Below are 115343 nucleotides of genomic sequence, written 5' to 3' on the forward strand. Positions count from 1 at the left end.
TAAGCGTGATTTTATCCTCTAATATACTATTTAATATATTGATATACAATGTTTAGTGACCTAAATGAGTAACCCTAAAACGCTTTCAGCTTATTGATATTACAATCTCCCAAAAACACCAATTTATACTATTTCATTTGATAGTATCTGTGTAGTAACGCGTGAATTGCTCATCAATCTCTTTTTTAAGCCCTCAATCTTAACCAACTCATATTCAAAGAAATATTCCAATGCATGTAGTTTCGATTTATAAAACTTTTTATCAGTATCATATTCAACATTTGGCAAAGCAGCCAAAGCAACATTAGCTTGCGCCAGCCATTGCCAAGCAATCACCATAATACCCGTGAACTCCAAATACAGACTTGCATCTGCCAAGAACTCATCCGGACCTTCGCTTTCAGCTATTTTGAATAAATGCCTAGTTACTACTTGAAAATCCTTTAGCGATATTTGAAATTGCTGCACAAATTCATTTAGCTCTGAATATCCTCCCGCTTTCTTCAAACAGTCGGTAATCTCAGCCATCAAAAGTTCAAGAGCTTTCCCATCCTTTAGACGTACTTTTCTACCCAACAAATCCATCCCGTGTATGGCTGTGGTACCTTCATGGATCGGATGAATTCTCATTTCTCGATAATATTGCTCTACAGGAAAATCTTGCAGATAACCCGCTCCACCTAAAATTTGAACTGCCGCACTCGTGGTAAGGCAGCCCATTTCAGAAGGATAACTTTTGGCAATTGGCGTTAAAAAATCAAGCAATAAACCCGCATTTTCCTTTTCTTCTCCAATAGCAGCAAAATGCAAGTCGGACAATTTGGAACAGTATAAAAGCAAACTCAAAGAGCCTTCAATCACCGATTTCTGGAACAGCAGTAATCTACGAATATCAGCATGCTCTATGATATTAACTGGCGCTTGGGTAAGGTCTTTATTAGATGGTTTTCTGCCTTGAGGACGCTCATTGGCATATTGCAAACTGGCATAATAAGCTGCTGAGGCAATACTTGCTGCACTCATTCCTACGGCAATTCTGGCTTCATTCATCATCTGGAACATATAGATCAAGCCTCTATGCTCCTCACCTACCAGCCACCCTTGGCAATCGTCATTTTCGCCAAACATCAAATGCGCAATGGGTGCTCCTTTATAACCCATTTTGTGATAAACTCCTGCAGTCTGCACATCGTTGCTCTCAAGTTTCCCATTCACCTCTCGCTTTTGTGGAACTACAAACAGCGAAATTCCTTTCACTCCAGCTGGTGCTCCTTTGATCCGTGCCAACAGCAAATGTACCACATTTTCTACCGCATCATGATCGCCACAAGAAATGTAGATCTTCTGCCCTTTTATTTTGTAACTCCCATCGGCTTGCGGATAAGCTGTGGTAATAATATCGGACAATGAACTGCCCGCTTGTGGCTCGGTAAGTGCCATCGTTCCCTGCCATTTGGCTGAAAAGAGCTTGGGAACGAATCGATCTTGCAATTCCTTAGAACCAAAATGACGAATGAGATTGGCTGCTCCTGATGATAGAAATGGATAAACACTCGCCGAATAATTGGCTGCTCCCAATATAAAACTTGCAGCAGAGCCAATCACAAATGGCAATTGCTGTCCACCTTCTTCGAATGTAGCATGGCTCGAAACCCAACCTCCATCACCGTACAGTTCCATTATCCGCTTCATGGCTGGATGCACCTTGATTTGCCCATTTTCAATTTCAGGCTGATTACGATCCATCTCAGTCAGATACGGCCATAGTTCCTTTTCAGCCAATTGATCTGCCATATCCAGCACCATTTTCATGGTTTCCCTGCTATGATCTTGATAATATGGCAATTTGCAAACGCTGGCAGCATTGTGCATTTCGAATAACAAAAAGGAAAGATTTCGGCTGCTGTAATATTGGTTGGGCATTTTCTATTCCGTTAAAATGATTTTGCCTGTGCGGCCTTCTCGCTCATAATGAGCCAAAGCTTCTTTGATTTTAGAAAGTGGATAAGTAGCCTCAATATCAAGTTTTAAATCGCTTGATGCCAAGCCACCTAGCACTTCTGTAAAGGCTTTTTCTCTTTGCTCCTTACTTAAACTTTCCAAATAAGTAGTCAGCCAGAATCCTTTGATAGTGAGATTCTTGAAAATCATCAAACCACTATTGAGCGGGAGGTTTTCTAGACTTAATAAGCCGAAAACATGCATTGTACCACCTGTTGCCAAGGAAGCTAAAGCACGCGCACCGAGTGTACCGCCTACCGCATCAAATACCGCATTTACGCCTTTTCCATCTGTAAGAGCCAATACGGATTTTTGCATTTTTTCAGTTTCTGTATTGACTACATGCGTAGCTCCAATTGCTGTGAGCATTTCCTTTTGCTCTTCTCTTCTGACGGTTGCAATGGTTTTAATGCCTTTTTTAGCAGCCAATTGAATCACCAATTTACCATAAGCCGAAGCTCCAGCAGTAATCAAAAGCCAATCGCCACTTTTCAGACCGGAAACCTCCAACATTCCATAAGCTGTAAATGGATTGACAAAAGCTTGGCAGGCAAATTCAAAACTCATAGGCTTTGGCTTTGGGATAATTCCCTTCGCCTTAGTTACTACATATTCCTTCCACACACCGATATGTGAGAAAATCACTTCCATGCCAATAGGAAGATTTACACCTTCGCCTACTGCATCAATAATTCCCGCAGCTTCGAAACCCGCCGAAGACGGCAATTGTGGAGTAATACCGTACATTCCTCTAATAAACATAATGTCAGAGGGGTTGATATTGGCAGCTTTCACTTTGACTCTCACTTCACCTGCAGCAGGTTCCACATTTGGCACATCTATATATTCCACTACCTCATTTGGTTGACCTGTTTTCTCAAAAATTGCTGCTTTCATCATTTTAATTATTAATTAATGTACCGATTTAGAAAATTCATTTATTCGAAGAAAAGAACTATAAACTCTCCCACCAAAGCAGGCTTGTGAATTCCTTCTATCTCCATTTTACAATCAAAAGTTACTTTCACTCCATAGTTTGCAACATCTTCAAACACTGTTGGACTCGAATGTAATCGTATTCTTGATCCGGATGGAACTACAGATGTAAATCGAAGTCTGTTGAGCCCATAATTCACACCCATTTTCAGCGATTTGATTTCTACTTGATCGAGCAATAGTTTTGATAGCAATGAAAGTGTTAAAAATCCATGGGCAATCGTACCACCAAATGGTGATTCTACATTGGCTCGTTTTTCATCTATATGCACCCATTGCGTATCGCTAGTGACAGCGGCGAATGCATTAATCATTTCTTGATCTACCAACAGCCATTCGCTTGGCTCTAGTTGCTCTCCCTCCCGCTTTCTTAATGAGGCAATTGAATCGTAAATCATGGCATATTTTATTTGGCAACTTTTATCAAAGACAAACAAATTTAACCAAATATATTATGCATGCATAACAAATTTTACATAACTTAAGCTTTCAAAACAAATTAACAAGAATGCAATTCATCGATAAATTCAAACTAGATGGCAAAGTGGCCATCGTTACAGGTGCCAGCAAAGGAATTGGCGAAGCAATGGCAGAAGCATTAGCCGAAGCTGGAGCGAAAGTAGTGGTTTCAAGTCGAAAGCAAGAAGCTATAGATGAAGTAGTAGCAAACTTGAAAGCCAAAGGCTACGAGGCCACAGCGATTGTGTGTAATGTAGGCAAACAGGAAAGCATGCAAGAATTGATCGATAAAACCATAGCCACTTATGGCGGCGTTGATATCCTGATCAATAATGCCGCTGCCAACCCGGTTTTTGGACCTGTGGCACAGACTGAATCTTGGGCTTTTGATAAGATAATGGAAGTGAATGTGAAAGGTCCATTCGAGCTGAGTAAACTTGTATATGAGTCTATGAAATCTCGCGGTGGTGGTAGCATTATCAATATCAGCAGCATTGGCGGAATTCGCCCTGAGTCGGGATTGGGCATTTACAGTGTAAGTAAAGCTTCATTGATTTCGCTCACAAAAGTATTTGCCAAAGAATGGGGCGAGGACAATATCAGGGTGAATGTGATTTGCCCGGGATTGGTCAAAACCAAGTTTTCTGAAGCACTTTGGAGCAATGAGAAAATTGTGAATATGATGATGAAAATGCAGCCGCTAAAATGGGTAGCAGAGCCGGAAGATATGGGTGGATTGGCATTGTTCCTCGCAAGTGATGCAAGCAGATATGTGACAGGTGCTGTATATACAGCCGATGGTGGTTTTACAGTATAATTCAGAAATATGGAACCCTTATTTAGCACCGAAAAAGTTGAAAAACTGCTGCCAGCCATCAAGCAATTTTTGGAAGAAAAAGTATATCCTAATGAAATTGATTGGCTTAATAAAGACTTAAAAGAGTCATTTAAGGCCATTGATCAATTGCGGGAGGAAGTAAAAGCTAGAGGACTATGGGCACCGCATTTAGCTGAGCATGAAGGTGGCTTGGGATTGAATTTAGTTGAATTTGCTCAAGTGAGTGAATTGCTCGGTACTTCTCCTGTTGGCCATTATCTGTTCAATTGCCAAGCACCGGATATTGGCAATATGGAATTGCTTCATCAGTTTGCAAGTGAGGAACTTAAAGCCAAATATCTAAAGCCATTGATGAATGGTGAAATCCGTTCTTGCTTCTCTATGACTGAGCCTGAGTTTGCCGGTTCCAATCCGGTATTTATGGCCACTACTGCTGTAAAAGATGGCGATGACTACATTATCAATGGGCATAAATGGTTTACCTCATCAGCGGATGGAGCTGCCTTTGCCGTGGTGATGGCTGTAACCGATTCTGAGCACAGCAATCCCTATCAGCGAGCAAGTATGATCATCGTTTCAACAGATAATCCCGGATTCGAACTGGTACGCAATATTCCTATAATGGGAGAAGCAGGCTACGGCTATATCAGCCATGCAGAAGTGAAATACACTAATTGCCGTGTACCACAAAGCAATCTGGTAGGCAAAGAAGGACAAGGGTTCGCCTTGGCGCAGGAACGATTAGGACCAGGCAGAATTCACCATTGTATGCGATGGATTGGTATATGTGAGCGAGCCTTCGATTTGATGTGTCGTAGAGCAGCCTCCCGCCTTTTGGATGCCGATGTTTATCTTGGAGACAAGCAATTTGTTCAAGGTTGGATAGCAGACAGTAGAGCAGAAATAAATGCATCCAGACTAATGGTTTTGCATACAGCTTGGAAAATGGATAAGCTAGGTGCCAAAGCTGTCAGAGAAGAAATTTCTACCATCAAATTCTACGTAGCCAATGTACTACATCAAGTACTCGACCGTGCCATTCAAGCACATGGAGCATTGGGCATTACGGAAGACACGCTATTGTCATTTTGGTACCGTCACGAAAGAGGCGCTAGGATTTATGATGGTCCGGACGAAGTGCATAAAAGTGTGCTTGCCAGAAGGATATTGAAAGATTATGGATTAGATTTGAGAAGATGAGCATAGACAAACCCACCTCAATTCGTAAAGGAGAAGAACTAGACAAAATTAAATTAAAAGCCTATTTAAAAGCACATTGGTCGAACTTCAGTGGGAATCTAAGTATTGAGCAATTTCCTTCTGGCTTTTCTAACCTTACTTATTTTATCATTTGCGATGGCAAAGAGTACGTACTTCGTCGCCCGCCATTTGGAGCTAATATCAAAGGTGGACATGATATGGAGCGGGAATACAAAGTACTTTCCCGTCTGCAAAACGGCTACCCGAAAGCACCAAAACCTATTCTATTTTGTGAGGATGAATCTGTTCTGGGAGCGCCGTTTTACTTAATGGAAAAGGTTACAGGCATTATTCTAAGAAATGAGGCTCCAAAGGATTTGAAACTAGATGAGGAGCTGATGCGAAAAATATCTGCTTCGAGCATTGATACTTTGGTCGAACTGCATGCCTTAGAATTGGAAGGGAGCGGTTTGATTGAAATGGGCAAACCGGAAGGCTACGTAAAAAGGCAAGTAGAAGGCTGGGTAAATCGCTACTACAAAGCAGAAACAGACAAACTGGAAGCCATGGACGAAATAGCAGATTGGTTGCAAAAGAATATCCCAAATCAAGAGCAAACGGCTTTTATTCATAATGATTTTAAGTATGATAATTTGGTGCTCAACCCAAGTGACCCTGCCAATGTGATAGCTGTACTGGATTGGGAAATGGCCACTGTGGGCGATCCGTACATGGATTTGGGCACAAGCTTGGCCTATTGGTGCGAAGCAAAAGATGATGATGCCTTAAAGCCATTTAATCTCACGTGGATGCCCGGGAATTTTACGCGGGAGGAAGTAGTGGAACATTACCAGCTTAAGTCTGGAAAAGATGTTCCTGATCTATTATTTTACTATGTATTTGGAGCCTTTAAAATCGGTGTAATTGTGCAGCAGATTTATGCTCGCTACAAAAAAGGCTTCACTAAAGATCCACGTTTTGCACAATTGATTTATGTGGTAAAGGCTTGTGGCAAAAATGGTGTTAAAGCATTGGAAAAAGGACATATTTAATTAATAGTCAAAACATTAAGCTACATGGATAATCAAGAACTTGAACTCAAGAATATACAAAAGGTGCTTATACTCGGCGCTGGCACTTTAGGACTTAGAGTAGGTTTGCAATCTGCCATTAGTGGATTCAATACTACCATTTATGATATTGACGAAAGAGCCTTCGAAGCGGCCAAACAGGTACATGCTAAGATTTTGCATGGCCTTATAAATGAAGGTAAAATCAACCAAAAAGAATCCGAGGCAATTGTCGAAAGAATCACTTGGACGACAGATGCAGAAGAAGCCGCCAAGGATGCTGATTTTGTGAATGAATCCGTGACCGAAAATGCAGGAATCAAAAAGGCAGTTTGGAAACAATTTGGGGAGCTCTGCCCTGATCATACTCTATTTACAACCAACACAAGTTATCTACTCCCATCCTATTTTGCTGAGGATTCCGGAAGACCTGCCCTTTTTTGTGCGTTTCATTTTCACGACGTATTTTGGGCTAATGTGGTAGATATCATGCCGCATGCAGGCACCGCAGAATGGGTGACCCCTTTCCTATATGAAATGGCATATAAGCTTAATCAAATACCCGTTTTGGTCAAGAAGGAATCCAATGGCTATGTATTCAATAATATGCTGGGAGCATTATTAGGTTCGGCTTTTCAATTGGTAACTACTGGCGTGGCAAGTATCCAAGATGTGGATCGCTCATGGATGGGAAATTTCAAAATGCCTTCAGGGCCATTTGGGATCATGGATAGTATTGGTTTGGAAACGGTGCACCATGTGACTAAAAACAATGGCGGACCAGGTTCGGATAGGACTTTAGCCTTTTTGCAACCTTATTTGGATACAGGAAAATTAGGGATTAAATCCGGTGAAGGTTTTTACAAATACCCAAACCCTGAGTATCAGCAAGAAGATTTTCTTTTGAAAAAATAAAGCTTCACTACAAATATGGAATTGGAATCCTCCCGCCTTGTCTTTAGCAAATTTGCTAAACAAGATGAACCTGACTATTTACACTTAGTCACCAATAAGGAATTAATGAAGTTTATTCATAATGGCGCAATGTCTGAATTGGATGCAAAAGCGAGATTTGAAGTGGTAGTGGCAAATAATCAAAATTCTCCTTTATTGGGTTTTTGGGCAGCGCGAAGCAGAGAAAGTGATGCCTTAATTGGTTTTGTGAAAATCGCTGAATTTGAAGGTGATAAAGTGGAAGTTGGATATGCAGTAATTCCCACTTTTTGGGGGAAAGGATATGCATCAGAAATGCTGCAAGCAATGATTGATTTTTGTAATTATCATTTCGCACAAGTACCATTGTATGGATTGGTGCAGTCTGAAAATTTAGTTTCCATCAAATTACTTGAGAAATTCAAATTCCATCAATACAAAGAAGAAAAGCAGGAGCATTATACTTTGCTTTATTTTGTGCGGGATTAAGCTGACTTATAAAATAATAAAGGGAGAAACTTAAACGCAAAGAACGCCATGGGAAGACGCTGAGTGCGCAAAGAAGAAACCTAAAGCTTTGCGTCTTACCGCCTTTGCGAGATATTCTTTACCATGGACTTAAAAACTAAAAACACCTTGCCCACCCCTAGTTCAAGCCTGTCCTCGGTAGGCGGGCGTCCGCTTGGATTTTTTAAATTATTCTCGCCAAGCCGCCAGGACGCAAAGAAAATATAAAGCTTTGCGTCTTACCGCCTTTGGGAGATATTCCGTTGCTATGGACTAAAAAACACCTTGATCTGGGTTCTTACCTTTTATTCCTCTAAAGTAGGACTTCATCTCTTCGATATCCTTATCCAAATCACCCGATACATATTGCGGGGGAGCAACTTTCACTTGTTTATTCTCAAAATCAAAAGCACATTTCACAATCGGGACATTAGCTTTTTGAGCAACGTAGTAAAAACCCGTTTTCCATTTATCCACCCGCTTTCTTGTACCTTCGGGAGTGATAGTAATACTGAATGTTTCTTTACTATTAAACAGATCCACAATAGCATCAGTCATACTGCTATTTTTTCCTCTATCTACAGGATACCCGCCCATCGATCTGAAAAACCAAGCTAAAGGAGCGAACTTAAACAACTCCTTTTTCGCTAAATATTTAGAATCAATTCCACCGATTTTTCTAGCTGCCACCCCTATAGGATAATCCCAATAACTCGTATGTGGAGCAACGATAATGATAAATTTGGGCGTTTCCGCTCCAGGAAATTTTCCTACTATTTTCCAGCCTAAAAGCTTAAAGAAAAATACACAAATAGCTTGAAACATCGAATCTTTTTGTATGCCTAAGTACTAAGAATAATTAATATAAAATCCTATCTATCAACGCACTGTCTACCAAATTAGGTAATGTTACTTGCAAGGATTTTGTTCTCTCCATTTCCCGTTTTATCGCAAAAATAGCTTCTTCATTTCGAGCCCAACTTCTCCGTGCTATACCATTGTTCACATCATAGAAAAGCATGCTCTCTATATTCTTTTCGGCTTTTTTGGTACCATCCAATAGCATCCCAAAACCGCCATTGATAACCTCACCCCAGCCTACGCCGCCGCCATTGTGAATACTCACCCAAGTGGCTCCTCGGAATGAATCGCCAATAACATTATGAATAGCCATATCGGCTGTGAACTTACTGCCATCGTAGATATTACTCGTTTCGCGATAGGGCGAATCCGTACCACTTACATCGTGATGATCTCTACCGAGAACAACAGGTCCAATTTTCTTTTCCTTAATGGCCTTATTGAAAGCTTTTGCAATTTCGATACGACCTTCTGCATCGGCATATAGAATGCGAGCTTGCGAGCCTACCACCAATTTATTCTTTTTGGCTCGCTTTATCCAATTGATATTATCGTCCAATTGTCCAAGAATTTCTTTGGGCGCATTCCGACGAATTTTTGACAATACTTTAGCCGCCAACATATCCGTATAATCCAAATCTTCAGCCTTGCCACTTGTACACACCCAGCGAAAAGGGCCAAATCCATAATCAAAACAAATAGGACCCAAAATATCCTGCACGTAGGATGGATAACGGAAATTCACCTTGTCATCGGCCAGTACATCCGCTCCTGCCCTACTTGCTTCAAGCAAAAAGGCATTACCATAATCGAAGAAATAGGTGCCTCTAGCAGCGTGCTTATTGATAATGTTTGCATGCTTTCGAAGGGAATCCTTCACCTTATCCATAAATTTTCGTGGGCGCTCTGCCATCATGCGGTTGCTTTCCTCGAAGCTTAAACCAACCGGATAATATCCTCCCGCAAAGGGATTGTGAAGTGAGGTCTGATCAGAACCAATTTCCACGAAAATATTCTCCTTATAGAATGTTTCCCATACATCCACCACATTTCCCAAATAGGCAATAGAGAGCACTTTCTTATTTTCCTTGGCTGATTTTACCAAGTTGACCAATTCTCCTAAATCCTCTACCAACACATCTACCCAGCCTTGCTCATGGCGTTTTCTCGCCGCTTTAGGATTGACTTCGGCCACTACTGATACACAGCCGGCAATATTACCGGCTTTGGGCTGGGCTCCACTCATGCCGCCCAAACCTGAAGAGAGGAATAATTTGCCGGCAAAATCATCACTTCCTCCCGCTATTTTTCTCAAAGCATTCATCACTGTGATGGTAGTGCCATGCACAATTCCTTGCGGACCAATATACATGTAGGAACCGGCTGTCATTTGCCCATATTGGGTGACTCCTAAGGCATTATATTTTTCATAATCATCCGGCTTCGAATAGTTTGGAATCATCATTCCATTAGTCACCACCACTCTGGGTGCTTTCTTCGAGGACGGAAAAAGTCCCATTGGATGCCCAGAATAAATATGCAGGGTTTGATCCTCCCGCATTTCACTGAGGTATTTCATGGTGAGGCGATATTGTGCCCAATTCTGAAAAACCGCTCCATTGCCGCCATAGGTGATTAATTCTTGCGGATGCTGCGCCACAGCTGGATCCAAATTGTTTTGAATCATCAACATGATAGCCGCTGCTTCCTTACATTTTGCCGGATAGTCTTTGATTTTTCTAGCGGAAATTGGATTGTCAGGCATCAGGCGATACATATAAATCCGTCCGTGCAAGGTCAATTCTTCTGCAAATTCCTTGGCTAAAACATCGTGTTGTTCTGCGGGGAAATATCTTAAAGCATTGGTAATGGCCAACTTCTTTTCATCCTTATTCAGGATATCCTTGCGCTTGGGAGCATGACTCACACTTGGATCGGGAAATTTGGCGGGAGGTAAAACAGCAGGAATTCCTGCTTTCAATTCATCTTTAAAACTCAATATTTTCTCTGTTTCCATAGCAGCAATCTGTAAAGGCTTATAAGCTATGAAACCTTTTTGTTTTTTGAATGATTTTCGACCAAAGAAATTAATGCCGAGTCATTGGCCAGTGCATGTTTTGTGTGTTCATAACCAATTTTAAAAATTTCTTTTGCATGCTGCACATCGAAGGCACTATGCCTGTATATCTCTGTTGGTTCTAGCAATACCTGACAATATCTAGCTCTATCGTAAGCATTGTAATTGATTGCCATAAGCAATACTCTTTCCAGCAAATCCCTGAAATTCTTTAAGTTATAATCTGGACTCACCTTATTGGTATTTACACCAATAATAAAGTCACATTGCTCTTGCAATGGCTCTGCTGGCAAGTTGTTTAGCACGCCGCCATCTACATAAAATTCACCTTCAATCTCCACAGGGTCGAAAATAACGGGAATACAAGAGGATGCCATTACCGACTTGATCAAATCACCACTATTGAAAAAAACCGTTTTACCTCTTTTCAAATCCGTCGCCGCTACTGTCAAGGGTATTTTCAATTTGGCGAAATCATTATGCGGGAGGTATTTTCGGTAAATGGTTTCTGCAGGAGTCATTTTCAGAATACCCGTTTTGCTGATTGCAGGTCGGATAAGTCTAAAAAAACTGGTGGAAATAATGATGTTTAGCACTTCCTCAGGGTCATAGCCATTAGCATAAAGTGCACCGGCAATAGCACCAGCACTTGTACCGGATATAGCACTAATCTCAATTCCTGCTTCGTCCAATGCTTTGAGCACACCAAGATGGGCAATTCCTCTTGCGCCTCCACCTGAAAGTGCTATTCCTATTTTCATCGATTATTGGGGTAAATGCTTATGTTCAGAATAGTTAAAGAATTTCTCGCAAAGCGAAGGTTTGATCTACTCTTACGCCTTTTTCAGTCATCTTCACTGTGCAACATTCATGCGCCGCATCATGTTCAAAATACAAGATATAGTTCTTTTCCGCTGCTTCATTCAGGAAGGCTTCTTTTTCTTCCAAAGTAAGCAAAGGCCGCGTATCATAACCCATTACAAAAGGTACAGGTAAATGCCCAACAGAAGGCAATAAATCCGCTACAAATACGATTGTTCTACCCTTATACTTAATCTTAGGCAGCATTTGCTTATCTGTATGCCCATTTACATAGATTAATTCGAATGGCATTTCAGCAGGTTTATTTCCATTCAAAAAATGTAAATGACCGCTCTCTTGCATGGGTAGAATATTCTCCTTGAGAAAACTAGCTTGCTCTCTCCTATTTGGTTTAGTCGCCCATTCCCAATGTTCGGCATTTGACCAATATTTAGCATTCGGGAAAGCCATTTCTACTTTCGCCGGATCGTTGTTTTTGTATTGCACACCCCCACCGCAATGATCGAAATGCAAATGGGTGAAAAACATATCTGTAATATCCTCCCGCTTAAATCCTGCATTTGCTAGCGATTTATCCAGACTATCATCTCCATGAAGGTAATAGTGACTAAAGAATTTTGCATCCTGCTTATTGCCAATACCATTGTCTATCAGTATGAGTCTATCTCCATCTTCCATCAATAAGCAACGCATTGCCCAAGTACACATATTATTCTCATCAGCGGGATTGGTTCTTTGCCATAAAGATTTAGGCACCACACCAAACATTGCTCCGCCATCTAACTTAAATAAGCCTGTATTGATTACATATAAATTCATAAACTAAAATTAGGAATGATTTGCTAGCTGGCAAAGATGTATTTACAATTATCAATAATGGGTAATGGAATAAATATTAATTGAAGTAATTGAAATGTGAAAAAGTTTTGTCCACATTTAGGATTGTAGAGACAAGGTATGCCCTGTCTCTACTAGGAGGAGTTGAAGAGATAAATGATATTGGTTTTGGAGTCTTAATTTTTTCTGCTGTAGGTTTTATTAGATTCTACTAACCTAAATAAAAATCTCAAATCTAGAGAAATACTCTTATGTTGACTCATAAAAAACTAGTGATTGCCATATTCCAAATAATAACATAACACGATTGAAAAGTAGCCGAATTATGATCCATTTGAATAGTTTTTTTCGGCTTATCTACACTGAAACAATTTCATAATCAAATCGGAAAATTGCCTAAAGAAATGATAGCATCATTTTGAATCATGAAACTAGAAAATAGTTATACATAGCTTTGCTACTCACTCCTCAAGCTTGTCGCAGGATTTGCCATAGCTGCTTTTACTGAGCGATAGCCAATTGTAAGCAATACAACAACTAGAATAATAGCAAGTTCTAAGGCGAATACCCAAATTCCTAATTCAATCTGATAGGCAAAGCCGGTCAACCAACGTGACATCAGCACCCAGCCAACAGGGGCTGCGATAAGAAATGCATACAGTACCAATCTAGAGAATTCTTTTCCGAAAATCCAAAGTATCTGAAACATATCACTACCCAATACTTTCCGAATACCTATTTCCTTGGTTTTTTGAACAGCCATAAAAGAAGCAAGACCATACAAACCCATACCACCTATGAACAAAGCGATAATAGAAAAATATTGGATCAAGGTCATGATCATTTGTTCCTGTTCATAGAATTTTGCGATATGATCGTCTAAAAATTCATATTGATATAGTTGATCTGGATACATAGTGCTCCAGGTTTTCTCGAGTGCTTTGAGCGTGGAGCTAAGATCAGCCGTATTGATTTTGACGGCAAAGCCGTTATATGTCTCTTTGGCTGTGGTGATAAAAATAGGTTTGATTTCTGAATGGAAAGATTGCTCATGAAAATCACTCACAACTCCTACAATCTGTCCTTTCCAACGACCCCCATTCACAGCAATATGATTTCCTAAAATTTCGTTCGGATCAGTAATTCCAAGTTTTGTCAACACCATCTCATTAACCAAAAAATCCCTAGCCGTATCAGAAGGTGTCACATTCCTACCTGCCAACAGTTCAATATCGAAAGTCTGCAAGTAGTTTTCATCGGCATTCTTTACACTGATACCAAAAGCTTCCGCTTCGGTGTTGTTGTTATAGATCAGAGATGTAGTCCAATGACTGGAGGATGCTGGAGTAGATAGACAAAGCGAGACGCTCTGTACCTGAGGTAATGCCAAAAACTGTTCTTTGAGCGTATTCATTTTTTGATCATTGGATCCAACGTCAATCATGACTATTCCATCGGAATTGAACCCCATGTCGGTCTGGGTAAAATACTTCATTTGAGAAATCATTACCAATAGCGCAATTAAGAGTACCTGTGAAATACTAAATTGGGTAATCACTAATCCCCTCCGAATATTAAAACTATTGCCTTGTTGACCTTTCGTGCTGCCTTTCAATGCCGAAACGACTTTGAATCCTGAAAGCACTATTCCAGGATAAGCGCCTGCCATTAATGTCACTGTTAAAAACAACAATAATAGAAATATAGGTACCTGAAAGTTTTCAAACAGCTCTATTGATATTTGGGTGTTGAAAAAAGTATTGATATAAGGCAATACCAAAAACGCAGTAGTTGTAGCCAATATCATGGCGAACAAAACAATTAAGCCAGTTTCGGTGGTAAATTGCCAGAACAATTGCCCCCTGGTACTTCCCAATGCTTTCCTGACACCTACTTCTTTGGCACGGGTTGCTGCTTGGGCAGTGGCAAGGTTGATAAAGTTAAGACAGGCAGTAAACACCAGCAATCCTCCAATCACAGATAGCAGCCAAATGGTAGTTTTGTCCATAGTACCACCGTACCTCGGGTCATAGTGTACCTCTGCAAGTGGCTGTAATTTATAATGATGTACATTCTTATTTGTAGGTCTGAATTTCTTAACATATTCAGGTAGCACTTTCTCTACGTCCGATGGACTAACTCCTGGTCTTAACCTGACAAATGTCTGAAGATTGTCAGTGATTCCTCCCCATGTATCTGAGGCAATCCATTCGTTGATCTCCTTCATCGTACTATAGGAAAAATAGATCTCCGAATAGAAATTCGTGTTACTGGGAATATTTTGTAAGATACCTGTTACTTTTAGATCGATTTTGTTATCATACCGGATTACCTTTCCGATGGGAGAATCATCGCCAAAAAACTTTTTGGCAATTCTATCACTCAAAATCACAGTATTGGGTTCTTTAAGCGCATTTTCATGACTTCCTTCCAACATAGGAAAATTGAAAATATCAAAGAGTTCAGGATCTGCTACCGCAATAGCTTCCAGGTATTTGCTGGTTTGTCCATCCTTTTCAATCGTAATCAATTCATCAGTATGGCTCAGAATTCGGGCTATCTTTTCTCCATAAGTATAATCTTCCTTAAATGCATTCCCAAAGCCAGGAGGAACACTTCCCGAGTAATCGATCATATCCTGGTGCTCATCCGTCACAAACCTGTATATCCGGTCAGGATGGTGGTGAAAATCGTCGAAAGCGCTGTGGTAGGAAACGAAAGCAAAAATCAACAAGGCACATGCAATGCCCAATGCAAGTCCGGTAACATTGATTATGGTGTAAAGTTTCTTGCCAGTGATGTTTCTCCAGGCAATTTTGAAGTTGCTTCGATACATTGTATTGATGGTTAAGTTTTCAAATCCTTTTATTGGTCTAATGATTCCGGGACGCAATAGCAATAGCACGTCTTTAGAAAATTTGGCATCTGCCTTCATCTTCCCAATCTCCCTGAGCCTTTCACTATAGAGCTCCATCAGGTCGCCTTCTATGGAATCCATCAAATCTGGATGGCAAAACCACCGGAAGAATCGGAGGGGAAGTTTTGGAGGATGAGGTTGGGGCATTTTGTTTTAGATAGTTGATTATGAATTATCGTTTTCCAGTACACAGTAGATAGCTGTTAACTAAATACTTGCAAACCTTAGATTCCCATATATTTCTCTTTTAAGGCGATTTTAGGAATGGCATTCCAAAGCTCTTCTCGAGTGGTTTTGTTGTATTCCAATGCTTTTTTGCCCAAAGCAGTGATCTGAAAGAATTTTTTGGGTCTTCCTGCCCTTTCCTCGGTAGCTTCTCCTTTTCTTGAGGAGAGATAGCCTTTCTCTTCCAACCGTTTGAGTGCTGTCTGTAATGCACCCACGCTGACACTTCGAGCCAAACGATCTTCAATTTCCTTTTTGATGGAAACCCCATAAGCCCCATCATACAAGATGCCAACGGTCAGCATAACTACTTCTTCGAATTCTCCCAACTGGTATTTTCTCATATGCCAGATATTTTTTCCTATTTGTAGTAATAATCTTGCCAAAAAAAAACTGCGTAATTAGCCTGTATAATGCTTTTGGATTTACTGCATTGTTCGAATCAGCACAAAATCGTCCGATTCTGGGATCGTTTTTAAATTTTGTTTTCTTTTGAAAACCAACTGAAACTTCTCTCTGTGCGAAAATAGAGATCTATAAGAAAATCCTTTAGATAGGTTAAATTCATAGATTTCAGCTTTCCGCAATTTGGTTATTTGAAAAAATTACCACTTTAATTTTGATAAAAAACAGATGATTAATATCAAACCTTACAGGAAAACACACTCACTGAAATAGCAAAAACAGAAGATGAGTTGGTTTGATTTTGGCCTCACTCTTTTGATAAAATTCACAATAAGGTTCTGAAAAATACACCGTTTAGTAATGCCTTAACAAAATACCTTACTCTTAACAATGAGGGAATTTAGGTTTTTAGATTGTTACATCATCAATTATATGTGCAATAACGGATTTCAAGAAGATGGCTTACAAATCCTCCCGCTACAATAGCTATTGGAAGAAAAAATCCTGAATTGAGGATTAAAACATGCATTAAATTTTACAATATTAGCTAGAGGATTATCTTTCAATTCAGACTCCTATAGGTCTTTGGACTTATGCCTGTTTTTGATTTGAATAATTTGCTGAAGTGATTAGGATAGTCAAAACCTAATTCATAAGCTATTTCATTTATGTTATCATTAGAATTTAATAAAAGTGCTTTTGCCTTTTCTACCAAAGCCAAATCAATATGTTCTTTAGCACTTTTCCCTGTTTCTATTTTTAGTAAATCACTCAAATAATAAGGTGATAGGTTCAAGGCTTCACCACAATCTGCAACAGTTGGCATTCCTTTTTCAACTAAACCGGTTTGCATATAGTTAGTTAAAAATTGTTCGAACTGAATTAAAATACCTTTATTTTGAGTCTTTCTCGTAATAAATTGTCTGCTATAATAGCGCTGACAATATTTTAAAAGTGATTCAATATTGATCGCAATAATCTCATTTGTATGAGTATCTATTCGTTGATTGTACTCATCTTCTATTTTATAAATGATTGAGGTAAGCGACTGATTTTCTTCGTTTGATAAGTGCAATGCTTCATGTTCCTCGTAATTGAAAAATGGGTACTGACGTATACTGTTAAATAGATTCATGCTATGCACAAAATCGACATGTACTACTAAAGTCCATTCATCTTCTGCTTCTGAAAAATCTGTGGAGCTGGATGAAAAAACTTGATTTGCAGAGATGAAAACCATCGAACCTTCTTGAAAATCATATTGATTCCGTCCATATTTTAAGATAGATTTTTGATTTCCTTTAAGGGAAATAAGATACATATCCAAGATAAACCTTTGCTCCGTAAATTTTTTATCAATCTTAAAATCTGAATGCCTAACTACCGAAACTAAGGGGTGCTTAGGTTTTGCCAAACCAAACAATTGGTGTAACTCTGGTATAGTTTTAATGTGTATGACAGGCTGGTTCATTCGAAGAAGGAATTTAAAGTTGCTGTAAAGTTTTCAAATAGATTTTCAAGCGTAAATGTAGAATAGTGTCAAAAAAATATGCCACAAAGAAAAATCCAGCAAAACCAATACTCATTCCTTTATAAAGTGGATGGTTAAGCAAAAATGCAAATAATAAAGATCCCAAAAGTAAACTCACCCAGAGTATTCTTATCATACGATAAACTAGATCATCTTTTCGTGATTTTTTCAGCTGCATTTCAAGAGCTGATTGAGGTCTTTGAATATAGACTTGTTCAACCTTTACAATATATTTTGGTCTCATCACCAACTGATAACTGCTGTATCCCAGCAGTACTATTTCAAGTATGACAAAGGGTATAATCATTCCTTTATAAAAAGGATGTTGAAAATCAGCAAAGTTTAAAAAGGCAATCCCAATTAGAAAACCAATGACAAGACCGATTTTACCTTGCAAAACTTCGCCTTTTACCCATCGGGTTGTAAGTTCAATAACTTCCACTCCAATTGATTATTTTGTCTCTACTTGAAGTTTCAATTCTTGATTGAAAGCATCATAGCCTTTCTTCATTTGCTTTTCAAGTATCCCTTTCAACAAGAAACTTGCTCCGCCCGAAACACTGTCTGTTTGAGTGAATTTTGTCTGTCTCGGTGAAATCGCTTCTAGCTTGTACAGATGGTAGTCTTTCATTCCCAGCAGAAAAACGCCTGTCCAGCCAAATGATCTGCCTTCCTTAAAATGAAATAGGTGCTTCTTCAGCTTTTGAATACCCATTGGTGTTTTAAATTCAATCTCAATATAGCTGTTTTGGCGAAAGGCTCCTTTCAAATTAATAAACGAATGACTCCACTTTTTCAAGTTTTCAAAGTCGGTCAATACCTGCCACACTTTTTCAATCGGGGCATCAATAACGATTGATGCCTCGACAGATTGTTTATTATTATTCATTACAGATCATTGGGGTTTACCGTCAAGAAATCATTCTTTTTGGCTCTCCATGCCTGCTCTTGTGTGGCTTTTATCCAAGGGATAATGGCTTCAGGAATCACATTTCTAAACAATGAGTTTTCCTCTTCGGCCACACGTATCATTGCATCTATCATCATTTGCGGATCCAATTGTTGCGATAGAGCGGCCGGATTTGTAAATGCTTGAATGATTTCCATTTTAGATAAAGACTCTGCTGGGTTCCACCATTTCAGAAATGTTTCTGCTCCTCTATCATTAAAACCTGTCCCGAAAACTCCTGGGTTTACAGTACAGATTTCAATACCAGTACCTGCTAATTCATCTTTTAACCCTTCTACTAATCCTTCTAAAGCGTGCTTAGTAGCAGTATAAACTGCGGCAAAAGGAACCGTAACTAAACCACCCATTGAAGATGTGAAAATCACTTTTCCAGAACCACGCTTAACCATTTGCGGAAGGAAGCCTCGTGCCATTTCTAAATTGGCAAAAACATTCACTTCAAAGTTTCTTCGTATGTTTTCAAATGGTATTTCAGCTACGGGTCCGGTTTCCATAACCCCGGCGTTATTCATTAATACATCTATGTCTTTCTGAAAAATAAATTGACGGTCACTTTCTTTGGTGATATCTAAAACGATGACCTCCAGATTTATACCTTCCTTTTTCGCTTCATCCAGCAAAACTGATTTTTGAGGTTCAATTTGCACGCTGGCAATTACATGATGTCCTTTCTTTGCCAGCCCAAAAGCAGCTCCTTTTCCAAAGCCTGAGCCCGCTCCAGTAATTAAAATTTTCTTACTCATCTGTAGTATATTTATGTTATTGATAATACTACAAAGGTGAAGGTCAGCGAACCTTTAAAAAGATACAAATTATAGGTAAACGGATAGATTTTGATGATTTAAGTTTCTCCCAATTTAGATAACAGTATTGACTGGGTGTAGCTATGTGGTTTAGTACTTAAATTTGTAATTGCAAGGTCAGTAATCTGACATAAGTATAGAGGATTCTTCTACGTTGGCGCGACCAGATTCCTGTTCTGGTTAATTAAAGGTTCTGGTGGAATCCTTCATTACTCTGTATCCATAATTAGCCCCAATATGAACTTGTTTTCCTAAGTGGGAAAATTGGATATTAGGCACATCGAGAAGGTTTGAATGTAAAACGTATGTGTAAGTCGAGTCTAAACTTTTATAATCATCTCCAAACCATCGATCATATGTTGTTTTGTCCTAATCTGTTGCATACGAAAAAATAGGATTGGCACCAGTACCTTGAATAAAAACCACTAGATGGCTTAGTTTTGATTTGTTATCCTTTAAAAAATAGACTATTGTGTCATTATCGCTCACAATTTGTTCTTGAATAAAAATCATATCTCTCAAGAGCATTGTGGATAATTGAGTTATCATTTATTTGGGCTACGCAAATTGAGGTAATAAAAGTGAGTAAAGCAGTGATAAATATTTTCATTGAATTAATCTTTTTAACACACATATTATTGATTTTGACTCAAAATGATTGTCAATAGATAATAGCATTGTTGTGCGGGTTTAGAAGCGCCTTTCCTTCGGATCAACTATGAATTTGACTACACAATTCATTTAAATTTAGCTCTTTAGCCAGCACTAAACGTACATGATATTACGCATTTTTTACTATTCGGCTAGTATTAAGCTTCTTAATTTCTCAAGTTGTGTATCTGATTTCCACAATATTTGATAGAGGTCTCTCTCAATCTTTATATCAGGTTCGGTTCCATAGCCATCAAGGATTTTTCCGTCTTTTTGAAAGGAAACCATTGTACTTATTTTACCAAACAGCTTAGAATTTGGTAAATCAAACCACTCGCTGTTGCCACTAGAACCATCTGTTGTTACTCCAACAATTTGCACGTTGGGAATTCCTTTGAAAACAGAAACGAAAACTGATGCTGCACTAAAAGTCTTTTCGTTAGCTAAAATATATATAGGTTTATTGTAGTAAAAGGATGGTTCTGCCAATTCCTTTCCATCCATAAGCCCGAAATAATACTCACTATATTTTTTTCTGTCTAATTCATGCATTGGTTTAAAGGTTTTCAGAAATTCTGTCACCCTCTTTTGTTTTCTGAGGTCTAATTCTGAAAAGGAAAACAAAAACCTGGAATTTAAACTTTCTCTGTATTCCACTGGTAATGGAAGCGGGCCTCTTTGTCTGGTTACATTTACTACATAAATAGAATCAGGATGAATAAGATATTTGGCAAATTCATACATTAAATCACGAGTTCCTCCACCATTACTTCTTACATCAATTATCAATGCTTTGCTATTGTTTTGAATAGACTGCATAAATAAATTGAGCTTTTCAAAAAGAAGAGGAGCTTCTTCCTTATTGGCCATTTCAGGAAGCCTTATGTAAGCAATATCATCTTTTATACTAAAGAGGTTATCAATTATCTCAGGTTTATTAAAGTCTTCATCTTTTACTCCAATATACTCTCGTTCAAATTGCTCATCCCAAGGGCGTAGTCTTTTTGACCTATCAATTACAGGAACTATTAAAACCGTATCATTTTGAAGTCTGGCATCAGAAAGTCTTAATTCAATCTCTTTAGGTAGTGGTTTATCAAGAAGTATGTAATTTTTTTGAATATCTCGAATATCTCTAACAGCCATTGTGAAATACGTTTCTTTAGGTGCTTTTGTATCCTCAGGACTTGTTTTTTTAAGGAAGTCATTAATATCAATTCCGTCAATTTCTTTGAGATAAGGGAATTTAGGGTGAAGTATTTTATAATCTTCATTTTGGTCTAAATCCAAAACAACAACTTTATCCTTTTCCGGCGCATAAACAAATGGTAAAAAAAGAGTTTCATTTAAGTCAAAACCCCTAATTGTTGTTAAAGAAGAATGTCTGTCACCAATTTTAGCTAAAGCTTTGGTAATAAATAAACCAAAATCCTTAAGTCGTGTGGAATCGCTTATGGTTTTGGGATAATCTTTAAAATCGTTATTGAAGTTATATCCATTCAAATAAACATAAGAAGATTTTTCATTTAAGGTTTTTGTCAGAAATTCGATGTCTTCGTTTATTTCCTTTTTTGTTAGTAAATTATTCTGCGCGTGTGAGGTCACAGCGTATAGACTGAATAGAATTGTAATTAGGATTTTCAATTGTATTTATTAAACTAATTTTAAACAAATAGTACTATTCAAAGTTAAACGGTGGAGATATTATTTTGGTTTTCATTTACTATCTATTTTTAGTTGGTATTGAGGCTATCGATAAGAGTCTTTCCTTTCCCTTAACCAATTGGATGCTTCTTTTATTTCTCACCGTTGGTGCTTATAGTTATTCATTTTGATAAGATATTTCTGAGAGCAACAGTATTTAGCACCGACGATGCACCAGCATTAACATAGCCAAAAGGGCTGTGAAAAAATGCGAACCCTAATTCTAAAGCATCAAAGGTGCACAATCAATCCCACAGATATCGCTCATCATATTCCACACTATACTTATCTAAAAATGCCAAATATTCCTCCTGGAAAGTTTTTTTCTCATGATGCTCCGCCTGATTCTCTATATACCGTCTCACAACATCAATTTCAGATGGGTTGACTGAAAAACTACCATAACCTCTCTGCCAATAAAAATTTTGATATTTTTTGCCTTTGGTCTTTATCCATTTGGAGGAATGTGATTTGACTTCTTCAATAAACTTCATCAAAGTAACTTTTCGAGACAAAACACATAGAATATGGATATGGTCTCTATAGCCACCAATTTTCACAGGTTTAAAATCTAACTTTTTACAAACACCCCCAATGTATTGAAATAGTTCATCTTCAATTGCTTCATCAATAAATGGATACCTCCTCTTCGTACTAAAGGTGATATGGCTGTAATTATAAGCTATTGATTGTGGCATTTTAATTAGCTATGTGTTAATTCCTTTAAGCTTATCAATATCGTAATTAGCCTCTTAATAGATTTTGAATAAGCTATTTTGATTTTTCAGTGAATTGATGCGGTTTTTGTTTGAGCAATTCATGACGCACTACTTATACATATATATACTCTATTTCGAAGGAAGTAATATTGCTTTTTTTCTTTCTTTGATTATAAATATAGAAAATTTTAAGAAAATAACATATACCAAGCCTTGCTAAAAAAATTCACTTGGATATTTCTTTATTTCGCACCGTTGGTGCTTAACTATATTATTCTCGTTGCCTTGAGCGGATGCTCAAGGCTAATGATTATGCGCCGTTGGCGCTTATGGTTTCTAATTTTTATAAATGTTTCTATCGGCAATAGAATTTAGCACCAACGGTGCGCCACCGCTAACATAGCCTGAAAGGGCTATGAAAATTCATCACATCACTGCCCAGCACCAAAGGTGCGAAATATCCCTTGGCTCTTGAGATTAATTCATTCTTTTGCTAATACATAAAGGATTTCGCACCGTTGGTGCTTTGTTATATTATTCCCGTTTCCTTGAGCGATGCTCAAGGCTAATGATTTTGCGCCGTTGGCGCTTATGGTTACCTATTTTGATAAGTGTTTCTATCGGCAATAGAATTTAGCACCAAGGGTGCGCCAGCATTCACATAGCCTGAAAGGGCTGTGAAAATTCATCACATCACAAACCAGCACCAAAGGTGCGAAATATCCCTTGGCTCTTGAGATTAAGCCGTGCCCCATCATTAACATAGCCTACAGGGGCCATTGAGCAGTAGTATTTTTATTTATTCAACCACATAGGCTTAAGCTTAAGTGTTTTTTGATGGATAGGACAATGTTCAGAGTGGGCTCCTGGCAAATAACCTATGCTCATCAAAAATTCACTTACAATCTCCCCTCCTGTAAATCGAAATGTCTTTTTGAACAGTTTGACCCATTCTTCCTTTGTTTTAGGGTGATGCTCCATCAACCAGTTTTCAAATGAACCAAACTCATTTTGTAATACAAGAATCTTGTTTGCATTTTCAATCGCTGCATTAACTTTTAGTTTATTACGAATAATACCTGCATCATTCAATAGTCGTTCACGGTCTACTTCTGTAAAAGCTGCCACTTTCTTGATATTGAAATTACTATAGGCCTTTCTGAAAGAGGCTTCCTTCTTTAGAATAGTTTCCCAACTCAAACCTGCTTGATTGATCTCCATCAATAGCCGCCCAAACAATTCATTGTCATCGTGAATCGGAAAACCATAGTGATTGTCATGGTAATTTTTGTGCAACGCCCTTTTTTCATCAGATTGCATTGCCTCTATAGCGGTACAATAACTCATCATAAAATTCTTAACCTGTTATTCTTAATGATTGAATAAGTCCATCTTTTAACTTTAAGTGATAAGTCAGAACAAGAGGACTTCCCGGAAAATTGCCCGAAACTTCAGCTTTTAACATTTCTTCTGTTGCTGAATACTCGATAGGTTTCATCATGGTTTGGTATTCCTCATTAGCCTTTTTAATCCATTGTTGAATTTCTGCTTTTCCCTTATGCGTTTTTCCCTCGTCAATAACGATAGCAGTTTCAGAAAAACAATTTGAGTAAGCCAAGCTATCAAAGTTATTCTGGGCTTGTGCTAGATCTGTAATTACATTCGGTAAGTTCATATTATTCTGTTTTAAATTATTAAATAGTTGGTATTGTTCCTCCATCAATTACATATTCAGTCCCAGTCAAATAATTGGCTCTTGGTGAAACTAAAAAACCAATAAATTCTGCAATTTCTTCCGGTTGCGCAGGCCTGCCGTAAGGTATACCACCCAAAGCATCCATAACATCTTGCGTTGCCTGTTCAATGCTTATATTAGAGCTCTCAGCAATTCGTTCCATCATTGCAATTGCTGAGGTAGTTTTGATCCAACCCGGAGAAACAGTCAGCACACGGATACCTTTGGGAGAAACTTCATTAGAAAGGCTTTTGCTGTAATTGATTAAACCTGCCTTTGCAGCTGCATAAGGTAACGTGGAATCATACAGAGGTAATTTGCCTTGGATAGAGGCAATATGAATTAAAACACCACTTCTCTGCTCTAACATTCGCGGTAAAAAGCCTCTGTCTAGCCTAACAGATGCAAGCAAATTGGTTTGAATACCCAATTCCCAATCTTCATCTGTCAAAACAGCAAAACCTCCACCCTGTGTTTCTGAACCTCCAAGGTTATTTATAAGTATATCTAATTTCTTATATGTGGATAATACTTCATTAACTACTTTTTGTGTCCCTGTGGCTTTACTCAGATCTGCCGAAATGAAATGCCAGTTCTTAGTAGGTTTTTCAGGTGCATTTCTCGCCACAATGATTACTGTTGCGCCTGCGCTTTGAAGTCGTTCAGCAATAGCTCTTCCCGTTCCTTTTGTACCTCCAGTTACCAGTGCTACTTTTCCTGACAACTCATTATTGAAATTAAACTGTTCCATATTTTCTTTATTCAAGGGCAAAATTCCGCTATATAAACAGTTTGTACAAGTACGGAAAATCGAATTGCATAGAGATAAATTATTCCCCTATAGCACATCTTGGAGCATTGGATTAATTTTGCAAAATGTATGAAAGAAAAATTCCTTTAAACCTCGAATGTGGGCTGGACCTAATTGGTGAAGTATTATATGGCAAATGGAAAATTCGTTTGCTGTGGTTTATTAATGAAGGTTATAAACGCCCTAGCGAATTACAACGTAAAATCCCTGAAGCTTCCAGAAGAGTTTTAACTATTCAACTAAAAGAATTGGAAAGCCACGAATTGATTTCAAAAGTTATTTATCCGGTTGTTCCGCCAAAAGTAGAATACTCATTAACTGATTTTGGGAAAACACTTATTCCTGTTATCTCGGCTCTAGGTCAATGGGGAGATCAAAACGAAGAACGCCTTCGTTCCGTTATTTTGAAACGGTTACACTCGGAAAATCAATAATTTATTTCTAAACACATTTTTAGGCTTAAAAACTTTCTCGAACTCATTACAACTCCTATTTATATGATAAACAAAAAACTTACTATTACACTTATCTTGGTTCTATTGTTTTGCAAACTTTCGGCTCAAACCATTAATAGTGACGAAAAGCCCTATTACAAAGAACGTATTTTAAAAGCACCTGAAAGTGTATTTAAAATGTTCATAGAAGCTGGGATGGAGCCATCAAACCATGTGCTGACTGATGAAGAACAAGCAAAAGTAGAGGAAGCCTTTTCGATATTACCACCATTGCATAAAAAAGTTCTTAAAGAGCATTTACATAGTATCAGCTTTATGGATAATATGCCTAATACAGCTCTTACTTCATCCTTAGAAATGACGGATTCAATCAAAAAATTTAATATAACTTTCCGAGCAGGAATTCTGAATGAAACAATTTCAGAATGGGCAACTTGGAAGGAAAAATCCGTGTTCGATAATTCTTCAAACCCAACATTAGAAATACAAATTGATGCAGGAAAGCTAAATGCCTTACAATATGTTTTACTACACGAAGCTACCCATGTGGTAGATGCCGTTTTAAGCTTAACCCCTCAAGCAGAAAAAATAGATTCTTTGGTTATACATACTGCGTTTACTGAAAATGTATGGCGTTTATCTAATACTCCAGTAGCTAAGTTTATTAATCCAATATTGGAAAAAACACGTTTCAGAAGTGGTAATGTTCAGCCTATTTCATCTGCACCTGAAATTTACAATGCCCTCGAGAAAACCCCATTTGCATCACTCTATGGAATGGCTTCATGGCATGAAGATTTAGCTGAACTATTATCTATTTATCATCTTACAAATAACCTAAACCAACCTTTCGTAATTTATATTAAAGAGGATGGAAAAACTAAAGCCACATTTGAACCAATGAATAATAAATTAGTGAAAAAGAGATTAAAAAAATTGCTTCTCTTTTATAATTAGTTGGTGTAAAATATGTTTTTCAATAAAGATTATAACCAATAAGTTTGTATGTATTTAAAAATGGTTCCGGTATAAGAGTAGATTTGGATCTTTCCTTTTTCTGAAATCCTGAGAATCTTTTATCTCGCAACATTGGTACTTAATAATCTATGGGTAGTGCCAAGGCTCAAGATTTTGCATCTACTAAATTGGCTATTATTGACATAACCAGTACATGTATTTATTCTTTCAGTTGTTTTAGTCTATCAATCGCATTTTGATTTTGAGAATTCAATGCCAACGATTTTTCAAAACTTTCGATTGCCTTGTCTTTATTTTCAACAAATAGATATCCCTCTCCAAGACTATCAAAAAGATTGGCTGAATTTGGATAAAGTTCTGTTGCAAATACTAAAATATTTATCCCTTGCGCTGAAGTAGTTGGGTTAAAAACAAGTTGAAGACCCAATGTATTTAGATTGCCCTCAGGAATTTTAAATGAAGGATGTTTTTGCACCGTCGAATCATACAATTGAGAAAGGTTCTGATAGTTCCGGTTTGACGCTAAATCATTAAAGTCCTTAAAAGTGAAAGCAACAATTTCGGGTTGCTTGGTTCTTTGAGTTATCAAACCATTTCTTACTCCATTATCCGTTGGCTTATTATCGATGAATTTTAATGCTCTATCGTCATTTTTTAAAAAGGCATTTAAAAAATGTAATGTATAAGTAGAAGCCCAATTGTAGGATTCCATTATTTCAGAATCGCTTTTATCTTGTCTATCATCCCTATTTGCGAATAAAACACCCAAAGTACTGAAATTGGAATGTGTTAAGTCATGGAATTTTAATCTGTAGGCTTTACTATAAGTGAGACTGTCATACAATTTAAATATCGAATTGAGTTCAGCATTTATGTTGTCTTCTTCAAGAACTTTTTTAGGAATGTCTTTCTGAGCCATATGAAGGTATGGAACATTCATTTTCTTAGAATCGAAGAAAGGTGATTCCTTTAATAGCGCATACTGATATCTTTCTGTACCGTCGAGACTGACAATCGCCTTTATTCTTTCATTACGATTTTGGACAATTATGTTTGATAAACCTCCAAAACTGAAACCCATAAGTGCAATTTTGCTATTATCGGCCATCGGAAATTTTCCAACCTCTTTGATCAAAAACTCCACGTCTCTGGCTTGAGTCTCTATTTCCTTTGTACTGTTATTGCCAAACCAACGTGTTTCTGCTCCTCGACTGGGACTTGATATCACAATGTAACCGTGACTTGCCAAGTATTCACAAAGCCCGAAGTTCTCTATGGATGATGCTTGGAAGCTTGGTGCATAAATTATGATGGGGAATTTACCATTAGCAAACGTGATTTCAGGGTATGCTTCTGTTAGCTCTTTGAGATGGTTATGATTGGCAGGCGTATTGGAATAATAAAACCAATTTAATATTTGATCGCTTGGAAGGTATTCCCATTCTTCTTCTTGTTTCAAGATTTCTAAGTAATCCAAAACCTTCAATGGTCTCTTATCTCCTATATTTTGTTCGGATGGGTACCATATACTTACAGAAATTGGTCTTGCAATTTTTTTATTGCTGTAATCATAAATCCGGCTGTAGGTTCTCGTACTATCCGAAGTGATATAATGCCGAAACCCTACTTTATATTCTCCAGAGTTCAGGTCAATTTCACTTAATGAAGTCTGTCCATTAATTATATTGGCCTGAAAAAGCACAAAGGTTAATAAAGCTACCAATCGCATAATAAATATTTTAGTATTCATACTAGTGATTTTCAGTATTTTGATAATTTACGGAGCACTCTACGTTTAAATAACCACCTAAAAACCAATGTTTATACTGCATATTGTACGTTCGCTAATTAGTCAATTTTAGTCCATTCAGTCAATCCGCCTTGATCTAATATACATTTAATAACAGAGCCATTGCTGTCGGAAACAAATTCAATTGTGGCTTGCGGTTTTACAATGTCGACTACAAATGTTGATTTGTTTAAAGCTGTCAAATTAGAACTCCATTTACCTTTTTCCGATAAGGTTAGCTGTTCTTTCTTAAGAGTAACATTAACTTCTCGATCATCCAAAGCATAAGTTCCAACATATTTACTTAAGTCTACATCATCAATGGCTAAGGTTGATGAGGCTTCAAACATCTTAAATCCAGCCCATTTATAAACTCGTGCAACGCTCCTTATTATTTCTTCTATAATCGTAGTATTTGGGCCATTGACCATAATGACGACACCATTTCCATTTTCTGCACTGAAGTAGAACTTCCCTCTAAATCCTCTATTAGAACCTGAATGTTGTAAATACAATTCTCCGTTTTCATCTTCGGTAAATAGTCCTAAAGCAGAATTACTATTTTCTAACGCGGGTGTAATTAATTCTTTGCTTGATTGATTGGAGAGGATCTTTGCAGATTCGGATTTTAAACTTAATTGAATATCAATAATCAGTTTAGCCAAATCTGTAGGTGTTGTCCACAATCCGGCTGCTGCAGATTCAGGGTAGATATTATAATTATTCTTCAAGGGTTTCCCATTTTGAGAATGTCCATAAGCTAAATTGTCTGAATATTTGTTGAATTCTGTCGAATAGAAAGAATGATTCATTTCTAAAGGCATAAAGACGTTCTCACTCACAAAACTCTCATAAGATGAATTTGATTTATCCATGAGAATAAGTTGAGAGATCATAGTGCCCCCACCAGAATACCGAAATTCTTTATTAGCAGGCTGAATTTGCTTTACTTTATCTGAGTTTGCTGGTTTATTACCCTCCAATATTTGAACTAGGCTTGGTAGTTTTTTTGAATCTATATAACCCCCAAAACCATGTGTTGATAAACCTGCAGTATGACTTAATAATTGACGTAATGTTATAGGTTGTTTTTCGTCATAGTTAAGTTGCCAACTACTCAAAAGTGTATTAATATCATCATCTAGCTTGATATCTGCGGATTCCTTAAGTTTCATTAAAGCCACAGCATTTACAAATTTACTCATCGAGGCAGCTTGAAAAACAGTTTGCTCGGTGATGTCTATTTTGTCTTTATTACCAGTTTCTCCATATCCTTTGGCCCATTCAATTTGATAATCGTTGATAACGGCAATGCTAAGTCCGGAAACATTGTATTTCTGCATTTGCTTTTCAAGATTCCAGAGTGATTCTCCTGAGTTTGATACTAATGGGCTAAGGCTATTTTCAACATTTTTTATTCTTTGTTGAACCGTCTCAGAGTAAAGAATATTAGTCGTTTGTGCGTATGAAAAAATTCCAATGTTACTAATTAGAATTATCGTAAGTAAAAGTTTTCTTAGTTTCATTGAGAAGGTTTTATTCTAGTCATAATGGTTTTTCCATAATGACACAATGGTCTCCTATATCGACTCTTTGTGGGAAAATTTCCAATTATTTTTAAAAATATGATTTTAATCCTAGAAGAACCAATCAAGCACCAATTCACGCGTAAGCCAGATAACGTCTCGGTTGCCTATGCATACCTTTTAAATGGCGGGAGGAAGGAACGAATGTGTCTCAATAGTATTCGGCTAAATCTTCATTTTCAGACCGAATTTATCGTTTTGTTTTTCTTATTCGCTTGACCAATCCGGGTTTTACTCATTATTTTCAATGGTATTTGTGATATTGCTTCGCTAAGTTCTTTTCTGATCTAGAAAGCTGTTCCTTCTAGCTTGGCATTTAGAACTTTATTGACCACCATATTCCAAATAATGACTGCCAGCTTTCTGGCTGTTGCGCTGTTTGCAGTAACACAGACTTCCTTATCTTAGAAAAAGTAACGGAAAGGGCATATTGGTGTAAAGAGCAGCATTCCTATGCTTTACGAGCTGCCGTGTATACGAGACCCGTACGTACGGTGCTGTGAGAGCCTCAACCTGAGCCAAATGGCTCAGGTTAGGCTACTCGATTGGTGGAAGTATTTTTTTCGTCTACAAGATTTATAACTAAAATGCAGTTATTACTTTGTAAGTCTCGGGACTATTTATCCCCATGCTGGTGGCAATACAATTTTTGGCAGCACTGTCTCTTCAATTTCTCCTATTACCAAATCCACAAAATATGCATTGCTTTTATCATTTAAAGCAACCGCTTGTTTAACTTCTTCATTCTCAAAGTAAATTCCTGCTTTATCATCGCAGGCATAGCCCGGTTTGTATTCACCACTCTTAATTTTTGACCAATAAAGTGGTTTTCTATCTCCTTCTGAGTCGTAGTGTGGACAATGACTACCGCTAATAAAACCTAATCCTTCCACAGTACTTAATTCACCTGGTCGGGAATCTGTCGTTCCATGGTCAAACCAACAAAGAGAACCAGCACTTCCTCCACCCAATACGACTCCTTTTTCATAAGCTTTGCGCAGAGCTATATCCATACCTTGTGCCTTCCAGATTGCCATCATATTTAGCGTATTTCCTCCACCTACAAGAATAGCATCCATACTGGTAAAAACATCTTCGAAGGAAGCCTTCTGATTGTAAGATGAGATAAATGACCTTTGGACAAAAGGTCTTATAGGAAGGTCCGCACAGTTTTCAAACCAACGCATGACGTATCCTGAAGCATCACCGGTTGCTGTTGGTAGGAAGCAAATTCTTGGATATTCTTTTTCTGTTAAGGCAGCAACGTATTTTATAAAACCTCTGTCGAAATCACCACCATAAATGAAGAGTTTCCTAACTATGGAATTAGAGTTTGCGGATTGTGCTTGAAGCAAAGGCAACGGAAAGGAAAGTGCTGTTGCTCCCATGGTAGTGGCTTTTAAGAAGCTTCTACGATTCATTTTTTAAAGTTATAAATAATAATTGTGTAACGATTCGATTTTGAAATTATTGATAATACCACTGTACTTTGTTGTGGTAATATTGCTCCCAACTTGTAACTAACTTTGCATATACTTCCAAATAGAGACATACAAGAAACAGTTTCATCTATTTCCCATTTATCAGAGGCTGTATAGTTACTTTTTTTTCTTTCTTTGCTTATAAACATAGGGCATTCTAAGAAAATATCCTACACTTCTGCCATGCAAAATAAACTTACCAAAATGGTTCAAGCAGAAAATATCTTAGTCTGATTTAGGTCTTTTCCTTTGATGATATATCTGGAAAATGCAGCGTTTTATGAAACGCTGAATAAAATGATGAAACCTTAATATTGAGGAGATGGCTATGGGAACTCGGTTATTCTCTCAATTGGTGAGAACTAATGTAGAGACAGGGCATGCCCTGTCTCTACTTGGTGTGAATATTATATCAATATCCTAAAAACCAGAATCTTATAAAAACGATGGAAGCTGGAGAATCGAAATTGCTACGACTGCTAAATAATAAAAAAAGGGCTTCAAAAGCCCTTTAAAATTTAGTTTCCTTATCTCCTATTGATAAACTCCCATCGCGCAAAACTTCTCGATCCGCTGCTCGATTCGTTTTTGAGGACTTAGTTTATCCAATTCTTTCAATTGCTCTAGGATCACTTCCTTCACTTTGTTGGACATCCATTGTTTGTCTCTATGTGCGCCACCAAGTGGTTCAGGAATAATGCCGTCGATCAATTTATTTTCGATCATATCTGGAGCAGTCAGTTTCAATGCTTCTGCGGCTTGCTCCTTATAATCCCAGCTTCTCCAAAGGATGGAAGAGCATGATTCCGGAGAAATCACCGAATACCAGGTATTCTCAAGCATTAGTACTTTATCGCCAATGGCAATGCCTAAAGCTCCACCAGAAGCTCCTTCTCCAATAATGATACAAATCACCGGAACGGTCAATTTGAACATTTCACGTAAATTTCTGGCAATTGCTTCACCTTGTCCACGCTCCTCGGCTTCCAAACCAGGAAAAGCACCTGGAGTATCTATAAATGTAACTATAGGCTTATTAAATTTCTCGGCCATTTTCATCAAACGAAGTGCTTTGCGATAGCCTTCTGGATTGGCCATACCGAAATTACGCTGCTGTCTTTGTTTGGTATTGCGGCCCTTTTGCTGTCCGATAAACATGACCGAACGGCCATCTAAAGTACCGAAGCCGCCTACCATTGCTTTGTCGTCTTTTACTTGACGATCGCCATGTAGTTCGATAAAATCATCGGTAATATCATAAATATAATCAAGCGTGTAAGGTCGCTCCGGATGGCGAGAAAGCTGCACTCGCTGCCATCTTGTTAGGTTCTGAAAGGTTTCCTTTTTCAAATTCTGGATCTTAACTTCCAGAGATGCAATATCTTTGGATACATCCACGCCGCTTTCTTTTGCAAGGCTTTTCATTTCCTCTAATTTGTTTTCTAATGCGGCTATGGGTTTTTCGAAGTCTAATACCATGTTTCAACGTTTAAGGTACAAAAATACATCAATAAACTTGCGATGCTATGCTCTAATCAGATAAATGATAGAGTTGAATTTGAAATGGGAAGCTAGCTAATTACGATCTTTGGCTAAAATCCAAAGCCAAAAATTGGTTTAGAATTTATAAATAACTCATTCACAAATCCTCCCGCCTATTCTCTTATGCTAAGCTCCTTGCTTTACTTTTACTTTCTGGGTTTGAGTGCTGGTCACTGTTTTTTCTACACTTGTAAAATAAACACTCGCCACCAATGAAAATCCAAAATAGAATATGATCAGCAAATCACCACCCGGCAATATTTCTGCAAGATTAAACCATCCACCTAAGTAAAAGTATATAGCCAACCCGGCAATTACTTTCACCAACTCTGCTCCTGCTGCCATCGGATGCTTGTCCATCAAGGTGGTAAATGAGAAAATGGAGACCATCATAAAACCGGCATAGAGCAAAATATGATTGTATTCGATGCTAGCAAAACTTGTAAGCACATGAAAGACCAATAAGAAATGCACTACCAATTGCACCCAAGCCCATGTGCGTAATTTCTCAGAAGGCTTTGAGTCGTATTTCACTTGCTTATATGGGTCGGTGATCACTTCATAAGTAATTCTATCTTTTACATCATCCGGCCGCCAACCTGTTGGCATAAACCAAATCCTAATTTTATCCCAAATATTTCGGGTGTACCAAGCATCTTTTACCAATGCCCAAAAGTGCATATAATTGATAATGATGGGATTCCAAGTATTCGCTGGACGTTTGGTTCCATACACGGGCGGAACTTCAGGCAACTCCTCTTGAAAAGTGCCAAAAAGCTTATCCCAAATGATAAAGATTTGAGAATAATTTCGATCTAAATAAATATCATTGATAGCATGATGCACTCTATGATGTGATGGAGTCACAAGGATATGCTCTAAAAATCCCATCCGATTGATAAGTCTTGTATGATACCAAAACTGTGCAAAAAGATGAATTGGAGCGATTACAGCGATGATTTCGGCTGGAATACCGATAAGTGCCATTGGAATATATAGAAAAAAGAAAACGCTCACAATAGCCGAGATGGATTGACGCAATGCGCAAGATAGATTAAACTCTTCGCTACTATGATGCACTATATGCCTGTTCCAAAACACATTGATTTCATGCTCAAAGCGATGTCCCCAATAGCCTGCAAAATCGATTCCGATAAATGCAGCCACATAGAGCCAAATACTTGATTCTATTTCAAAAATGGCAATTTTGCCCACCATCCACTCATAACTAATGATGATAATAGAAAGTCCCATCAGGTTCTTAAGCGTGTTCGTCATACCCGAACTCAAACTTGAAATGGTGTCCATTCCTACATTTACTTTTTTGCCCATTTTGCGCGCAGCGATTTCTTCGGCGATAATCAAAATAAGGAAAAATGGAATTGCGTAGGTTAATGCCTTTGCGTATAGCTCCATAAATAAAGATTTTCAGTTTAGCTTGTCCATGAAGAGTAATTAGTGGAACAATCTCTTCTTGGCAATCAGCTAATTTACAACAGAATGAGAAATTGAAAAGTTTATCAGCCAAATAATTCTTAGGAAGGAAAAAGCGGGAGGTCTTTTGCGCTTTTCAATAATAGACGTCGCAATGCTTCTGTCTACCACAAAGACATAAAAAAAGCCCGTAAACATTAATTTACAGGCTTAATTTACTTTGACAAGCGGAATGGACGGGACTCGAACCCGCGACCTCCTGCGTGACAGGCAGGCATTCTAACCAACTGAACTACCACTCCTTATTTCTCCGAAAAAGCTCGAAAGCCTTATTTTTCGTTGAAAGTGATGCAAAAGTATGCCTTTACTTTTATCCCTGCAAGCCTTTCACTAGAGATTTTTTATATTTTTTCTCACAATTCTGAATGTCAATAATTTATCTGCTAAAAAATATTTGTCTGAAATAGAATTGAGGGAATTTTATAATTTTAAAGCATGAAGATGAAGTTGCGCAGGTATTCTTACCTCTTTGGTCCGATTCGGTTTTTGAGAGATCGCTTCGACCTAAGTATGGACAAGGCAGATGAAATACAAACGATAGATTACATTAGAAAAAATGTGGAATTCAAAGGCACCAATCTTTGGATTCTGATATTTGCCATATTTGTCGCTTCTGTAGGTCTTAATGTTAATTCCACAGCCGTAATCATAGGCGCTATGCTTATATCGCCGCTAATGGGTCCAATCATCGGCGTGGGAATGGGTGTAGGCATCAATGACTTTGAGCTAATTAAAAAGTCACTCAAAAACCTGGCTGTAGCGATTGTCATTAGTGTAATCACATCCGCTACCTATTTCCTGATTAGCCCACTTAGCGACGCACAATCCGAATTACTCGCTCGTACTACGCCTACCATTTATGATGTATTTATTGCGTTATTTGGTGGTTTTGCCGGAATAGTAGCTGGCTCAAGCAAAGAAAAAAGTAATGCCATACCTGGAGTGGCTATTGCTACTGCGCTGATGCCTCCCTTGTGTACAGCAGGCTATGGCATCGCCACAGGCAATTTGTATTACTTCTTAGGAGCTTTTTATCTGTTCTTTATCAATTCAGTTTTTATAAGTCTTTCTACTTTTCTGATTGTCCGCTTTCTGAAATATCCCAAAAAGCAGTTCATGGATCAGCAAAGAGAAAAGCGTGTGAAATCCTACATAATCGCTTTTGTAATTCTCACTGTTATTCCAAGTGTATATTTAGGTCTACAAGTAGTGCAGCAAAGTATATTTGAGCGCAATGCTTCGGCTTTTCTGGATCAAGAACTCACATTTGAAAAATCGAGGATCATATCAAAAAGCTACGACTTCAAGAGTAATCCTAAAATCATCGAAGTTTCCTTTTTTGGTGAAAAGGTAGAAGATGTCCTAATCTCTAATGCCAAAAGTAAAATGGAGGACTATAAGTTAAAGGATGTTGAGCTCAAAGTTTTTCAAGGCTACGAATCAGGTGACCCATTGGATATTGCGACAGTAGAGCGGATGAATATGAACTTGCGATCGGGTATTATTGAAGATTTGTACAAAAAGAATGAGGCCTTACTTGCTACCAAGGATGAACAAATCCAAATTCTGCAAAGAGAGATCATTACTATGAAACAAATGCAATTGCCGCTGACTGATATTAGCAATGAATTGAAAGCGCAGCACAGCAACGTGAAAGAGTTTGCGATTAATAGCACCATCATCACCAATTTCGTAACAAATCAGCCTGATACTACTTATTTGGCTTTTGCGAGCTTTACCTCCCGCCCTTCTCGCGCCGAGATTACAAGAATGGAAAACTGGCTCAAAGCACGTATTAAGTCTGAAAAACTCAAACTGGTTATAAATTAAAAATTGGGTATTTTTCTATAATTTCGGATTGACCTAGGAGATTTTCCCGTTAAGAAATAGGTGGAATAAATAGGCTTTCTTGAGCCAAAGACTGTTTGAGCGCAGCATTTTCTTTGGGTCGCCTATTTATAGAACATATTTTAGGGAAAAGATCCTCAGCCTTGACTGCTCAAGCAGCCTTGGGTTTTTGCTTATTTTGAGTCAAAAGAAAGGAAGAGTTTAGCTATCAAGTTTGCTATTACGATCGCATACTTTTTCAATACAAAGAGTTGCTTATAAATTTTGTTAAGCAATTGAAATTTAATGTTATTTGGAAGTTTTCTTTTTTCTTTTTGTCATTGCCACAAAAAGAAACAAAAAAGTCTAGACAAAAAGAAGCTTCCACACGTAAGGCAAGCGCCCGCCCGCCTTTTTGTCCTCCCACCCACAAACAGCCGTTCCTCCTTGGTTTTCTTTTTCTCTTTCTTCTTCCAACTTCGGCCTAGGAGATTTTCCCGTTAAGAAATAGGTGGAATAAATAGGCTTTCTTGAGCCAAAGACTGTTTGAGCGCAGCGAGTTTCTTTGGGTCGCCTATTTATGGAACATATTTTAGGGAAAAGATCCTCAGCCCTGACTGCCGTCAGGCAGGCTTGACTTTTTGTTTCTTTTGTGTTAGGACAAAAGAAAGGAAAGGAAGAGTTTAGCTAATAAGTTCGTTATTATGAATCGCATTCTTTTTCAATACAAAGAGTTGTTTATGAATGTATTCAAGTCATTGGATTTCAACAACATTTGGAAGTTTTCTCTTTTCTTTTTGTCATTGCCACAAAAAGAAACAAAAAAGTCTAGACAAAAAGAAGCTTCCACACGCAAGGCAAGCGCCCGCCCGCCTTTTTGTCCTCCCACCCGCAAACAGCCATCCCAACATTGAACTACAAAAATGGAAAATCTCAAACTGGTTATAAATTAAAAAAGCGGGAAAAACCCGCTATTTTAATAGTGTCAATTATTCAAATTCTTTAATTTCCTTTTGCTGTCGCAAGATTCTGTTTTACCAAAGCAAAGGTTGGATGTTCATAAAGAATCTCTTCAAATATCTTAATGGCTTCCTCAGTTTTCCCTTGCTGAAGCCTTACCAAACCAAGTAAGTTTTTCACGGCAGTATTCATCGTCACTTCTATCACTTCTTCTCCCTCACCTTGGAAATTTACCTTTTCTACTATAGATTGTTGGTCGTCCATTACCTGATTAATAATTGTTTCACACTCAGTAAGCCTTTCTAGTTCATACTGTAAGAAAGCAATTTTGTAGAGTAAAGTTAATGAGGGTTCCTTTATGTAAAGAGACTGATATCGATTTACAGCATTTTCTTTCAATCCTATATTCTCCATAGAAATTGCATTTACTTCAAGTGCCAGAAGATTATCTGGATCAATAGTAATAGCATCATTAGTTACCAAAGCTGCAGCACCATATTGTTCATACTCAAAATAGAACAACGCGAGAGTATCCAACCAAGCCTTTTCATCTGGATTGATTGCAATGATTTGGTAAATGGAATTTCGAATTGCCGTTACATCATTATAGCGTTTAGCTAAATTATAGACATTCAATTGTCTTTGATATTCAGGCGTTTCCTTTACATTGGTTTGTCCTACACTAAGCATCGGAGTGCTAATCATTAGTAATAGGATCATGAACACAACATTCTTTTTCATTTGATAGTAGTTAAAATTCAGTTTTGTAAAATTAAGCCTTTTTTCTCGGCCAATATTTTTAATAGATCCAAAGCCTCTTCTCTGTTATTGCTAATTTTTCCATCCAAGATAGCTTCTTTTATTTCTTCTTTCAGGTCGCCAATAATGCGGGAGGGTTTTAGTTGATATAATTCCATAATTTCCTCTCCACTCACAGGAGGTTGAAAGTTACGAACACTGTCTTTCGCTTCCACCTCTTGCATTTTTTGTTCCACAATATCGAAGTTTTTAAGGAATCGCTTCACTTTAGTGGAATTTTTTGAAGTGACATCTGCTCTGCAAAGAATCATCAATGCCTCTAAATCTTCACCCGCATCAAACATCAACCTCCTAATAGCAGAGTCTGTTACATGCTCTTTTACTAAAGGAATCGGCCTTAAATGCAACCTCACTAAGTTTTGGACGAATTTCATTTTCTCATTCATCGGCAATTTCATGCGACGGAAAATTCCCGGAACCATCCTCGCTCCCTTATCTTCATGACCATGGAATGTCCAACCTTGCTTGGCGTGAAACCGCTTAGTAGCTGGCTTTGCTATATCATGTAATATGGCAGCCCAGCGAAGCCATAAGTCATCACTCCTTTCAGCTACATTGTCGAGCACTTGCAGTGTATGGTAGAAATTATCCTTATGAGATTTATCTTGGATAGTTTCCACACCTTGTAACTCCACCAACTCAGGAAATATATACTTAAGCAAACCTGAGATATATAATAGTTTGAATCCGTAAGAAGGTGTTGTGCTAAGAATGATTTTATTCATCTCATCAGAAACCCTTTCCATCGACACAATCTTGATCCGTTCCGCATTATTACTGATCCCCTCGAAGGTCGTAGGCTCAATATCAAAATTGAGTTGGCTCGCAAAGCGAATCGCTCGCATCATTCGTAGCGGATCATCCGAGAAGGTAATATCAGGAGCTAATGGCGTTCGGATGATTTTTCGCTTCAAGTCCTTCAAACCATCAAAAGGATCTATTAGCTCACCAAAGTTCTCGGTCAAAGAAAGAGCCATCGCATTGATGCTAAAATCTCGGCGATTTTGATCATCCTCTAAAGTACCATCTTCGACCAATGGTTTACGGCTATCGCTGCGATAACTTTCCCTTCTGGCACCTACAAACTCCAATTCATAGCCACGCCATTTGATCATGGCAGTACCGAAATTTTTAAAATATATTACTTCGGAATCCTTACCCAATTTATCGGCAACCGCTTTGGCCAATTCCAAACCGCTGCCAATACACATAAAGTCTATATCCTTAGAAACTCTCCCCAATAGCAAATCACGGACGTATCCACCGATAAGGAAAGCAGGTAAATTGAGGTTTTTGGCGCAGTCAGCAACCAGGCTAAATATATCCTCCCGCAAAAGATGCTTTTTGAGATCGGCAGGCAAAATGGGCTTTTGCTTAGTTTTACTTTCTGTCATGGGTCAATTAATCTTTCAAAATTATACTAAAACTCAGCCTCACCCAAATTACTTCCATTATTTCCAAATTCTGCCCATTTTTGCATACTGACCTAGAGCAGGATAAAAGTTAATTTGCTTTATTTCCAAAGGAATCTAAATACTTTGAGGGCATTTTTGTAACTTTGAATCCCATAAGTACAGCCCACCAAAATTAACTTATGGCTTCCACAAAATACATTTTCGTCACTGGCGGTGTGACGTCCTCTTTAGGAAAAGGAATTATCGCTGCATCATTAGCCAAATTGCTACAAGCAAGAGGTCTAAGAGTTACCATCCAAAAATTCGACCCTTATATCAACGTAGATCCGGGCACCCTGAATCCCTATGAACATGGCGAATGCTATGTAACCGACGATGGCGCCGAAACGGATTTGGATTTAGGACATTACGAGCGTTTTTTGAATACATCTACCTCCCAAGCAAATAATGTAACCACTGGACGTATATATTATGATGTTATAAGCAAAGAGCGCAGAGGTGAGTTTTTGGGCAAAACTGTACAGGTAGTTCCTCATATCACTGATGAGATCAAAGCTAATTTCATTAAGCTTGCAGAAAATGATGAATATGATATAATCATCACAGAAATAGGCGGTTGCGTAGGCGATATAGAATCTCTGCCATTTATAGAAGCTGTAAGGCAGTTCAAATATGACATGGGTCCCAACAACACTTTGGTAATACACCTTACCCTAGTACCTTATTTGAAAGCGGCTAAAGAACTTAAAACTAAACCAACACAGCACTCTGTAAAGCAATTGCTGGAAGAAGGAATCCAGCCAGACATATTAGTATGTCGTTCAGAAAAACCACTTCCAAGTGATATCAGAAGGAAAATTGCGCTTTTCTGTAACGTAGAGTTGAACTCAGTAATTGAGGCTTTGGATGCAGAGACTATTTATGATGTTCCACTTTTGATGGCTAAAGAAAAGCTTGATCAACGAGTACTTACCAAACTAAAGATTAAGAATACCAGCCCTCCAGATATTACGCAATGGAAAGAATTTTTGGGCAGATTAAAAAACCCTACAGAATCAGTTAAGATTGGCCTGATTGGCAAATACGTTTCCCTTCCCGATGCTTACAAATCCATTATAGAGTCATTTATCCACGCAGGTGCGGTAAATGAATGCATGGTAGATGTGCAATTTATTTCATCGGAAGAGATTGAGCCTGATAATATCAACAACTATTTAAGTCAATTGGATGGTATTTTGGTAGCTCCGGGTTTTGGTGAGCGAGGAATTGAAGGAAAAATTTTGGCAATCCAATATGCCCGTGAAAATAAAATACCGTTCTTTGGCATCTGTTTAGGAATGCAATGTGCGGTAATCGAATTTGCAAGGAATGTAATGGGACTAAAAAATGCTGCTTCTACGGAAGTAAACCCACATACATCCGAACCAATAATTGATATGATGGAAGATCAAAAATCTATTGTAGATAAAGGTGGAACGATGCGTTTGGGAGCATATGATTGCAAATTGAAAAAAAGCTCTAAAGCTTATGCAGCATATGGCGACACCATGATTTCCGAAAGACACCGTCATCGTTTTGAGTTTAATAATAAGTACCTAGCAGAAATGGAGAATGCCGGAATGTTAGCTACAGGAAAAAATCCAGAGACGGGTTTGGTAGAAATTGTTGAGGTAAAAAATCATCCTTGGTTTTTGGGAACACAATTTCACCCTGAGCTAAAAAGTACTGTGCTCAATCCTCATCCTTTATTTGTGAAGTTTATAAAAGCTGCAATTGAAAAACAGCGGGAGGTAACCGCTTAATTAATCAAACATGGATAGAAATCAGTTTATTGGGATAGTTCTTATCTCTATTTTGCTTTTAGTGTATGTTACTTATTTCGCTCCAGAGGCACCTGTCGCTCCTGAAGCTGATCTAGTAGAAAACACACAGCAAACGCAGAATCAACCTAGTGATATTACGTCTTCGACCACTGAAAATCTTATTGAAGATGATTCGCTTCGCCAAGCTTTAGCCGGACAAAAATACGGTGCTTTATCGCTTGCAATGAATGGATCTGCAAGAGATATTACTTTAGAAAACGAAGACATCAGCGTAATAATCAGTAGCAAGGGCGGTGAAATTAAGGATGTTCTTTTAAAAGAATACCTTACTTATGACAAAGCTCCTTTGCATCTAATCAATGCAGAAAACAATGACTTTGCCTTATCCCTCCCGCTTAGAGCAGGTGCTTTGGATATTCGTGAGTTGTATTTTGATGTAGAGAGTCAATCAAAAATAGGTGGCGATACCACCCGCTTAATTCTTACTGCAAATGCAGGTGCCGGCAAATCGATTCGCCAAATCTATACCCTCGCCCCTTCAGGCTTTGTTGTTAATTACAATATTCAATTGCAGGGAATGCAAAGCGAATTGGCCGGTGAGAACTTGGCAATTACCTGGAAACACGATATGCTTCGCGTCGAAGAAGATTTAGCGCAATCTCGTCAGCGTTCCGGTATTACGTACTTCACTGCGGACAAAAGTTTCGAAGAATTGGCTCCGACAAATGAAATAGAGGAAGAAACGGAGACTCAAGACATTCTTTGGGCTGGGAATAAATATCGCTTCTTTACAGCCGCAATTATCTCTGATAAAGGCTTTAAAAATGGTCTAGTACGCGCATCAAGTGATGATGAAAATGACCAGATCATCAAAAGTGGTGAGTTTCAATTGGACTTACCAATTAGCAATCTGCAAGATGAAAATCTAGCTTTTTACTTTGGGCCAAACAGCTATAAGGTAATGAAGCAAGTCACTACTGGCTTCGAGGAAAATGTGTATCTCGGATACATATTTGTGAGCTGGGTAAATAAGTGGATTGTTATTAATATTTTCTACTTCCTTGAGCAGTATATCAGTAATTATGGCGTTATCATTATCATTTTAGTGCTATTGATTAAAATGGCGCTATTACCACTTTCATATAAGTCATACATCAGTATGGCCAAAATGAAAGTATTGAAGCCGGAACTTGATGAGCTAAAAGAAAAAGTGGGTGGCGATATGACCAAAATGCAGACGGAGCAAATGCAGCTCTATCGCAAAGTTGGTGTCAATCCGCTGAGTGGTTGTATTCCTGTTGTGCTGCAAATGCCAATTCTATTTGCGCTATTCTTTTTCTTTCCAAATTCCATCGAATTAAGACAAGAAAGTTTCCTTTGGGCACATGATTTATCGACCTATGATGTGTTCTTCAGGTTGCCATTTACCATTCCATTCTATGGCTCTCACGTAAGTGCTTTTACGCTTTTGATGACAGCCTCTACCATACTTTATACTTGGTCCAACAATCAAGTGAGTTCGGTAACCGGCCCAATGAAATCTTTGGGTTATGCAATGCCAGTGGTGTTTATGGTGGTTTTGAATAGCTTCCCTGCCGGACTTAGCTTTTACTATTTTGTTTCGAACTTGGTGACTTTTGGACAGCAAGCAGTAATCAGAAGATTTGTAAATGATGATAAAATCAAGCAGATCCTTGAAGAAAACAAAAAGAAGAATGCTAATAAGAAGAAATCAAAATTCCAGCAAAGACTAGAAGATGCGATGAGAGCTGGAGAAGAGCAAAAGAAAAAGGGTTTGCCTGGAGCTGGAGCTAAGAAGAAATAAGAATTGTTTTAAATAGTTTTTAAAATAAGAATGGCGCTGAATGGCGCCATTCTTATTTCATTCAGAATTATGTTTTTCAGTTTAGGAGTTTCGTAAAGCCTTGATAAGCTCTTCTTTATTCATTTTTGATCGACCTTCAATCCCTACTTTTTTTGCTTGCTGGTAAAGTTCATCTTTTGTTCTTTCCTCATAATCCTCCGCCTTCCCTCCTTTTACCCCAGAGTCAGGAGTATTTGCGATCCGTGCAGCCTTTGTTTTGCTCATGCCTTTATCTCGAAGAGCTTCGTATTGCTTATCATTTTTTATGCTTGGTCCGTGATCTTTTACCATGATTTAGACTTTTAGGTTCAACATTGATTTCTATGCAATTAGTATGTATATCTCTAACAGACTAATATGAAATGTACAAACACAAAGCCAAAATAACAGACTCAGGAATTGTTAATTTTCAGTGTGAAAGAAAAAATAATGTACAATTGTAGGATTAGAATAAGCTTAGCATAAAAAAACAGCCTCAGATATCGAGGCTGCCTTTGTGTATTAATTAAGGGTTGGCTGGATAAACTTACCATTCCTTCTTCAATGTACGCTTAATACTGTAATGCCATCATTTATATGGATAAAGTATAGACCATTTTTCAAGTTGATCATATTGAAGTTCGCTCCTGGCTTGTCCACTTCTGAGTCTTTCAAAAAATAGGGATTGATTTACAGCAAGACATTTCATTTTTTAGTTAGTTTGACCGCACTAATAGGGTCAAACGCTGCGCATTAGAGTTGTAAAAACAAAGAGGACTTCTCAGGCTGTCCAGATTTAGCGCTATCAAGACTGTCAACGTATAATTCTTAAGCATATCGGCTCTGGCTCAACTGATGAAGAAATTTCCTCCTTACAAGAGATGACCAGGATGTTTATTGCTAATTATACCAAGCAAATGAATCTGTTCAAGGAGTTTCAACCCAATCAAGAGGCGGTCACAATGCGAGTACATTGGGCTGTACTATAGCTTTTCTTACGATGTATCGAGAGCCAGCCAAGCCCTTCAACATACACTTGGCTATGTAATGGAAGTAAGATGCCGAATGATTAGGTCGTGATGGGAATCTTGGAACCTCCCTCCAAACTTCGGTCTATTTGGTTCTATTGAAAAAAATCCGTGAAATCGGTTAATCCCTGCTTGCAGTATTTTCGCTCGTTATCGAAAGTCGGATTACAAATCCCTTTTATCAGGAGTTCGACATTTCAAATGTCGAACAGTTGGGGGTCTATTTAAAAAAATTGGGCGTATTTTGGGCATTGAACTTTGGGCGAAATTTTGCGATTTTGGGTCGTTTTTCGCTCAATGATCATCGTATTTTTTTGGCCTGGCAGCACCCTCCATTTTGGGTGCTTTGCTTCGGCTTTGAACTAATTTGGTGAATCCTTTAGGGATAAAAAAATGAATGTGCGTTTTATTCGCAATATGCGTTTATTGCACATTTTTCGTGATATTCGTTTTCTTCGTTTTATGTATCTTTTTGCGCAATATTCGCTTTATGCGTTTTATGCGAGGTTCCGAACAATTAAAGCACAATGGGAAAACAAGGAAAGCACAAGGAAACCCTAAGGTAAACACCCACTAAAATGGGCTGAAATCGAGTGAAAAAAAATTCATATTTTAAATTTACTAATTCAAAATAATAGTATTTGAATATTTCAGAAAAAGTGACTTTCTGCAAAGAGGTTGGTTGATTTGGGCATAATTTGGTCAGAAACTGGGCAAAATGTGCATGGATAATGAGCTGATTTGGCTTAGGAAATTGAAGGAAATTCAGGACTGTTTTGGGTGGTTATTTTGGTGATTTTTGGGTGGATGTTTTTAGCTAACGGAATGGAATAAACGTTTATGGGGGTTATGGGTTATGGGTTATGGGTTATGGGTGACAGGTTGTGAATGTGAATGCCTAAATAACGTTGACCGTTTGGTTCAACAATCATTTATAATTTCCATCGGGCAATTATGAGCCTGAGGTCGATTGGAGCCTTCTTAACCGAGTCCAAAAAGGCAACAGGTGCTAGGCTATGGAATAAAATAACCAAAAAGGAAATGAAAATCAGATCAGCCGTAGCAAAAAACCTAAACCAAATGATAACAAAAATTCTTAGACCGCACTAAAACGGACAAGTCAGGAAAATAATTTACAAACCAATTGTAGGATTAGAATAAGCTTAGCATAAAAAAACAGCCTCGGATATCGAGGCTGCCTTTGTGTATTAATTAAGGGTTGGTTGGATAATCTTACTATTCTTTCTTCAACGTACGCTTGAATACGGTACTTCCATCATTTATATGAATAAAGTATAGACCATTTTTCAAGTTGATCATATTGAAGTTCGCTTCCCAATTATCTCCTTGGCGTTGCAACTGACCTGAAATTACCGGACGACCGATAAAGTCTAGCACTTGATAATTGACTGTTGTTCCTTCTATATAATCATTTGAAAGGCTCACCTGCACCTGATCACTTGTAGGATTTGGGAAGGCCGCTATTAATTGATTACGTGCAGCTCTTGCATTGATTTTCAAGTCATTTTCCTGAGGTTCCTTACCTGCTGGATAAGCTAGAACAAATGTATCTGATAGCATCGTACAACCATCTTCGCTTGTAAAGAGCAATTGGTAACTACCACTGCGTTTCGCTAGGATATTTGCAGCTTTTTGCCCTTCAATAGGTTCTCCATTGAACAACCATTGATAACCCACGCCAAATGGTGCTTCGCTAGACTGAATCTCCACCGGAAGACCTAAACTTAATTGTTCCTCGGCATTCTCACTCATACTAAGCACTGGGAGTGTTAAGCTAGCTCCACTTATAGCAACACTTGGTGTTTGGATGCTACACTTTCCATTGCGGATGCTTACATAATACGAACCTGCTTCACTTGTGCTAAAGCTCTGTGCATTTGCGCCGGGAATAGCAGTACCATTAAGGAACCACTGATAGCTGCTTCCTGAAGCATTTGTACTTAAAATCGTACTTTCACCTTCACATAATAAGATGTTGCTAACAGCAATTTCCGGCATAACTAATTCAATTTCAGTAATATTGATACTTTCTGTTTGGTAATTATCACAAGCAGCTCCCCCATCATTGCTTAGGATAGCAAAATAAGATCCTGCTTCTGTAACCGTGTAACTATTTTCAGTTGCACCTTCAATGGCTGTTCCATCGACATACCACTGAATACTTGAGCCTTCATTGATTGGTAAGTTTAAGATGCTATTGCTATTGGGACAAAGCTCTAGTTCTCCAATTACTTGAATTCTCGGCTGTATACTTAGCTGGCTTGTACTAGACCAATTACCTTTATAGGCTTTTACATCATTGTAGCCTTGCACTCTCCAGTAATAGGTTTTATTAGCGGCTAGTTCTCTTGTAGTTAATTGTAAGCTTTGTAAAGCTCTTGCTCTTCTCACTACATTGTTAAAGCTTGCATCAGTAGCAATTTCTACTCTATAATGACTAGCTCCTTCGATAGCTTCCCAAGTCAATAATTGCGTTCCCTCTGTTGCACAGAAAATTACACCCTCTTCTGAAGCAGTTGCTTGATTAAGTCCTGTTCTGAATTGTGCCATGCTTGACCAAGCACCTTCGCCTCGGTCATTGATGCCACGGGCTCTCCAATAATAGCGGGTATTGGTCATCAAATCTCCTACTTCCTGCTCACCTGTAGCATTTATAAAGATTTCCGTTTCTGCTTCGGTAAAGTCCTGGCTAGTGCTTAGCTGTATCTCATAGCTCGTCGCAAAGGCAGCCTCATTGACTACTAAGCTCAAGACAGTTGGCGTATTAAGCATGTAGTCTCTTGGGCTGCTTAAAGTTGCTTTTGCAGGTAAGGATGCTAAAGTATTAAAAGTGATGGTTTCACTCCAGTCGCTAAAGGTTAAGCAACCTTCTTCGCTTTGAATATGGACGGTTCTGATTTGCACTTCGTAGGCCGTATTTGCTTTAAGGGTATTAAATTCCTCCTTGCTTTGACTTTTATTAGCCGTGGCTCTTGAGCTCCAACTGCTAGCACCTACTTCTCTAAGGCGAATTTCATAGTGACCAAGACCAGTCGTAAAACCAATCGCTTCCCAGTTGATTTCTGCAGAAGTATCATCATTAATGACAACGCGAATCCCACCTGGCGCAATAGTCTGAGTAGCGAGGTAGTCTGCTTGCAATTGAGCAAGTAATGTAATATTGTCATCTCCTTCGCCTAAGGCATTGTAGCTAAGGTTTACATCTGTAGCGCTTAGGTTTGTTAAGCTAAAGCTATTAAAGCGGTTTTGACTTAGGTTCAAGCTTACTAAGTTCTCTAGGCTAGATAAACTCAGTGGCACAGCACCTTCTAGGCAGTTCCCCGCTAGATTTAAACTTATTAAGTTCGGGAATGCAGCAAAGATATCCGGTAGCGTACCGGTGAGATTGTTGTTGCTCAAATCGATACCTGTTACACTCCAATTGACACCATCTACTTTGCTTAAGGTCACACCATTCCAAAGGAACTCTGTACCTGCTTTACTGAAATTCACAGGATCTTTCCAATTGTCATTATTCGTCCATTCATCACCTCCCATTGCTTCGTAGAGGGAAATCAATCCTGCACGTTCTGTGGCTGAGACGGTCGTAGCAAAGAAGAGTTCGATAACTTCGCTCAACTCACTGGTTACTGAGCTCGGGTTGAATGGAGGATTAGCATCTGTCTGACTTTGAACATACACCAAGTATTTCTTACCGTATTCAAGATTAGGAATTAATCCTTCACTGCTGTCTTTACCTTCTACAGTAACTGTTGTAAACCCTCCCGCATCTTCTGCACGATATTTTATGAAGTAGCGGCCAGTACCCCCTTGATAAGGGATAGGTGTCCAGCTGATAATCGCACTAGGGTTCAGAAGGTTTGCTTTTACATTTAGTGGCGCAGCAGTTTGGGTTTCTTCCCAACCTGGTTGTAAAGCATCTAGGAAGGCTTTTACTTCTGGATCATTAGTATAAAGACCATTATAACTAATATCTAAATTCTCAAGGTATTTTAAGTTGAGAATCTCCCTAGGAATAAGGCCAACGATATTATTGCCACTTAAATCTAAAGTTTTTAAGAAACTAAAATTCAAAAGGCTTATTGGAAATTCACCTGTCAAGTTATTTCTTGGCAATTTTATTTCCGTCACAGTCACTGGATTTACTTTTTCTACCGTTAAGCCAAAACGGAAAGATACTGACTCACCGGATGTTGGATTACCATCACCATCTACCCAACCTGAATTATTAAACCATCCTTCACCGTTCAATTCATTGTAGAACTCGTCTATGAAAGTTTGCTCTGTTTCAGTAAGTCTCGGTTTTAGCTGAAAACGTACATGCACCGGCAGGTGATCCGATGTGGTATTTCCATAATCTGTAATTTGCCTAAAAGGAGTAATTATTGTTTCCGAGCCATCAATCCAATCTACCTCAAAAGTGTTAGAGGCCATGATATGATCAATTACATTGGAGAATCCAATAGTAGATCGAGCACCATTAGCACCTAGCGAACGGGTGGTTTCTAGGAAGTCCTCAAAAAATATAGAATAAGGTGATTCACTTTGAGAAGTAAGAATACTTCCTTCAAGCTCATCGTTAAAGTCCCCAAGGAAAATAATGTCTTGATCAACAAAGTATTGATCAATGGAATCCTTCAGGACGGTAGCATCAAAAAGACGACGATTATAATCGCTAAGATCTGATCCACCGGACTTTGCATGGACGTTGATAAAGTTTACTCTTCGTTCGATTCCACCAATATTTACATCTGCTACCAAAAGAAAAGGTAAACGGCCACTAGAATAGAAGCTAGAAGCTGTACCTGTTGGATAACCATCTAATGGTGTGGATTGCCCGGCACGTGCTTGTTCAAACATTTCTTCAAACATTACCCTATTAGATAATGCTGTAATAGTGGATGTTTTGTAGATAAAACCTATCTGCTGAGGAGCGAATGAAGGATCAAAACCTTGCCAAGAGTAGGAATATCGATCAGACATAATTAAAGAATAGCCACTCAGTTGATTCACCACCTGCTGCAAGAGATTTGCATCAGAAACCTCTTGAATAGCATATATATCAGCATCTATTGAGTCCAATAGAATTTTTACATTCGCAGCTTGTAAGGTCACATCTGTTGGCCCAAACGATTCTGTATAAGTATTGGTGGAAGCTCCAAAAAACTCCAAGTTGTAGGTGACAACATCTAGTGTTTGACTCCTCGAAATTTCAGCACCGGCTACTACAGGTAATTCAGCTCCTTGTATATCTTGTTCAAATCTAGGCAAGAGTTGTGGAGTACCTCTAAATTGCCCTACTACACCGGTTATTTCTGTTGTACTTTGAGGCTTCGCTAATCCCGGGATATTTGTAGTTCCGGTGATTCTTACTTCGCGAGTAATCCCTCCCGCCAATACATTCTCATTGCTATTAGGTGAAAAAACAAAGTTTTTATTTTCAAACTCTGCTTGAACAGTTACTAATTGACCTTCATAATTGCCCAATTCAGCCAAAGGAATTATTTGAGGGACAATAAATTCAGGAGATGTTGTTACATCCACTCCAATGAAGTTACTTCCCGAAATTTGCTTCAAATCATTAAAGAAGCTGATTGGTCCATAAACTCTCACTTTGTCACCAATCTCGATTTGAGAAGTAAAGTTGGAGTTAAAAAAAGGGATACCACCTGTAGCATCTTGAATATAAGAAGGGCCACTGCCAAACTCTTTCCCAACAGTTACTACACCTTCTACAGCTACGAACTCTCCTTCTAATTTTGTGCGAGCATCAGCGATAGTAATGATATTGTTGAAAGGGTCAATGGCTATAGCCGACACATCTACTGTTGCCAAAACCACTGAAGAAGAAGCAAACTCAATAGTGCCATTAAAATTACCTTCACTTGCAGAGCTGAATTTTACATAAACTCTGCCGCCAGAAGAAGGCAGCGTAACTGAAGGATTAAAGTTTACTCCATCTGTCGAAACTTGAAAGGATGCTTGAGTAGAGCTAATCGTAATATCATTAGAAAGATTATCAACCACCAAGTCGAATTCCGTAACATCAGAATCAGTCGTAATAAATACTTGACCAAAATCAATGTTCTGAGTTAATGGTATGATAAAAGGATCTGCTGCATTAAATCCACTCGGTGTGATTTCAAAGTCATCTATTGCTAAGCCATCATCCGAACCGGAGATATTGGTATCGACCCAACGAAACCAAACAGTTTCTCCAGGAAATACAGCCAAACCACTTAATACACTGTTGTATTGACTTCTAAAGGAAGAGGAATTGCCATTTTGTGCTCCTGAACCTGCTAAATTTATATCACTTGCGCGAGCAGTAAGTGGATCGTATTCAACCCAAGTAGCTGCATCATCACCCAAGGAAGAAGCATCTGTACTGTAATAAAAAGTAAGGAAATCACCTTCGGAATTTGATCCTCTACGCCAAAGCTCCGCAAAATAGCTAATATCGAAACCGTTATAGACCTGATTAATGCTCGTGTTTTCGAAACCGCCACCCAGATATATTGGAGCTACACTGCCAGAAGCCAAAGAACCCAGTGCTCTATCAGTATCATTAGAAGCGCCAAAACTATAGGTATCTCCGGAAGTTGAACTACCCGTTCCTTCTCGATAAGTGTCATTCGCACCACTACCCTGCTCCACAAAAAACCAGCCTTCTGGACGATCTGAGCTAAAACTTGTATTGGCTAATACATCAAAATTTTGCGTGTACGCAGCACCAACAGCTGACAAACTCACCAAAGCATTTTCATCAAAACCTACACCTGTTAGTGTAATATCAACTGATTGAGCTCCTGTTGAAGAAAGTCTGAGCGTTTCAGTATATACACCGGAGGCGGGAGGTGAAAAACGAACATATAAAGAACCCCCTGCCGATGACAACACAACTGATTCATCATATACCGTTTCATTGTTCGATACAGAAAAGGCTGAGACATTTCCACCCAAGATATCTGCATTTATGCCTACAGTCAAGTTAGAACCAGTTACCAAAATCGTTTCATCAGCCGCAGTAGTTGGCGCTACATTGCCATAGTTAATAGCTGTTGGACTTGCCGATATAATGGGCGCCGGGCCAGTTACATTAACTGTTCCTGTGAAATTTACTAATCCGCTTGTGTTATGATTAACTACCCGCAAAGTACCGCCAGATGACACAGTTCCTCCATTGGCGGAAGTGCTACTTCTTGAAACTACTCTAAATTCGATTGAGCCTGTTATGCCTTGAAATTGCGAAAAGCCAGACAAGTCAATTTGTTGATTATTGAAACTAGTTCCGGATTGATCCCACTCTGCAATATTTGTAGTAAACCCATCCAAACTAGACCTAAGCGCCAATTCTCCCGGCCCGGTATTACTTGATCTAGTAGCTATGAATAATTCGTTAAGATCAACCTCTCTTCCGGCTTCCACCGTAAAGCCAAAAGAAAAGTATCTATCATCTCCGGAATCCCAGCCTGATGAACTAATTGAATTACCAGCAGATGTTGAGTTCAAACTTGCTCCTCTTGTAAAATCAGCAGCAGTAATGCCTACATCGGAACTAGTACCTGCAGTAGAAGTCTGGTTCCCTGCAGCACCTGCAAAATCCCAAGACACCAACGTGACAGGTGCTAAATTAGCTATCGCTACCTCCTCTATATCTTCCGGATTAGAAGAAAATCCAGACAAAAAAATGGCTGTACACCAAATCAACAGCACGTAAATCGTTCGACGGTAAAAGTGTTTCATTTGCGTATTTTTGAGTTTAAAAATCCAACACAAAATTACTTTCGAAACTCCATGAAAAGATTACCATAAATAGCCTAGTCCATTATCAAATGGTTAATTCTGCTTTGGAAGAAATAATTTAGCCCGCACATAAAATTGAATAGGCAATAAGAGCTGGCGAAGAACTATGGAGGAAGGGTCTGCTCGGTTTCAAAGAAATGCTTGATAGAGTCTGAACTGTCCTGCCTACTGCGGGCAGGGATTCTATACAATAGAATGAAAACTATGATATCTGTCTCCTTTATTAATCCAAAGCTCCTCCAAAACTTATAAAAAGGCGAAAATTGTGTTTTGTTTAATGACCCTGTATCTGGCTAAAAATTAATTAATATATTGTAGTAGTAAATCCACATCCTGTGTAATTTCTACTACAATTAAGAACCGTATCCTTTGGTTAAACAGAATGGCAAATGAAGGAGATTGATGGGATTGAGATTGAGTGATAATAAATTTGAATACTTTAAAAAGTAACGCCAAAAAATGTCAGAAAAAAAGAATGATTGGACAAAATCACCTTGGACAATTGGGATTGTAACATCAGCCATAGTCCCATTTTTGTTAACTGTTGGCTATGATAAACTTAAAGAAAAACCAATATTAACAACCTTTTTTAATATGATAGATTGGGTTTTGAATCAATTATCATTGATCATTAACTTTGAATTAAGACTTTGGTGGGTAATTATTTTTCTGCTAATAATTGTAGTAGGTAATTTCTTTTTTAGAAAAGGTACAAAAGAAGGATTGTCTTATTCTGAAATACCTCGACCAGAATTTATTAATTATAAGTCTGATATACTTAGAAACTGGAAATGGTCTTGGGGGTGGAAACTTAACGAGCTAGAAAATAAATGGCATCTCTCCAATTTAACTGCGCATTGCCCAAATTGCGATACACCATTAATTGATCAGTCAACTACTTATATAAATCACTTTGAATGTCCAAGATGTGATTTTAATGAGGCTAATAATGACTTTGAAGTCCCGTTTAAAATTGAAAGGCTTATTTTTGATAATATTTGTAGAAAACAACAGAAAAAGGAAGGATTTTAAAATTTAATTAACTGACCAATTCAAAAGCGTTGCTTTAAGTGAAAATAAAACCCTGCCCTCAAAAACTCTCTTCAATCTCGACAACCTCCAGTCCTCTTTTCACAGCGTATTCCACAACAGCCAAATCCATTTCAATGAAGAAATACACATAAATATGTGTTGAACATTTACAAAGCGGATGTCTTGTCAAATTCAATTATAGCCCATCAGAAAATCACCTCTAATCATAGTTCTGACAACAAAAAAAGCGCCCAATAAAGCGCTTTTTCTTATTCATCAAAGTAGAGTAAAATCAACCCTTATAGCTAATTCTATAAATACAATTTGCGAAGTCATCAGAAACTAAGATGGAACCATCCGGCTGTACAAGCACATCTACTGGGCGGCCCCAAGCTTCTTGTGTTTCGTCATTGAGCCAGCCTTCAGCAAAGCTTTCGTAGCTTGTACCTTTTTCGCTATCGTGTTTTACAAGTGCTACTCTATAGCCAATCTTCTTTGTTCGGTTCCAGGAACCATGCTCGGCTACAAATATTTGGTTGTTATACTCAGCAGGAAACATTCCTCCCGCATAAAATTTCATTCCAAGAGGAGCGGCGTGGGCATTCATTTCTTGTGCCGGCAATGTGTAATCGATATTGGTTACTTTATTTCCAAATTCCGGATCTGCCAAATCACTTCCATGCAAATACGGATATCCAAAATGCAGACCTTGCGCCGGAGCTCTATTTAGTTCGCAAGGAGGTATATCATCCCCCATCATATCTCTATTATTATCTGTAAACCACAGTTCATTATTCTCTGGATTCCAATCGAAACCAACGGTATTTCTTATGCCTTTTGCGAAAATTTCCATATCGCTACCATCAGGATTCATGCGTGTAATGCTGGCGTAGATTTCCTTTTCAGGTTCGCAAATATTACAAGGAGCACCTACGGGCACATAAAGCTTATCGTCTGGGCCAAAGGCAATATATTTCCAGCCGTGGTGGCGATCGTCTGGCAATTCATCATAAATCAACACAGGCTCTAAAGGAGCTTCCAAATTGGATTCAATAGAAGGGAATCTCCATATTTTATTGACTTCGGCGACATATAAATCACCATTTCTGAAAGCCACGCCATTTGGCATAAATAGCCCTTCTGCAATCACATATTTCTGATCTGCCTTATTGTCACCATCAGAATCGACCAATGCATACACCTTATCTCCTTGGCGGTTGCCAACGAAAATGGTTCCATTATCGCCTCTAGCCAGAGACCTTGCATTGTCCACATCCTCTGCCCAAAGCTCGATTTCGAAGCCGGGTGGCAGCTTAATGGTATGCAGCGGGAGGCCATCTGTTTCTACTGCTAAATCTAAAGTAGTTTCCTCCTCAGTAGTTTGGGCTTGTTTTTGCTCACACGCGCCAAGTAATCCGAGAAACACAACACTACCACTTAAAAGCAACTTTTTATAATTAGTCATAAGTTCAAGAATTTGAATTTTGAATATTTTACCAGAAAGTTAAGAAACCTATTCTTATTAAATGATTTCAGATGTGTTTTTCCCTGTATTAAGCTTAATTTTGCAGCATGCTTTCGATAAATGATCTATCTTATTACATCGGTGGAAGACCCATCTATGAAAATGCCAACCTCCATATCAAACCCAAAGACAAAATTGGGCTTATTGGGCTTAATGGAACTGGCAAATCTACCTTACTCAAAATCATTGTAGGTGACCTTAAACCTGATGGCGGCGAAATCCAAAAAAGTAATGATTGCACCATTGGCTTTCTAAATCAAGACTTACTTTCCTATCAATCAGAAAATTCGATTTTGGAAGTTGCTATGGAGGCTTTTGAAGAAGCACTTCATGTAAAAAACCAAATTGACAAGGTATTGAAGGAAATGGAGCTTGATTATCAAGATGCACAAATAGAAAAACTGGCCAAGCTACAGGAGAGATTCGAAGCATTGGATGGCTATACAATGGAAGCCAAAGCAGGTGAAATATTAGAAGGAATCGGTTTTACTACTGAAGAGCTTTCTCGCCCATTGAAGACTTTCTCAGGCGGGTGGAGAATGAGAGTAATGCTAGCCAAACTCCTTTTGGAAAAGCCTTCTCTCCTGCTACTCGATGAGCCTACCAACCACTTGGATTTACCATCCATACAATGGGTAGAAAACTATCTGCGAAACTATGAAGGTTCCGTAGTGGTCGTTTCCCACGATAGAAGATTTTTGGATGCTACCATCAATAAAACGGTAGAGGTAACAAATTCACAGCTAGTTTATTATCCTGGTAATTACTCTTTTTACTTAGAAGAGAAAGATCAAAGAAATGAGATTCAGCGCAATGCGTATGAAAATCAGCAGCAAAAAATAAAGCAGACGGAAAAGTTTATCGAGCGATTCCGTGCAAAAGCAACGAAGGCTCGCCAAGTTCAAAGTAAGGCCAAGATGCTTGACAAAATGGATAAAGTGGACGATGTGGTAGAAACAACTGCGGCGGTAAACTTCAAATTCAAATTCAACCAGCAACCAGGCAGACATATTATGCAATTGGAAAATGTGTCCAAAGCATACGGAGATTTGAAAATCCTGCAAAATACACATGCGATTATCGAGCGTGGAGATAAAATCGCCTTGATTGGTGCGAATGGTAAAGGTAAATCTACCCTCCTACGCATTATCGCTGGCACCGAACAAGTAGAAGGCAAAAGACAAGAAGGCTATAATGTAATTAGAGCATTCTTTGCTCAGCACCAATTGGAATCGCTGGACTTGGAAAATGAAATCATCCAAGAATTGGTACAAGCGGGTACTGATAAATCGGAGATGGAATTGAGAGGCGTTTTGGGTTGTTTTCTGTTCAGTGGCGACGAAGCTTTCAAAAAGATTAAAGTGCTATCGGGTGGAGAAAAATCGAGAGTGGCGCTAGCCAAAACCTTGATCTCAGAAGCTAATTTCTTGCTTTTGGATGAACCTACCAACCACCTTGATATGCTCTCGGTAAATATCCTTGTTCAGGCTCTAGACCAATACTTGGGTAGTTATGTGATCGTTTCCCACGATAGACATTTCGTGTCGCAGGTGGCGAACAAGATTTGGTATATAGAGGACTTGGAAATCAAGGAATATCCCGGCACTTACGATGAGTTTGAGCTGTGGTATAGCGAAAGAGAAAAACGCCTTGCTAAAGAAAAAACGGCTGATAATAACATTGCAGCTGCGAAGAAGAAAGCAGAGCCTATAAAGCAAGAAAAAAAGGTGAACAACAATAATGGAGAGACAAAAGCTCTTCAGAATGAATTGAAAAGCTTGGAAGAAAACATTGCTCAAATGGAGAAGAAAAAGAAGCAATTGGAAGCTGAGCTAGCGAAACCGGAGATATTTGGAAACTTCGAAAAGCTTGCTGAAGTAAATAGCGAATTCGAAGCGTTGCAGCAGAAGCTTAGTCAAAGCAATAAAGAATGGGAAGCACTTTTTCTTAAATTAGAAGAAGCGTAAATGACCAATCGCTAAAATAAATCGTTGAACAAAGCCATGAGAAAGATTCTAATCTTAAATCTAACGCTGATTTTACTGATAAGTATCAATGGCTTTGCGCAGCGAAATCCCGGAAAACTATGGGAGGATAAGGTATTTGAACCGCAGTTTAGATCGGTAATGGCTTTCCCAGCTGGAGCTATGCCACAAGCATTTTTGCAGCCACCGGTTGTAGGAATGAATGAGGACAGACCTATGATTTTATCTTTCGATGAATTGGCAGATGAGTTTGATAATTATTTCGTCGAATTAATCCACTGTAATCACGACTGGAAAGAATCGAGCTTGTATGCAATGGATTATCTTGATGAGTACAATGAGTTTCCAATTCTAGAATATGATTTCAGCAGAAATACGCTCGTCAACTATGTGAATTACCAATTTCAAGTTCCTCAGGTGAAACTACCCGGAAATTATGCATTGGTAGTATATAGAAACAGAAATCAAGATGAGATTGTATTTAGCAAGCGAGTGATGTTTGTAGACAATCAAGTAAATGTCGGCGGGAAGATTTCGTTTTCGGCCGGCGTTGAGCAGCGCAATACCCATCAGCAGGTGGAATTTACCGTTGCATATCCAAACCTTGATTTGAACAATCCTTCTCAGGAGATCAAAGTCGTCGTTCGTCAAAATCAACGATGGGATAATGCGCTGGTTGATTTGAAGCCTTATAGAGTCCAAGAAACGCAAAGACTATTAGATTACCGAAATTTCGATTTAAAGAATAATTTTCCTGGTGGCAATGAGTTTCGATTTTTCGATCTAAGAACCGTAAACTTTGCTGGTCAAAACATCACCAATATAAGCAAAGATGCAAATTTCTACATTGCCACACTTGGTGCAGATGTACTAAGAAGCGGCAAAACCTATAGCGAAACCTTGGATATCAATGGAAATTTCATTCCTGAAAATAATGATTTACCAACCGGCCAAAGAGATCCAGATTATGTGCTTACAGAGTTTTTTCTTCAATCAGACAAGATTGATGGCAAAGTAAAATTGATGGGAGCACTTACCAACTGGGGTGGATATGAAGAAGCCGAAATGCAATATGACGCGAATGCTAACGGCTACCGCACTGAAGTCTTTGTAAAGCAAGGCTGGTACGATTATGCATACAGTGTGGAGAGCAAAACCCTCCCGCCATACTACTTCGAAGGCAGCAGGTTCGAAACTGAAAACTTGTATGAAATCATTGTCTATTATAGACCAATTGGTGCTCGTGGTGACCAAATAATTGGCTATCAGAAAATTGAAGCAAATCGCCGTAGAGATTAAGAAGTGAGAGGCTCAATCTTTCTATTAGAAACTATTTCATTCGCAGCTTGATTAGCAAAATCTACCATTCCGAAGCCTTTGTGAGTCAGAGCTCCTAGGCCATTATGATAGATAAATTTCTGCACTTCTTTGGCTGCATACAAAGTAAACGGGAAAGTATAACCTCTGATTTCGAAACGAACATCTTGATCGAAAACAGAGTAAATCCGAGCAAATTTCTTCTGCTTCTCATCTAGCTTTTGCAAGTACTCCTTATCAGACACAAGCTCAAACTTGGAGAAATTTTCCAGATCATCTATAGAGTATTGTCCATGATCTGTCATCCTTGCCAAAGTTGATTCAAATAGTAAATCTGAGAAAAGATCAGTTTCGGGATGAATAAACTGTTTATTTTGAGGATCCTCATAAATCGGATCCTTCAGAACAATTGGTGAAATACAGATTAGCTTTTGACAATCACTAAAAGTCGGCTCTTTTTCCACTTCCACCTCGCTAGGTTCTAAATGCAAAGCACCTAATTGTATGATATTGGTAGAGCTAAATTGCTTTAGAAGATAGTCAATAAATTCTTCATCACTTGAAGACAAAACCAATGTGACCTTTTGGCTCAAATAGTGAAGTCCGCTCCTACTTACTTTGGTTTGCCCTTTTAAGCCAGAGAAATGGTAAAATTTAAAATTAAAGAAATGGGTATTTCCACCCTTCAGCAATAGCCCTTTTATCAACTGCGAAAGAAGATATTGATGGTGAAATGGAAGTATTGCTCCCCTATTCTTTAGATTAAAAATTATTCGAATTCTCATTAAACTGAAAAAAATAAAAAAGTACCCTAAATCTAACAACCAAATAAGTGATTGCAAGTCAGTTTAAAAAGGAAAATCCAAAAAATATTCAGAATTTAAATTATACGTTAAACCTAAAGTGCATTACATCACCATCTTTTACGATATATTCTTTCCCTTCAATCTGTAATTTACCCACCTCTTTGCACGCTTGCTCCGAACCATGCTTGATGTAATTTTCATAACTTATAACTTCAGCTTTGATAAAGCCTTTTTCAAAATCTGTATGAATCACGCCTGCTGCTTGCGGTGCTTTCCAACCTTTACGGATAGTCCAAGCACGCACTTCTTGAACACCAGCAGTAAAATATGTGATTAAGCCTAAAATAGAATAAGAAGCATTGATAAGTTTGCTTAAGCCAGATTCGGTCACTCCATATTCTTCCATGAAGATTTCCTTCTCTTCCGCTTCCAATTCGGATAACTGAGATTCAAGACTAGCACAAATTACGATTACCTCAGCGCCTTCTTCATCAGCTTTTTCTTTTAGCACATTCACATGCTCGTTGCCTGTGTGGATTGCCGATTCGTCAACGTTGGCTACGTAGATAACTGGCTTTACAGTTAGCAAAAATGAATCTGCAATGGCCACCTTATCCTCCTCTGAGAACTCAAAACTGCGCGCATTATTGCCTGATTCTAAATGATTTTTGAGACGAGTAAGAAATTCCATTTCTTTTCGAGCCTTTACATCGCCCGTTTTTGCCACCCGCTCTATTTTGGCTATTTTTTTATCTACAGCTTCAATATCTTTCAATTGAAGTTCTGTATCGATTACTTCTTTATCGAAAAGCGGATCTACTCCACCACTTACGTGAACAACATTGGGATCGTCGAAACAACGGATTACGTGCACAATGGCATCCACTTCACGGATATTGGCCAAGAATTTATTTCCTAGACCTTCTCCTCTGCTAGCTCCTTTTACTAATCCGGCAATATCCACAAATTCGATTACCGTAGGCAATACTCTATTTGGCTTTACCAATTCGGCGAGTTTGTCCAGCCTTGTGTCCGGCACATATACTACCCCAACATTTGGGTCGATTGTACAAAAAGGAAAATTGGCAGCTTCTGCTTTGCCATTTGATAATGAATTGAATAGTGTGGATTTACCAACATTTGGCAAACCAACAATTCCGCACTGTAGTCCCATAGAAAATGATCAAATCTTAAAAATGTGGTATTGCTTATACCCTTGAATAAACTCTTTAACAGACACCCTAATTACAGTATAAACTGGAATTGCGGCGATCATTCCAGGAATGCCGCCGAGCGATGCGCCCGCAAAGATAATGACAAATATTTCCAAGGGATGCACTTTTACGCTTCTGGAGAAAATAAATGGTTGCAATACAATATTGTCGGTAACTTGAACTACTGAAAAGACGGAAACTATCTTGATGATAAGCCAGTAAAATTCAGGTGTACCAAAAGTAATTGGCATGGTAGAAACTCCAACTAAAATACCAAAAGAGGCGCCCAAAATTGGGCCGGCGTAAGGAATTAAATTGGCCAATGCGGCAAACAGCGCAATGACTAATGAATATTTAATACCAAAAATAGATAAGCCAATAGCAGCCATACTAAAGATGGCTACCATTTGAAATAAAAGCCCTAATAGGTAATTAGACAAGAGCTTTTCGATTTTTGAAACAGCCGCGATCGAAACCTCAAAATACTGATTGGGAATAAGATTTATTAATTGCTTACGAATAAGGCCTTTTTCATAAAGCAGAAAAAAGGTGATAAATGTGACTGCAATGATTCCTATTGATACATTTCCTGTGAATGAAAGCACACCATTGATAAGCGATTCTAATTTGATATTCGAGGAAAAATTTCTCCAACCTTCAGTGAGATTCTCAATGAAAAAGCCTGGTTCGGAATTTACAAAATCATAACTATATAAAAACTCTTCTAACCTTGTAATCGGCTCAGTAAGCCTTGCAATCAAATCTTGATAATCGAGACTGCTAAGGACGGTTACTTGCTCGGAAATAAGAGGAATGAATAATAAGATAAATAAGGTAATAATGATAATAAATGTAGCAAAGGATGCAAGCACCGCAATTGCTCTTGGGACTTTTGCTGAGAAAATCTGAATTTGATTAATTCGGTTGGTAAGTGGCCTAAGAAGTGCTGCTAAAACCAAAGCCAAAACAAAATAGATAAAGATATTGGAGAAAATAATGGCAAGAAGTATAAATACAGCTATCCCAACAATCAAATACAGCAGCGTAAGTCTAGTCTTCATTAATGCCTTTTTTGTCAAATTTAAAAAAATAAAGCTCCAAGTTTCCAAGGAGCTTTAAAATTATTAAATCAAATGAAACTTAATCCCATTTGAGCTCTGAGCTCAAATCATCAGTTTCACTATCAACTTTTTCTGTATCGTCTTCTTCGCTTTCATTGTATTGGCTGAAATCAACTTCCGGCATCAAATCAGTTTTTACATGATCTACACAATTGTTCAGCGCTTCTACAAACTTGTCGAAATCTTCTTTGTAAAGGAATATCTTATGTTTTTCGAAGTAAAATCCGTCATCCTTATTCTTCCGCTTGCTTTCTGTGATCGTTAAGTAGTAATCATTCCCACGTGTAGCTTTCACATCAAAAAAATAAGTTCTCTTTCCTGCCCTTACTCTCTGTGAAAATATTTCGGGCTTATCATTTTCGTTATGCTCTTCCACTTGTCCTTATATTTTTTAATCCTGTTTTTGACACTTAACTTAGGCCATTATTGGCCATTCAATTGTCAAATAAAAGAAGGATTTCCTTTTTAACAAAAATAAAAAACAAAAAGACCGATTAAGAGTTGCTTCCAAAATTGCAAAAGCTTGGTAAATAGCAACAAGTACAATTTGATATAAAATACAAAGTATTGGGAAATAAAATCACAATTCAGGACATAAAGGAAGTTGGCAATTTGGAAATGCTTGCCAGACAAATGGTGGAAGGATTCATCACTGGATTGCATAAATCGCCCTATCACGGCTTCTCAGTTGAGTTTTTGGAACATCGACTTTACAATCCCGGCGAAAGCACCAGAAATATTGACTGGAAAGTTTACGCCAAAAATGACCGCTTATTTGTGAAGCGATTCGAAGAAGAAACCAATCTCCGCTGTGTGATTTTGCTGGACAACTCTACTTCCATGTATTATCCGAAAGGTGAAAATCAGAAAATTCACTTTTCTATTTTAGCTTCCGCGGCTCTTGCATTTTTACTGCAAAGACAAAGAGATGCACTTGGCGTAAAAATATTTTCGGACAAGATTGATTGGCAAAGTCCGATAAAATCAACAAAGGTGCACCTCAATAAGATATTTATACAGCTAGATCATTTGCTGAAGGAATCTGTAGAGGAAAAAGCTCCACGACATACAAGGACAAGCGAAGTCCTTCACATGATGGCCGAATCGATTCACAAAAGATCTTTGGTCATAGTATTTTCTGATATGCTATTGAGCGAGGAAGATCCGAATGAGTTTTTCTCAGCATTGCAGCATTTAAAACATGCCAAGCATGAGGTAATCCTTTTTCACACTTTGCATTACCCTACTGAGAAGGAATTTGAATTTGATGAAAGACCACATGTCTTTGTAGATTCAGAGACAGGCGAAGAAGTGAAAATTAAGCCCGAAACCATCAAAGCAGAATACAAAGCTGGCATGCAGCAATACATGGAAGAAATAAAACTATGGTGCCATAAAGCCAAGATCGATTTAGTGGAAGTGGATGTCACACAATCGGTGGATTCTGTACTTTTGGCTTATCTAATAAAACGTAGTAAGATGAAATAAAAAAAGCCGAACGAATCGGCTTTTCAAAATTTGATTTTAAAATTCTTATACGTGAAGCCAATCCTTTTTAGCTGTTAGTTCTTCTTCCGTTTCTACATAGTCAGGATCTTCTACGCAGCAATCTACCGGGCATACAGCTGCACATTGTGGTTCTTCGTGAAAACCAGTACACTCCGTACACTTCCCTGAAACTATATAATAAAATTCGTCAGAAACTGGCTCTTGTGGTTCCTTGGCATTTACTACTGTGCCGTCTTCCAATTCTACTTCAGTCAAATCTGTACCTCCTGCCCATGTCCATTCAACGCCACCTTCATAGATGGCTGTGTTTGGGCATTCAGGCTCGCATGCACCGCAATTGATGCATTCGTCGGTTATCATTATTGCCATATTATCTATTTAATATTTTAAAACTCGTACCTTTCAATTCGTCAACAAAAATAGATGTCTTATGTTTGTAACCCAAGCCAATTAAATAATTATAATCTAAATCAATGGGCATAGAACAAAGGATAAAGGCATTACATTTTCTTGGCGAATATTTCAGAAATGTGAACGAAGCTGAGCTTTCAATGTTATGCGCAGATGCTCGCAATACCAATCCCTGGTTTGTAGAAGATTACACAAGACTGGCTTTCAATGGCTTGAAAGAATGGTTGCGGGAGGATAATCTTAGAAACTGGCTAAGTCCATACCTCCCAATCGACCCAAAGCCTCAAACAATCGGGTTGGTATTGGCCGGTAATATCCCATTTGTTGGTATCCACGATATTTTGAGCGTCCTTATTACTGGCCACAAAGCCAAATTAAAAATTTCCAGTCAGGATATAGTGCTTACTCGATTTTTCCTGAAAGGACTACGAGAAGTGGAGCCTCAACTTGCCGATCGACTAGAAGAGGTATTTATGCTCAAGGAAATCGATGCGGTAATTGCAACAGGCAGCAACAATACCTCCCGCTATTTCGAAACCTACTTTGGCAAGTACCCCAATATTATCCGCAGAAACCGAACCTCTATTGCAGTATTAGACGGCACTGAGAGCCAGGCAGATCTTGATAATTTACACGATGATTTATTCCTCTATTTCAGCTTAGGCTGCCGAAATGTGAGCAAAATCTATATTCCGGAAGGTTTTGATTTGATTAGATTAATAGAAGCTAGCAATCGCTTCGCAAAGCATTTTGAGCATCATAAATACCTAAATAATTACGATTACAACAAAGCGGTGTATCTAGTGAATAGAGTTCCACATTTGGACAGCGGATATTTTATGCTCAAAGAAGATAAGGCTTTGGTTTCACCTCTTTCGGTGATTTTTTATGAATACTATCAAGACTTGGACGCATTGAAAGAAATCATTGAGCAACAGAAAGATAATATTCAGTGCATAGTTGGCAACTCATCGATCATTCCTTCTGCCATTCCATTTGGGCAAGCACAATTTCCCAAATTGAATGATTATGCAGATAATGTCGATACAATCGAATTTCTGAAAAACCTGTAAGTTCATGAGTGCAAATGCTAAGCGATTTGAAATTCCTTCTCCATTTGCTTTAGCCATTGGGCTTACTTTTGTCACTTTTATTCTTACATGGATTTTTACTGATGCTGAAAGCAGCGAGTCTCCACGACTACTTGAGCTAGCCAATTATTGGAGCATGGGATTTTGGGAGCTTTTAGAGTTTTCCATGCAAATGTCCCTAATTCTGATACTTGGTTATACGCTGGCTATTACACCCATTGCAGATAAGTTAACCTCCCGCCTTATTTCAAAATGCAATGACACAGCATCATCAGTAATTACTGTGGCATTGGGAGCCTTGATTTGCGCTTGGCTCAACTGGGGACTTGGCCTTATCGTGGGAGCTGTATTGGCCAGAAAAGTAGCAGAAAAGGCCAAAAGAGAAGGTTTTCCGATCAATTATCCTCTAATTGGTGCGGCTGGATACAGCGGATTGATGATCTGGCATGGAGGATTTTCTGGCAGCTCTACCCTATCTATTGCCGAAGGAAATCATTTTCTGGTAGATAAAATTGGCGTGATTGATATCGGTCAAACTATTCTTTCGGATATGAATTTATGGCTAAGCTTATGCTTGATTATTTCAATTCCTGCTTTTCTGTATTGGCAAGCTAAATCGCGAAAAAGCAAAGAAAGTATCCCAACCTTAGCCCATTCTAATTTTGATGAAATACAGTTAACTGATGAAAGCAAATGGGATCGTAACAGATGGATAGGATCTATTTTTGGAGCGATTATCCTAATGGCTGCAATTAGTCAGTTAATCTACTCTCAATCTTCTGCCATTTCTCAATTCAACATCAACTTTGTCAACTTCCTTTTCTTTGGCTTTGGTATGCTACTTCATGGCAGTTTAGCCGGATTCGTAAAAGCCATTGAACGCGCTGTGGGTGCTTCTGCTGGCATTATCATCCAATTTCCGCTCTACGCTGGAATCATGGGTTTAATGAAATATTCAGGTTTAGCGGCTGACTTTGCTATGCAACTTTCAAGCATTTCCAATGAGTTTACTTTTCCTGTTTTGGCATTTCTATCTGCTGCCATTACCAATGTATTTGTGCCAAGCGGTGGTGGACAATGGGCCGTGCAAGGACCTGTATTAATGGAAGCCGCTCAACAATTAGGGGTACCTATTTGGAAAACTGTAATGGCATTTGCCTATGGCGATCAATTAACAAATATGCTGCAACCGTTCTGGGCATTACCACTTTTAGGTATCACTCAATTGAAAGCAAGAGAAATTCTCCCCTACACAATTAAACTCTTGTTATTAGGTCTGGTAATTTTTACAGTCTTTTTAATGTTATTCTAAATAAGCTTGGCTTATTAATTTGAGTTTTAACTCAAAGCTTTATTTTGTATTTTCGCACTTGGATTTAAATCCAATAATTAGGATAGAAAAATTTAATCCCCTATAAATATGACTTTTGATTTAGACATGATTAAGGCTGTCTACAAGCGAATTCCCGAAAGAGTGGAAGCAGCTCGCAAAGTAGTAGGCAAACCTCTTACACTTACAGAGAAAATATTATACAGTCACTTATATGATGTAAGTACAGATAAACCTTTCGAAAGAGGTAAAACTTACGTTGATTTTGCTCCGGACAGAGTTGCCATGCAGGATGCTACAGCTCAAATGGCTCTATTGCAATTTATGCAAGCGGGCAAAAAGCAGGCTGCCGTTCCTTCTACTGTGCATTGTGATCACTTGATCCAAGCCAAAGTAGGTGCAGTAGCCGATTTACAAAGAGCTGTAGATGGCAACAAAGAGGTGTTTGATTTCTTGTCTTCAGTTTCAAATAAATATGGTATCGGATTTTGGAAACCTGGTGCAGGTATCATTCACCAAGTTGTTCTTGAAAATTACGCATTCCCAGGCGGAATGATGATTGGTACTGATTCTCACACGCCAAATGCGGGAGGCTTAGGTATGGTTGCCATCGGAGTTGGTGGCGCTGATGCCGTGGATGTAATGGCAGGAATGGCCTGGGAACTTAAATTCCCTAAATTGATTGGTGTGCACCTTACAGGTAAGATGAGCGGGTGGACATCTGCAAAAGATGTAATTCTAAAAGTAGCTGGTATCCTCACTGTAAAAGGTGGTACTGGTGCAATTGTAGAATATTTCGGAGATGGTGCGGATAGTATCAGCTGTACAGGCAAAGGTACTATCTGTAATATGGGTGCTGAGATAGGAGCTACTACTTCAATTTTCGCTTATGGCGACAAAATGAAGGATTACCTTATGGCTACCGAAAGAGCTGATGTTGCTGAATTAGCCGAAGGTATTAGAGAACATTTGAGAGGTGACGAAGAAGTATATGCAAACCCTAGTGCTTATTATGATCAAGTAATTGAGATTAACCTTGATGAACTTGAACCACACGTAAACGGTCCTTTCACGCCGGATTTAGCATGGCCTATCTCAAAATTGGCTGCTGCCTTTAAAGAAAACGGCTGGCCGGAAAAACTTGAAGTTGGTTTGATCGGATCTTGTACAAACTCAAGTTATGAGGATTTGACAAGAGCAGCATCAATTGCAAAACAAGCAGTTGACAAAAACCTTACTGTAAATTCAGAATTCACTATTACTCCTGGTTCGGAAGTAGTAAGATTTACAGCTGAAAGAGATGGCTTATTGGAAACATTTGACAAAATGGGTGGTGTGGTATTAGCAAATGCCTGTGGACCATGTATCGGTCAGTGGGCAAGACATACCAATGACCCTGACAAGAAGAATACAATCCTCACTTCTTTCAATAGAAACTTTGCAAAAAGAAATGATGGCAATCCAAATACTCACGCTTTTGTAGCTTCACCTGAATTGGTTACTGCAATGGCTATTGCGGGTGACATGACTTTCAATCCATTGACTGATAGCATCAAAAACAAGGATGGTCAGATGGTGAAATTAGATGAGCCAAAAGGAATTGAATTACCACCAATGGGATTCGATGCCGAAGATCCGGGATACCAAGCTCCAGCGGCGGACGGTTCTACAGTTTCTGTAGTGGTAAATGAAGGTAGCGAAAGATTACAGTTGCTTCCTGAATTCAAACCATGGAATGGTAAGAATATCACTGATGCAGTTCTGTTGATTAAAGCAAAAGGCAAATGTACAACCGATCATATTTCTATGGCAGGCCCTTGGTTGCGCTACAGAGGTCACTTAGATAACATTTCAAACAACACGCTTACGGGTGCAACAAATGCATTCAATGGAGCAGTTGACTCCGTGAAAAATCAATTGGAAGGTGGTTACGGTAAAGTACCAGATGTAGCTAGAGTTTACAAAGCTGCTGGCATTCCAAGTGTAGTAATTGGAGATCATAACTATGGAGAAGGATCATCAAGAGAACATGCAGCTATGCAGCCTCGATTCTTAGGTGTAATTGCTGTTATAGTAAAGTCATTTGCACGTATTCATGAGACTAATCTTAAAAAGCAAGGTATGCTAGGACTTACCTTTGCTAATGAAGCTGATTACGATCTGATCCGCGAAAATGATAGAATTGACTTTATTGACTTAGAAGAATTTGCAGAAGGCAAGCCACTTACCATTCTAGCTAAGCACGATGATGGCACAAGTGATAAAATAAGCTTAAACCATACATATAATGCTTCTCAGATAGCTTGGTTCAAAGCTGGTTCAGCTTTGAATTTGATCAAGTTGATGGAAAAGGAATAAAATAAACTTTTAAATTTAAATATTATCTTTGAAATGAGACGGGTTGAGAAATCCGTCTCATTTTTTTTTACGAATATGATAAAAAGAAATAAATTCACGCTAGAGAACAAATAAAGATTCTTATCTGTTTTTTATCAGGAAAATAAAATAAGATATGCAAAGCAATAAAAATTGGAAGATAATATTTGGCAGCTTATTAGTGGTAAGCTACCTGATAGTAGGATGTAGGGAAAAGGAAGATGAAGAGCAATCTTATGAAGATGCAGTAGTCAATCAAATAAAAGATAAGATTGTAGAGACAATGGATGACTTTTATTTTTGGAGAGAAAATATCCCACCTGGAATTGACCCATTGGCATTTAGTGATTATAGCAGCTTAGTAGATGCGATGCTTTATAAGCCAATTGACAAATGGTCTTATATCACAAGCAAAGAAGAGTTTGATGCTCTAACAAGAGCTGGTCAATATGCAGGACATGGATTTGTGCAAAGTATCGATGTAGAAGGAAATTTGAGAATTGGTGCAGTTTTCAAAGACTCTCCCGCAGATCAAGCTGGTTTCAAAAGATCAACCAAGATTTTATCCATTAATGGCAAAAGTACCGAGGAAATCCTAGCGACAAACACTTTAACTGAGGTAATTGGTGCAAGGGAAGTTGGCGTTGTAAACAATTTCAGAATTGAAGATCCTGACGGGACAATTCGCGATGTGCAAGTGAATAAAGCAATTGTAACTCAAAACACAGTAATGCATCATCAAATCGAAACTGTTGGAAATAAGAAAATTGGCTACTTGGTATTTATGGCGTTTAGAGAATCTTCAATTGCGGAATTGGATATAGCATTTGCTGAATTCAAAGCAGCTGGAGTTACTGACTTGATCATTGACTTTAGATATAATGGTGGTGGCTTTGTAAATGTAGCCGAATACCTTGCCAATATGATAGCACCTACTTCTGCTGTAGGTCAAATTTTGTCTAAATATACCTTCAATAGTAGACAAAGCTCACAAGAAACAACTCTACGAATTGGAGCAAATTCATTAAATCTCAATTTACAAAGAATGGTAGCCATAACTTCTCCAAGTACAGCCTCGGCTAGTGAATTGGTGATAAATGGCCTAGAACCATTTATGGACGTGAAATTAGTTGGTGAGCAGACAGGTGGAAAACCAGTTGGCGCTTATGTAATCCAAATTTCAGATCAAATTTTGGTACCAATTACCTTTAAAGCCGTAAATGCAAATGGTATTGGTGATTACTACGATGGCTTACCAGTTGACAAAGAAGTGATTGATGGTCTAGATAAAGATTGGGGTGACCCAGAAGAAGCTCGATATAAAGAAGCCGTTCATTATATTGTGAATGGATCGTTTACAAGCTCTGCTTCCGCAAGACAATTGAGTAATTTCTACAGGACTAAAACACTCAATATGATGCAGGGGTTTCAAGCAGAAATTGGTGCATATTAAGCCAACTTCACTCCCATTCTTCTATTGATTTCTTGAAGACGCTCCGTAAGCTCCGGAAAACTTGGATATATTCTTTTCAAGTTTTCCAGAGCTTCTCGAGCTAAATAGTATTGGCGACTTTTGATATAGATATTTGCTTGCCCAGATAAAGCTCCGAAGTGTCTTTTTTCAAGTTCTAATGTTTTCTGAATATCCGAAAGAGCTTTTCCGTACTCTCCCATTGCATAAAACACCGTTGCCCGCTTATTCCAAACTTCTGGATAGTCGGGCATTACTTTTATTACCTCTTCAAAGGCTTTTAAAGCTATTCCAAACTCTTCACTTTCTAGTGCGTCAGAGCCTATTTTCATCACGGTGTTTACTTGCATAATACCACTTTGGTTCCAAAGGTAATTGATCCTATTGCGTACTCTACGAATCTCTCTGCCTCCTAAATCCTCTCCTGCCAAACGATTAAACAGACTGTCAACTTCAGAGTTGACACCCATCTTGAATTCCTGATATTCTTTGTATTGTTTTCCAGATAAATCTTTGAGAATAGGCGAACGGCTATCGTGACAAGAAGCCATTAGAATGAGAATGCTAAGTATGCCTATTAAATTTCTATACATTGAATAAATAAATTGAAATGTCATCCTAACGGCTCTTACGAATAATCAAGCCTAAAGGTATTTTTCCATCATTCAGAGATAATATTAATTTCGGAAATATTCTTCAAATAGAAAATTTATAATCATCAAATAGTTCCACTCGTGGAATTTAATAACGCAAAAGGCAAAAACTCCACCAATAACCCATATTTTTATTGATTAATATTGTTTTCAACAAAATCAGACTATCCTCCCGCTTATTTCTAAGCGGAGTCAAAAATGAATTTCCAATTATCTAATATCTATCTAATGAAGCGTCTTTTTAAATCTTTTGTTTTAGGAATCATCTGTCTCGGCATTTCACTGACAGGTCTTGGGCAAATAGCTTTGCCAAATGCAGGTAATATTCCTACTTATAATCCTGCTGATAAAAAAGTATGGCCAGGAGAATTACTAACAACGCCTGAGAAAACGGCCTATTTGAATACCTCAACGTACAATGATGTTAGAGAATTTCTGGAATATGTAAATGCAAATAGTCCACTTACGCATTTGGAATATATTGGTAAAAGTGAAAGCGGGAGGGAAATTCCATTGATCATTCTATCAGACCCAAAAGTAAGTACACCGGAAGAAGCTCAAGCCACCGGAAAGTCTACATTCTATATTCAAGCCAATATTCACGGTGGAGAAGTTGAAGGAAAAGAAGCTGTGATGATTTTGATGCGTGAGATACTTTTTGGAGACAAAAAGCATTTGCTTGACAATCAAATTATCCTCATTGCACCAGTTTACAATATTGATGGCAATGACAACATGGGCGACAATACTAGACCCTCTCAAGAAGGTAGTCCGATGACAGCTGGTACAAGAGCAAATGGAGCAGGCCTAGATCTAAATCGTGATGGAATGAAACTGGAAGGCTCCGAGACAAAAGCACTCTTAGAAAATGTGATTTTGAAATGGGATCCGCAGCTATTGGTAGATCTGCATACCACGAATGGAACATGGCATGGCTACTCTCTTACTTGGGCTCCAAGCTATCATTCAGCTGGACAATATGAACCTTATGATTACACTTGGAACAATATGCTTCCTGAAATCACCCAAACTGTATATGAGAAATACGATTTGCATTTTGGTCCATTTGGAGATTATTATGGCTTAAGAAGATGGCCTGTAAATCGTTTCTCGACTTACAACCACCATCCTAGATATTTGGTAAATCAGATGGGCTTAAGAAATAAGCTTGGTATTCTAAGTGAAAATTTTGCGCACGAACGATTCTACCAGAGAATTTATGCAGCGCATGCTTTCGTAAATGAGATTTTGGAATTCACCAATCGAAATGCTGCTGAAATTACTCAATTGAATAAGAAAGCTGAACAGGATGCCATTAATGCTGTGATTGAAGGAGCTGGAGTTGCTAAAAAGGGTGTGAGATACCAAATGGTAGCAATGGATGAATTGCTCAACCTGAGAACGTATAATTATGGCACATATATCAACCAAAAAGGCGATTCAGTGATATATCGTACAGGTGAGATTGTGAATTTAGAAGGTGTAGAATATTACGCCAAATTTGACCCAACTGTGGAAGCAACTATTCCTCGCGGTTATGTTTTTTCTCAAGAACTTTCTCATATCGCAGATATGCTTAAATCGCATGGTGTGAAAGTGACTCAACTAGAGAAAAACCAAAATTATACTGGAGAAGAATTTCATATTTCGAAAGTGAATAAAGCAAACAGACCATTCGAAGGGCATAATATGATAACACTGGAAGGAGAATTTAAAGCTGGAAATAAGCGCTTTAGTAAAGGTGACTACGTTGTAGATGCTGCACAACCACTGGCTAATTTGATATTTTATCTACTTGAACCGCAGTCTGATGATGGCTTAACAACTTGGAATTTTTTCGATGATCAGATTGGAGAAGGAAATACAGTGTATCCAGTATTTAAGTATTTCAAATAAAAGTGAAAGGGCGGTTATTTCTAACCGCCCGCTCAACCAATCAACCTTAAACTAACTCTATGAAAAAATTCTAACTACAAATCATCCACTATGGAATGAAAAAAGCTTTTAAATTTTTGCCAAGAATAAACCACCAAATCTTATGAGTGGTATTATCACTTAACTATTTGCGGCAATCAAAATAATAAAAGCCAAAAACAGTGCAACAATAGCTGAAAGATTTCTTCTTGAAAACAAACTTATGGATTTCATAAAATATTGAAAATGTATTGCTTATGCCGAAAAATTAAAAATATCAACCTATTACCGTTCCCTATTGGGCTGCAAAGGTAATGACTTAATAACAGAAAAAAAATAAGTTTGTTTAATTTTAGATTTAAGGAAATTTTCGAGTGAAATTTTAATTCTGTCCTTAGCCCATTTACCTCTACTTTATTCTATTTTATTTGAATCGAAGAAATTAAATTAGAATTAATCATTCAGCAGTTATATTAAATTTTTACGCCCTATTTTTGTCCTTTAGAATAAAAACTAACTTAAGATTCCTTTTGCTTATTTTACGACCGTCAAAGACTAAATAATCTCAAACCATTTTGAAATTTTCTGTCCAATTAGTCATAAGAATCTTTTGCATAACTTTGATTTCATGCTGTGCGGAACAAGTGTGCTTTGCAGAGCAAGAAAACTATGAGTCGAGTGCAAATAATAATGCGTTAAGAACTCTTATTAAATCCAAAAGCAGTCCTGATAGTGTAAGATTAAAAGCTCTAAATGACTATGGCTGGCAATTAAGAAATAGTAATACAGATTCGGCCTTAACTTACTTGAATCAAGCATTAGAGTTAGCTAAACAAACTAATCTAAATAATGAAGAGGTTAACATCCTCAATCGGATTGGTGTAATTTATCGTAACAGAGGAAATAAAATTAAGGCATTTGAAGCATTTTCAACCGCCCTTTCTAAATCTGAGGAACTTGGAAATGAGCGGGAGGTAGGCTATAGCTATATGAATTTGGCTCATGCTTATTTAGATGATGACGCTCCCTTTCTTGCCATCACTAATGCCACAAAAGGCAAGGAGATATTTCGGAAATCAGGGAATAGATTAGGCGAAGCATATGCTAATGGAATTATAGGCGAAGCCTATTTAAGACTTAAGAACACCAGAAATGCCATCAATTTTCTAACGCTCGCTTACAATATAAGGAAAGAACAAGGTGTAAAAGAAAGTCAGGCAATTTCAGGCACTTTTCTAGCCTCTGCTCATTCCACATTAGGAGAAATTGATACTGCTTGGAATTACTTAAATGAAGCTCTTGACATTTTTAATAGCAATAATAATCTATATGGATTGAGCATTGCTTACTTAGCTAAAGCTTCCATCGAAATGAATTCGAATTTACTTGAGGAAGCAGATCTTTCATTGCATATGGCATTAAACAATGCAGATGAGCTTGGTGGTGAATTACAAAAACTGCAAGTATTTCAACAACTTGCAATTCTAAAAGCTAAGAAAGCAAGCTTCGATTCTGCCTATTATTATCAAGTCGTAATTGATTCTATAATTAGAGAAAGGTTCAGAAGAGAAAATATAGCTCAGTATGATCAATTGAAATTGAAGATTAATCAAAGTCAGAGTAATCGAGAAAATAGATTGTTACTACAAGATCAACTTCAAAGGCAAGAGGATCTTAGAAGAAAGAGTACTCAGATTTATGTTTTGTTTTTCTTAGTTGGCCTATTACTATTCCTTATCGCTCTTTTTATTAAGAATCAACGCAAGATTAAAAAACAAAACAAGTTGCTCATGGAGATCAATATTTCTATGGAACTGCAGCAACAAGAAATTTTAGAACAAAAAGAAAAGCTAACTAAGCAAAGTGAAGAGATTCTACTTAAGAATATTGCCTTAGAGAGTATTAATGAAGAAAAGGATAATTTGATGGGCATTGTAGCTCATGATTTGAGAACTCCACTTGCCAATATTGATGGACTTGGGCATCTAATTAAAGAAGCTGGAGAACTCAATGAAGAACAAAACAAATACCTTAAGATTATTCAAAGTGTGTCAAGAGAAAGCATTAAGTTGATTAATGACCTTTTGGTATTGAATAGAATTGAATCAGGCACATACGAGAAAACAAAAGAAAAAATCTCCGTGAGTGAATTAGTTCAAGCCATTGTTCAAGCAAATAGACCCGTAGCACAGGCAAAAGATATCAAATTAGAATTGTCAGAGGATTATAAGAAAAACGACATTCTAAAAACTGACAGTCCTGCTCTGCGAAGAATTATTGAAAATTTGCTTAGCAACGCTATCAAGTTCTCTTACCCAAATACTATTGTACGTTTATCAGTAAGAGAAGAGCCTTTTTTTTATGAATTTACCGTAACAGATGAAGGGCCTGGGATCAGCGAAGTAGATCAGAAGAAGCTATTTAAGAAATTCACAAAACTGGCAAATAAGCCAACATCTGGTGAGTCTTCAAGTGGCTTGGGCTTATCAATTGTAAAAGGGCTTACAGAACAACTAAAGGGAGAAATTCGTGTCGAAAGCTCATTGGGCATTGGTAGCACCTTCCACCTGATTATTCCAAAGTAATGTGATATGGCGGACAAAATTATTGATGGCTTTCCTTACATTGAATATCATCAAGAGGAACTAAATGAGAATGAAGTAAGTCAAAGAGCTAATTCTTTTTATGAAAGTATGAAAACTCGTAGGTCGGTACGCCATTTTTCCTCCCGCCCTATTCCAAAATCAATAATTGAAAGTATCATTAAAACTGCGGCATCCGCACCTTCTGGAGCAAATAAGCAACCTTGGACTTTTGTGGCTATCTCTAACCCAGAACTAAAAAGTAAGATAAGAGAAGCTGCTGAAAAAGAAGAGCTAGAAAACTATAACGGAAGAATGTCCAAAGAATGGCTGCAAGACTTAGCTCATTTGGGAACCGATTGGCACAAAGAATTTCTTGAAATTGCTCCTTGGCTCATCGTAGTATTCAAAAAGATTTATGATATTGATGTCAATGGAAACAAACACAATAATTACTACGTTTCTGAATCTGTGGGTTTAGCGAGTGGCTTTTTGATTGCTGCTATCCATCAGGCTGGTTTAGTTACCCTTACACATACGCCAAGTCCGATGAATTTTTTAACTCAGATACTCAATAGGCCTGAAAACGAACGACCATTTTTATTGTTACCTGTTGGCTATCCAGCAAAGGATGCCTTAGTTCCAAAAATTTTTCGCAAGAACTTAGACCAAATAAGTGAATTCAAACTTTAATCACGTGCAGAAAAGACTCATTTTTTTAATTGCCCTCATTTTTGGCAGCAGTGTAATGGCAACATGCCAAGTAAACATTGAAAATAGCTTACTTTGGAAAATTGAAGGCCCTGGACTTAGCGAACCATCCTATTTATTTGGCACCATCCACGCTATTTGCCCTGATGACTTTAAAGTAGGTGCTGACCTTAATTCCATAATTGAGAGTGTAGAGCAATTGGCTCTGGAAATTAAGATGGATGACCCAAGTCTAATGGGCAAAATGCAAGCTGGAATGCTCTTTCCAGAAGAAGGCACAATTCGTGATTTTGTAGATGATGCAAACTATCAAATAATAGAGAGCTTTCTTCAAGACTCTATTGGCATCAATATCAATTTGGTAAGTCGTATTCAGCCGATTTATTTGAATTCGCTAATTCTACCAAAAATGCTAGGTTGCACTCCTGCGTCTGTTGAAGGTAAATTGATGGAAGTAGCAGCAAAAAATGAATTGGGAATCATTGGTTTAGAATCAGTTGAAGATCAGCTTGCCATTCTCAATTCAATTGATATGGAAACGCAAACATCCTTTTTGATAGAATCGGTAAAGGAATTTGAAGAGGGTCGCAAAGAAATCCGCAATATGATAGATCTCTATATGCGAGAGCAGGTGAATGAATTATACGACCTTATCAGTGCTAGTGAATTTCAGGTTTATGAAAATGCCATCCTGACTACACGAAATCAAAATTGGATTCCAAGAATTGTTGAAGAAGCATCTGCAAAACCAACGTTATTTGCTTTTGGATCAGGGCATTTAGGTGGGCCTGAAGGAATAGTAACTTTGCTAAGAAAAGCTGGCTACACACTTACTCCTATGGAAAGTATGAACCCGATTTTGCCCTAGTTAAAAATACCACAAACCATACAGCGAACGCTACCACCACCATATTTCTCGATCGTAGGAATATCGAATGTTAATATCTTGGCTTTAGCTTCTAATTTAAGCTTTTGTTCAGGGGTGAAACTTTGCCAAGCTGTGCTGCTCATTAAGAGATGGCTTTCCTCCCGCCTATTTTTCACTTCGATGATGTTGCCTGCAAAACTACATACTTGTTGAAAATTGATCGAGATTATTTCCTTTCCCAAGGCACTCAATTTTGCCATCAACAAGATTCGGTCTCCAGAAGGGATCAATTCATCTGCAATCACAATGTATTTTTCACCAATACTCAATATCACATTGGTATGGTAAATCTCTCCTCCATTTGGGGATTTGGCATCAAACCAAATAGGCTCAAAATCTATCAACATACATAGCTCAAAAAACAACTCCTTATTGCTGCGGGAGGATGAGCAGGCGAATGCAAGCTTGTTATCATAATCAAACACAATACTGCCTGTGCCTTCTAGATAGATGTCTGATTTCTCGTGCTTGCTGATATCTAAAAGCTCGGAAATAGGATGCCCGAGAGATTCCAGCTTTTGCAATATATCCACCCTCCTTTCGAAGCGACGATTGGTAGAAAGCATTGGGTAAAATACCACCTTACCATCTGAATGCGTAGAAATCCAATTATTTGGGAATACAGCATCGGTTTTAATTGGTTCTGGAGTATCTTCAACTTGAATTAAATCGATACCATTTTCTATTATCTTTTGCGCCATGACATCAAATTCAGCTTGAGCTTTTTTGATGATTAGCTCAGCACTTTCACTTGCCTTGGCCTGAAAAATATTACTGCCTTCTGTTTCCGGATTTGGCCCAAATGAAGCAGGCCTCACCATCATTATGGTTTTGGGTGCCTGTTGACTCATTTTTGATGTCTTTTTGCCAATACCTCTACAATTTCTTCTAAGCTCAAATCCATTCCCTCGATCAATACCAAGTAGTGAAACAATAGATCTGAAGCTTCTTCCTTGAACAGCTCCTTGTTGTCGCGCATGGCTTCTATCACTACTTCCACAGCCTCCTCTCCTACTTTCTGCGCCATTTTGGCTATACCACTATCAAACAAACTTTTGGTATAGGACTTTCCGCTTGTGTCCGATTTTCTGGCTTTAATAATCTCTGTCAATTGCTGAATAAAGGCCACATTAGAAGGCACATTTTCCTCATCGAAACAGGTATCCACACCGGTATGGCAAACAGGCCCAACAGGATTTACCATTATCAGAATAGTATCTTGATCGCAGTCAAGCAATATCTGCTGGCTCAATAAAAAATTGCCACTGGTTTCGCCTTTTGTCCATAGGCGGCCTTTGCTACGACTAAAGAAAGTCACCTTTCCCTCCCGCAAGGTTTTGCTCAGTGATTCCTCATTCATATAGCCCAGCATCAATACTTTATGCGTGCTTGCATCTTGAATAATGGCCGGAACAAGCCCATCAGTTTTGGTGAAATCTACTTCGGATATTTTCGTCAATATTCTCATGGCTATAATCTTACGGGAATTTTTTGATCTCTCAAATATTGTTTGAGAGCAGGAATTCTAATTTCATTAAAATGGAAAATACTTGCAGCTAAAGCTGCGTCGGCTTTTCCCTTGGTAAAAACATCTACAAAATGGCTCTCATTACCTGCACCGCCCGAGGCAATGATGGGGATATTAAGCAGTGAAGAAATGCGGGAGGTAAGTTCACACGCAAAACCGGCTTTGGTTCCATCGTGATCCATCGAAGTAAGCATTATTTCTCCTGCTCCACGCTCTTGCACTTCCTTTGCCCAAGCGATAGTTTCAATCTCCGTGGCTTGTCTGCCACCATGGGTATGCACCAAGTTTTGATCTCCCACCAATCGCGTATCTATCGCTACTACTATACATTGACTTCCAAACTCCAAAGCCAGCCGATCAACCAATGATGGATCTTTAACTGCTGAGGAGTTAATCGTGATTTTATCTGCACCGGATGCTAGCAAAGCCGACACATCTTCAATAGATGTAATACCCCCGCCTACAGTAAATGGGATATTGATTTGAGAAGCAACCTTCTTCACCAATTCCACTAGGGTTTTGCGTTTCTCAACCGTGGCGGAGATATCCAAAAACACCAATTCATCGGCACCTTCCCGCGCATAGATCGTCGCTTGCTCTACAGGGTCACCTGCATCACGAAGCTCTACAAAGTTCACACCTTTTACAGTGCGACCATCTTTTATATCAAGACAAGGAATTATTCTTTTTGTAAGCATATCAATCTATCGCTAAAATCTCGTCTAAATCTAAAGTGCCTTCATAAATTGCTTTGCCGATAATCGCACCAAATGCACCAATTTCCTTCATTTTTTTCACATCATCCACCGTCGTTACACCACCACTTGCAATCAATTGCAAATCAGGAAATGACAAAATGAGTTTTTTGTAGAGTTCTGTGGAAGGTCCTTGAAGCAAACCATCTTTGCTGATATCTGTGCAAATCACCTTGCGGAAACCCATATCTAAATAACGCTGCAAAAATGGAATAATCTCAACCGTAGTATTTTCTTCCCAACCACTTACAGCAATCATTTCGTTTTTCACATCCGCACCTAATATGAGCTTTCCCGCACCGTATTTATTGATCCATTGCTCAGCCAATGCAGGATTTTTTACTGCCACCGATCCGCATGTAACTTGTTGTGCTCCAGCGTCAAATACTTTTTCCAGATCCTCATCGGATCGTACTCCACCGCCAAAATCAATAATGAGATTCGTATGGCTTGCAATGCGCTGCAATACAGGCAGGTTTACCACCTTTTTGGCTCTTGCACCATCCAAATCGACCAAATGCAGTCTGCGAACTCCCTTTTGCTCAAAACTTTTGGCCACTTCTAGCGGATCAGAATGGTATTCCTTTTTACTGCTATAATCGCCCTGTGTGAGTCTTACACATTTCCCATCAATAAGGTCGATAGCGGGTATAATTTCCATACTAGAGATTTAGAAAATTTTGAAGAATGATCGCTCCCGATTCGCTGCTTTTTTCAGGATGCGCTTGTAATGCATAGAAATTGTCTTTTTGTAATGCAGCGGAGAATGGTAAAATATACTCGGATTGGGCGATAGTAAAATCACTTAATTCTGCATAATAGCTATGAACATAATATAGAAATGGATCAGGATTTAGTCCTTTGAATAAAGGCCCTTCAAAGCTAATAAGATTGTTCCAACCCATATGCGGTACTTTTTCAGCAGGAGGAAAACGCTTCACTGCCACAGGAAAAATTCCTAAGCAATCCGTATTATTTTCCTCAGAGTGCTGGCATAAAAGCTGCAATCCTAAACAAACGCCAAATACAGGCTGCTTCAATGCGGGAATCACTTGGTCTAGTCCAGTTTTGCGAAGGTAGTTCATTGCTGTACTAGCTTCACCCACGCCCGGGAATATCACTTTATCCGCCTTTTGAATTTGTTCAGGGTTATCGGTAATAATGGGTTCAATACCCAATCGCTGCAAAGCGAAAGTGACCGATTGTGTATTACCTGCATTATATTTTATGATAGCTACTTCCATTCTATATTTTTAAGAAAAAGAGAAAGCCCTCTTAGAGGGCCTCCTGCAAATTTAACTCTTCTACGAGAATTTCATCTAGATTTTTAAGCGATTCATAAAGCTCTTCGTAGCTCTCTATTACAAAATACTGAGTTTGGAAATCGTGTTTGTAATATGTAGCTCTCAACACTTCCCTCAAATCATAGGCTGAGCGCTTTGGTTTGTCAGAAAGACTAAAGTGAGTTTCACCTGAAGATGAAAGAATTCCCGCTCCATAGATTCTAAGATTACCGTTTTCACGGATCAATCCAAACTCTACAGTGTACCAGTAAACTCTTGATAGCAAATGAATTGCCTTATCATCTCCAGAATGCTGAGAAGCTACAATCGCCAATTTTTGCAAGAAATCTACAAAAGGCTGATTCGATAAAAGTGGTACGTGCGCGTATACATCGTGAAACATATCAGGCTCTTCCAGATAATCCAATTGCTCCATTTTGCGAAGCCAAGTAGTTGCCGGGAATTTTTTCTGAGCCAATAGCTCAAAAAAGATATCGTCATCAATCAAACCGGGCACGGCAACTATTTCCCAACCTGTGCTTTTAGCTAATAGCTCATTGGTTTCGCCAAAATGAGGAATGTGATCGGGAGTGAATTTCACGTCCTTTAGACCTTGGATAAAAGTCTCACTTGCAGTATTGTGCAATTTTTCCAGCTGACGATTGAACAAGATGTTCCAAACCTGCTGATCCTCTTTTGTGTAATTGTCGTAAATCTGCTGTAACATATAATTAAGTTGAAATGGCATAAAATAAAAAAGCCTGACTCCGGCATCGGAATCAGGCTTTTTATATGGTTGTTGATTATCTCTTGCTTATTGGTCAACACATACTAGCTTATTTCCGAAACCCTGTGGCTGCAGATAATAATAATAGTAATGATAAGTATGTGTTTTGTTCATTTGTTGCAAAGGTAATTACGAAATTTAATTTGGCAACTGTTTTTTGAAAAAATGATTTTAACGGAAAAAACTTTATTTAACTTCCAATTTAAACTTATTATTTCCTTGGTGATGAATTGATATGAAGAACTCCTTTGGCTCATTTTCAGGCATTTTTGAATATTTAATTCGTAGAATATTATTGCTGAATTCCACTATAATGGGTGCTGTAATATCCAATATCGAAAAAACCTTTGGTTCAGGTACATCATCATATTCGCCTAATACCAAATAAATATTCTTAACAGGCAGACCTGTTTCATAGTTAAAATCCTTATTACCAGTTTCAATTTCACCACTAAAAGAGGTAATAACGTTCAAATAGAAACCTTCACTTTCAAACCGTTTCAATTCCTCGATTTGGCTCACCGATACAGCTTTATTATCGGCCTCTTGATTTATGCTTACTTGTCCTATGGTTGGAAGACTAATTCCTATCACCAAAAAAAATATAAATGTCTTTTTCATAGTTTCTAATTACCGTTTACTGAAAAATGAATGTGAGTTTGATGGTCTTGAACTTGATTAAATGGCGCGTTCAATTTGTTTTTCAGGAATGGGCCAAAATTTTCTCGAATAAATGGGAAAGTTTCTAAAGCCAATTGCAATGCTGCAACTTGAGAATTTGCTCCTAAATTCATTATGTACTCATTATTTATTCTACTCAAATCAATAGCTAAGCCTCTATAATGATTACTATTTTGACCATGCACACCATTGGTAGTTGCTTTAATGTAAATTCGATTAATTCCATTTTCTGAGGCACAGGATTCAAGAGCAAAAATTAAACAATCAAGTAATCTTTTAGCTACCGGCTGATTGGCATTAACACCATCATTTGTAAAGCCAAAATCAATATTTACTACGTGACCATTTGAAAGTTCAATTTGAGATGGAATATTAACAGTTTCCCCATTCCAACTTGAATTGGAATAATCATCAATACTAATACTTCCATAGTAGTAATCATAATCCACCGACGGATTCATAGGAGTCCCACCACTAGACCCTGGGCCACCACCATCAATCTCCGGTGTACCTGCACAATCTATCGGAATTGCATCCCAATAATATTGAGTATTACAATAGTCATCAGTTGGGCCAGGACAAATAGTCGCTGATTTCCATTCATACTCGTATCCACATATATTTTCAGTTCTATTATTGGCAATGGTGGCTTGCTTTCCATCAATCATCCGTATATCATTGATGATTTCACCATTAAGAGAATAAGTTCGTATATATCCTGTGTAATTACTGAAATCAAAATCCGCATTATATTCCTCATTCTCTAATATATACTCAACAATTACCATTTCAGGCGCTTTCTGACCTTTCAGTGGTTTGGTGATTACAAGATTATAAAATGTGCGTGGGTTGAACTCATCTGGTATAATGGGAATAGCTGTACGAACTATTTCAAATCGATAATCTTTCAACTCCTTCACCATACCATTACCTAATTTCCCAAATGCTGTATTTAATTGGTTATTCTCCAATCGATAGTTTGAATATCCATTGAGCATAAATCCTTGTTGAATATCATCCATTATGTCGGAAAAAGGAATTTCTCTAATGGAAACTTCTTCTTGCTTGTCAACATCTTCGACAAGCTCATCAGGCATTTGATCTTCAAAATTATACGTACTACAAGAACTTATAATTAGTAAAGAAAGAAAAATGAAAGAGATTTTTTGTAATTTTAGGTTCCTCAGATTGTTTTATTTTGATACAAGTCTTAATATCAAAAAATCAAATTGGTAACCCATGTTTTTAGTTTTATAGTGAAAAAAATTAAAAAATTACTCAGATAGCCATAGTAGGGACTGGCGAGAAATATTTCTATCAATGATTCGCTTTAGCTTTTCTACTTTTGTTGAATGCTTTTAGCTATCGGGATATATCGCATTGCACTTTTTGCTTATTATAGCTTGCTTAGATTGGTTGCCATCTTCCATCCTAAGGCAAGTCAATTTGTAAAGGGTCGTAAAAACTGGGAACAGCCACTTAAGCAATGGCGAGCTAGCACTGGCAATGCACCATTGGTTTGGTTTCATTGTGCTTCACTTGGCGAATTTGAGCAAGGCCGCCCAGTAATGGAGGCTTTCAAAAAAACCTATCCAAACTATCAAATTCTGCTTACATTCTATTCTCCCTCTGGATATGAGGTGCGAAAAAATTATGCAGGAGCAGATTACATTATGTATTTACCCTGGGACAGTCCAAGTAATGCACGCAAATTTTTGAGCATTATCCAACCTAAAACAGTGTTTTTTGTGAAGTATGAGTATTGGTTTTTTCACCTGCGTGAAGTCGCCAAACTAAACCTCCCGCTTTTTTCCATTTCTACTATTTTGCGGCCAAACCAATTATTCTTTCGCTGGTACGGTTTGCTGCATCGTAAATGTTTAGGCTTTTTCACCTACTTTTTTACCCAAAATAAGGAAACCCAAAACCTACTCCATTCTCTACAAATCAATAATTGCAGTCTAGCTGGCGACACTCGCTTCGATAGGGTAATCGATATTTATCAGCAGAAAAAGCCTATTCCCATTGCTGAATCATTTGTGGGTGAGCAAAAATGTATTGTGGTGGGCTCTGCTTGGCCACAAGATCGAGAGCTATTAAAATCTGTTATCCAAAATACCAACTATAAATGGATTGTAGCTCCTCATGATATCCATGAAGCAGATTTGGCTGAATGGGAAAAAGCCTTCCCCAAACAATGTATTAGGTACTCCAAAGCGGGAGAAGTCATAAATGCCAAAATCCTGTTGATCGATAATGTGGGAATCTTGAGTAGCTTGTATCAATATGGCTGGGCGGCTTATATTGGTGGAGCATTTGGAGCAGGATTGCACAATACGCTAGAGGCTGCTGTGTATGGTATTCCGGTATTTTTTGGGAATAAGAACTATAGGAAATTTAATGAAGCTATTGGTCTCATAGAAAATGGAGCTGCATTTGCCGTAAATTCGGCCTCAGCAATGGAGGAAATTTTGAGACGATTTGAACAAAATCCACACGACTACCAACTGGCTGCTGAAAAAGCGGGAGGTTTTGTGAAAGAAAATAAAGGAGCTACTTCGCTGATCATGAATAAAATTACAAAATGGATAGATTAAGAGCGAGGGTACTGAAATCGACAGGATCATGGTATCAGGTGGAGTTGGAAGATGGTAGCAAGATGGATTGCCGTTTGCGTGGCAAATTCAAAAACCTTGAACTCAAGGTGACGAATCCTATTGCCGTAGGCGACTGGGTACTGATTGAACCTGATGATGATGGTAAAGGAATTATCTCCGAAATCGAGCCTCGCAGGAATTATTTTATTCGTAAATCTGTGAAAAAAACAGATCACGCCCATTTAATTGCTGCAAATATTGATCAAGCAATTTTGGTGGTAACCTTGGCACTGCCAAGAACCTCACTTGGGTTTATAGATCGCTTTTTGGTTAGCATAGAAGCTTTCCGTATTCCAGGTGTTTTACTGTTCAATAAAGCTGACATTATGGATGAGGTGATGCTTGCTTATCAGAAAGAGTTAGCCGAATTGTATCAGAATTTAGGTTATAAATGCCTTTTAGTATCTGCCGAAACCGGACAAGGAATGAACGAAGTAAGTGAGATACTTAAAGGCAAACTAAGCGTATTCTCAGGCCACTCAGGTGCTGGCAAATCAACATTGATTAACAGACTAATCCCAAATATTCGGCAAAAAACAGCTCAAGTCTCCTCATTTGCAAATAAAGGCGTTCACACGACTACATTTGCCGAAATGTTTGAAGTAGATTCAGATACATGGGTCATTGACACCCCGGGAATTAAGGAGTTGGGATTAGTTGAAATGGAGGAGTGGGAAATCAGCCATTATTTTCCGGAAATGCGCCATTTCTTAGGCCAATGTAAGTTCAACAACTGTCTGCACATCAATGAACCTAATTGCAAAATCATTGAAGCCTTGGACGCCGGACAAATTGCTATCAGCAGGTACAACTCCTATCTCAGTATGCTGATGAATGAAGAGAGTCATCGGTAAAAGATTGTTAAGAATTCAGATTTTCTCCCATTTTATAATTTAATCTAATTATAAGTAATTATTTCATATTAGAATAAGTAAATTGAAATAAATATAACTTAATTCTAATTATAGCCGTTAAAGTAACTATAACTAATCAAAATTATATATTATGAATAACTTAAAAATTAAAGGAAACTGGAACGAATTAAAAGGTAAATTAAAGCAAGAGTACGGTGAACTCACTGACAATGATTTAGTATATGCTGAAGGCCAAGAAGACGAACTACTTGGTAGAATTCAGAAAAAAACTGGCAAAGCTAAGGATGAACTTAAGCAAATGCTTTTTGAATAGTAAGTATAATTCCATAAAATAATAAAATGGCTCTTGGACAATCAAGAGCCATTTTTATTGTATACTGAACTGGTTTTCATTCATATACAAATCAAAACCTCAACTATGCTAAAAATCTAATACAGATCCTACCTTCACAAAAGTATAAGGACTGTCAAAATCTCCTATCCTGTTACCATCAGCATCAAGTTTGAAAAGTACATTTTCACCTACTTGGTAATAATGCAAATTAGGATCTTGACCATCAATCATTAATTTAATTTTTCCTCCCGCTTCATTCCATTCGAATTCGCCTTCTACTATTTCTACCTCATCAGCTTTACCCAAATACTTTGAATGCATCACAAAACTACCATCCAGATTCAGTTGAATTTGAATTGCTATTCCTTCACAATCCTCACAAGGTAATATGGATTTATAAGCTCCATTCCAGTCAAGTGAATTCCTACTATTTGCACCACCTATAACCGCCTCTTCTTGTGGAGATTGGGTCAAATTTTCCTTGTTAGATTTTTGTGATTCGCACGCACATGAAAGAAATAAAACTACTGAGAGACTGAAAAGTATTTTCATTTTTTAGATTTTTCGAATAAGCAACTTTTACTGTCTTTTCTTAAAAATAGACTCCGCGGCTTTCACAATTTCCTGCCCTGCAGTTTCCAAATGATCGAGCATTTCTTGCCACCTTGGATTATTTTTCTCCTTAAATTCTCTAAACTCATCTTCTAACTTATCCCGCTCTTTTTTCAATTTTTCAATCTCTTTGTCTGCATCAAAACCCTTTTCCTTGGCTTTTTCCTTCATTTTGCGAGTAAGTTCATCTATTTTCTTACCCAAGTCGTTTAGAATTCTTTGTGCTCTACCTTCTTGATTTTCCATTTTCTGTTAATTATAATTTATTAATTACTGATTCTTGCTAAGTTTAAGGACAGCTTTTCACTTTTTTTAAAAATATGAAATAAGCCTTTTAATAACGCGAATCAATATGCTAAAGATATGACTAAATCAAAACTAAAATCAACCCATCCAAAAGAAGAAAATATGGTAGAAGTTGTTGTAGAAAAGCTCCATAGTAAGGCTGAATTGAAACAAAAAATTTATGCAAACCTCAAAGAGTTCTTCAAAATACTAAAAATTGAAGCGGCACAAATAAATTTAGAACTCACATCAAAAACCCAAGATTTTAATCCGAAAATTAGTGTAGCATTCAATGATATATCAGATTTCGAGTTTAGAATTACTGCGGGCGGAGACACATTAGTGGCTGTCATGCAAAGCAATATTATTCAACTCAACCCTGAGCACCCATTTCTAAAAAGGAGATATTTCAAAGAAAACCCGGCTTACTTTGGACAAATTGTACTTTATAATTTCTTGGAAGATTCATTCCGCTATAATAGAATGAACGATTACGGCTACTTAGTTGGGAGAATTTTTATCGATGCGAATAATCGTCTATTTGCAGAAGGAGATCGACAAGTTCATTATTGTTTTGACGATCCGGAAAACGCTTTTATGACCAATGAAAACGCAAGATTGCTATTGCTTAAAGGCATTTCTGCAATGATAGACAATGATTTAATGGCACCTGAGTTCCAACAAGTACAGGTGATCACCCTTGCCCAAAAAGAAAATTATACAATAACAGAAGCTAGAGGTCAAAAAATCGGTTTTCAAGCAAGCTATAATGCAGAGAGGTAATACTTATCATATCAATGGATAAACTATTTTCATAAATAAACCTTAGTATAATAGACATATAAAAAACACTATGTTAGAAAGATTCAAAACCATACGAGACTATACTGTAAATATTTGCAAACCATTAGAGATTGAAGACCATATAGTGCAGCCAAGCATGGATGTGAGCCCACCAAAGTGGCATTTGGCGCATACTACGTGGTTTTTTGAGGAGTTTATTCTAAAGCCCAATTTCAAAAACTACAGCCCATTTCATCCCAAATACAATTACCTTTTCAACAGCTATTATGAGAGCATGGGCGAAAGAGTAATGCGGGTGGATCGTGGCAATATGAGCAGACCAAGCGTTGGTGATATTCTAAAATATAGAAAATATGTAGATCAGAATATGATTGAATTGATTCCTTCATTACCTGAAAACCTCTATGGCTTATTAGAAATTGGTTTCCAACATGAGCAGCAACATCAAGAACTTTTATTAACAGACATAAAATATATACTCGGCCACAATCCTTTATTTCCTGCCTATAAAGAAGATTTTAAGGAATATAATGGAAGACTGTTAAATGCAAAAGGATCATATTTAAGCTTTCCTGAAGGGATATATGAAATAGGTTTTAAAGGAAATGGGTTTTGCTTTGATAATGAAAAAGAGGTTCATAAAGTATTCTTACAAGAGTTTGAGATTGCCGAACAATTAATTAGCAATGGCGAGTATTTGGAATTCATAAAAGCGGGAGGTTATCAAACCGCAGCTTATTGGTATAGTGACGCATGGGCTTGGGTAAATCAGCACAAAATTACCAGTCCGCTCTATTGGCATCAGATAAATGAGCAATGGCATCGCTACAGCTTAGCAGGCTTAGAGCCATTACCAATGAATGAGCCGGTTACCCATATTAGCCATTACGAAGCTGCTGCCTTTGCAGAATGGAAAGGCTTGCGATTGCCTACAGAATTTGAATGGGAAGTAGTGGCAGATAAATTAGACTATGGTCAAAGATGGGAACACACCCAAAGTGCATATTTGGCTTATCCTGGTTATCGAAAACCTGCTGGCGCTGTTGGTGAATACAATGGCAAGTTTATGATAAACCAAATGGTATTACGAGGAGCCTCAATTGCTACTCCCGAAAATCATTCGCGCAAAACTTATCGTAATTTTTTCCACCCGCAATTACAATGGCAATTCACAGGAATAAGACTGTGTAAAAAGTAAGCTATATGACAGAGAAAATTCAAAGTGAACTCGCACAGGCAGTAATCAAAGGGTTAAAAGAAAAACCTAAATCTTTACCCTCATGGCTATTTTATGATGATAATGGAGACCGAATTTTTCAAGAAATAATGGCAATGCCAGAGTATTACCTCACTAATTGTGAACTCAGTATTTTGAAGACAAACAAAGGCCCTCTTCTTGAAATTCTAAAAAGTGAATCGAAGCATATCAAGTTGATAGAATTGGGTGCCGGGGATGGAATAAAAACAGAAATATTACTAGAGCATTTTCTCAAAAAAAAACTCGACTTCGAGTACAATCCTGTGGATGTGTCTGCTGCAGTCTTGGAGCAATTGGAAACAAGGTTAAAGAAAAACCTCCCGCATTTACAAATTGAAAGTAAAAATCAACAATTTAAGGATGCATTGATAGAAATGCATGAGCACAATGAAAATCGAAAGTTTGTTCTTTTTATGGGTGCTAATATTGGCAACTTCAACTTAGAGGATGCACAATTATTTATCAATCAAATTAGTATGCGGCTAAATCAAGGAGATTATCTAATGGTAGGTTTCGATCTAAAAAAACTGCCACGCATAATTCAAAAAGCCTACGACGATCCGCATGGCATTACCAGCCGATTCAACCTCAACTTATTACAAAGACTAAACAATGAACTCGATGCAAATTTCAATATAAATCAATTCGAGCACTACAGTTATTACGATATTACTTCAGGTGCTTCCAAAAGCTATTTGGTGAGTAAAGTTGAACAGAAAGTATATTTGAAAGATGTTGATTTAGAAGTGACTTTTGGCGAAGCCGAATATATCCACACAGAGGTTTCGCAGAAATACGATATGGATATGATTAAAAAATTGGCCGAAATTGCAAATCTATCCATTAAAGAAATCTATTTTGATAAGGATAATTATTTCGCTGACGTACTTTTCAAGAAACAGTAATATATAAAAAGGTCTTATAATAAACCCCTTATCAAGCTGAAATGCATATGGTATAAATTTTATTTCTACAGTTTTCATTAAGCCCTATATTGACTATTAATTCAATTGAAAATCAACATTAGGCTTATGAAAATTTTAACCTCCAGAATTTCAGCGATTGTATTCATGCTGGTTCTATTTATTGCGAGTGCGCAGGCACAGGACAGAAAATTGCCAGTAGAAACTGCAATTACTACCAATCATGAAGTCACAATTAAGGGTCAGCGTGTACCATACACTGCTACTGCTGGAACTCAACCAGTTTGGGATGAAGATGGTGATCCAATCGCCTCCCTTTTTTATACATATTATGAGCGCACTGATATCTCTGATAAGACCAAAAGGCCATTGGTTATTTCGTTCAATGGTGGTCCAGGATCTGCTTCCATCTGGATGCACCTCGCCTACACTGGCCCTAAAGTTTTGAATATTGATGATGAAGGATATCCAATTCAACCTTATGGATTTAAAGATAATCCCCACTCAATATTGGATGTAGCAGATATTGTTTTTGTAGATCCAGTAAACACTGGTTACTCAAGAATCACTGGTGAAGATGTAAGTCGCTTTACTTTCTTCGGTGTAAATGAAGATATCGAATATCTTTCGGATTGGGTAAACACATTCGTTACACGTCAAGATCGTTGGGCTTCTCCAAAATATTTGATTGGCGAAAGTTATGGTACCACTAGAGTATCAGGTATGGCTTTACAATTACAAAATGCACATTGGATGTACCTTAACGGCGTAATCCTTGTTTCGCCTACTGGCTTAGGAATCGATAGGTCAGGCCCAGTTGCTGCGGCTAATTACCTACCTTACTATGCAGCTACAGCTTGGTATCACAAAGTACTTCCTGCAGATTTACAAGCAAAAGATTTAGATGAAATTCTTCCTGAGGTTGAGCAATATACACTTGATGTGGTAATCCCAGCTATTACCCGTGGAGGCAGTTTAGATCCAGCCAAAAGAAGAGAAATTGCTACACAAATGGCTCGCTATTCAGGATTGAAAGTGGAAGTTATCCTTCAACACAACCTTGCTGTACCAACAGGCTTTTTCTGGAAAGAGCTTTTGAGAGATCAAGGTTTAACGATTGGTCGCCTAGATTCTCGCTACCGTGGTATCGATGCAATGGATGCAGGCTCGGGACGTGACTACGACCCAGCACTTACATCCTGGAACCATTCATTTGCTCCAGCGATGAATATGTATGCAAAGCAAGTATTAAAATTCGATACAGACCTTACCTATAACCTCTTTGGCCCTGTAAATCCTTGGAACCGTAATGGTGACAATACTGGCGAAAACCTTCGCCAAGCGATGTTGCAAAACCCTTATATGCATGTAATGAACCAAAGCGGCTATTACGATGGCGGTACAGATTATTTCAATGCTAAATACAATCTATGGCAGATTAACTCCAATGGTAAATTGGGCGACAGACTTCGTTTCGAAGGCTACCGCAGTGGACACATGATGTATCTACGGGCTGAAGATTTGAAGAATGCCAATGACCACGTAAGAGATTTCATTCAAAAATCTATGGTTGCAGAAGGTATTCCTGCGAAATACTAATCAATTTAATTACCTGATATTCAAGGCTCCAGTTTGATAGACTGGAGCTTTTTTTTATTTCAATTCAGCTGAATACTATTTCTCCAAAAACGTGATTCAGACAAATGAATAATACTTTACTCAATCTAATTGATCAAATAGCCCTTTGTCCTTAAACTCTCACGCTCAATCATTTTTATTGAAAATAAATATAGAAGAGCCTTACATTGAAGATATTCTATACAGTAACACTCACCAAAGCCTTAACCCAATGAAAAAATGGAGCAAAAGAAAGATTTTTAAAACCGTATGGTTTACCATAGTCGGTATTTTCTTTATTTGGAATTTGAGTACCTTTCAATCGAGAGACCTACCAGAAGATGTATTTGAAAACAGCAGTAATGTAACTGTCAATATTACAGATGACTACTTAGGATTTGAATCAAATTTGACGGGAGATGCTATAAATGTAATTTTCTTTCAAGGTGGCTTAGTGGACCCGAAAGCTTATGCACCTTTGGGTAGAAAGTTGGCCGAGAATGGCTACAACTGCTACATAATAAAAATGAACTGGAGATTGCCGATAAACGATTATCAAAAGACTTTGGAATTATTCGACTTGCCTAATGGCAAATATGTAATTGGTGGCCATTCTCAAGGTGCAAAAATGGCCGCTCAGCTGGTCTATGAAAACCCAAGTCTTTTTGAAGGACTTTTCCTGCTCGGCACCTCTCATCCGAGAGATATTGATCTTTCCAATTCAGCTATCCCAACCCTAAAGCTATATGCTGAAAATGATGGCTTGGCAAGTGTTCCTGAAGTGATGGAAAATAGAAATAAACTTCCTGTTGGTGCAGATTTGGTTTTAGTAGAAGGCGGCAATCATTCTCAATTTGGATATATGGGTCAGCTTTTCATGGATAGCAGTGCGGATATTTCCTTAGAAGAACAACAAAAGATATGTCTTGAAAATATGCTGAGTTTGTTGGAGAAAGTAGCCCAAGATTAACCGTTTAATGATTATAGAAAAGTGAGAGAATAGCGCATCCATAATTCAATCACCTTTTAGCTAAAATAATTAGCTAAAAGATTTTGCTTAATTACTAAAATATTTAGTAATTTGTAGTTCTATGTACCTGAATTGCCACACTTGGTTTAGTTTGATGTACGGCACATTATCGCCGGCTAACTTATTTGAAGAAGCAAAAAAAAATGGAGTAAGAAAACTCATCCTCACCGACATCCACAACACATCGGCATGGCCTGAGCTACTGCGAATATGCAATGAAAGGCGGGAGGAATACGACTTACAAATCGCTCTTGGCATCGAATTCAGGCAAGAAAATCAACTTTTGTACATTGGTTTGGCTAGAAATAATAATGGTTTCGAACAACTATGTCACTTCTTGTCACAACACAATATTTGTGGCGAACCCATCCCTCATCACGCGCCTATTTTGGAGGATGTTTGGTTTATGTATCCTTTCAAAAGGATGCATCAAAACATTAATGAACAGGAAATTATAGGCATAAAGCCTAGTGATGTAAAATACCTAAAATCACATATTGATCCTGCCTGTTTGCACAAATGCGTGATATGGCAACCTGTAAACTTTGCCGATAAGCTAAGCTTCAATACACATAGACTCCTCAGAGCTATAGATCTGAATGTACTACTGAGCAAGCTTCCGCCTCCCGCTCAAGCCATGCCTGATGAATGTATGATTCCCATCTCCGAGCTATTAAAGCATTATTGGCAGTATCCAGAAATCATTTCCAATACGCAAATCATTCTGGACGATTGCGAATTTTCTATCGAATTTGATAGCAATAAGAACAAAACTATTTTTGGAAAGAGCAAAAAAGATGATCATCAAAAACTAATAAAATTAGCATTAGAAGGTTTTACCTGGCGATATCAAAAATATAATGCTTATGGAATGCAACGTCTCTTACGCGAGCTCGATGTAATTGCAGAGCGTAACTTCGAAGCTTATTTTCTCATCACACATGATATTGTATCATTTGCCCATCACAAAAACTTCGCTCATGTAGGCCGAGGTAGTGGCGCCAATAGTATGGTAGCTTATTGCATTGGTATTACCGAAGTAGATCCTATCGAGCTAGATTTGTACTTTGAGAGATTCCTCAATCCACATCGAAGCTCCCCTCCCGATTTTGACATTGACTTCTCTTGGCAAGATCGAGATGTAGTAACAGGCTATATTTTGGATAAATATGGAGCAGAGCATGCAGCACTTTTGGCGACACACACTACTTTTCAAGAGCGGTCAGTAGTGCGAGAGCTGTCTAAGGTTTTCGGCTTACCCAAGCGCGAGATCGATGCTTTGGTCGAACGACCTGAGCAACTTGCCACGCAGGATCACATAAGCAAACTTATCTGGCGATATGCACAACGACTACATGATATGCCGCGCCATTTGAGTATTCATGCAGGAGGTATAGTAATCACTGAAAAATCCCTACATCAATATACTGCCACCGATCTCCCACCCAAAGGTTTCCCAATCACCCATTTCGATATGTATGGAGCAGAGGATATTGGGATCCATAAATTTGACATACTTAGCCAGCGAGGCTTGGGACATATTCACGATACAGTGGAAATGGTGAAGAAAAATAAAGGGATCGACATAGATATCACCCGTACGAGCGAATTTAAGACTGACAATAAAGTACGACAACTATTAGAAAGCGGGAGGACAATGGGTGCCTTTTATGTAGAGTCGCCCGCAATGCGTCAATTGCTCGCCAAGCTTCGCTGTTCAGATTATACCACTTTGGTGGCAGCAAGCTCCATTATTCGACCTGGCGTAGCACGCTCAGGTATGATGCGTGAGTACATTCACAGGCATTTGAATCCCAACGCATACAGCTACATCCATCCTAAAATGCAGGAATTGATGAAAGAGACCTACGGCATTATGGTGTACCAAGAAGATGTAATCAAAGTTGCTCACTACTTTGCAGGACTCGACTTAGCCGAAGCAGATATTCTACGGCGAGGCATGTCGGGCAAGTTTCGGTCTCGAGCGGAATTCAAGCGAGTAGAGAAATCATATTTCGATAACTGCCAAAAATTGGGCTATCCAGCAGAAATTTACAATGAAGTATGGCGGCAAATCGAAAGCTTCTCGGGCTACTCATTTTCCAAAGCACACTCGGCAAGCTATGCGGCAGAGAGCTACCAAAGTTTGTACTTAAAAGCCTACTTTCCGCTGGAATTCATAGTTGCTGTTATTAATAATTTTGGCGGGTTTTATCGCACCGAATTTTATGTACATGAAGCTCGTATGGCAGGTGCGGAAATAAAAGCTCCCTGCATAAACCACAGCGAATATCTCACTTCATTACATGAAAAAGAGCTGTATTTGGGTTTTATTCATGTAAAAAGCTTGGAAGAAAAACTTGGTCAGCTGATACCAAAAGAGCGGGAGGAAAATGGCCCTTATGCAGGTTTGCACGATTTTTTGGCTCGCATCCCATCCAAATTAGAACAAACTTGTATTCTGATTCGCTTAGGTGCATTCCGAAGTACAGGGATTGGCAAAAGAGAACTCATGTGGCAAGCGCATTTATATTTTGGTAAAGGTCGAAAAGCTCAAGCAGAGCAAGGCTTATTCAAAAGTACCAAAACCAAAAGCTTTGAGTTACCTCAACTGGAGCCCTATCCACTCCAAGACCCATTCGATGAATTGGAACTACTGGGTTTCCCACTTTGCAATCCTTTTGATTTACTCAAGACCAAAGATTTCGGCGATACTTTTGCTGAGGATCTAATGCAGAAACTAGGCAAGCAAATACAGATTGTCGGTTATCTGGTTACCACTAAAAATACTCGTACTATAAAAGGAGACTTGATGCATTTTGGCTGCTTTACCGATGCAAAAGGACATGTATTTGATAGCACTCATTTCCCAAATACCACAAAGAAATATCCATTTAGAGGACTGGGCTTTTATAAGCTTATAGGCAAAGTAGTAGAAGACTATGGCTACCCAATGCTAGAAGTAAGCGAAATGGAAAAACTACCAATGATTAGCCCAATGGAATGATTGTCCAAGTCAATACTTCACATTATAAAGCATTACCCTCCCGCTTATTTCCAACTAAAGTAACTCCAAGCGATTTATCGATCCTAAAACATATTATTAGTTCAATTTCACTATATTACATTTAAGAAAATCGAAAAATGGATTTGTGATTAATGTTAATAATCTTCCATAAAACACTATTTTTATATAATGCTAATTCTAAATAACTGAAGCTCCCAATTCAGCTAAGATTATGATTAGAATGGTTTTACTAAATGATTTTTGAAAATATGCTTAATTTATATTGAATACAGAGTTTAATTAAAATCAACTCATTGAATCTAAACCAAATGGATATACCTGCCGATTTTCTTCAGTCTATTAACAATAACCTTCCAGGAGCAATATTCAGATATAAGCTCAATCCCAACGGCACCGATGAAATGATGTATGTGAGCCAAGGCGCTAAGCTTCTGTGGGGAATTGATGCACAAGAATGCATAGAAAGCAATCATAAAGTTTGGGAGATTTTTCATCCAGATGATATTGGGCTGGTGCATCAGAGTATTCAAAAATCAGCAGAAGAACTACATCCATGGACATGTGACTGGAGAGTGAACCACCCTGACGGGAATATAAGATGGCAACGAGGCTCAGGCAACCCAACCAAATTGGAAGATGGAAGCATTGTTTGGGATTCGATAGTTATAGATATCACAGAAGAAAAAATAGCCAAAGAAACACTTGAAGCTACAGAAAAAAGATTTGAGCAGTTATTTGACAAGGTTACAAATTTGTCAGTACAGGGTTATTCAGAAAATGGGAAGGTTATTTTCTGGAATAAAGCAAGTGAAAGGCTTTACGGGTACACCAAGGAGGAAGCTTATGGGCAGAAGTTAACTGAGTTGATTATTCCACAAGAAATGCGACCCTTAGTCGAAAAAAACGTTGCTGAAATGATTAGAACTGGTCAGCAGCATCCGGCAGAAGAACTTGAACTGCAAAGAAAGGACGGTTCGAAAGTTCCAGTTTATTCCAATCACACCATACTGAAATTACCCGGTAGAAAACCTGAATTATTCTGCATAGACATAGATTTGAGTCCACAGAAAAGGGTTGAACAAAGCTTAAAACAGTCTGAAGAAAAGTACAGGGCATTATTTAATGCAACTCCACTTCCCTTGTGGATATATGAAATAGAAAGCATTCAAATAATAGATATTAATGAAACTGCCCAAAAGCACTATGGGTATAGCAGAGATGAATTTCTAAAAATGACTTTGAAGGATTTTTACTCAGCAGAAGAGTTACTATCTATTCAACGCTCCCACGTGGAAATTGCAGAAAATAATGAAACAATTCACTTTGGGTTATTCACACATCGCAAAAAGAATGGAGAGACTATTAGAGTAGGTGTTTCAGGTCATGTGGTTGAGTTTGACAATAGAAAATGCATTATCGCTGTATGCATAGATATGACTGAAAGTGAAGAAAATATCAAAACCATAGAAAAGATAAATGAACGCTATGAATATGTAAATAAAGCGACTTTAGACGCCATATACGATTGGGATGTAGTGAATGATATTTTCTACTGGGGAGAAAGTTTTGAGAGGATATTTGGTCATAATATAGACAATAAAGTATTCAAGCTGAAGGATTGGGAGGAGCTTACTCATCCAGAAGACAACGAGAAAAATAAAGGGCTATGGGAAGCGTTTGTATCCGATCCGAAACAAACAAAATGGGTCAAGAAGTTTCAATTTAGAAGAGCTGATTACTCTTACGCTTATGTAGAAGAAATTGGCCACATGATTCGCGATGAAGCTGGTATTCCGATACGGATGATAGGCTCCTTAAGAGATCAAACTAGGCAGAAGCAAGATGAATTGCAAAAAAAGCTATTAAATGAAATTGGCAGCTTATTTAATCTAGAAAAAGGGCTTAAGGAGAGTTTAGAAATTGTTTTGGCTCATTTGGTTGAATTTGGCGAATTTAGCTTTGCTGAAGTATGGATAGTGAGTACTGATAAAAAACGAGTGACCCTTTTGGCTAAGCATATTGGAGATGATTCAGCAAAAGTATTTTATGAAATAAGTGCTGATGTTAATGAATTCAATTATGGTGAAGGTTTACCTGGTGTAGTTTGGCAAAATAATACTATTGAAATATGGAATCATATTGACCAAAAAGATGAATTTATTAGAAAAGAAGCTGCACTTGAAGCTGGTTTGAAATCAGTATTAGGACTTCCTTTAATACACAATAATAAGGTGATTGGCGTAATAGTGTTCGGTACTAATAAATTGCCAAATAATCTTTCATATTACAAAGAACTATTCAAAGAGCTGGAAACTACTATTGGCTCGGAATTTAACCGTAAGCGACTTGAGGAACAATTGTATTTGATATTCCAAAACTCTCCAGATATACTTTGCATTGCAAACTCAGATGGAAAATTTATCAAAGTAAATCCTGCATTTTGCGAATTATTGGGCTATACTGAGCAGGAACTAACCACTCAACCTTTTACTAAATTCGTACATCCAGACGATATTTCTAACACAGAAGTTGAATATTCAGAAACCATCGGTGGAGAACGACAGGCTTATGATTTTGTGAATAGATATATCACAAAAGCTGGTGAGTTTAAGTGGATATCTTGGAAATCGTCTCAGCTATCGGGTGAAGAAGGACTTGCTTTCGCTTATGGACGCGATATTACGGAGCAAAAGAACCTTCAAGATCTTCTTAATAATGCTAACAAAATGGCAAGAATTGGCGGATGGGAAGTGGATTTTCAAACTAACAAACTTTACTGGTCTCAAATAACAAGGGAAATTCATGAAGTAGAGAATACCGAAACACCTAATCTCAATGAAGCCATTAATTTTTACAAAGAAGAACATCGAGAGACAGTTTATTATCATTTAAACAAATGCATAAATCAAGGGATTGATTGGGACTTTGAATTATCCATAATCACAGCAAAAGGTAATGAGCGATGGATAAGATGCATTGGTACGGGTGAATATTTGAATGGAAAATGCGTAAGAATTTTTGGCAGCTTTCAAGATATCCATCAAAGAAAATCTGCAGAAATTGAATTAATTGCAATTAACAAGCAGATTCAAACTACGCTGGAGAGTATTCAAGATGGGTTTTTCACGCTAGACCATGACTTTACAGTTACATATTGGAATCGTCTTGCTGAGAAAATGCTGTTTACCCCCCGCGAACAAATACTCGGAAAGAACCTATGGGAGGTATTTGGCGATGCTACCTCATTGCCGTCTTATCAAAATTACCTCAAAGCACTTACAGAAAAAGTGAAGATACAATTTGAGGACTATTACGAGCCGATTAATAGTTGGTTTGAAATTACAGCATACCCTTCCCCAACAGGTATATCAGTATATTTTAAAAATATTACTGAAAAGAAAGAAGCTGAAATTGAATTGATTAAGTTTAAAAACATCATTGAAAATTCGCAGGATGGAATTGCAATGGCTAATAAAAATGGAAAAGCCATCTATCTAAATCCAAGTTTTGCTAGAATGCTAGGGCATACATCAGAATCATTAGAAAAAGCGGGTGGTCCAATTGGAGTATATGCCGATAAAAAAATTGCTCAAAGAGTATTTCGCAACTTACTCTCAAAGCAAAATTGGAAAGGAGATGTTGAGCTCTTAAGTAAAAATGGAGATGTCCTAAACTTCTATTTAAGTGGCGGTCCTATTTTCAATGAGCAAAAAGAGCTTATCGCGATCTATGGTATTCATACAGATATTTCGGAAAGAATAGAAGCTGAAAAGGAGCTAAAAAATTTATTTACAGAAAGAAACACCATCTTAGAAAGTATTGGAGATGCCTTTTTCGCATTAGATAAAAACTGGGTCGTAACCTATTGGAATAAACAAGCCGAGGTAGTATTAGGAAGAAAGCGGGAGGAGGTTGTCGGGAATAATCTTTGGGATGTTTATCACGATGCACTCAACCTGGAGTTTTATACTCAGTACCATAAAGCAGTGCATACTGGCGAAATGGTATCATTTGAGGAATATTACCCTACCGCTCACAAATGGTTCGAAGTTTCTGCTTACCCATCTGAAAATGGATTATCCGTTTATTTTAAGGACGTAAGCATTCGTAAACTTGCAAATGAACAAATCAAACAATCGAATGAACGTTTTCTCAGAGTAACTCAAGCCACCAACGACGCTATCTGGGATTGGGATATCCAAAATGAAAAACTCTTTAGAGGTGATGGCTTTAAAACAATATTTGGGTATGAGGTGAAAGATAAAGCCTTTCGACTAGATGATTACAGTATTAGTATTCATCCAGATGATTTTGACAGAGTAATAGAAAGCATCCAACTAGCCTTAGCCGACAAAAACATTACTAAATGGACACAGGAATATAGATATGCGAAAGTAACTGGAGAGTATGCTTTTGTGGTAGATAGAGGAATTATAATTAGAGATGATAAGGATGAGGCTATCAGAATGGTAGGGGCAATGATGGATATTACACAAAGAAAGGAATCGGAAGAATCTTTGCTAAAACTCAACGCCGAGCTGGATCTGAGAGCCAATGAACTTGCCTTGTCAAATGCCGAGCTTGAGCAGTTTGCTTTTGTAGCATCACACGATTTACAAGAACCGCTAAGGATGATCACAAGTTTCCTATCACAATTGGAGAAAAACTATGGCAATAAATTAGACGAAAGGGCTGAAAAATACATCTACTTTGCCGTAGATGGAGCAAAACGTATGAGGCAAATTATTTTGGATTTGCTTGAATTTTCGCGAGTAGGGAGAAAGGATGGAGAGATTGAAATAGTTGATTTAAACGTGCTCCTAAATGAGGTACTTTCCTTACAGCATCAGCTTATAAAAGAAAAGTCGGCGATAATCAAAGTGGATCAATTACCAGTAATTCAAATTCATAAAGCCCGTGTACTTCAAGTGTTTCAAAATTTGATTAACAATGCCCTAAAGTACACTAAAGAAGAAGTTGTTCCAGTAATAGAAATTTCCGTTATTGAAGATAACTTTTATTGGACTTTCGCTATTAAGGACAATGGACTTGGAATCGAGCAAGAATATTTCGATAAAATATTTGTGATTTTTCAACGATTGCATGCAAAAGACGAATACAAAGGTACCGGCATGGGACTAGCTATAGTAAAAAAAATAGTTGAAACGCTAGGCGGAAAGATTTGGCTTGAGTCAGAGTACGGTATTGGAAGTACATTTTTTTTCACTCTAAAAAAGCAATAAGGTATGAAACCAATTCACATTTTGTTAGTCGAGGATAATGAGGGTGACATCATGCTTACCACTGAAGCCTTAGAAGAAAAGAAAATTGCCAATAATGTAAGCGTAGTGAAAAATGGTAGAGATGCTGTTGACTTTATGTTTAAAAGAGGCAAATATTCAAATGAATCAACACCAGATTTAATATTATTAGACATCAACCTCCCGCTCAAAAGTGGGCACGAAGTTCTAATAGAACTAAAGACTAATGAACTAACTAAACAGATCCCTGTAATAATTCTTACTACCTCATCTTCTGAGGAAGATGTGAAGAGATCTTATGGAAATCATGCTAATTGCTTCATTACAAAGCCTGTGGATGTTGATGATTTTTTGAATGCAATTGCAATGATTGAAGACTTTTGGTTCAGTATCGTAATGTTGCCTAAGAATAAATGAAAAAAGATCCATATCCATACAAAATACTTGTAGTTGAAGATAATCTTGGTGATTTTATTTTGGTGGAAGATTACTTAATTGAAGAAATCGCCCAACCAGAACTTACTCATGCAAAAGACTTTAAGCAAGCTAAAGCTTGTTTGTCAGATACAGCTACTCATTATGATGTGATCTTGCTCGACTTGTCTTTACCAGACAAAAGTGGAGAAGAATTGATTACTGAAACCTTAGCAATAGCCAATAATACACCAATACTAGTACTTACAGGATTTGGAGACCTCAACTTCGCCATCAAATCCTTATCTCTCGGTATCTCGGATTACTTAATCAAAGAAAATATTAGTCCGACGGCTCTTTATAAGAGCATTGTTTACAATATAGAACGCTTCAAGTTTGTTCATGCAATTCAAGAATCTGAGAAAAAATATAGTGAATTATTTCACTTAAGTCCTATCCCAATGTGGGTGTATGACTTGGAAACTTTGGCTTTTTTGGATGTAAACACAGCCGCAATAGATCATTATGGCTATAGCGTCGAAGACTTTTTGTCTATGACCATTGCGGAAATTAGACCTAAGGAAGATTTACCGAAGCTTCAAGCTGCCCTTAAAGAAAGTAAAAACACTAAAAACTATAAATTCAAAGACCATTTTAGACATATAAAGAAAAATGGTGATTTGATTTTAGTCGAAATAAGATCTAATTATATTGATTTTAAAGGAGCAAAAGCTGAGTTAATACTGGCGACAGATATTACTGAGAGAGTTCGATATATCGAGGAAATTGAAGATCAAAACAAAAGATTAAAAGAAATTGCATGGGTGCAATCACATGTGGTTCGCGCACCACTTGCAAGAATAATGGCTCTTATCGAATTACTTAAAGATAATGATTTTACAGAAAATGAGCGGGAGGAGATTAATGAAAATATAATTCGATCAGCTCATGAAATGGATGAGATTATTAAGGACATTACGCTAAAAACCAGTTCATCTTATAGCCCGGATTCTACTTCGCACTAATACTCTAAAAAAACAGGGAAAATTAATTTCCTAGTGCTTTATTCAACCTAGGCTTGAATTATCTTTGGCTCCACCGTATTCAAAAATTGATACATTGAATTTAGATCTAAGTCAAGCTCCTAGTTTTTTTGATAAATATTCAAATTGTGATTATCTATTCTCGGATCTGAAATTTAAGCTATCTCCCTGCCTCTTTCTTCTTTCAGGCGTTCAATCAAAGTGAATGGATTGAAATTAGAATAATCTGTAACGACTAACCCAGTAGATGTGTTAGGCTGAATAATGCTGGCTTTGGAAGCCCATGATGTAAATCCAAATGCATACGCTAAAACAGTAATACCAACTACGACACCTATAAAAAGGATCAAACCTGAAATAATACCTCTCTTACGATTGCTTATTGCGTCCATGGTTTCTGTTTTACATTTTCAATATTCCCAAGCATTATGCCAGAAGTGAAAAAGGCCAAGATTTAATCAAATAGAATGGATTTTCTTAAAAACTGGCTCATTAAAATGTTCGATTTTGTACAATCATTTACGAAAATGGACATTCGATTGGATTTCCAAGTAACTAGAATTTTTCAGCTCTATTTAATTCGCTTGTCCTTCATCATTTTTTCAACGGCAATAATCCCGCTCAATGTAGTGCCAGGGATACCTTGTCCAGGATAGCTCGTATCACCACATTGGTACATCCCTTGGTCATCTACCCGAGCTTCTATCATTTGCCAAGGCTTAATAGAAAAGTACTGTGGATAGCCGCCGACAAAGCCAAAAGCTCTACCAGTCCATTTTTCCCAGCTTTTAGCTGATGAGCTATGTTGATACACTACATTTTCTCTCCGCAAAAATCCCTTCTCTTCCAAAATTTTGATTACTGCTTCTTCAGCTATTTTGCCATCTACAATATTGTTTTGTGGGTCAGGCGCATGAGTACTAATTGAGGCTACTTTCATTCCAGCCTCGTCAGATCTGGACAAATCATCAGGATGACTTAAGCTTAAAAATATGCTCTTTGCACCCACTCCTGCTAATGGTTCGGCTAAATGAATTTGATGATGAATGCTTTCAAACTCTTTGTTTGATTTAAAACCGATTCCCATTTGAAAAGCCGAATTCAATTTTGGCGAATCCATTATTTGGCTCTTGTATTTAGAAATGATTGGGGGATAAATCTCCAATAAATTATTGATTGGAATTCCACTCAAAATCATTTTGCTTCGAAACTCGCCTTTGTTTGTTTTTATCAAATAGCCAGAGTCTACTTTTTCTATATGTTGTACTTCAGTGCGCAAATGCAATTCGCCCTCCCGCTCTTTTATATAGTCGATAAATGGTGTCACCAAATTGATCAATCCTCCATCGATGTAGTAGTTACCGTAATTGGTGTAGCATAGCGCGGTCGCACCAAATAGTAAATTCACTTCTTCTTGATAGTTTTGAGCGGTAATTAGTAATTGCTCATTTATAAACTCCATGAAATCTTCATTTTCATGTAATCCATGTTTTTTGATAAAATCGCTGGTACGAACTAAAGAATAGCGGGAATTTAAAACTTGAGAAAGATTTGCATTTTTTACAGCATCTATCAAGTCTGAAAAATTAGCGGGAGGAAAATTGCGCTGCTTGATACTCGTATCCCAAACAAACTGACTTATCTTGTAGCATTTCCTCCAAAATTCAGCTTGTCCCTTTTTACCAAAAACTCTTTCAGCTTCTACAATCCATTGATCTAAAGACTGGTATCTATTGATGATTTTGTCATTTTTGAGATGCACTTGCATGGGCAATGACAAATGGCGAGCATTGAGTTTTATGCCCGTTTGCTTCAAAACATAATTCAATGGCATATTTTTATCTAAACCCACAATCGTAGTTGCACCACTCTCGAAAGTAAAACCTTTGCGCCAATAAGAACTCGTGCAACCTCCCGGCAAATAATTTTGTTCCAATATGCCTATTTTAGTCCCTAACTTTGCCAGCAGTGCAGAAGCGGTCAGCGAACCCATTCCACTGCCGATTACAATAAGGTCATAAGAATGAGTCATTTAATTATTTTGTTTAATTATTTTCAACTTATGTTAAACAAAACAAGAAACACTTATGTTTAGAATCCAATGAAAATTGCAGTAATAAGAAAAGAACATTTCAATGCAGCTCATAGATTGCACAATCCTGAATGGACTGATGAACAAAATCAGGAAATTTTTGGTAAGTGTAATAATAAAAATTATCACGGACACAATTATGACCTGTTTGTGAAGGTAATTGGTACGCCAGATTCGGGCACGGGATATGTCTATGACATGAAAGTTCTCAGCGACATTATTAAGAAGAATGTCCTTAATAAATTTGATCACAAAAACTTAAACCTTGATACAGATGAATTCCAGCATCTTAACCCAACCGCCGAAAATATTGCAGTGGTTATTTGGAATATTTTGAGAGAAAAAATTGATAAAAAATTTGATTTAAAAATCACACTTTATGAAACAGAAAGAAATTTCGTTGAATATCCCGCAAGTTAATGGTTTTACTATAGATGAAATTGGCGACGAACATGTTGGTACATCTGCAGAAACTCCTTTAAGAGAAGATGCTTTCGAAATGGACGATGACTTGAAAATCGAACTAATAGAAAAGCATTTTAGGGAAATAATGAACGTGTTGGGTTTAGACTTGACAGATGATAGTTTGAAAGGCACTCCAGCTAGGGTTGCCAAAATGTATGTAAAAGAAATATTCAGAGGTTTGGATCCGAAAAATAAGCCGGATGCTAAACTTTTTGAAAATAAATATAAGTACAATCAAATGTTAGTTGAGAAGGATATAACCTTCTTTAGTAATTGTGAACACCACTTTGTGCCTATCTATGGCAAAGTACACGTGGCTTACATTTCAAGCGGCAAAGTAATCGGACTATCTAAAATCAATCGTGTAGTACAATACTTCGCACAAAGGCCTCAAGTGCAAGAAAGATTGACGATGCAGATAGGTAATGAATTGAAAGAAATTCTAGATACAGATCACATTGCCGTTATTGTTGACGCAAATCACATGTGTGTATCCTCTCGCGGTATCAAGGACGTGACAAGCAGTACAGTTACTTCATTTTATAGTGGCAAATTCAATAGTGAAGCTACGCGAAATGAATTTCTAGATTATCTCAAATTAGAAAAGTAAATGTTGACGGATTTGAAAGGTAAAAACTATCTAGTTGTAGGTGGAGGAAGTGGTATTGGTTTTTCATTAGCTGAAAAGCTTCAAAAATCAGGTGCTAATGTTTTTGTAATCAATAGAGAATCTAATGGACCTGAAGGAACTACTACGTTTCATGCTGATATTTTAGAAAACTCGGATGTATACGATGAGCTTCCTGATACAATTGATGGTTTTGCTTACTGCCCTGGTAGTATCAATCTCAAACCGATTAATAGAATTACTCAAGATGATCTACTTGGTGATTTTAAAATCAACGCCGTAGGTGCAGTTTTAGCAACTCAGGGTGTTTTACGGAAACTAAAAAAAGCAGAATCGGCCAGTGTAGTGTTTTTTAGCACAGTTGCTGTTGCAACGGGAATGGGATTCCACACAAGTATTGCAGCTGCAAAAGGAGCCATAGAAGGAATCACCAGGTCACTCGCAGCAGAACTAGCTAATAGCGGTATTAGAGTAAATGCAATTGCTCCATCCTTGACCGACACGCCTTTAGCTGGTGCTCTTCTTTCATCAGAAGATAAACAAGCTGCTGCGAGCAAAAGACATCCTCTTGGCAGAGTAGGCACTCCTGCAGATATGTCAGATGCAGCTTATTTCTTATTGTCACCAAACTCAAGTTGGATTACCGGACAAGTAATTGGCATCGATGGCGGTTTATCCATAATTAGGTAAAAACTTTTACAAGATATCTCAGTTATTCTTTAAATTAACATTTGATTTATTGAAGACGGAACAGAAGAAAGAGCGTGCAGAGCAGATTATGAAGATTCCACCACAGTCATTTTTGATATTCAAAGAAGAGCTTCGGAAAGAGCGGCTTGAGAAAGAAAGATTAAAGGCTGAGTATGAGAAGAAAATATCTACTTTAGCAGAGGAACTATCTTTTTTGAAGGAGCAGATAGATTCACAACAGGATATGATCCGAAGAACTATTGATTACGCAGTACGTTTAGAAAATGACTTGAATCAATTAAACTCTAAAGTTGACGAAGACAAGAAAAATTCTAAAAGGAGTTACCATTAATCAAGCTGCAATGGATATTCACGAAACACCCGCTCAATCAGAAACCGTCGAACAGAATTTAGGTCAGTACGGCCTAAGCACTTATTTCACCTCCCGCTTTGCCGACGTCGGCTTCGATCGTGAAAAAGGTGTAATTATGTGCGTGCTAAAAGAAGCCTACGTTCCTATTGAAAAATTCAAAGAAATATTCGCTGCTATTGGAAAATTAGCTTCTCAAAGAGGATTCGATAAATTTATTTTCGATAAAAGATCACTCAGAGCATTTCACCAACCCTCTATGGAGTGGTATTTTATAGAATGGAAAAAGGAAGTTTATTCTTATGGCATAAACAAGCACCGCAAAATTCTCCCTGCTGAAGCTTGGTTCAAAAAAATGGTTCAGATTGCCAAGAATCAAATATTAACTGACTATCCAGACAATATCATCCATCTACTCGACATCCAATATTGCAATTCGGTAGAAGAAGCCATGAGCAAATAATCAATGAAGTTATTAGATTATAATGGTTGGGAAAACATGGAGTCCATGTTTCGTCGCAACTTATTCAACTCCTTAGGTGGATTTAAAAGTCTCGCACTAATTGGAACAAAGAGCGCGGGAGGAATAACAAATCTTGCTCCTTTTAGTCAGATTATACATATTGGAGCAAACCCACCGTTTACAGGCATTTTATTCAGACCACATACGGTTCAAAGAGACACACTTGAGAATATACTTGACACCAAACACTTCACTATAAACCATGTTCATGTGGACATCCTTTTGCAAGCACATCATACTGCTGCACGTTGGGAATCTTCTGAATTTGAAGGTGTAGGATTGGAGGAAGAGTATCTTGATAATTTCCAGAGCCCATTCGTAAAATCAAGTAAAATCAAATGGGCATGTGAATTTGTAGAACGCCAAGATATTAAAGTAAATGGCACTATTTTAATCATAGGTGCTATCAAACAAATTTACGTTCCGGAAGCATACGTTGCTAAAGATGGCTTTATCGATTTACAAGCTGCCGGCAGTTTAACTTCCAACGGGTTAGATGCTTACTATAAAACTGATTTGGTTGATCGATTGAGCTACCCAAAACCAGATACCCTCCCGCATTCGATTTAAAATGCACTAGTCAAAATCTTGCTTGAGCTACACGAAACTAGTCTGTATTGCGAAAAATCTAAGATTTTTAGCAATACTTAGTTACCAGTAGATCATGCCATTATCACTCATACACATGCGGATCCGACAGAAGACTTAGTCCTATTATATAATTGTTCCTATAAATTAAATTCTCAGGAATTTGAGGAGCTAAAATTCGCTAGTATTTGCTAGAAGAAATATGAATGCAATTGTCCTAAATCCTAAATACCAGACTAGAAATTCATATTTTATAATTTACTTGCAGTAGAAAATAAGTTCTATGCGAGGGTACCGCTTTTCTCTATTTCTGCTTTGCGCAATTGTCGTCTTGGCAATTGTACTATTTATCAATTGCAGCCCTACTACAAGTTCGAGTGCTTCCACTAGCAGTATCGTCGCCATCCCTCCTACTTCTTTCGACTTATCATCTGTTCCTGAGGCTTATCAAAATTACAGCCCTTTACCAATCGCTAAGGAATACGTTTTTGATTATAAAGGATTCATTTTGGAGTTTGATACTAGCACTCGCAATGCTACTTGGGTTTGCTATATGCTTTGCCGGGCACAACTAGGCGATGGTGTTGAGCGCTCTAGCAATTTCAGAATGGAAAATCGGTTAGGAGATTTAAGTCCGCGTGACACAGAATACAGAAATAGTGGATATGATAGAGGGCATTTGGCACCTGCTGCTGATATGTCTTTCAGCTCGCAAAGCATGTATGACAGCTTTTACTTAACAAATGTATCCCCACAGTTGCCTTCGTTCAACAGAGGTATTTGGAAACAATTGGAAGAGCAGATTAGAGATTTTGCCATCGAAAAAGATACCATTTGGGTGGTGACAGGTCCGGTTTTGAAAGAGGGCTTGGCGAAAATGGGCAATACCAATATTAGTGTACCTGAGTTGTTTTATAAGGTAATATATAAGCCAAATAATGCGGGAGGAGGTCAAGGAATTGCCTTTTTGATGAGAAACGAAGCCGGGTCAAATCCATTGACTAGTTATGCAGTAAATATTGATAGTATAGAAGCTCTTACAAATCACAATTTCTTTCCACTTCTCAGGAATCAGCAAGAGCGACAAATTGAAAGCGCTTTCGACGTATATTATTGGTTTTCAGAAGATTAAAATAAAATATCAACTTACTTATCTTCCATCAAGCTGGTTTTCACACTTACTTTTGAGTGAAGTGTTTTATGTACAGGGCACTTATCGGCAATTTCCAACAGTCGTTTCTTTTGGCTTTCATCCAATTCACCTTCCAGTTTTATAAAACAATCGAAACTGTCAATTTTGCTATCTGCTTCCTCCACGTTTGCACAATCATCACAATGGCGTTTACCGTGATCTACATGAACTTCCACATTGCTCAAATTCCATTTTTTACGGTCTGCATACATTCGCAGTGTCATGGCTTTGCAAGTTGCCAGTGAAGCCGCTAACAAATCATAAGGCGTGGGACCAGCATTATTGCCACCAACAGATTCAGGCTCATCGGCCAATAGAAAATGAGTACCTGCTTTTACTTGCGTGAGAAATTTCTCCGCACTATCCCCTAAAACTGCCGCAGCTTGATGATCAGAATCTGGACCTTCTTCGGCTCCATAATCCAAGTATCGTCTTGACCAAGTAGCTATTAAACTACCTAAATAAAGGCTATCCTTTTTATTTCCCAACAAATGATCTGCTCCATCCAAGCTGATAAAGCTTTTGGGGTGGTGTGCAGCTTCATAAAGCTGGGCTGCGTTTTTAATATCTACAATTTTATCTTGTGGCGAATGAGCTATCAGAATAGATTTTCTTAATTTCTTTAGAACCTTCTCTAAACTGTGATCTTCCAAATCGTCAAGGAATTGCTTTTTCACCATAAAATCCCGCCCGCCTATATTCACTTTCGCTTTCCCGTTAGCCTCAATATCCTCCTTCTTGTCTTTAAGTAAATGCTGCACGTGAGTTGGGTCAGCCGGAGCGCCAATAGCAACCAAAGCTTGAATCGAATTAATTTTGCTAGCTGCAAATACAGCCGCTGCTCCACCAAGAGAATGGCCAATAATTAAAGTTGGTGATTGATAATTAGCTTCCAAAAAATCGGCAGCAGCAATTAGGTCATCTACATTGGTTGTGAAATTGGTGTCTGCAAACTCGCCTTCACTTTCGCCAAGACCTGTGAAATCAAAACTAAGTACGCCAAAACCTTGCTGAGTAAGTGCTAAGCTTATATTCCGAACGGCTTGAAAATTTTTATTGCACGTAAAACAATGTGCAAAAATTGCGAAATTATGAGGTCTACTACCAATTGGTAATTCGATATAGGCTACAAGTTTTTCGCCTTTGCCATTCTCGAATATCTTCTTTTCTCTGTTCATCCTTTAGATTAATTGTTATCTCCAATATAGGGTTTTAAAAATCATTTTAAACAAGGTTTGCAATAATTCGAAAAAGCATTTTTTTCTTTAAGGAATTGATTTTCCATTATATTTTTTATATTTAAAAACACATATTATTCTAATAACTAACAAAAATCATGGAAAACCTTAATCCAAACACCAACATGCAAGATTTTCGTAACAGCCCTCTAACTGTAGGCGATTGGTTTGTCACTCTGCTTATTACATTTATCCCTATTGTAAATGTGATAATGTATTTTGTATGGGCTTTTTCGGATAGTACAAATCATAGCAAACGAAACTTTGCCAAAGCAGCATTACTATGGGTAGCTATAGGCATCGTTCTTTATACGATCTTTTTTATGATAATGGGAGTTGCCTTTTTTGGCAGGATGATTAATAACTAAACAAAGCTTATTTGATCTTAAATATACTTTGATCTTTTAATACTGACTAAAATCGCTTAACATTGAATGCTTGTTTCAATCTTGACAAGAACTCTTGATGTTAAATAATTTTTTCGATAGGCTTTGGGTAGACCCAAAGGAGTTAGTATTCCTTGAAAAGGAGGTAAATACGCTTAATTTAAAGCGTATTTACCTCCTTTCGATTTTAGGTTTGCCTCTTGCTATAATTCATATTATTGTTTTTGGCTATGATTTATCAGAAGCAACTGATGAGAAGTATTATTGGCAATTAGGAATCGTTCTTAATAACATTTTCACCTTTATTTTTCTATCAGTTGTAGCAATACTATCAAAAAAATTTCACCGAGAATCCGCTACGAAAGACAGATCCAACGCTTCAAGAATATTGATCTGGTCAAGTTTTATTATTTTACTTTGTTTGGGATCTGTGGTTGTCGGAATAGATCAAGCTATTACACCATCGATTACTCCTTTTCTAGTAGCTTGTACAGTTGCATCTATTGTTTTTCTAGTAAAACCACGTTACTCCATTATCGGTTTTCTTTTTGGATTTTTGGTGTTTTATCTGATTTTAGTTCAAACCCAGCCCAATCCGGATATTAGACTTTCAAACATTGTGAATGGTATCACTTCAATATGTATTGGAATTGGTATTTCGATGGTGATGTGGTTTGGAAATATGGAGAGACTGCAACAGCAAAGAACCATCGCTTTACAAAAAGCCGAACTCGAAAAGAATTATGATATACTGGTAGAAAATGCCAAACAACTAGAAGAAGCAAACGAAACCAAGGACAAGTTCTTCTCAATTGTAACACATGATATCAAGTCACCATTGGCTGGAATAATTGGCGCATTGAATTTGGTGAAGGAAAGCAGCAATAAAGAAGAATTATTGTTTCATGATGGATTCTTAGAGTTAATTTACCAAAGTTCAGCACGAACAGAGCGGCTATTGGATAATCTTGTACTTTGGTCGCAAAGCCAAACCAATCGACTGGTATTCAATCCTATCACAATCAACATTGCTGATTTGCTTCAAGAAAACCTTCAATTACAGGAAGCTACCATTGTAAATAAAGAAATCAAAATCACAAATGCATTTTCTGAAAAGGACTTTGTGAATGGAGACAAAGAAATGATTAATGCTATTTTCAGAAATTTACTATCAAATGCTATCAAATTCACTCCTCGTAGTGGCCAAATTTTCTTAAACTCAAAAATAATTAAAGTTGGTGATCGTCAAATGCTGCAGATTGAGGTTCGAGATTCAGGCGTTGGGATGACAAAAAAACAGATTAATGATTTGCTACAAATAAAATCTTCCCTAACTACGGAAGGTACCGAGATGGAATTGGGAACAGGTTTGGGATTAATGATTTGCAAGGAGTTTATTGGAAAGCATCAAGGGGAATTGATTATTGAAAGTGAATTAGGCGTTGGAAGTAGCTTCATCTTCTCATTGCCATTGATATGAGAGCAAGCCGATAAATTGTTTCATTAATTGTTTTGTCAAAAAAGCAATTAGGCCGAAGAAAATGATCAAAACCAAGTCAATTTTTCAACAAGCGTCATAATACCACATATCAACTAATTAACCCCATAATATTTGATTTCAAATCCACTTTCAATATCTTAATCGCTTGTAAGAACTTGATCAAGTTATATCACTAGCTTTTTAACCGATTTTCAAAGCCTATGAATTCGAAAAAGAAAGAATTGTTAGATAAGACTCATAAGAATTTTCTGAGTTCTATGCTATTGGAATTCCCGCAAGAGCGAATTGGTGAACTTGTGGTGGAGGATGTAATGGGCTACGGTACCACAATCGATGAAAAAATGTTTGGGGTGAAGGCACTGCAATCAATTATTCAAAGGCAAATTGATCAAAGCACTGATTTGCAATTAGATCATGAAGTAAAAGAAGTTTACCGCAGGTACAATGAAACAGAAAATATAGCTGTAATTGTAGGTGAGGTTAATATTATTTTGAAATCGCATGACGGTGATAATGAGCTCAAGGTAAGAGTAAGTACAGTTTTAGAATATTTTGATACTAATTGGAAAGTGATTCACTGGCATGCTTCGGTGGCAACTGATTCGGAAAACGACACTTGGCACTTACAAGAATGGAAAAAGAAACAAGCAGAACTTGAGCGATTGGTTGCTGAAAAGACAAAAGAACTCAACCAATCTTTAGAGGAATTGAAAGCAGCGCAAGAGCAGCTTATTCAACAAGAAAAACTTGCTTCACTTGGACAACTTACAGCTGGAATTGCTCATGAAATAAAGAACCCGCTAAACTTTGTTAATAACTTCTCAGACTTGAGTATTGAGCTTTTAGATGAAGCATTTGTGGAGTTAGAATCGATAGATGATTCTGATGCAAAGGAAGAAATCATTGATTTGCTCAATGATGTGAAAGCAAATTTGGAAAAGATTAATCAGCACGGAACAAGAGCTGATGGAGTGGTAAAATCCATGCTTTTGCATAGCCGTGGTGGAAGTGGCACTGTGGAGCCAACTAGCCTAAATCCCCTAATCAAAGAATATGTGAACTTAGCATTTCATGGGATGCGCGCTAGCAAATCACCCATCAATGTAAAGATCGATTTAGACTTAGATGAGAGTATTGACAAAATATCAATTAATTCAGAGGATTTTAGTAGGTTGGTGCTTAATTTCTGTAAAAATGCATTTGATGCAATGCATGAAAAAATAATTAAGCTAAATGACAAAGACTATCTGCCAACATTAATAATTACCTCCCGCCTCGATGAAAATGGGCTCTTTGTAGCATTTGAAGATAATGGGCCCGGTATTCCTGATGATATTAAAAACAAAATACTTTTACCTTTCTTTACCACCAAAAAAGGAACGGATGGCACTGGACTTGGTTTGAGTCTTACGAATGATATTGTAAAGGCACATGGCGGAACGCTAAATATCTTAACTGAAGTTGATAAATTCACCAGATTTGAAGTTCGGATTCCTTCAAACAACAAAACAAGCTATGTATGAAAATACTAATTGTAGATGACGAAAAAGATGTGGAAATGCTCTTTCGTCAAAAGTTTAGAAAGGAATTGAAGATGTATGATTTGGAGCTCGTATTTGCCTTTTCTGGTGATGATGCATTGGAAATTCTTGGCAGCACTAATCCACCTGAAATCATGTATATATTTTCGGACATAAATATGCCTGGAATGACAGGTTTAGAATTACTTGAAAATGTAAAGGATAAATATCCTCAAATTGTAGTCAGTATGATTTCAGCATATGGTGATAGTGACAATTTTAATAGAGCAATGAACTCAGGAGCAAAAGGATTTTTCACAAAACCAATTGATTTTGAATCCCTTAAAAAGGAAATATTAGACCTTATACAAAAATAATTTTTGAAACTATGGCAAAGATAATGGTGGTGGATGATGAGCCAGATTTAGAAATTTTAATTAAACAGCGGTTTCGGAAAAAAATAAGAGAAAATTTATACGACTTTGTTTTCGCTGCAAATGGAAGAGAGGCTTTAGAAAAATTAGCTGAAAATCCGGATATAGACTTAATACTAAGCGATATAAATATGCCTGAAATGGATGGGCTCACTTTACTATCGCATGTAAACGAAAAAAGCTCCCTTTTAAAATCTGTCATTATCTCTGCCTATGGAGACATGGAAAATATCCGGGTTGCGATGAACCGTGGTGCATTCGACTTTATTACAAAACCCGTAGATTTCAAAGATTTGGAAATAACCATTGAAAGAACAATGGTGCATATTGATCATTTGAAAGGAACCATGAAGGCCATCAAAGAAAATGACATCCTTAAGATGTATGTAGATGAAACAGTATTGAATTTCATGGGAGGAAGAGAATTTACCAACTCCCTATTCGAAAATGAAATTGTTAATGGAACTGTTGCATTTATAGATATTTGCGGATTTACTTCTATCAGCGAAACGCAATCTCCGGACAAAGTCGTTGAATTGCTCAATGATTATTTCGATGTAATGGTGAAGGAGATAATTGAGCAAAATGGCATAGTTGATAAGTTTTTGGGTGATGCAATTATGGCCGTATTTAAAGGAGATTTTCATCTTGATAGAGCAATTGAAGCCTGTGTGAAAATAAGGAATGCTGTCGATTTAATTTCCAGTGAGTCTGGTGAAGGACTTGACTATAAACCCAAAGTTTCGATAGGAATCAATAGTGGTGAAATGGTATCCGGAAATATTGGCTCTTCCACATTGAAACGATTGGATTACACGGTGATTGGAGATGTGGTGAATGTTGCTGCCCGATTACAAGCGGCCGCAAGTGTTGGTCAAATACTTATTACAGCAGAAAACTATGAAATCGTAAAAGATTCATTTTCCTGTACTAGGATTGGTGAAATCGCTGTCAAAAATAAAAAAGCACCTCTTGTAATCTATGAGGTTGTCAATTAATTAGTTATAACTGGATATTGAATGAAGATTGAAAAAAGTGTCAAATGGAAATCAATTTTTGCACTGAGATCCATTATGTATACGCTACTTGGTGTGTTTCTGGCAATTATTGGTCTGCAAGGTTTTATGATTCCTAATAATTTTCTTGATGGCGGCGTGACTGGAATTTCCATTCTAGTCACAGGCTTTGCAGATATACACATAAGCATATTATTGATAGTAATTAATCTCCCCTTTGTGTTTATCGGGTACAAAAAAATCGGAAGAGCCTTCGGTATTCAAGCCTTAATAGCCATATTATTGTTGGCAGCCGGCATGTACTTTATTCAAATTCCACCATTTACCAGCGACAATGTACTCATTGCTGTATTTGGTGGCTTTTTCATTGGTTTAGGCATTGGCTTTGTCATTCGTGGAGGTGGAGTAATCGATGGACTCGAAGTAATTGCTTATTACACACAAAAGAAATCAGCCTTTTCGTCAGGAGAAATAATTATGTTTCTGAACTCTCTTATCATTATGGGAGCCGCCTTCAAATTTGGTTTGGAAACAGCCATGTATTCTATCCTTGTATATTTTACTGCGATGAAAACCTCAGACTATGTAGTCGATGGCTTTGAGGAATATACAGCACTCACTATTATTTCAGCGAAAGATCAGGAAGTTAAGTCGTTGATCGTAAATGAATTTGGAAAGGCTATTTCTGTATATAAAGGTGAAAGAGGATATTTACCCGGGAAATATCATATCAAAGCCGATGTAGATATTATTATGACTGTGGTGACTCGGCTCGAAATTCACCGTATAAAAGAATCTGTAAACGAAATTGATCCGAAAGCATTTTTCTATGTGCAAAGCATCAAAGAAGTAAAAGGTGGTTTAGTAAAGAAAAAAGATGGAGAATTGTAAAATGGTGCATTTTGACAAGATATATAAAGATGTAATGGAGAGGCTCGATAAAAAGCTTCCGGTATGCTACACTTATCATGATGCTGAACATACTCGCTATGTATTAGAAAAAGCAATACTAATCGCCGAAGCCGAAAATATCAGCCCTGAGCAAATGGTATTGGTAAAAACCGCAGCCTTATATCATGATATTGGCTACCTAATTGGTAGAATAAATCATGAAGAGCTAGGTTGCCAAACCGCCATTCAAGAGCTAAAGGACTTCAATTATTCTAAGGAAAGTATAGAGCTTGTCTGTGGGATGATTTCTGCAACCAAAATCCCACAAAATCCTAAAAACCATCTTGATCAAATTATTGCAGATGCAGATTTAGAATATCTAGGCACTGACTTATTTGAACACGGAGGCAAAAAACTATACAGTGAATTGAAGTGTTTCAATCCATCGCTTAGCGAGGAAGAATGGGGTAAGATTCAAATATCCTTTCTAGAATCTCATAAATACCATACTAAATTTTGTATTGAGAATCGTGAATGGAAAAAGCAGGAAAACCTAGAAAAGCTCAAGTTGGAATATGGCGGGAGGTAAAAAGATCTCTAACGAAATCTATTACCCCCATACAAAAACAATTTCCCACTTAATTGTTTATTAATTGTGTAGCCAAACCTAATTGGCTTTCTGCAACGTAAATGTATTGGTAACAACACTTATACCCTTA

The 115343-nt window shown here is 37.8% G+C and carries 95 protein-coding genes and 1 tRNA gene; 48 read left to right on the plus strand and 48 right to left on the minus strand.

What is annotated here, in order from left to right:
- Positions 1-123 precede the first annotated feature (123 nt).
- Genes ACOXY8_RS13430 through ACOXY8_RS13440 form a run of 3 tightly spaced genes read right to left on the minus strand, consistent with a single transcriptional unit; the run spans position 124 to position 3395 of the window.
- The gene (locus tag ACOXY8_RS13430) at positions 124-1923 is read right to left on the minus strand and encodes an acyl-CoA dehydrogenase (protein WP_458332120.1); all 1800 of its coding nucleotides are present in this window, start codon (positions 1921-1923) and stop codon (positions 124-126) included.
- Between the two features lie 3 nt (positions 1924-1926).
- Entirely contained in the window at positions 1927-2898 is a 972-nt protein-coding gene (locus ACOXY8_RS13435; RefSeq protein WP_458332229.1) for a zinc-dependent alcohol dehydrogenase family protein, read from the minus strand.
- 41 nt (positions 2899-2939) lie between these two features.
- Positions 2940-3395, minus strand: coding sequence for a MaoC family dehydratase (locus ACOXY8_RS13440; protein ID WP_458332121.1), 456 nt, complete (start codon positions 3393-3395; stop codon positions 2940-2942).
- A gap of 110 nt (positions 3396-3505) precedes the next feature.
- Here ACOXY8_RS13440 and ACOXY8_RS13445 point away from each other — a divergent pair, with 110 nt between their 5' ends.
- Genes ACOXY8_RS13445 through ACOXY8_RS13465 form a run of 5 tightly spaced genes read left to right on the plus strand, consistent with a single transcriptional unit; the run spans position 3506 to position 7986 of the window.
- Entirely contained in the window at positions 3506-4273 is a 768-nt protein-coding gene (locus tag ACOXY8_RS13445; protein ID WP_458332122.1) for a glucose 1-dehydrogenase, read from the plus strand.
- Positions 4274-4282: 9 nt separating this feature from the next.
- Positions 4283-5494, plus strand: coding sequence for an acyl-CoA dehydrogenase family protein (locus tag ACOXY8_RS13450; protein WP_458332123.1), 1212 nt, complete (start codon positions 4283-4285; stop codon positions 5492-5494).
- The gene (locus ACOXY8_RS13455; RefSeq protein WP_458332124.1) at positions 5491-6546 is read left to right on the plus strand and encodes a phosphotransferase family protein; all 1056 of its coding nucleotides are present in this window, start codon (positions 5491-5493) and stop codon (positions 6544-6546) included. The genes ACOXY8_RS13450 and ACOXY8_RS13455 overlap by 4 nt, the downstream gene beginning before the upstream one ends.
- A gap of 24 nt (positions 6547-6570) precedes the next feature.
- Positions 6571-7479 carry a 3-hydroxyacyl-CoA dehydrogenase NAD-binding domain-containing protein gene (locus ACOXY8_RS13460; protein WP_458332125.1) on the plus strand — a complete coding sequence of 303 codons (909 nt, stop codon included), beginning with the start codon at positions 6571-6573 and terminating at the stop codon, positions 7477-7479.
- Positions 7480-7494: 15 nt separating this feature from the next.
- Complete coding sequence (locus ACOXY8_RS13465) at positions 7495-7986, plus strand: GNAT family N-acetyltransferase (RefSeq protein WP_458332126.1); 492 nt, start codon at positions 7495-7497, stop codon at positions 7984-7986.
- Positions 7987-8277: 291 nt separating this feature from the next.
- Here ACOXY8_RS13465 and ACOXY8_RS13470 read toward each other — a convergent pair whose 3' ends face one another.
- From ACOXY8_RS13470 to ACOXY8_RS13540, 15 genes are all read right to left on the minus strand, one after another.
- Entirely contained in the window at positions 8278-8829 is a 552-nt protein-coding gene (locus tag ACOXY8_RS13470; RefSeq protein ID WP_458332127.1) for a 1-acyl-sn-glycerol-3-phosphate acyltransferase, read from the minus strand.
- Positions 8830-8863: 34 nt separating this feature from the next.
- Positions 8864-10882, minus strand: a complete 2019-nt coding sequence (locus tag ACOXY8_RS13475) for a urocanate hydratase (protein WP_458332128.1) — start codon at positions 10880-10882, stop codon at positions 8864-8866.
- Between the two features lie 26 nt (positions 10883-10908).
- Positions 10909-11703: a patatin-like phospholipase family protein gene (locus tag ACOXY8_RS13480; protein WP_458332129.1), complete on the minus strand. Its 795-nt coding sequence runs from the start codon at positions 11701-11703 to the stop codon at positions 10909-10911.
- Positions 11704-11737: 34 nt separating this feature from the next.
- The gene (locus ACOXY8_RS13485) at positions 11738-12583 is read right to left on the minus strand and encodes an MBL fold metallo-hydrolase (protein WP_458332130.1); all 846 of its coding nucleotides are present in this window, start codon (positions 12581-12583) and stop codon (positions 11738-11740) included.
- A gap of 475 nt (positions 12584-13058) precedes the next feature.
- Positions 13059-15665: an ABC transporter permease gene (locus tag ACOXY8_RS13490; protein ID WP_458332131.1), complete on the minus strand. Its 2607-nt coding sequence runs from the start codon at positions 15663-15665 to the stop codon at positions 13059-13061.
- 77 nt (positions 15666-15742) lie between these two features.
- The gene (locus tag ACOXY8_RS13495; protein ID WP_458332132.1) at positions 15743-16087 is read right to left on the minus strand and encodes a PadR family transcriptional regulator; all 345 of its coding nucleotides are present in this window, start codon (positions 16085-16087) and stop codon (positions 15743-15745) included.
- A 623-nt stretch (positions 16088-16710) separates the two neighbouring features.
- Positions 16711-17571 (minus strand): helix-turn-helix domain-containing protein, encoded by an 861-nt coding sequence (locus ACOXY8_RS13500; protein ID WP_458332133.1) that lies wholly within the window; start codon positions 17569-17571, stop codon positions 16711-16713.
- Positions 17572-17632: 61 nt separating this feature from the next.
- Positions 17633-18121, minus strand: coding sequence for a hypothetical protein (locus ACOXY8_RS13505; protein ID WP_458332134.1), 489 nt, complete (start codon positions 18119-18121; stop codon positions 17633-17635).
- Between the two features lie 9 nt (positions 18122-18130).
- Positions 18131-18568 (minus strand): SRPBCC domain-containing protein, encoded by a 438-nt coding sequence (locus ACOXY8_RS13510; RefSeq protein ID WP_458332135.1) that lies wholly within the window; start codon positions 18566-18568, stop codon positions 18131-18133.
- Positions 18568-19392: an SDR family oxidoreductase gene (locus ACOXY8_RS13515; RefSeq protein ID WP_458332136.1), complete on the minus strand. Its 825-nt coding sequence runs from the start codon at positions 19390-19392 to the stop codon at positions 18568-18570. The genes ACOXY8_RS13510 and ACOXY8_RS13515 overlap by 1 nt, the downstream gene beginning before the upstream one ends.
- A gap of 855 nt (positions 19393-20247) precedes the next feature.
- Positions 20248-21747 carry a S41 family peptidase gene (locus ACOXY8_RS13520; RefSeq protein WP_458332137.1) on the minus strand — a complete coding sequence of 500 codons (1500 nt, stop codon included), beginning with the start codon at positions 21745-21747 and terminating at the stop codon, positions 20248-20250.
- A 305-nt stretch (positions 21748-22052) separates the two neighbouring features.
- Complete coding sequence (gene tnpA, locus ACOXY8_RS13525; RefSeq protein WP_458332138.1) at positions 22053-22505, minus strand: IS200/IS605 family transposase; 453 nt, start codon at positions 22503-22505, stop codon at positions 22053-22055.
- An 816-nt stretch (positions 22506-23321) separates the two neighbouring features.
- Positions 23322-23876: a DNA-3-methyladenine glycosylase I gene (locus tag ACOXY8_RS13530; RefSeq protein WP_458332139.1), complete on the minus strand. Its 555-nt coding sequence runs from the start codon at positions 23874-23876 to the stop codon at positions 23322-23324.
- A gap of 7 nt (positions 23877-23883) precedes the next feature.
- The gene (locus ACOXY8_RS13535; RefSeq protein WP_458332140.1) at positions 23884-24201 is read right to left on the minus strand and encodes a nuclear transport factor 2 family protein; all 318 of its coding nucleotides are present in this window, start codon (positions 24199-24201) and stop codon (positions 23884-23886) included.
- 19 nt (positions 24202-24220) lie between these two features.
- Positions 24221-25012 carry an SDR family oxidoreductase gene (locus ACOXY8_RS13540; RefSeq protein WP_458332141.1) on the minus strand — a complete coding sequence of 264 codons (792 nt, stop codon included), beginning with the start codon at positions 25010-25012 and terminating at the stop codon, positions 24221-24223.
- A gap of 125 nt (positions 25013-25137) precedes the next feature.
- Here ACOXY8_RS13540 and ACOXY8_RS13545 point away from each other — a divergent pair, with 125 nt between their 5' ends.
- Together ACOXY8_RS13545 and ACOXY8_RS13550 are read left to right on the plus strand one after the other, a co-directional pair.
- Positions 25138-25506 (plus strand): winged helix-turn-helix transcriptional regulator, encoded by a 369-nt coding sequence (locus tag ACOXY8_RS13545; protein ID WP_458332142.1) that lies wholly within the window; start codon positions 25138-25140, stop codon positions 25504-25506.
- Positions 25507-25569: 63 nt separating this feature from the next.
- A complete protein-coding gene (locus tag ACOXY8_RS13550; RefSeq protein WP_458332143.1) occupies positions 25570-26484 on the plus strand; it encodes a hypothetical protein in 915 nt (304 codons plus the stop codon).
- Positions 26485-26704: 220 nt separating this feature from the next.
- Here the strand turns inward: ACOXY8_RS13550 and ACOXY8_RS13555 are convergent, their stop codons facing one another.
- From ACOXY8_RS13555 to ACOXY8_RS13580, 6 genes are all read right to left on the minus strand, one after another.
- On the minus strand, positions 26705-28255 hold the full coding sequence (locus ACOXY8_RS13555; protein WP_458332144.1) for a dienelactone hydrolase family protein: 1551 nt from the start codon (positions 28253-28255) through the stop codon (positions 26705-26707).
- A 98-nt stretch (positions 28256-28353) separates the two neighbouring features.
- Positions 28354-29820: a serine hydrolase domain-containing protein gene (locus tag ACOXY8_RS13560; protein WP_458332145.1), complete on the minus strand. Its 1467-nt coding sequence runs from the start codon at positions 29818-29820 to the stop codon at positions 28354-28356.
- A 680-nt stretch (positions 29821-30500) separates the two neighbouring features.
- Positions 30501-31301: a Type 1 glutamine amidotransferase-like domain-containing protein gene (locus ACOXY8_RS13565; RefSeq protein ID WP_458332146.1), complete on the minus strand. Its 801-nt coding sequence runs from the start codon at positions 31299-31301 to the stop codon at positions 30501-30503.
- A gap of 594 nt (positions 31302-31895) precedes the next feature.
- Positions 31896-32840, minus strand: coding sequence for an acetyl-CoA carboxylase carboxyltransferase subunit alpha (locus ACOXY8_RS13570; protein WP_458332147.1), 945 nt, complete (start codon positions 32838-32840; stop codon positions 31896-31898).
- A 189-nt stretch (positions 32841-33029) separates the two neighbouring features.
- The gene (locus tag ACOXY8_RS13575) at positions 33030-34319 is read right to left on the minus strand and encodes a sterol desaturase family protein (RefSeq protein WP_458332148.1); all 1290 of its coding nucleotides are present in this window, start codon (positions 34317-34319) and stop codon (positions 33030-33032) included.
- A 246-nt stretch (positions 34320-34565) separates the two neighbouring features.
- Positions 34566-34639, minus strand: a tRNA-Asp gene (locus ACOXY8_RS13580).
- Positions 34640-34832: 193 nt separating this feature from the next.
- Between ACOXY8_RS13580 and ACOXY8_RS13585 the strand changes: the two genes are divergently transcribed.
- Positions 34833-36227 carry a TIGR00341 family protein gene (locus ACOXY8_RS13585; protein WP_458332149.1) on the plus strand — a complete coding sequence of 465 codons (1395 nt, stop codon included), beginning with the start codon at positions 34833-34835 and terminating at the stop codon, positions 36225-36227.
- Between the two features lie 999 nt (positions 36228-37226).
- Here the strand turns inward: ACOXY8_RS13585 and ACOXY8_RS13590 are convergent.
- Complete coding sequence (locus tag ACOXY8_RS13590) at positions 37227-37925, minus strand: tetratricopeptide repeat protein (RefSeq protein ID WP_458332150.1); 699 nt, start codon at positions 37923-37925, stop codon at positions 37227-37229.
- A 17-nt stretch (positions 37926-37942) separates the two neighbouring features.
- The gene (locus ACOXY8_RS13595) at positions 37943-39397 is read right to left on the minus strand and encodes a CCA tRNA nucleotidyltransferase (protein WP_458332151.1); all 1455 of its coding nucleotides are present in this window, start codon (positions 39395-39397) and stop codon (positions 37943-37945) included.
- Between the two features lie 200 nt (positions 39398-39597).
- Between ACOXY8_RS13595 and ACOXY8_RS13600 the strand changes: the two genes are divergently transcribed.
- A complete protein-coding gene (locus ACOXY8_RS13600) occupies positions 39598-41220 on the plus strand; it encodes a CTP synthase (RefSeq protein ID WP_458332152.1) in 1623 nt (540 codons plus the stop codon).
- A gap of 10 nt (positions 41221-41230) precedes the next feature.
- Positions 41231-43066, plus strand: a complete 1836-nt coding sequence (gene yidC, locus ACOXY8_RS13605; protein WP_458332153.1) for a membrane protein insertase YidC — start codon at positions 41231-41233, stop codon at positions 43064-43066.
- A gap of 81 nt (positions 43067-43147) precedes the next feature.
- Here the strand turns inward: yidC and ACOXY8_RS13610 are convergent, their stop codons facing one another.
- Together ACOXY8_RS13610 and ACOXY8_RS13615 are read right to left on the minus strand one after the other, a co-directional pair.
- A complete protein-coding gene (locus ACOXY8_RS13610; protein WP_458332154.1) occupies positions 43148-43396 on the minus strand; it encodes a DUF7218 family protein in 249 nt (82 codons plus the stop codon).
- Positions 43397-45348: 1952 nt separating this feature from the next.
- Positions 45349-51879 (minus strand): T9SS type A sorting domain-containing protein, encoded by a 6531-nt coding sequence (locus ACOXY8_RS13615; RefSeq protein ID WP_458332155.1) that lies wholly within the window; start codon positions 51877-51879, stop codon positions 45349-45351.
- Between the two features lie 519 nt (positions 51880-52398).
- Here ACOXY8_RS13615 and ACOXY8_RS13620 point away from each other — a divergent pair.
- Positions 52399-52971 (plus strand): hypothetical protein, encoded by a 573-nt coding sequence (locus ACOXY8_RS13620; RefSeq protein WP_458332156.1) that lies wholly within the window; start codon positions 52399-52401, stop codon positions 52969-52971.
- 292 nt (positions 52972-53263) lie between these two features.
- On the opposite strand, the gene ACOXY8_RS13625 is transcribed toward ACOXY8_RS13620, so the two are convergent.
- Positions 53264-54436: a PQQ-dependent sugar dehydrogenase gene (locus ACOXY8_RS13625; protein ID WP_458332157.1), complete on the minus strand. Its 1173-nt coding sequence runs from the start codon at positions 54434-54436 to the stop codon at positions 53264-53266.
- 107 nt (positions 54437-54543) lie between these two features.
- Between ACOXY8_RS13625 and ACOXY8_RS13630 the strand changes: the two genes are divergently transcribed.
- On the plus strand, positions 54544-56463 hold the full coding sequence (locus ACOXY8_RS13630; protein ID WP_458332158.1) for an ATP-binding cassette domain-containing protein: 1920 nt from the start codon (positions 54544-54546) through the stop codon (positions 56461-56463).
- A 36-nt stretch (positions 56464-56499) separates the two neighbouring features.
- Positions 56500-57780: a type IX secretion system plug protein gene (locus ACOXY8_RS13635; RefSeq protein ID WP_458332159.1), complete on the plus strand. Its 1281-nt coding sequence runs from the start codon at positions 56500-56502 to the stop codon at positions 57778-57780.
- Here the strand turns inward: ACOXY8_RS13635 and cas6 are convergent.
- The 4 genes from cas6 to ACOXY8_RS13655 all read right to left on the minus strand — a co-directional run bounded on the left by cas6 (position 57777) and on the right by ACOXY8_RS13655 (position 61315).
- Positions 57777-58583, minus strand: a complete 807-nt coding sequence (gene cas6 / locus ACOXY8_RS13640; protein WP_458332160.1) for a CRISPR-associated endoribonuclease Cas6 — start codon at positions 58581-58583, stop codon at positions 57777-57779. The genes ACOXY8_RS13635 and cas6 overlap by 4 nt on opposite strands.
- 100 nt (positions 58584-58683) lie before the next feature.
- Complete coding sequence (gene ychF / locus ACOXY8_RS13645; RefSeq protein WP_458332161.1) at positions 58684-59778, minus strand: redox-regulated ATPase YchF; 1095 nt, start codon at positions 59776-59778, stop codon at positions 58684-58686.
- 9 nt (positions 59779-59787) lie between these two features.
- A complete protein-coding gene (locus tag ACOXY8_RS13650; protein WP_458332162.1) occupies positions 59788-60879 on the minus strand; it encodes an AI-2E family transporter in 1092 nt (363 codons plus the stop codon).
- A 79-nt stretch (positions 60880-60958) separates the two neighbouring features.
- Positions 60959-61315 carry a DUF3276 family protein gene (locus ACOXY8_RS13655; RefSeq protein WP_458332163.1) on the minus strand — a complete coding sequence of 119 codons (357 nt, stop codon included), beginning with the start codon at positions 61313-61315 and terminating at the stop codon, positions 60959-60961.
- A 191-nt stretch (positions 61316-61506) separates the two neighbouring features.
- Here ACOXY8_RS13655 and ACOXY8_RS13660 point away from each other — a divergent pair, with 191 nt between their 5' ends.
- Positions 61507-62427, plus strand: a complete 921-nt coding sequence (locus ACOXY8_RS13660; RefSeq protein WP_458332164.1) for a DUF58 domain-containing protein — start codon at positions 61507-61509, stop codon at positions 62425-62427.
- 45 nt (positions 62428-62472) lie between these two features.
- Here ACOXY8_RS13660 and ACOXY8_RS13665 read toward each other — a convergent pair whose 3' ends face one another.
- The gene (locus ACOXY8_RS13665) at positions 62473-62817 is read right to left on the minus strand and encodes a 4Fe-4S dicluster domain-containing protein (RefSeq protein ID WP_458332165.1); all 345 of its coding nucleotides are present in this window, start codon (positions 62815-62817) and stop codon (positions 62473-62475) included.
- Between the two features lie 104 nt (positions 62818-62921).
- On the opposite strand from ACOXY8_RS13665, the gene ACOXY8_RS13670 reads away from it, so the two are divergent.
- The 4 genes from ACOXY8_RS13670 to ACOXY8_RS13685 all read left to right on the plus strand — a co-directional run bounded on the left by ACOXY8_RS13670 (position 62922) and on the right by ACOXY8_RS13685 (position 69109).
- Positions 62922-63932, plus strand: a complete 1011-nt coding sequence (locus ACOXY8_RS13670) for an acyl-CoA reductase (RefSeq protein ID WP_458332166.1) — start codon at positions 62922-62924, stop codon at positions 63930-63932.
- A 4-nt stretch (positions 63933-63936) separates the two neighbouring features.
- Positions 63937-65262: a short-chain fatty acid transporter gene (locus tag ACOXY8_RS13675; protein WP_458332167.1), complete on the plus strand. Its 1326-nt coding sequence runs from the start codon at positions 63937-63939 to the stop codon at positions 65260-65262.
- A gap of 108 nt (positions 65263-65370) precedes the next feature.
- Positions 65371-67638 (plus strand): aconitate hydratase, encoded by a 2268-nt coding sequence (locus ACOXY8_RS13680; protein WP_458332168.1) that lies wholly within the window; start codon positions 65371-65373, stop codon positions 67636-67638.
- Positions 67639-67792: 154 nt separating this feature from the next.
- Positions 67793-69109: a S41 family peptidase gene (locus ACOXY8_RS13685; protein ID WP_458332169.1), complete on the plus strand. Its 1317-nt coding sequence runs from the start codon at positions 67793-67795 to the stop codon at positions 69107-69109.
- On the opposite strand, the gene ACOXY8_RS13690 is transcribed toward ACOXY8_RS13685, so the two are convergent.
- The gene (locus tag ACOXY8_RS13690) at positions 69106-69720 is read right to left on the minus strand and encodes a tetratricopeptide repeat protein (RefSeq protein WP_458332170.1); all 615 of its coding nucleotides are present in this window, start codon (positions 69718-69720) and stop codon (positions 69106-69108) included. The genes ACOXY8_RS13685 and ACOXY8_RS13690 overlap by 4 nt on opposite strands.
- 288 nt (positions 69721-70008) lie before the next feature.
- Between ACOXY8_RS13690 and ACOXY8_RS13695 the strand changes: the two genes are divergently transcribed.
- From ACOXY8_RS13695 to ACOXY8_RS13710, 4 genes are all read left to right on the plus strand, one after another.
- Positions 70009-71676, plus strand: a complete 1668-nt coding sequence (locus ACOXY8_RS13695; RefSeq protein ID WP_458332171.1) for a M14 family metallopeptidase — start codon at positions 70009-70011, stop codon at positions 71674-71676.
- A gap of 638 nt (positions 71677-72314) precedes the next feature.
- Entirely contained in the window at positions 72315-74279 is a 1965-nt protein-coding gene (locus ACOXY8_RS13700; RefSeq protein ID WP_458332172.1) for an ATP-binding protein, read from the plus strand.
- A 6-nt stretch (positions 74280-74285) separates the two neighbouring features.
- Positions 74286-74969, plus strand: coding sequence for a nitroreductase family protein (locus ACOXY8_RS13705; protein WP_458332173.1), 684 nt, complete (start codon positions 74286-74288; stop codon positions 74967-74969).
- Positions 74970-74973: 4 nt separating this feature from the next.
- Positions 74974-75855, plus strand: a complete 882-nt coding sequence (locus ACOXY8_RS13710) for a TraB/GumN family protein (RefSeq protein ID WP_458332174.1) — start codon at positions 74974-74976, stop codon at positions 75853-75855.
- Here the strand turns inward: ACOXY8_RS13710 and ctlX are convergent.
- From ctlX to ACOXY8_RS13750, 8 genes are all read right to left on the minus strand, one after another.
- A complete protein-coding gene (gene ctlX, locus ACOXY8_RS13715) occupies positions 75852-76766 on the minus strand; it encodes a citrulline utilization hydrolase CtlX (protein WP_458332175.1) in 915 nt (304 codons plus the stop codon). The genes ACOXY8_RS13710 and ctlX overlap by 4 nt on opposite strands.
- A complete protein-coding gene (gene hisIE, locus ACOXY8_RS13720; protein WP_458332176.1) occupies positions 76763-77383 on the minus strand; it encodes a bifunctional phosphoribosyl-AMP cyclohydrolase/phosphoribosyl-ATP diphosphatase HisIE in 621 nt (206 codons plus the stop codon). Before hisIE ends, ctlX begins: the two co-directional genes overlap by 4 nt.
- Positions 77384-77385: 2 nt before the next feature.
- Positions 77386-78141 carry an imidazole glycerol phosphate synthase subunit HisF gene (gene hisF, locus ACOXY8_RS13725; protein WP_458332177.1) on the minus strand — a complete coding sequence of 252 codons (756 nt, stop codon included), beginning with the start codon at positions 78139-78141 and terminating at the stop codon, positions 77386-77388.
- 1 nt (position 78142) lies between these two features.
- Entirely contained in the window at positions 78143-78859 is a 717-nt protein-coding gene (hisA, locus tag ACOXY8_RS13730) for a 1-(5-phosphoribosyl)-5-[(5-phosphoribosylamino)methylideneamino]imidazole-4-carboxamide isomerase (protein WP_458332178.1), read from the minus strand.
- A 1-nt stretch (position 78860) separates the two neighbouring features.
- The gene (gene hisH, locus ACOXY8_RS13735) at positions 78861-79442 is read right to left on the minus strand and encodes an imidazole glycerol phosphate synthase subunit HisH (RefSeq protein WP_458332179.1); all 582 of its coding nucleotides are present in this window, start codon (positions 79440-79442) and stop codon (positions 78861-78863) included.
- 31 nt (positions 79443-79473) lie between these two features.
- Positions 79474-80208 (minus strand): phenylalanine 4-monooxygenase, encoded by a 735-nt coding sequence (locus tag ACOXY8_RS13740; RefSeq protein ID WP_458332180.1) that lies wholly within the window; start codon positions 80206-80208, stop codon positions 79474-79476.
- A gap of 246 nt (positions 80209-80454) precedes the next feature.
- Complete coding sequence (locus ACOXY8_RS13745) at positions 80455-80889, minus strand: hypothetical protein (RefSeq protein ID WP_458332181.1); 435 nt, start codon at positions 80887-80889, stop codon at positions 80455-80457.
- A 5-nt stretch (positions 80890-80894) separates the two neighbouring features.
- Positions 80895-82046, minus strand: a complete 1152-nt coding sequence (locus ACOXY8_RS13750) for a hypothetical protein (protein ID WP_458332182.1) — start codon at positions 82044-82046, stop codon at positions 80895-80897.
- Between the two features lie 255 nt (positions 82047-82301).
- On the opposite strand from ACOXY8_RS13750, the gene ACOXY8_RS13755 reads away from it, so the two are divergent.
- The 3 genes from ACOXY8_RS13755 to ACOXY8_RS13765 all read left to right on the plus strand — a co-directional run bounded on the left by ACOXY8_RS13755 (position 82302) and on the right by ACOXY8_RS13765 (position 84794).
- Complete coding sequence (locus ACOXY8_RS13755; RefSeq protein WP_458332183.1) at positions 82302-83546, plus strand: 3-deoxy-D-manno-octulosonic acid transferase; 1245 nt, start codon at positions 82302-82304, stop codon at positions 83544-83546.
- Positions 83534-84460: a ribosome small subunit-dependent GTPase A gene (gene rsgA / locus ACOXY8_RS13760; RefSeq protein ID WP_458332184.1), complete on the plus strand. Its 927-nt coding sequence runs from the start codon at positions 83534-83536 to the stop codon at positions 84458-84460. The genes ACOXY8_RS13755 and rsgA overlap by 13 nt, the downstream gene beginning before the upstream one ends.
- 151 nt (positions 84461-84611) lie before the next feature.
- Positions 84612-84794: a CsbD family protein gene (locus tag ACOXY8_RS13765; protein ID WP_458332185.1), complete on the plus strand. Its 183-nt coding sequence runs from the start codon at positions 84612-84614 to the stop codon at positions 84792-84794.
- A 108-nt stretch (positions 84795-84902) separates the two neighbouring features.
- Here the strand turns inward: ACOXY8_RS13765 and ACOXY8_RS13770 are convergent, their stop codons facing one another.
- Complete coding sequence (locus tag ACOXY8_RS13770) at positions 84903-85367, minus strand: copper resistance protein NlpE (RefSeq protein ID WP_458332186.1); 465 nt, start codon at positions 85365-85367, stop codon at positions 84903-84905.
- Positions 85368-85394: 27 nt separating this feature from the next.
- Complete coding sequence (locus ACOXY8_RS13775; RefSeq protein WP_458332187.1) at positions 85395-85673, minus strand: sll1863 family stress response protein; 279 nt, start codon at positions 85671-85673, stop codon at positions 85395-85397.
- A 117-nt stretch (positions 85674-85790) separates the two neighbouring features.
- Here ACOXY8_RS13775 and ACOXY8_RS13780 point away from each other — a divergent pair, with 117 nt between their 5' ends.
- From ACOXY8_RS13780 to ACOXY8_RS13820, 9 genes are all read left to right on the plus strand, one after another.
- The gene (locus ACOXY8_RS13780) at positions 85791-86495 is read left to right on the plus strand and encodes a hypothetical protein (protein WP_458332188.1); all 705 of its coding nucleotides are present in this window, start codon (positions 85791-85793) and stop codon (positions 86493-86495) included.
- A gap of 70 nt (positions 86496-86565) precedes the next feature.
- On the plus strand, positions 86566-87714 hold the full coding sequence (gene egtB / locus ACOXY8_RS13785) for an ergothioneine biosynthesis protein EgtB (protein WP_458332189.1): 1149 nt from the start codon (positions 86566-86568) through the stop codon (positions 87712-87714).
- 5 nt (positions 87715-87719) lie between these two features.
- Positions 87720-88679, plus strand: coding sequence for an L-histidine N(alpha)-methyltransferase (locus tag ACOXY8_RS13790; protein ID WP_458332190.1), 960 nt, complete (start codon positions 87720-87722; stop codon positions 88677-88679).
- Between the two features lie 126 nt (positions 88680-88805).
- The gene (locus tag ACOXY8_RS13795; protein WP_458332191.1) at positions 88806-90296 is read left to right on the plus strand and encodes a S10 family peptidase; all 1491 of its coding nucleotides are present in this window, start codon (positions 88806-88808) and stop codon (positions 90294-90296) included.
- A gap of 178 nt (positions 90297-90474) precedes the next feature.
- A complete protein-coding gene (locus tag ACOXY8_RS13800; RefSeq protein WP_458332192.1) occupies positions 90475-91284 on the plus strand; it encodes an alpha/beta hydrolase in 810 nt (269 codons plus the stop codon).
- A gap of 121 nt (positions 91285-91405) precedes the next feature.
- A complete protein-coding gene (locus ACOXY8_RS13805) occupies positions 91406-94351 on the plus strand; it encodes a DNA polymerase III subunit alpha (protein ID WP_458332193.1) in 2946 nt (981 codons plus the stop codon).
- A gap of 329 nt (positions 94352-94680) precedes the next feature.
- Positions 94681-99615, plus strand: coding sequence for a PAS domain S-box protein (locus ACOXY8_RS13810; RefSeq protein ID WP_458332194.1), 4935 nt, complete (start codon positions 94681-94683; stop codon positions 99613-99615).
- Between the two features lie 3 nt (positions 99616-99618).
- A complete protein-coding gene (locus ACOXY8_RS13815) occupies positions 99619-100050 on the plus strand; it encodes a response regulator (protein ID WP_458332195.1) in 432 nt (143 codons plus the stop codon).
- Complete coding sequence (locus ACOXY8_RS13820; protein ID WP_458332196.1) at positions 100047-101072, plus strand: PAS domain S-box protein; 1026 nt, start codon at positions 100047-100049, stop codon at positions 101070-101072. The genes ACOXY8_RS13815 and ACOXY8_RS13820 overlap by 4 nt, the downstream gene beginning before the upstream one ends.
- A 173-nt stretch (positions 101073-101245) precedes the next feature.
- Here the strand turns inward: ACOXY8_RS13820 and ACOXY8_RS13825 are convergent, their stop codons facing one another.
- Both ACOXY8_RS13825 and ACOXY8_RS13830 read right to left on the minus strand, forming a co-directional pair.
- The gene (locus ACOXY8_RS13825; RefSeq protein ID WP_458332197.1) at positions 101246-101482 is read right to left on the minus strand and encodes a hypothetical protein; all 237 of its coding nucleotides are present in this window, start codon (positions 101480-101482) and stop codon (positions 101246-101248) included.
- Positions 101483-101661: 179 nt separating this feature from the next.
- A complete protein-coding gene (locus tag ACOXY8_RS13830) occupies positions 101662-103122 on the minus strand; it encodes a phytoene desaturase family protein (protein ID WP_458332198.1) in 1461 nt (486 codons plus the stop codon).
- Positions 103123-103191: 69 nt separating this feature from the next.
- Between ACOXY8_RS13830 and ACOXY8_RS13835 the strand changes: the two genes are divergently transcribed.
- The 7 genes from ACOXY8_RS13835 (at position 103192) to ACOXY8_RS13865 (ending at position 107578) form a co-directional block, all read left to right on the plus strand.
- Positions 103192-103602, plus strand: coding sequence for a 6-pyruvoyl trahydropterin synthase family protein (locus ACOXY8_RS13835; RefSeq protein ID WP_458332199.1), 411 nt, complete (start codon positions 103192-103194; stop codon positions 103600-103602).
- Positions 103562-104257: a GTP cyclohydrolase I FolE gene (folE, locus tag ACOXY8_RS13840; protein WP_458332200.1), complete on the plus strand. Its 696-nt coding sequence runs from the start codon at positions 103562-103564 to the stop codon at positions 104255-104257. Before ACOXY8_RS13835 ends, folE begins: the two co-directional genes overlap by 41 nt.
- Entirely contained in the window at positions 104258-104965 is a 708-nt protein-coding gene (locus tag ACOXY8_RS13845) for an SDR family NAD(P)-dependent oxidoreductase (RefSeq protein WP_458332201.1), read from the plus strand.
- A gap of 49 nt (positions 104966-105014) precedes the next feature.
- Positions 105015-105317, plus strand: coding sequence for a hypothetical protein (locus ACOXY8_RS13850; protein ID WP_458332202.1), 303 nt, complete (start codon positions 105015-105017; stop codon positions 105315-105317).
- Positions 105277-105798, plus strand: coding sequence for a hypothetical protein (locus tag ACOXY8_RS13855; protein ID WP_458332203.1), 522 nt, complete (start codon positions 105277-105279; stop codon positions 105796-105798). The genes ACOXY8_RS13850 and ACOXY8_RS13855 overlap by 41 nt, the downstream gene beginning before the upstream one ends.
- A 3-nt stretch (positions 105799-105801) precedes the next feature.
- Positions 105802-106428, plus strand: coding sequence for a flavin reductase family protein (locus tag ACOXY8_RS13860; protein WP_458332204.1), 627 nt, complete (start codon positions 105802-105804; stop codon positions 106426-106428).
- A 349-nt stretch (positions 106429-106777) separates the two neighbouring features.
- Positions 106778-107578 (plus strand): DNA/RNA non-specific endonuclease, encoded by an 801-nt coding sequence (locus tag ACOXY8_RS13865; protein WP_458332205.1) that lies wholly within the window; start codon positions 106778-106780, stop codon positions 107576-107578.
- 14 nt (positions 107579-107592) lie between these two features.
- Here the strand turns inward: ACOXY8_RS13865 and ACOXY8_RS13870 are convergent, their stop codons facing one another.
- Positions 107593-108816 carry a bifunctional alpha/beta hydrolase/OsmC family protein gene (locus tag ACOXY8_RS13870; RefSeq protein ID WP_458332206.1) on the minus strand — a complete coding sequence of 408 codons (1224 nt, stop codon included), beginning with the start codon at positions 108814-108816 and terminating at the stop codon, positions 107593-107595.
- Between the two features lie 158 nt (positions 108817-108974).
- Here ACOXY8_RS13870 and ACOXY8_RS13875 point away from each other — a divergent pair, with 158 nt between their 5' ends.
- From ACOXY8_RS13875 to ACOXY8_RS13905, 7 genes are all read left to right on the plus strand, one after another.
- Positions 108975-109244: a hypothetical protein gene (locus ACOXY8_RS13875; protein ID WP_458332207.1), complete on the plus strand. Its 270-nt coding sequence runs from the start codon at positions 108975-108977 to the stop codon at positions 109242-109244.
- Positions 109245-109341: 97 nt separating this feature from the next.
- Positions 109342-110742: an ATP-binding protein gene (locus tag ACOXY8_RS13880; protein ID WP_458332208.1), complete on the plus strand. Its 1401-nt coding sequence runs from the start codon at positions 109342-109344 to the stop codon at positions 110740-110742.
- Between the two features lie 221 nt (positions 110743-110963).
- Complete coding sequence (locus ACOXY8_RS13885; protein WP_458332209.1) at positions 110964-112286, plus strand: ATP-binding protein; 1323 nt, start codon at positions 110964-110966, stop codon at positions 112284-112286.
- Entirely contained in the window at positions 112283-112660 is a 378-nt protein-coding gene (locus tag ACOXY8_RS13890) for a response regulator (RefSeq protein WP_458332210.1), read from the plus strand. The genes ACOXY8_RS13885 and ACOXY8_RS13890 overlap by 4 nt, the downstream gene beginning before the upstream one ends.
- Positions 112661-112671: 11 nt before the next feature.
- Positions 112672-113715: an adenylate/guanylate cyclase domain-containing protein gene (locus ACOXY8_RS13895; RefSeq protein WP_458332211.1), complete on the plus strand. Its 1044-nt coding sequence runs from the start codon at positions 112672-112674 to the stop codon at positions 113713-113715.
- A gap of 21 nt (positions 113716-113736) precedes the next feature.
- On the plus strand, positions 113737-114624 hold the full coding sequence (locus tag ACOXY8_RS13900; RefSeq protein WP_458332212.1) for a YitT family protein: 888 nt from the start codon (positions 113737-113739) through the stop codon (positions 114622-114624).
- Positions 114611-115213: an HD domain-containing protein gene (locus ACOXY8_RS13905; RefSeq protein ID WP_458332213.1), complete on the plus strand. Its 603-nt coding sequence runs from the start codon at positions 114611-114613 to the stop codon at positions 115211-115213. The genes ACOXY8_RS13900 and ACOXY8_RS13905 overlap by 14 nt, the downstream gene beginning before the upstream one ends.
- The last annotated feature ends 130 nt before the right edge of the window (positions 115214-115343 follow it).

Origin of the sequence: Peijinzhouia sedimentorum (assembly GCF_049340005.1) — a bacterium.
Taxonomy (GTDB): domain Bacteria; phylum Bacteroidota; class Bacteroidia; order Cytophagales; family Cyclobacteriaceae; genus CAXBDP01.

Excerpts from the sequence above, each read along its gene's own strand:
- ACOXY8_RS13430 (WP_458332120.1), bottom strand. The coding sequence starts at position 1,923 with ATGCCCAACCAATATTACAGCAGCCGAAATCTTTCCTTTTTGTTATTC.
- ACOXY8_RS13435 (WP_458332229.1), bottom strand. The coding sequence starts at position 2,898 with ATGAAAGCAGCAATTTTTGAGAAAACAGGTCAACCAAATGAGGTAGTG.
- ACOXY8_RS13440 (WP_458332121.1), bottom strand. The coding sequence starts at position 3,395 with ATGATTTACGATTCAATTGCCTCATTAAGAAAGCGGGAGGGAGAGCAA.
- ACOXY8_RS13445 (WP_458332122.1), top strand. The coding sequence starts at position 3,506 with ATGCAATTCATCGATAAATTCAAACTAGATGGCAAAGTGGCCATCGTT.
- ACOXY8_RS13450 (WP_458332123.1), top strand. The coding sequence starts at position 4,283 with ATGGAACCCTTATTTAGCACCGAAAAAGTTGAAAAACTGCTGCCAGCC.
- ACOXY8_RS13455 (WP_458332124.1), top strand. The coding sequence starts at position 5,491 with ATGAGCATAGACAAACCCACCTCAATTCGTAAAGGAGAAGAACTAGAC.
- ACOXY8_RS13460 (WP_458332125.1), top strand. The coding sequence starts at position 6,571 with ATGGATAATCAAGAACTTGAACTCAAGAATATACAAAAGGTGCTTATA.
- ACOXY8_RS13465 (WP_458332126.1), top strand. The coding sequence starts at position 7,495 with ATGGAATTGGAATCCTCCCGCCTTGTCTTTAGCAAATTTGCTAAACAA.
- ACOXY8_RS13470 (WP_458332127.1), bottom strand. The coding sequence starts at position 8,829 with ATGTTTCAAGCTATTTGTGTATTTTTCTTTAAGCTTTTAGGCTGGAAA.
- ACOXY8_RS13475 (WP_458332128.1), bottom strand. The coding sequence starts at position 10,882 with ATGGAAACAGAGAAAATATTGAGTTTTAAAGATGAATTGAAAGCAGGA.
- ACOXY8_RS13480 (WP_458332129.1), bottom strand. The coding sequence starts at position 11,703 with ATGAAAATAGGAATAGCACTTTCAGGTGGAGGCGCAAGAGGAATTGCC.
- ACOXY8_RS13485 (WP_458332130.1), bottom strand. The coding sequence starts at position 12,583 with ATGAATTTATATGTAATCAATACAGGCTTATTTAAGTTAGATGGCGGA.
- ACOXY8_RS13490 (WP_458332131.1), bottom strand. The coding sequence starts at position 15,665 with ATGCCCCAACCTCATCCTCCAAAACTTCCCCTCCGATTCTTCCGGTGG.
- ACOXY8_RS13495 (WP_458332132.1), bottom strand. The coding sequence starts at position 16,087 with ATGAGAAAATACCAGTTGGGAGAATTCGAAGAAGTAGTTATGCTGACC.
- ACOXY8_RS13510 (WP_458332135.1), bottom strand. The coding sequence starts at position 18,568 with ATGAATAATAATAAACAATCTGTCGAGGCATCAATCGTTATTGATGCC.
- ACOXY8_RS13515 (WP_458332136.1), bottom strand. The coding sequence starts at position 19,392 with ATGAGTAAGAAAATTTTAATTACTGGAGCGGGCTCAGGCTTTGGAAAA.
- tnpA (WP_458332138.1), bottom strand. The coding sequence starts at position 22,505 with ATGCCACAATCAATAGCTTATAATTACAGCCATATCACCTTTAGTACG.
- ACOXY8_RS13530 (WP_458332139.1), bottom strand. The coding sequence starts at position 23,876 with ATGATGAGTTATTGTACCGCTATAGAGGCAATGCAATCTGATGAAAAA.
- ACOXY8_RS13535 (WP_458332140.1), bottom strand. The coding sequence starts at position 24,201 with ATGAACTTACCGAATGTAATTACAGATCTAGCACAAGCCCAGAATAAC.
- ACOXY8_RS13540 (WP_458332141.1), bottom strand. The coding sequence starts at position 25,012 with ATGGAACAGTTTAATTTCAATAATGAGTTGTCAGGAAAAGTAGCACTG.
- ACOXY8_RS13545 (WP_458332142.1), top strand. The coding sequence starts at position 25,138 with ATGTATGAAAGAAAAATTCCTTTAAACCTCGAATGTGGGCTGGACCTA.
- ACOXY8_RS13550 (WP_458332143.1), top strand. The coding sequence starts at position 25,570 with ATGATAAACAAAAAACTTACTATTACACTTATCTTGGTTCTATTGTTT.
- ACOXY8_RS13555 (WP_458332144.1), bottom strand. The coding sequence starts at position 28,255 with ATGAATACTAAAATATTTATTATGCGATTGGTAGCTTTATTAACCTTT.
- ACOXY8_RS13560 (WP_458332145.1), bottom strand. The coding sequence starts at position 29,820 with ATGAAACTAAGAAAACTTTTACTTACGATAATTCTAATTAGTAACATT.
- ACOXY8_RS13565 (WP_458332146.1), bottom strand. The coding sequence starts at position 31,301 with ATGAATCGTAGAAGCTTCTTAAAAGCCACTACCATGGGAGCAACAGCA.
- ACOXY8_RS13570 (WP_458332147.1), bottom strand. The coding sequence starts at position 32,840 with ATGGTATTAGACTTCGAAAAACCCATAGCCGCATTAGAAAACAAATTA.
- ACOXY8_RS13575 (WP_458332148.1), bottom strand. The coding sequence starts at position 34,319 with ATGGAGCTATACGCAAAGGCATTAACCTACGCAATTCCATTTTTCCTT.
- ACOXY8_RS13585 (WP_458332149.1), top strand. The coding sequence starts at position 34,833 with ATGAAGATGAAGTTGCGCAGGTATTCTTACCTCTTTGGTCCGATTCGG.
- ACOXY8_RS13590 (WP_458332150.1), bottom strand. The coding sequence starts at position 37,925 with ATGAAAAAGAATGTTGTGTTCATGATCCTATTACTAATGATTAGCACT.
- ACOXY8_RS13595 (WP_458332151.1), bottom strand. The coding sequence starts at position 39,397 with ATGACAGAAAGTAAAACTAAGCAAAAGCCCATTTTGCCTGCCGATCTC.
- ACOXY8_RS13600 (WP_458332152.1), top strand. The coding sequence starts at position 39,598 with ATGGCTTCCACAAAATACATTTTCGTCACTGGCGGTGTGACGTCCTCT.
- yidC (WP_458332153.1), top strand. The coding sequence starts at position 41,231 with ATGGATAGAAATCAGTTTATTGGGATAGTTCTTATCTCTATTTTGCTT.
- ACOXY8_RS13610 (WP_458332154.1), bottom strand. The coding sequence starts at position 43,396 with ATGGTAAAAGATCACGGACCAAGCATAAAAAATGATAAGCAATACGAA.
- ACOXY8_RS13615 (WP_458332155.1), bottom strand. The coding sequence starts at position 51,879 with ATGAAACACTTTTACCGTCGAACGATTTACGTGCTGTTGATTTGGTGT.
- ACOXY8_RS13620 (WP_458332156.1), top strand. The coding sequence starts at position 52,399 with ATGTCAGAAAAAAAGAATGATTGGACAAAATCACCTTGGACAATTGGG.
- ACOXY8_RS13625 (WP_458332157.1), bottom strand. The coding sequence starts at position 54,436 with ATGACTAATTATAAAAAGTTGCTTTTAAGTGGTAGTGTTGTGTTTCTC.
- ACOXY8_RS13630 (WP_458332158.1), top strand. The coding sequence starts at position 54,544 with ATGCTTTCGATAAATGATCTATCTTATTACATCGGTGGAAGACCCATC.
- ACOXY8_RS13635 (WP_458332159.1), top strand. The coding sequence starts at position 56,500 with ATGAGAAAGATTCTAATCTTAAATCTAACGCTGATTTTACTGATAAGT.
- cas6 (WP_458332160.1), bottom strand. The coding sequence starts at position 58,583 with ATGAGAATTCGAATAATTTTTAATCTAAAGAATAGGGGAGCAATACTT.
- ychF (WP_458332161.1), bottom strand. The coding sequence starts at position 59,778 with ATGGGACTACAGTGCGGAATTGTTGGTTTGCCAAATGTTGGTAAATCC.
- ACOXY8_RS13650 (WP_458332162.1), bottom strand. The coding sequence starts at position 60,879 with ATGAAGACTAGACTTACGCTGCTGTATTTGATTGTTGGGATAGCTGTA.
- ACOXY8_RS13665 (WP_458332165.1), bottom strand. The coding sequence starts at position 62,817 with ATGGCAATAATGATAACCGACGAATGCATCAATTGCGGTGCATGCGAG.
- ACOXY8_RS13670 (WP_458332166.1), top strand. The coding sequence starts at position 62,922 with ATGGGCATAGAACAAAGGATAAAGGCATTACATTTTCTTGGCGAATAT.
- ACOXY8_RS13675 (WP_458332167.1), top strand. The coding sequence starts at position 63,937 with ATGAGTGCAAATGCTAAGCGATTTGAAATTCCTTCTCCATTTGCTTTA.
- ACOXY8_RS13680 (WP_458332168.1), top strand. The coding sequence starts at position 65,371 with ATGACTTTTGATTTAGACATGATTAAGGCTGTCTACAAGCGAATTCCC.
- ACOXY8_RS13685 (WP_458332169.1), top strand. The coding sequence starts at position 67,793 with ATGCAAAGCAATAAAAATTGGAAGATAATATTTGGCAGCTTATTAGTG.
- ACOXY8_RS13690 (WP_458332170.1), bottom strand. The coding sequence starts at position 69,720 with ATGTATAGAAATTTAATAGGCATACTTAGCATTCTCATTCTAATGGCT.
- ACOXY8_RS13695 (WP_458332171.1), top strand. The coding sequence starts at position 70,009 with ATGAAGCGTCTTTTTAAATCTTTTGTTTTAGGAATCATCTGTCTCGGC.
- ACOXY8_RS13705 (WP_458332173.1), top strand. The coding sequence starts at position 74,286 with ATGGCGGACAAAATTATTGATGGCTTTCCTTACATTGAATATCATCAA.
- ctlX (WP_458332175.1), bottom strand. The coding sequence starts at position 76,766 with ATGAGTCAACAGGCACCCAAAACCATAATGATGGTGAGGCCTGCTTCA.
- hisIE (WP_458332176.1), bottom strand. The coding sequence starts at position 77,383 with ATGAGAATATTGACGAAAATATCCGAAGTAGATTTCACCAAAACTGAT.
- hisF (WP_458332177.1), bottom strand. The coding sequence starts at position 78,141 with ATGCTTACAAAAAGAATAATTCCTTGTCTTGATATAAAAGATGGTCGC.
- hisA (WP_458332178.1), bottom strand. The coding sequence starts at position 78,859 with ATGGAAATTATACCCGCTATCGACCTTATTGATGGGAAATGTGTAAGA.
- hisH (WP_458332179.1), bottom strand. The coding sequence starts at position 79,442 with ATGGAAGTAGCTATCATAAAATATAATGCAGGTAATACACAATCGGTC.
- ACOXY8_RS13740 (WP_458332180.1), bottom strand. The coding sequence starts at position 80,208 with ATGTTACAGCAGATTTACGACAATTACACAAAAGAGGATCAGCAGGTT.
- ACOXY8_RS13745 (WP_458332181.1), bottom strand. The coding sequence starts at position 80,889 with ATGAAAAAGACATTTATATTTTTTTTGGTGATAGGAATTAGTCTTCCA.
- ACOXY8_RS13750 (WP_458332182.1), bottom strand. The coding sequence starts at position 82,046 with ATGCCTGATGAGCTTGTCGAAGATGTTGACAAGCAAGAAGAAGTTTCC.
- ACOXY8_RS13755 (WP_458332183.1), top strand. The coding sequence starts at position 82,302 with ATGCTTTTAGCTATCGGGATATATCGCATTGCACTTTTTGCTTATTAT.
- rsgA (WP_458332184.1), top strand. The coding sequence starts at position 83,534 with ATGGATAGATTAAGAGCGAGGGTACTGAAATCGACAGGATCATGGTAT.
- ACOXY8_RS13765 (WP_458332185.1), top strand. The coding sequence starts at position 84,612 with ATGAATAACTTAAAAATTAAAGGAAACTGGAACGAATTAAAAGGTAAA.
- ACOXY8_RS13770 (WP_458332186.1), bottom strand. The coding sequence starts at position 85,367 with ATGAAAATACTTTTCAGTCTCTCAGTAGTTTTATTTCTTTCATGTGCG.
- ACOXY8_RS13775 (WP_458332187.1), bottom strand. The coding sequence starts at position 85,673 with ATGGAAAATCAAGAAGGTAGAGCACAAAGAATTCTAAACGACTTGGGT.
- ACOXY8_RS13780 (WP_458332188.1), top strand. The coding sequence starts at position 85,791 with ATGACTAAATCAAAACTAAAATCAACCCATCCAAAAGAAGAAAATATG.
- egtB (WP_458332189.1), top strand. The coding sequence starts at position 86,566 with ATGTTAGAAAGATTCAAAACCATACGAGACTATACTGTAAATATTTGC.
- ACOXY8_RS13790 (WP_458332190.1), top strand. The coding sequence starts at position 87,720 with ATGACAGAGAAAATTCAAAGTGAACTCGCACAGGCAGTAATCAAAGGG.
- ACOXY8_RS13795 (WP_458332191.1), top strand. The coding sequence starts at position 88,806 with ATGAAAATTTTAACCTCCAGAATTTCAGCGATTGTATTCATGCTGGTT.
- ACOXY8_RS13805 (WP_458332193.1), top strand. The coding sequence starts at position 91,406 with ATGTACCTGAATTGCCACACTTGGTTTAGTTTGATGTACGGCACATTA.
- ACOXY8_RS13810 (WP_458332194.1), top strand. The coding sequence starts at position 94,681 with ATGGATATACCTGCCGATTTTCTTCAGTCTATTAACAATAACCTTCCA.
- ACOXY8_RS13815 (WP_458332195.1), top strand. The coding sequence starts at position 99,619 with ATGAAACCAATTCACATTTTGTTAGTCGAGGATAATGAGGGTGACATC.
- ACOXY8_RS13820 (WP_458332196.1), top strand. The coding sequence starts at position 100,047 with ATGAAAAAAGATCCATATCCATACAAAATACTTGTAGTTGAAGATAAT.
- ACOXY8_RS13825 (WP_458332197.1), bottom strand. The coding sequence starts at position 101,482 with ATGGACGCAATAAGCAATCGTAAGAGAGGTATTATTTCAGGTTTGATC.
- ACOXY8_RS13830 (WP_458332198.1), bottom strand. The coding sequence starts at position 103,122 with ATGACTCATTCTTATGACCTTATTGTAATCGGCAGTGGAATGGGTTCG.
- ACOXY8_RS13835 (WP_458332199.1), top strand. The coding sequence starts at position 103,192 with ATGAAAATTGCAGTAATAAGAAAAGAACATTTCAATGCAGCTCATAGA.
- folE (WP_458332200.1), top strand. The coding sequence starts at position 103,562 with ATGAAACAGAAAGAAATTTCGTTGAATATCCCGCAAGTTAATGGTTTT.
- ACOXY8_RS13845 (WP_458332201.1), top strand. The coding sequence starts at position 104,258 with ATGTTGACGGATTTGAAAGGTAAAAACTATCTAGTTGTAGGTGGAGGA.
- ACOXY8_RS13860 (WP_458332204.1), top strand. The coding sequence starts at position 105,802 with ATGAAGTTATTAGATTATAATGGTTGGGAAAACATGGAGTCCATGTTT.
- ACOXY8_RS13870 (WP_458332206.1), bottom strand. The coding sequence starts at position 108,816 with ATGAACAGAGAAAAGAAGATATTCGAGAATGGCAAAGGCGAAAAACTT.
- ACOXY8_RS13875 (WP_458332207.1), top strand. The coding sequence starts at position 108,975 with ATGGAAAACCTTAATCCAAACACCAACATGCAAGATTTTCGTAACAGC.
- ACOXY8_RS13880 (WP_458332208.1), top strand. The coding sequence starts at position 109,342 with ATGTTAAATAATTTTTTCGATAGGCTTTGGGTAGACCCAAAGGAGTTA.
- ACOXY8_RS13885 (WP_458332209.1), top strand. The coding sequence starts at position 110,964 with ATGAATTCGAAAAAGAAAGAATTGTTAGATAAGACTCATAAGAATTTT.
- ACOXY8_RS13890 (WP_458332210.1), top strand. The coding sequence starts at position 112,283 with ATGAAAATACTAATTGTAGATGACGAAAAAGATGTGGAAATGCTCTTT.
- ACOXY8_RS13895 (WP_458332211.1), top strand. The coding sequence starts at position 112,672 with ATGGCAAAGATAATGGTGGTGGATGATGAGCCAGATTTAGAAATTTTA.
- ACOXY8_RS13900 (WP_458332212.1), top strand. The coding sequence starts at position 113,737 with ATGAAGATTGAAAAAAGTGTCAAATGGAAATCAATTTTTGCACTGAGA.
- ACOXY8_RS13905 (WP_458332213.1), top strand. The coding sequence starts at position 114,611 with ATGGAGAATTGTAAAATGGTGCATTTTGACAAGATATATAAAGATGTA.